112 protein-coding genes and 1 tRNA gene (1 of these 113 cut by a window edge) are annotated in these 113857 nt (G+C 68.1%); 43 read left to right on the top strand and 70 right to left on the bottom strand.

The window, feature by feature from the left end; genetic code table 11:
• Positions 1-186 precede the first annotated feature (186 nt).
• Genes AB0M65_RS00005 through AB0M65_RS00020 form a run of 4 tightly spaced genes read right to left on the bottom strand, consistent with a single transcriptional unit; the run spans position 187 to position 3436 of the window.
• Positions 187-1092 (bottom strand): haloalkane dehalogenase, encoded by a 906-nt coding sequence (locus tag AB0M65_RS00005; RefSeq protein ID WP_364018848.1) that lies wholly within the window; start codon positions 1090-1092, stop codon positions 187-189.
• A 56-nt stretch (positions 1093-1148) separates the two neighbouring features.
• Entirely contained in the window at positions 1149-1601 is a 453-nt protein-coding gene (locus AB0M65_RS00010; protein WP_061980368.1) for a DUF350 domain-containing protein, read from the bottom strand.
• A gap of 53 nt (positions 1602-1654) precedes the next feature.
• Positions 1655-2821, bottom strand: coding sequence for a glutathionylspermidine synthase family protein (locus AB0M65_RS00015; RefSeq protein WP_364018851.1), 1167 nt, complete (start codon positions 2819-2821; stop codon positions 1655-1657).
• A complete protein-coding gene (locus tag AB0M65_RS00020) occupies positions 2822-3436 on the bottom strand; it encodes a hypothetical protein (RefSeq protein ID WP_364018854.1) in 615 nt (204 codons plus the stop codon).
• A 94-nt stretch (positions 3437-3530) separates the two neighbouring features.
• Here AB0M65_RS00020 and AB0M65_RS00025 point away from each other — a divergent pair, with 94 nt between their 5' ends.
• The 4 genes from AB0M65_RS00025 to AB0M65_RS00040 all read left to right on the top strand — a co-directional run bounded on the left by AB0M65_RS00025 (position 3531) and on the right by AB0M65_RS00040 (position 6881).
• On the top strand, positions 3531-4535 hold the full coding sequence (locus AB0M65_RS00025; protein WP_364018857.1) for a septum formation family protein: 1005 nt from the start codon (positions 3531-3533) through the stop codon (positions 4533-4535).
• A gap of 4 nt (positions 4536-4539) precedes the next feature.
• Entirely contained in the window at positions 4540-4890 is a 351-nt protein-coding gene (locus tag AB0M65_RS00030) for a metallopeptidase family protein (RefSeq protein WP_364018860.1), read from the top strand.
• A gap of 213 nt (positions 4891-5103) precedes the next feature.
• Positions 5104-6366, top strand: a complete 1263-nt coding sequence (locus tag AB0M65_RS00035) for an MFS transporter (protein WP_364018862.1) — start codon at positions 5104-5106, stop codon at positions 6364-6366.
• A gap of 50 nt (positions 6367-6416) precedes the next feature.
• Positions 6417-6881, top strand: coding sequence for a hypothetical protein (locus tag AB0M65_RS00040; protein WP_364018865.1), 465 nt, complete (start codon positions 6417-6419; stop codon positions 6879-6881).
• Here AB0M65_RS00040 and AB0M65_RS00045 read toward each other — a convergent pair.
• The 3 genes from AB0M65_RS00045 to pheA form a co-directional block, all read right to left on the bottom strand.
• The gene (locus AB0M65_RS00045; RefSeq protein WP_364018868.1) at positions 6878-7528 is read right to left on the bottom strand and encodes a DUF4232 domain-containing protein; all 651 of its coding nucleotides are present in this window, start codon (positions 7526-7528) and stop codon (positions 6878-6880) included. The two genes, AB0M65_RS00040 and AB0M65_RS00045, sit on opposite strands and share 4 nt — an antisense overlap.
• A gap of 143 nt (positions 7529-7671) precedes the next feature.
• The gene (locus AB0M65_RS00050) at positions 7672-8292 is read right to left on the bottom strand and encodes a histidine phosphatase family protein (protein WP_364018871.1); all 621 of its coding nucleotides are present in this window, start codon (positions 8290-8292) and stop codon (positions 7672-7674) included.
• Complete coding sequence (pheA, locus tag AB0M65_RS00055; protein ID WP_364018874.1) at positions 8289-9197, bottom strand: prephenate dehydratase; 909 nt, start codon at positions 9195-9197, stop codon at positions 8289-8291. The genes AB0M65_RS00050 and pheA overlap by 4 nt, the downstream gene beginning before the upstream one ends.
• Before the next feature lie 98 nt (positions 9198-9295).
• Here pheA and AB0M65_RS00060 point away from each other — a divergent pair, with 98 nt between their 5' ends.
• From AB0M65_RS00060 to AB0M65_RS00070, 3 genes are all read left to right on the top strand, one after another.
• Positions 9296-9937, top strand: a complete 642-nt coding sequence (locus AB0M65_RS00060; protein WP_364018877.1) for a macro domain-containing protein — start codon at positions 9296-9298, stop codon at positions 9935-9937.
• A gap of 159 nt (positions 9938-10096) precedes the next feature.
• The gene (gene coaA, locus AB0M65_RS00065) at positions 10097-11029 is read left to right on the top strand and encodes a type I pantothenate kinase (protein ID WP_364018880.1); all 933 of its coding nucleotides are present in this window, start codon (positions 10097-10099) and stop codon (positions 11027-11029) included.
• A gap of 329 nt (positions 11030-11358) precedes the next feature.
• Entirely contained in the window at positions 11359-11529 is a 171-nt protein-coding gene (locus AB0M65_RS00070; protein WP_364018883.1) for a hypothetical protein, read from the top strand.
• Positions 11530-11618: 89 nt separating this feature from the next.
• Here AB0M65_RS00070 and AB0M65_RS00075 read toward each other — a convergent pair whose 3' ends face one another.
• From AB0M65_RS00075 to AB0M65_RS00095, 5 genes are all read right to left on the bottom strand, one after another.
• Positions 11619-12035 (bottom strand): type II toxin-antitoxin system VapC family toxin, encoded by a 417-nt coding sequence (locus AB0M65_RS00075; protein WP_364018886.1) that lies wholly within the window; start codon positions 12033-12035, stop codon positions 11619-11621.
• Complete coding sequence (locus tag AB0M65_RS00080) at positions 12032-12331, bottom strand: type II toxin-antitoxin system Phd/YefM family antitoxin (protein ID WP_364018889.1); 300 nt, start codon at positions 12329-12331, stop codon at positions 12032-12034. The genes AB0M65_RS00075 and AB0M65_RS00080 overlap by 4 nt, the downstream gene beginning before the upstream one ends.
• 71 nt (positions 12332-12402) lie before the next feature.
• Positions 12403-13959 (bottom strand): DUF1841 family protein, encoded by a 1557-nt coding sequence (locus tag AB0M65_RS00085; protein WP_364018892.1) that lies wholly within the window; start codon positions 13957-13959, stop codon positions 12403-12405.
• Between the two features lie 174 nt (positions 13960-14133).
• Positions 14134-15447 carry a DUF6880 family protein gene (locus AB0M65_RS00090; RefSeq protein ID WP_364018895.1) on the bottom strand — a complete coding sequence of 438 codons (1314 nt, stop codon included), beginning with the start codon at positions 15445-15447 and terminating at the stop codon, positions 14134-14136.
• On the bottom strand, positions 15444-16388 hold the full coding sequence (locus tag AB0M65_RS00095) for a nitrate- and nitrite sensing domain-containing protein (protein ID WP_364018898.1): 945 nt from the start codon (positions 16386-16388) through the stop codon (positions 15444-15446). Before AB0M65_RS00095 ends, AB0M65_RS00090 begins: the two co-directional genes overlap by 4 nt.
• 121 nt (positions 16389-16509) lie before the next feature.
• Between AB0M65_RS00095 and AB0M65_RS00100 the strand changes: the two genes are divergently transcribed.
• The 5 genes from AB0M65_RS00100 to AB0M65_RS00120 all read left to right on the top strand — a co-directional run bounded on the left by AB0M65_RS00100 (position 16510) and on the right by AB0M65_RS00120 (position 20804).
• Positions 16510-16827, top strand: a complete 318-nt coding sequence (locus AB0M65_RS00100) for a nucleotide pyrophosphohydrolase (protein ID WP_364018901.1) — start codon at positions 16510-16512, stop codon at positions 16825-16827.
• 369 nt (positions 16828-17196) lie between these two features.
• Positions 17197-17355 carry a hypothetical protein gene (locus AB0M65_RS00105; RefSeq protein WP_364018904.1) on the top strand — a complete coding sequence of 53 codons (159 nt, stop codon included), beginning with the start codon at positions 17197-17199 and terminating at the stop codon, positions 17353-17355.
• A gap of 24 nt (positions 17356-17379) precedes the next feature.
• Positions 17380-18516, top strand: coding sequence for a hypothetical protein (locus AB0M65_RS00110; protein ID WP_364018907.1), 1137 nt, complete (start codon positions 17380-17382; stop codon positions 18514-18516).
• Positions 18517-18525: 9 nt separating this feature from the next.
• A complete protein-coding gene (locus tag AB0M65_RS00115; RefSeq protein ID WP_016330621.1) occupies positions 18526-19152 on the top strand; it encodes a response regulator transcription factor in 627 nt (208 codons plus the stop codon).
• 116 nt (positions 19153-19268) lie between these two features.
• Positions 19269-20804, top strand: coding sequence for a hypothetical protein (locus tag AB0M65_RS00120; RefSeq protein ID WP_364018910.1), 1536 nt, complete (start codon positions 19269-19271; stop codon positions 20802-20804).
• Here the strand turns inward: AB0M65_RS00120 and AB0M65_RS00125 are convergent.
• The 8 genes from AB0M65_RS00125 to AB0M65_RS00160 form a co-directional block, all read right to left on the bottom strand.
• A complete protein-coding gene (locus AB0M65_RS00125) occupies positions 20794-23007 on the bottom strand; it encodes a hypothetical protein (RefSeq protein WP_364018913.1) in 2214 nt (737 codons plus the stop codon). The genes AB0M65_RS00120 and AB0M65_RS00125 overlap by 11 nt on opposite strands.
• A gap of 308 nt (positions 23008-23315) precedes the next feature.
• Entirely contained in the window at positions 23316-23954 is a 639-nt protein-coding gene (locus AB0M65_RS00130; protein ID WP_364018916.1) for a class F sortase, read from the bottom strand.
• Positions 23951-24571 (bottom strand): excalibur calcium-binding domain-containing protein, encoded by a 621-nt coding sequence (locus AB0M65_RS00135; RefSeq protein WP_364018919.1) that lies wholly within the window; start codon positions 24569-24571, stop codon positions 23951-23953. The genes AB0M65_RS00130 and AB0M65_RS00135 overlap by 4 nt, the downstream gene beginning before the upstream one ends.
• 133 nt (positions 24572-24704) lie before the next feature.
• On the bottom strand, positions 24705-25850 hold the full coding sequence (locus AB0M65_RS00140; RefSeq protein ID WP_364018922.1) for a GAF domain-containing protein: 1146 nt from the start codon (positions 25848-25850) through the stop codon (positions 24705-24707).
• Positions 25851-25864: 14 nt separating this feature from the next.
• Positions 25865-29116: a thiol reductant ABC exporter subunit CydC gene (gene cydC / locus AB0M65_RS00145; RefSeq protein ID WP_364018925.1), complete on the bottom strand. Its 3252-nt coding sequence runs from the start codon at positions 29114-29116 to the stop codon at positions 25865-25867.
• Positions 29113-30120 carry a cytochrome d ubiquinol oxidase subunit II gene (gene cydB / locus AB0M65_RS00150; protein ID WP_364018928.1) on the bottom strand — a complete coding sequence of 336 codons (1008 nt, stop codon included), beginning with the start codon at positions 30118-30120 and terminating at the stop codon, positions 29113-29115. The genes cydC and cydB overlap by 4 nt, the downstream gene beginning before the upstream one ends.
• 393 nt (positions 30121-30513) lie before the next feature.
• The gene (locus AB0M65_RS00155; protein WP_364018931.1) at positions 30514-32025 is read right to left on the bottom strand and encodes a cytochrome ubiquinol oxidase subunit I; all 1512 of its coding nucleotides are present in this window, start codon (positions 32023-32025) and stop codon (positions 30514-30516) included.
• An 84-nt stretch (positions 32026-32109) separates the two neighbouring features.
• Positions 32110-33063, bottom strand: a complete 954-nt coding sequence (locus AB0M65_RS00160; RefSeq protein ID WP_364018934.1) for a S41 family peptidase — start codon at positions 33061-33063, stop codon at positions 32110-32112.
• 186 nt (positions 33064-33249) lie between these two features.
• Between AB0M65_RS00160 and AB0M65_RS00165 the strand changes: the two genes are divergently transcribed.
• Positions 33250-33837, top strand: a complete 588-nt coding sequence (locus tag AB0M65_RS00165; RefSeq protein ID WP_364019252.1) for a TMEM165/GDT1 family protein — start codon at positions 33250-33252, stop codon at positions 33835-33837.
• A gap of 121 nt (positions 33838-33958) precedes the next feature.
• Positions 33959-34630 (top strand): DUF998 domain-containing protein, encoded by a 672-nt coding sequence (locus tag AB0M65_RS00170; protein WP_364018937.1) that lies wholly within the window; start codon positions 33959-33961, stop codon positions 34628-34630.
• Between the two features lie 4 nt (positions 34631-34634).
• Here the strand turns inward: AB0M65_RS00170 and AB0M65_RS00175 are convergent, their stop codons facing one another.
• On the bottom strand, positions 34635-35273 hold the full coding sequence (locus AB0M65_RS00175) for a helix-turn-helix domain-containing protein (protein ID WP_364018940.1): 639 nt from the start codon (positions 35271-35273) through the stop codon (positions 34635-34637).
• Positions 35270-36124, bottom strand: coding sequence for a hypothetical protein (locus tag AB0M65_RS00180; protein ID WP_364019255.1), 855 nt, complete (start codon positions 36122-36124; stop codon positions 35270-35272). The genes AB0M65_RS00175 and AB0M65_RS00180 overlap by 4 nt, the downstream gene beginning before the upstream one ends.
• A gap of 85 nt (positions 36125-36209) precedes the next feature.
• On the opposite strand from AB0M65_RS00180, the gene AB0M65_RS00185 reads away from it, so the two are divergent.
• The 3 genes from AB0M65_RS00185 (at position 36210) to AB0M65_RS00195 (ending at position 40075) form a co-directional block, all read left to right on the top strand.
• Positions 36210-37385: a homogentisate 1,2-dioxygenase domain-containing protein gene (locus tag AB0M65_RS00185; protein WP_364018942.1), complete on the top strand. Its 1176-nt coding sequence runs from the start codon at positions 36210-36212 to the stop codon at positions 37383-37385.
• 120 nt (positions 37386-37505) lie between these two features.
• Entirely contained in the window at positions 37506-39323 is a 1818-nt protein-coding gene (locus AB0M65_RS00190; RefSeq protein WP_364018945.1) for a substrate-binding and VWA domain-containing protein, read from the top strand.
• A gap of 11 nt (positions 39324-39334) precedes the next feature.
• Positions 39335-40075 carry a hypothetical protein gene (locus AB0M65_RS00195; RefSeq protein WP_364018947.1) on the top strand — a complete coding sequence of 247 codons (741 nt, stop codon included), beginning with the start codon at positions 39335-39337 and terminating at the stop codon, positions 40073-40075.
• Between the two features lie 349 nt (positions 40076-40424).
• Here AB0M65_RS00195 and AB0M65_RS00200 read toward each other — a convergent pair whose 3' ends face one another.
• Complete coding sequence (locus tag AB0M65_RS00200; RefSeq protein ID WP_364018949.1) at positions 40425-41432, bottom strand: hypothetical protein; 1008 nt, start codon at positions 41430-41432, stop codon at positions 40425-40427.
• Positions 41433-41527: 95 nt separating this feature from the next.
• Between AB0M65_RS00200 and AB0M65_RS00205 the strand changes: the two genes are divergently transcribed.
• Positions 41528-42316, top strand: coding sequence for a DUF2470 domain-containing protein (locus AB0M65_RS00205; RefSeq protein ID WP_364018952.1), 789 nt, complete (start codon positions 41528-41530; stop codon positions 42314-42316).
• 33 nt (positions 42317-42349) lie between these two features.
• Here AB0M65_RS00205 and AB0M65_RS00210 read toward each other — a convergent pair whose 3' ends face one another.
• Positions 42350-42811: a PPOX class F420-dependent oxidoreductase gene (locus AB0M65_RS00210; RefSeq protein ID WP_364018955.1), complete on the bottom strand. Its 462-nt coding sequence runs from the start codon at positions 42809-42811 to the stop codon at positions 42350-42352.
• Positions 42812-42835: 24 nt separating this feature from the next.
• Between AB0M65_RS00210 and AB0M65_RS00215 the strand changes: the two genes are divergently transcribed.
• From AB0M65_RS00215 to AB0M65_RS00225, 3 genes are all read left to right on the top strand, one after another.
• A complete protein-coding gene (locus AB0M65_RS00215; protein ID WP_364018958.1) occupies positions 42836-43633 on the top strand; it encodes a CPBP family intramembrane glutamic endopeptidase in 798 nt (265 codons plus the stop codon).
• A gap of 65 nt (positions 43634-43698) precedes the next feature.
• A complete protein-coding gene (locus AB0M65_RS00220) occupies positions 43699-44910 on the top strand; it encodes an arginine deiminase (protein WP_364018961.1) in 1212 nt (403 codons plus the stop codon).
• Between the two features lie 124 nt (positions 44911-45034).
• Positions 45035-45586, top strand: coding sequence for a ferritin (locus AB0M65_RS00225; RefSeq protein ID WP_364018964.1), 552 nt, complete (start codon positions 45035-45037; stop codon positions 45584-45586).
• Positions 45587-45670: 84 nt separating this feature from the next.
• Here the strand turns inward: AB0M65_RS00225 and AB0M65_RS00230 are convergent, their stop codons facing one another.
• The 4 genes from AB0M65_RS00230 to AB0M65_RS00245 form a co-directional block, all read right to left on the bottom strand.
• Positions 45671-46513, bottom strand: coding sequence for a hypothetical protein (locus AB0M65_RS00230; protein ID WP_364018967.1), 843 nt, complete (start codon positions 46511-46513; stop codon positions 45671-45673).
• Entirely contained in the window at positions 46510-47022 is a 513-nt protein-coding gene (locus AB0M65_RS00235) for a SigE family RNA polymerase sigma factor (protein WP_364019258.1), read from the bottom strand. The genes AB0M65_RS00230 and AB0M65_RS00235 overlap by 4 nt, the downstream gene beginning before the upstream one ends.
• A 205-nt stretch (positions 47023-47227) precedes the next feature.
• Positions 47228-47581: a DUF952 domain-containing protein gene (locus AB0M65_RS00240; RefSeq protein ID WP_364018970.1), complete on the bottom strand. Its 354-nt coding sequence runs from the start codon at positions 47579-47581 to the stop codon at positions 47228-47230.
• Positions 47582-47669: 88 nt separating this feature from the next.
• Positions 47670-48554, bottom strand: a complete 885-nt coding sequence (locus tag AB0M65_RS00245; RefSeq protein WP_364018973.1) for a DUF5926 family protein — start codon at positions 48552-48554, stop codon at positions 47670-47672.
• A 159-nt stretch (positions 48555-48713) separates the two neighbouring features.
• Between AB0M65_RS00245 and AB0M65_RS00250 the strand changes: the two genes are divergently transcribed.
• Positions 48714-49883: a cytochrome P450 gene (locus tag AB0M65_RS00250; RefSeq protein ID WP_364018976.1), complete on the top strand. Its 1170-nt coding sequence runs from the start codon at positions 48714-48716 to the stop codon at positions 49881-49883.
• A gap of 445 nt (positions 49884-50328) precedes the next feature.
• Here the strand turns inward: AB0M65_RS00250 and AB0M65_RS00255 are convergent, their stop codons facing one another.
• From AB0M65_RS00255 to AB0M65_RS00295, 9 genes are all read right to left on the bottom strand, one after another.
• Positions 50329-51264, bottom strand: coding sequence for a DUF4328 domain-containing protein (locus tag AB0M65_RS00255; RefSeq protein WP_364018979.1), 936 nt, complete (start codon positions 51262-51264; stop codon positions 50329-50331).
• A 35-nt stretch (positions 51265-51299) separates the two neighbouring features.
• A complete protein-coding gene (locus AB0M65_RS00260) occupies positions 51300-51650 on the bottom strand; it encodes a rhodanese-like domain-containing protein (RefSeq protein WP_364018982.1) in 351 nt (116 codons plus the stop codon).
• 64 nt (positions 51651-51714) lie between these two features.
• Complete coding sequence (locus AB0M65_RS00265; RefSeq protein WP_364018985.1) at positions 51715-53346, bottom strand: cation acetate symporter; 1632 nt, start codon at positions 53344-53346, stop codon at positions 51715-51717.
• Positions 53343-53687 (bottom strand): DUF485 domain-containing protein, encoded by a 345-nt coding sequence (locus AB0M65_RS00270; RefSeq protein WP_364018988.1) that lies wholly within the window; start codon positions 53685-53687, stop codon positions 53343-53345. The genes AB0M65_RS00265 and AB0M65_RS00270 overlap by 4 nt, the downstream gene beginning before the upstream one ends.
• 139 nt (positions 53688-53826) lie before the next feature.
• On the bottom strand, positions 53827-55617 hold the full coding sequence (locus AB0M65_RS00275) for a cation acetate symporter (RefSeq protein ID WP_364018991.1): 1791 nt from the start codon (positions 55615-55617) through the stop codon (positions 53827-53829).
• Positions 55618-55648: 31 nt separating this feature from the next.
• Positions 55649-56173 (bottom strand): hypothetical protein, encoded by a 525-nt coding sequence (locus AB0M65_RS00280; protein WP_364018993.1) that lies wholly within the window; start codon positions 56171-56173, stop codon positions 55649-55651.
• Positions 56174-56179: 6 nt separating this feature from the next.
• Complete coding sequence (locus AB0M65_RS00285; RefSeq protein WP_364018996.1) at positions 56180-57016, bottom strand: LytTR family DNA-binding domain-containing protein; 837 nt, start codon at positions 57014-57016, stop codon at positions 56180-56182.
• A 188-nt stretch (positions 57017-57204) separates the two neighbouring features.
• Positions 57205-58050 (bottom strand): S49 family peptidase, encoded by an 846-nt coding sequence (locus AB0M65_RS00290; protein WP_364018999.1) that lies wholly within the window; start codon positions 58048-58050, stop codon positions 57205-57207.
• Between the two features lie 19 nt (positions 58051-58069).
• The gene (locus AB0M65_RS00295) at positions 58070-59377 is read right to left on the bottom strand and encodes a histidine kinase (protein ID WP_364019002.1); all 1308 of its coding nucleotides are present in this window, start codon (positions 59375-59377) and stop codon (positions 58070-58072) included.
• A gap of 177 nt (positions 59378-59554) precedes the next feature.
• On the opposite strand from AB0M65_RS00295, the gene AB0M65_RS00300 reads away from it, so the two are divergent.
• A complete protein-coding gene (locus AB0M65_RS00300; protein ID WP_364019005.1) occupies positions 59555-60670 on the top strand; it encodes a serine hydrolase domain-containing protein in 1116 nt (371 codons plus the stop codon).
• Here AB0M65_RS00300 and AB0M65_RS00305 read toward each other — a convergent pair whose 3' ends face one another.
• From AB0M65_RS00305 to AB0M65_RS00315, 3 genes are all read right to left on the bottom strand, one after another.
• Positions 60671-61534: a DNA-formamidopyrimidine glycosylase family protein gene (locus AB0M65_RS00305; protein ID WP_364019008.1), complete on the bottom strand. Its 864-nt coding sequence runs from the start codon at positions 61532-61534 to the stop codon at positions 60671-60673.
• Positions 61535-61566: 32 nt separating this feature from the next.
• On the bottom strand, positions 61567-62007 hold the full coding sequence (locus tag AB0M65_RS00310) for a DUF983 domain-containing protein (RefSeq protein WP_364019011.1): 441 nt from the start codon (positions 62005-62007) through the stop codon (positions 61567-61569).
• A 106-nt stretch (positions 62008-62113) separates the two neighbouring features.
• On the bottom strand, positions 62114-63676 hold the full coding sequence (locus AB0M65_RS00315; RefSeq protein ID WP_364019014.1) for a sigma-70 family RNA polymerase sigma factor: 1563 nt from the start codon (positions 63674-63676) through the stop codon (positions 62114-62116).
• 197 nt (positions 63677-63873) lie between these two features.
• Here AB0M65_RS00315 and AB0M65_RS00320 point away from each other — a divergent pair.
• Positions 63874-63946: transfer RNA gene (locus tag AB0M65_RS00320), tRNA-Gly, on the top strand.
• Between the two features lie 245 nt (positions 63947-64191).
• On the opposite strand, the gene AB0M65_RS00325 is transcribed toward AB0M65_RS00320, so the two are convergent.
• From AB0M65_RS00325 to AB0M65_RS00360, 8 genes are all read right to left on the bottom strand, one after another.
• Positions 64192-65937 carry a glycosyltransferase family 39 protein gene (locus AB0M65_RS00325; RefSeq protein WP_364019016.1) on the bottom strand — a complete coding sequence of 582 codons (1746 nt, stop codon included), beginning with the start codon at positions 65935-65937 and terminating at the stop codon, positions 64192-64194.
• Between the two features lie 32 nt (positions 65938-65969).
• On the bottom strand, positions 65970-66263 hold the full coding sequence (locus tag AB0M65_RS00330; RefSeq protein WP_364019019.1) for a YiaA/YiaB family inner membrane protein: 294 nt from the start codon (positions 66261-66263) through the stop codon (positions 65970-65972).
• Positions 66264-66340: 77 nt separating this feature from the next.
• Positions 66341-66742 (bottom strand): immunity 7 family protein, encoded by a 402-nt coding sequence (locus AB0M65_RS00335; protein WP_364019022.1) that lies wholly within the window; start codon positions 66740-66742, stop codon positions 66341-66343.
• Positions 66743-66780: 38 nt separating this feature from the next.
• Complete coding sequence (locus AB0M65_RS00340) at positions 66781-67320, bottom strand: DUF2716 domain-containing protein (protein ID WP_364019025.1); 540 nt, start codon at positions 67318-67320, stop codon at positions 66781-66783.
• A 186-nt stretch (positions 67321-67506) separates the two neighbouring features.
• On the bottom strand, positions 67507-68115 hold the full coding sequence (locus AB0M65_RS00345) for a hypothetical protein (protein ID WP_364019028.1): 609 nt from the start codon (positions 68113-68115) through the stop codon (positions 67507-67509).
• A gap of 75 nt (positions 68116-68190) precedes the next feature.
• Positions 68191-68697 (bottom strand): hypothetical protein, encoded by a 507-nt coding sequence (locus tag AB0M65_RS00350; RefSeq protein WP_364019030.1) that lies wholly within the window; start codon positions 68695-68697, stop codon positions 68191-68193.
• Positions 68698-68765: 68 nt separating this feature from the next.
• A complete protein-coding gene (locus tag AB0M65_RS00355; RefSeq protein ID WP_364019033.1) occupies positions 68766-69065 on the bottom strand; it encodes a helix-turn-helix transcriptional regulator in 300 nt (99 codons plus the stop codon).
• Positions 69066-69070: 5 nt separating this feature from the next.
• Positions 69071-69337 (bottom strand): type II toxin-antitoxin system RelE/ParE family toxin, encoded by a 267-nt coding sequence (locus AB0M65_RS00360; protein ID WP_364019036.1) that lies wholly within the window; start codon positions 69335-69337, stop codon positions 69071-69073.
• A 327-nt stretch (positions 69338-69664) separates the two neighbouring features.
• On the opposite strand from AB0M65_RS00360, the gene AB0M65_RS00365 reads away from it, so the two are divergent.
• From AB0M65_RS00365 to AB0M65_RS00390, 6 genes are all read left to right on the top strand, one after another.
• Positions 69665-70882 (top strand): hypothetical protein, encoded by a 1218-nt coding sequence (locus AB0M65_RS00365; protein WP_364019039.1) that lies wholly within the window; start codon positions 69665-69667, stop codon positions 70880-70882.
• 143 nt (positions 70883-71025) lie between these two features.
• Positions 71026-72381 (top strand): flagellar basal body-associated protein FliL, encoded by a 1356-nt coding sequence (locus AB0M65_RS00370; RefSeq protein ID WP_364019042.1) that lies wholly within the window; start codon positions 71026-71028, stop codon positions 72379-72381.
• Positions 72382-72387: 6 nt separating this feature from the next.
• The gene (locus AB0M65_RS00375; RefSeq protein WP_364019044.1) at positions 72388-73731 is read left to right on the top strand and encodes a methyltransferase; all 1344 of its coding nucleotides are present in this window, start codon (positions 72388-72390) and stop codon (positions 73729-73731) included.
• Positions 73728-75647 carry a glycosyltransferase family 4 protein gene (locus tag AB0M65_RS00380; protein ID WP_364019047.1) on the top strand — a complete coding sequence of 640 codons (1920 nt, stop codon included), beginning with the start codon at positions 73728-73730 and terminating at the stop codon, positions 75645-75647. Before AB0M65_RS00375 ends, AB0M65_RS00380 begins: the two co-directional genes overlap by 4 nt.
• Positions 75640-76194: a hypothetical protein gene (locus tag AB0M65_RS00385; protein WP_364019050.1), complete on the top strand. Its 555-nt coding sequence runs from the start codon at positions 75640-75642 to the stop codon at positions 76192-76194. Before AB0M65_RS00380 ends, AB0M65_RS00385 begins: the two co-directional genes overlap by 8 nt.
• Complete coding sequence (locus AB0M65_RS00390; protein WP_364019053.1) at positions 76191-77960, top strand: glycosyltransferase family A protein; 1770 nt, start codon at positions 76191-76193, stop codon at positions 77958-77960. Before AB0M65_RS00385 ends, AB0M65_RS00390 begins: the two co-directional genes overlap by 4 nt.
• Before the next feature lie 192 nt (positions 77961-78152).
• Here AB0M65_RS00390 and AB0M65_RS00395 read toward each other — a convergent pair whose 3' ends face one another.
• From AB0M65_RS00395 to AB0M65_RS00420, 6 genes are all read right to left on the bottom strand, one after another.
• Positions 78153-78911: a Crp/Fnr family transcriptional regulator gene (locus AB0M65_RS00395; RefSeq protein WP_364019056.1), complete on the bottom strand. Its 759-nt coding sequence runs from the start codon at positions 78909-78911 to the stop codon at positions 78153-78155.
• Positions 78911-79111: a hypothetical protein gene (locus tag AB0M65_RS00400; protein ID WP_364019059.1), complete on the bottom strand. Its 201-nt coding sequence runs from the start codon at positions 79109-79111 to the stop codon at positions 78911-78913. Before AB0M65_RS00400 ends, AB0M65_RS00395 begins: the two co-directional genes overlap by 1 nt.
• Before the next feature lie 559 nt (positions 79112-79670).
• Positions 79671-80339, bottom strand: coding sequence for a response regulator transcription factor (locus AB0M65_RS00405; protein WP_364019062.1), 669 nt, complete (start codon positions 80337-80339; stop codon positions 79671-79673).
• Positions 80336-81460 carry a sensor histidine kinase gene (locus tag AB0M65_RS00410; protein WP_364019065.1) on the bottom strand — a complete coding sequence of 375 codons (1125 nt, stop codon included), beginning with the start codon at positions 81458-81460 and terminating at the stop codon, positions 80336-80338. The genes AB0M65_RS00405 and AB0M65_RS00410 overlap by 4 nt, the downstream gene beginning before the upstream one ends.
• Positions 81461-81518: 58 nt before the next feature.
• Positions 81519-82373 carry a hypothetical protein gene (locus AB0M65_RS00415; RefSeq protein ID WP_364019068.1) on the bottom strand — a complete coding sequence of 285 codons (855 nt, stop codon included), beginning with the start codon at positions 82371-82373 and terminating at the stop codon, positions 81519-81521.
• A 63-nt stretch (positions 82374-82436) separates the two neighbouring features.
• Positions 82437-83270, bottom strand: coding sequence for a helix-turn-helix transcriptional regulator (locus tag AB0M65_RS00420; RefSeq protein WP_364019071.1), 834 nt, complete (start codon positions 83268-83270; stop codon positions 82437-82439).
• Positions 83271-83378: 108 nt separating this feature from the next.
• On the opposite strand from AB0M65_RS00420, the gene AB0M65_RS00425 reads away from it, so the two are divergent.
• Positions 83379-84809, top strand: a complete 1431-nt coding sequence (locus tag AB0M65_RS00425; RefSeq protein WP_364019074.1) for an MFS transporter — start codon at positions 83379-83381, stop codon at positions 84807-84809.
• Between the two features lie 50 nt (positions 84810-84859).
• On the opposite strand, the gene AB0M65_RS00430 is transcribed toward AB0M65_RS00425, so the two are convergent.
• Genes AB0M65_RS00430 through AB0M65_RS00440 form a run of 3 tightly spaced genes read right to left on the bottom strand, consistent with a single transcriptional unit; the run spans position 84860 to position 88266 of the window.
• Positions 84860-86623 (bottom strand): gamma-glutamyltransferase, encoded by a 1764-nt coding sequence (locus AB0M65_RS00430; protein ID WP_364019076.1) that lies wholly within the window; start codon positions 86621-86623, stop codon positions 84860-84862.
• A gap of 32 nt (positions 86624-86655) precedes the next feature.
• Entirely contained in the window at positions 86656-87063 is a 408-nt protein-coding gene (locus AB0M65_RS00435; RefSeq protein ID WP_364019079.1) for a hypothetical protein, read from the bottom strand.
• Between the two features lie 9 nt (positions 87064-87072).
• On the bottom strand, positions 87073-88266 hold the full coding sequence (locus AB0M65_RS00440) for an FAD-dependent monooxygenase (protein ID WP_364019082.1): 1194 nt from the start codon (positions 88264-88266) through the stop codon (positions 87073-87075).
• A 113-nt stretch (positions 88267-88379) separates the two neighbouring features.
• Here AB0M65_RS00440 and AB0M65_RS00445 point away from each other — a divergent pair, with 113 nt between their 5' ends.
• On the top strand, positions 88380-88958 hold the full coding sequence (locus tag AB0M65_RS00445) for a TetR/AcrR family transcriptional regulator (protein ID WP_364019085.1): 579 nt from the start codon (positions 88380-88382) through the stop codon (positions 88956-88958).
• A gap of 67 nt (positions 88959-89025) precedes the next feature.
• On the opposite strand, the gene AB0M65_RS00450 is transcribed toward AB0M65_RS00445, so the two are convergent.
• On the bottom strand, positions 89026-90336 hold the full coding sequence (locus tag AB0M65_RS00450; protein ID WP_364019088.1) for a UDP-glucose/GDP-mannose dehydrogenase family protein: 1311 nt from the start codon (positions 90334-90336) through the stop codon (positions 89026-89028).
• Between the two features lie 225 nt (positions 90337-90561).
• Between AB0M65_RS00450 and AB0M65_RS00455 the strand changes: the two genes are divergently transcribed.
• Positions 90562-91320, top strand: coding sequence for an SDR family NAD(P)-dependent oxidoreductase (locus tag AB0M65_RS00455; protein WP_364019091.1), 759 nt, complete (start codon positions 90562-90564; stop codon positions 91318-91320).
• Positions 91321-91390: 70 nt separating this feature from the next.
• Here AB0M65_RS00455 and AB0M65_RS00460 read toward each other — a convergent pair whose 3' ends face one another.
• The 3 genes from AB0M65_RS00460 to AB0M65_RS00470 form a co-directional block, all read right to left on the bottom strand.
• Positions 91391-92065: a class I SAM-dependent methyltransferase gene (locus AB0M65_RS00460; protein WP_364019094.1), complete on the bottom strand. Its 675-nt coding sequence runs from the start codon at positions 92063-92065 to the stop codon at positions 91391-91393.
• A 119-nt stretch (positions 92066-92184) separates the two neighbouring features.
• Positions 92185-92829 carry a PadR family transcriptional regulator gene (locus AB0M65_RS00465; protein ID WP_364019097.1) on the bottom strand — a complete coding sequence of 215 codons (645 nt, stop codon included), beginning with the start codon at positions 92827-92829 and terminating at the stop codon, positions 92185-92187.
• Positions 92830-92911: 82 nt separating this feature from the next.
• A complete protein-coding gene (locus tag AB0M65_RS00470) occupies positions 92912-94567 on the bottom strand; it encodes a TM0106 family RecB-like putative nuclease (RefSeq protein WP_364019100.1) in 1656 nt (551 codons plus the stop codon).
• 81 nt (positions 94568-94648) lie between these two features.
• On the opposite strand from AB0M65_RS00470, the gene AB0M65_RS00475 reads away from it, so the two are divergent.
• Positions 94649-95113, top strand: a complete 465-nt coding sequence (locus tag AB0M65_RS00475) for a DUF6474 family protein (RefSeq protein WP_364019103.1) — start codon at positions 94649-94651, stop codon at positions 95111-95113.
• Positions 95114-95220: 107 nt separating this feature from the next.
• On the opposite strand, the gene AB0M65_RS00480 is transcribed toward AB0M65_RS00475, so the two are convergent.
• The 4 genes from AB0M65_RS00480 to AB0M65_RS00495 are packed head-to-tail and all read right to left on the bottom strand — an operon-like array spanning position 95221 to position 98773.
• Positions 95221-96180, bottom strand: a complete 960-nt coding sequence (locus tag AB0M65_RS00480; RefSeq protein ID WP_364019106.1) for a glycine betaine ABC transporter substrate-binding protein — start codon at positions 96178-96180, stop codon at positions 95221-95223.
• Between the two features lies 1 nt (position 96181).
• Positions 96182-96958 carry an ABC transporter permease gene (locus AB0M65_RS00485; protein ID WP_364019109.1) on the bottom strand — a complete coding sequence of 259 codons (777 nt, stop codon included), beginning with the start codon at positions 96956-96958 and terminating at the stop codon, positions 96182-96184.
• Positions 96955-98133, bottom strand: a complete 1179-nt coding sequence (locus AB0M65_RS00490; protein WP_364019112.1) for an ABC transporter ATP-binding protein — start codon at positions 98131-98133, stop codon at positions 96955-96957. Before AB0M65_RS00490 ends, AB0M65_RS00485 begins: the two co-directional genes overlap by 4 nt.
• The gene (locus AB0M65_RS00495; RefSeq protein WP_364019261.1) at positions 98126-98773 is read right to left on the bottom strand and encodes an ABC transporter permease; all 648 of its coding nucleotides are present in this window, start codon (positions 98771-98773) and stop codon (positions 98126-98128) included. The genes AB0M65_RS00490 and AB0M65_RS00495 overlap by 8 nt, the downstream gene beginning before the upstream one ends.
• A 302-nt stretch (positions 98774-99075) precedes the next feature.
• Here AB0M65_RS00495 and AB0M65_RS00500 point away from each other — a divergent pair, with 302 nt between their 5' ends.
• From AB0M65_RS00500 to AB0M65_RS00520, 5 genes are all read left to right on the top strand, one after another.
• Entirely contained in the window at positions 99076-99561 is a 486-nt protein-coding gene (locus AB0M65_RS00500; protein ID WP_364019264.1) for a hypothetical protein, read from the top strand.
• A 69-nt stretch (positions 99562-99630) separates the two neighbouring features.
• A complete protein-coding gene (locus tag AB0M65_RS00505; RefSeq protein ID WP_364019115.1) occupies positions 99631-100398 on the top strand; it encodes a YcnI family protein in 768 nt (255 codons plus the stop codon).
• On the top strand, positions 100399-100962 hold the full coding sequence (locus AB0M65_RS00510) for a copper resistance CopC family protein (protein ID WP_364019118.1): 564 nt from the start codon (positions 100399-100401) through the stop codon (positions 100960-100962). It begins immediately after the preceding gene.
• Entirely contained in the window at positions 100959-101990 is a 1032-nt protein-coding gene (locus tag AB0M65_RS00515; protein ID WP_364019121.1) for a CopD family protein, read from the top strand. The genes AB0M65_RS00510 and AB0M65_RS00515 overlap by 4 nt, the downstream gene beginning before the upstream one ends.
• A 112-nt stretch (positions 101991-102102) precedes the next feature.
• Positions 102103-104184: a tetratricopeptide repeat protein gene (locus AB0M65_RS00520; RefSeq protein ID WP_364019124.1), complete on the top strand. Its 2082-nt coding sequence runs from the start codon at positions 102103-102105 to the stop codon at positions 104182-104184.
• A 215-nt stretch (positions 104185-104399) separates the two neighbouring features.
• On the opposite strand, the gene AB0M65_RS00525 is transcribed toward AB0M65_RS00520, so the two are convergent.
• Positions 104400-105296, bottom strand: coding sequence for an aminoglycoside phosphotransferase family protein (locus AB0M65_RS00525; protein WP_364019127.1), 897 nt, complete (start codon positions 105294-105296; stop codon positions 104400-104402).
• 25 nt (positions 105297-105321) lie between these two features.
• The gene (locus AB0M65_RS00530) at positions 105322-106719 is read right to left on the bottom strand and encodes a helix-turn-helix transcriptional regulator (protein WP_364019129.1); all 1398 of its coding nucleotides are present in this window, start codon (positions 106717-106719) and stop codon (positions 105322-105324) included.
• 317 nt (positions 106720-107036) lie between these two features.
• On the opposite strand from AB0M65_RS00530, the gene AB0M65_RS00535 reads away from it, so the two are divergent.
• Positions 107037-107411: a hypothetical protein gene (locus AB0M65_RS00535; protein WP_364019267.1), complete on the top strand. Its 375-nt coding sequence runs from the start codon at positions 107037-107039 to the stop codon at positions 107409-107411.
• Positions 107412-107424: 13 nt separating this feature from the next.
• Complete coding sequence (locus tag AB0M65_RS00540; RefSeq protein ID WP_364019132.1) at positions 107425-107850, top strand: hypothetical protein; 426 nt, start codon at positions 107425-107427, stop codon at positions 107848-107850.
• A gap of 315 nt (positions 107851-108165) precedes the next feature.
• Here the strand turns inward: AB0M65_RS00540 and AB0M65_RS00545 are convergent, their stop codons facing one another.
• Both AB0M65_RS00545 and AB0M65_RS00550 read right to left on the bottom strand, forming a co-directional pair.
• Positions 108166-109422 (bottom strand): MFS transporter, encoded by a 1257-nt coding sequence (locus AB0M65_RS00545; protein ID WP_364019135.1) that lies wholly within the window; start codon positions 109420-109422, stop codon positions 108166-108168.
• Positions 109415-110737, bottom strand: coding sequence for a GH1 family beta-glucosidase (locus AB0M65_RS00550; RefSeq protein WP_364019137.1), 1323 nt, complete (start codon positions 110735-110737; stop codon positions 109415-109417). Before AB0M65_RS00550 ends, AB0M65_RS00545 begins: the two co-directional genes overlap by 8 nt.
• Before the next feature lie 140 nt (positions 110738-110877).
• On the opposite strand from AB0M65_RS00550, the gene AB0M65_RS00555 reads away from it, so the two are divergent.
• Positions 110878-111522 carry a TetR family transcriptional regulator gene (locus AB0M65_RS00555; protein WP_364019140.1) on the top strand — a complete coding sequence of 215 codons (645 nt, stop codon included), beginning with the start codon at positions 110878-110880 and terminating at the stop codon, positions 111520-111522.
• Between the two features lie 641 nt (positions 111523-112163).
• On the opposite strand, the gene AB0M65_RS00560 is transcribed toward AB0M65_RS00555, so the two are convergent.
• A complete protein-coding gene (locus AB0M65_RS00560) occupies positions 112164-113348 on the bottom strand; it encodes an amino acid deaminase/aldolase (RefSeq protein ID WP_364019143.1) in 1185 nt (394 codons plus the stop codon).
• Positions 113349-113452: 104 nt separating this feature from the next.
• Here AB0M65_RS00560 and AB0M65_RS00565 point away from each other — a divergent pair, with 104 nt between their 5' ends.
• Positions 113453-113857, top strand: partial view of a D-arabinono-1,4-lactone oxidase gene (locus AB0M65_RS00565; RefSeq protein ID WP_364019146.1) — the start only. 900 nt of this gene lie beyond the right edge of the window; only the first 405 of its 1305 coding nucleotides appear in the window; its start codon is at positions 113453-113455; its stop codon lies off the right edge, out of view.

A 113857-nucleotide genomic window follows, 5' to 3' on the forward strand; every position in this document is an offset into this window, starting at 1 on the left:
TTACCGGGGGACCCTCCCTGGCCACTGTTTGGTCGTGTGGCTTTTTCTTGTCTTTTGTGAGGTGGGCCCCACTCATCATTAATTTCGTCCGGCCGCCACCCCTCATGACGTTCTCCCGGCGTGTCATGAAAGACCCTTTCCTGACGAAAAACGTCAGGAAAGGGTCTTTCATGACACCTACGGGACTCAGGAGTTCACGAAGCGCGCGATGACGTCGCCGAGGCGGGTGCCGGCGTCCTCCTGGAGGAAGTGCCCGGCGCCGGTGATCGTCGGATGCTCGAGTTCACGGGCGCCACGCATCGAGCCCCGCAGTTCGAGGCCCCACGGCGCGGTGATCGGGTCGCCGTCGGAGAACGAGACCAGGAACGGCTTGTTCAGTTCCGCCAGCACCTTCAGTGCCGCCCGGTTGGCCGCCGAGGCCGGGTCTTCCGGCGTGATCGGCACGAGTGACGGCATCGCACGCGGCGCGGCCTTGTACATCTCGTTCGGGAAGGGCGCGTCGTAGGCGGCGCGGACCGCTGCCGGAAGCTTGGTCTGGCAACCCGACTGGACGAACCGGCCGACGTCGAGGACCTGGGCGCCCTCGACGGTCTCGCGGAACTTGTGCCAGATTTCGGGCATGTCGGTGTCGCCGCTGGGGAGGCCGGTGTTGGCCGCGACGATCCGGGAGAAACGGTCGGGGTTCTCGGCGACCAGCCGGAGGCCGATCAGGCCACCCCAGTCCTGGCCGACCAGGGTGACGTCGGTCAGGTCGAGGACGTCGAAGGCGAACGCCCGCATCCACTCGACGTGCCGCTGGTAGGTGTGGTCGACCATGTCGCCGGGTTTGTCGGAGCGGCCGAAGCCGACCAGGTCGGGTGCGATCGCGCGCAGTCCGGCGCCGGCGAGCACCGGGATGACCTTGCGGTAGAGATACGACCAGGTCGGCTCGCCGTGCAGCAGGAGCACGGGCGGCCCATCGGCCGGTCCGGCCTCGACGTAACCCACTCTGATCACGCCGCCGTGAAGGTCGACGAGTTCCGCGTAGCGCGGTTCGAAGTCGAAATCGGGCAGGTCCGAGAACCGGTTGTCCGGTGTCCTTAAAAGGCGCACGACTCCCACGTTAGTGGGGTTCGTGCGCCTTTGCCGTTTTCAGAAGGTCGGGAAAGTCACGAAATGCCGACGGCCACGACCAGGCCGAGTGCGAGGTGCGCGGCCGCGACGACGACGCTGACCGGGGCGAACTTCTCGCTCTCGATGGTCGAACGGACGTCGATGCGGGTCGCCCACTCCAGCAGCCGGACCGCCAGCACCTGCACGACGATACCCAGCAGGCCATAGACCAGCGAGGTGATCAGGCCCTCGGTCAGGTCGCTGGCGGAGTTCGCGATCGCCACGACGACGATGAACGCCATCGACAGCAGCCCCGACGCGGTCACGATCACCGCGTTCGGCAGGCCGCGGCTGACCAGCTGGGACAGCTTGCCGGGCGTGGTCCAGTCGATGGCCCAGAACCCGGCGAACATCAGCAGCAGGCCGACGACGCCGTACAGGAGGATCGCGCCGATCCCTCGCACGAGGTCGGAGCCGAACGTGTCGGACAGCGCAAGGGTGGTGGTCACAGAACTCTCCAGAGGTACCGGTCGAAAATGTCAGGATTTGTGCGGTTCTTCTATCACGACTCGACGATGCGATGCGGGACGAACGCCGCACCGTCGTCCGTAACGAGACCCGCGGTCTCGCGGATCCCGAGGCCGGCGGCGTGGTCTCCGACGATCCACGCACCCAGCGCGGGCCGGTAACCCTGGAACTCCGGCAGCGGGTCGAACGCCTGGTAGACGTAGCCTTCGGCGCCGTAGACACCGTCGGTCTGCGTCTCGTACCCGGTGGCGACGATCTGCACGTTCGCGCCCTCGCGCCCGAGCTTCGGCTTGCGGACGTACTCGGTCAGCAGACCGGGGTCGTCGGCGAAGGCGGGCAGCAGGTTCGGGTGTCCCGGGTAGTTCTCCCACAGCACCGCGAGCAGCGTCTTGTTGGAAAGGATCATCTTCCACAGCGGCTCGACCCACAGCGTGCGTGGCATGGTCTCGACGGCGAACCGGCCGAACTCCTCGTCGACCACCCATTCCCACGGGTAGAGCTTCACCACGGTCGCCATCTGCTGCTCTTCGAGGTCGACGAACCGCTTGAGCAGCGGGTCCCAGCCGATTTCCTCGATCGACAGCCCGACGGTGTCGAGCCCGGCCTCAGCCGCGGTCTCCTGCAGGTACGCCGTCGTCACGTGGTCCTCACCGGACGGATCGGCGGACGACCAGGTGAAGTGCAGTTCGTTCGAGGGCAGCTTCTCGGCGAGTTCGCCCCAGCGCTCGACCAGCTTCTCGTGGATCGAATTCCACTGGTCGTCCTCCGGGAAGACCGCCGTCTTCCAGTGCCACTGCAGCACCGCTGCCTCGAGCAGCGAGGTCGGCGTGTCGGCGTTGTACTCGAGCAGCTTCGCCGGGCTCTTGCCGTCGTAGCGCAGGTCGAACCGGCCGTAGACGTGCGGATCCTGCCGCTTCCACGACTCGGCGATATGCGGCCACACCCACTCGGGGATGCCGAACCGGTGGTACTGCTCGGTGGTCACCACGTTGTCGACGGCTTCGAGGCACATCGAGTGCAGTAGTTCCACGTCCGCCTCGACGGACAGGATCTCGTCCATGTCGAAGACATAGTGAACCGACTCGTCCCAGTACGGCCGGGACTTGCCGGCACCGTCACGGGCGGGGGTGCCGAAGACCAGGCCCTGCTCTTCGACGATGTTCTGCCAGTCCCGCCGGGGCGGCTTGGAATCCCGATACAACTACGAGCCCCCGCTCTTGCCGGTACCGCCGGAGGTACCGCTCTTGCCGCTGATGCCGAACCCGCCGCGCTGGACGGACTTGCCCGATTTGGTGCTGACGTTCGCTCCCGACGGCGCGGTGTACGAACCGCCGGACACCCGCTGCCCGATCGCGCCTGAGCCGCCGTAGTTGTAGCGGTAGCTGTTGTAGCCACCGCCAACCCCGATCGGCATGAAGAAGAACCCGCCCGACGAGTACCCGCCGTGCGAACGGACGTAGTTCTCGTCGCAGTTCTGGTCGTCCTGGACGATCTCCGTGTCCTTGGTGGCGCAGACCGCCGTGACCTCTTCCGGCTTCGCGACGGTGTAGAACGTCGCGACCAAACCGACCAGGCCGACGGTCACCCCGGTGCCGATCAGGATTTTCCTCTTGGTCGACGACTTCTTGTCGGCGGCGCGGGTGGCTTCGGCGTCGAGCACCTCTTGGCGCTCCTGCTCCGCCAAGGCCTGCTGCCTTGCCCGCTGCTCGGCCAACGACGGCTGCCGCGCCTGCGTGCTGCCGTCCTGAAAGCGCATGGAACCGCGCTTGGGCGGCTCCTGGGGCGGCTGTGCCCCCTGATTGTCATCCTGCGTCATCGAAGCTCCGTAATCGCCCGCCGGCCCGAACCCGTGTCCAACACTAACCACCCGGTACGCGCACCTTACGTGCGGCGCGGGCATCATGGAGTGGATGTCTCAACAGGCCGAGCGGTTCCGTGATCCGCGAAACGCGCTGAGCACCCTGCGCACCCGGCTCGTCATGGCCGGTGTGTTCGTGGGGGCGATCCTCGCGCTTTCGCTGAGTGTCGCGTTCTCCTGGAACGTGGGCCCGGAGGGCGGCGCGGGCGGCGGCGCCCCCAAGCTGTCGGCCGCCGCGGCCGAAGCGTTCCAGTCTCCCCCGGGCACCTGCCTGGCCTGGAGCAACCCGGACGCCACCGACGCGCGGCGGGTCGCGTGCGCGGAGTCCCATCTGTTCGAGGTCACCAGCATCGTCGACATCGGCGCGCAGTACCCGCCACGCGTGCCGAGCCCGAACCTCGACCAGTGGCAGGAGATCTCCCGGTCGCGCTGCACCGTGGACGTCAAGCCGTACCTCGGCCACGCGCTGGACCCCTACGGCAAGCTGAGCATGAACCTGCTCCGGCCGACTCCCGCGCAGTGGGAGGACGGCGACCGGCAGCTGCGGTGCGGCCTGCAGTGGGCGGGCCCCGGCGGCAAACTGCAGCCGACCACCGGCCCGGCGAAGGACCAGAACCAGTCGGCGGTGTGGGAGCCGGGCACCTGCCTCGCGCTGCTCAAGGCCAGCTACGGCGACCCGCTCGACTGCGCCCAGCCGCATTCGTACGAGATCATCGCGACCCTGGACCTCAAGACGAAGTTCAAGGACGCCTACCCGTCGCAGGAACAGCAGAACACCTGGCTGGACACCGCGTGTTCGACGGCGGCGCAGGACTACACCGGCAACGCGGACCTGGCGGCGAAGAAGATCATCCTCGGCTGGGACGTCCGCGAGCAGGAAAGCTGGGACGCCGGGTCGACGCTGGTGAACTGCAAGGTCGCGGCGACCCTGCCGGACGGCAAGGGGCTCGCGCCGGTCACCGGGAGCATCAAGGTCGGCAACGGCGAGGCCCAGCCGGACGGCGGCCCGGCGAACCCGCCGCCGTCTTCTTCGTCCGCTCCGAAGACGGGCGGCTGAGCCCGTGCCCGTCGAGATGACCCGGCAGCGCTTCGAAGAACTGGTGTCGGAAGCCCTGGACGAGCTGCCCGGCGAATTCGCGACCGCCATGGACAACGTCGTGGTACTCGTAGAGGAGTTCAACGAGGAGTCACCCACGATCCTCGGGCTCTATCACGGCGTCGCGCTGACCGAACGGACCCACGAATACGGCGGGGTGCTGCCGGACCGGATCTCGATCTACCGGCAGCCGTTGCTGCGGATGTGCGACACCGAGGAAGACGTCGTCGAGGAGGTGCTGATCACGGTGGTCCACGAGATCGGCCACCACTTCGGCATCGACGACGCGCGCCTGCACGAGCTCGGCTGGGGCTGAGCCGCCGCACAAAGTGATAGCACAGGTCCCTTGCTCCCTTCCGGCGGATTCCGTGCCACCGGCGGTATGGTCGGTGATTTTTGTGCGTCGGGCACCAAGGGTTTTCCGGATTCTTAACCGGGTGTAACAACCCCGCCACTTTGGGCGACAGCCCCGCTAAACTTTTCGACACGCTGTCGTCGGCTGTCGCCGGCGAATGCCTGGGGAGGCGTTATGGCCGGAGCCACGATGCGGGGGACAGGTAACCGGCGGCTGCGCTGGCTGCTCACCTCCAGTGCGGCGTCGAATCTCGGCGACGGGATCGGCAAGGTCGCGTTCCCCCTGCTCGCGGTGACCCTGACCCGCGATCCGCTGCTCATCGCCGGGCTGTCGGCGACCCAGTTCCTGCCGTGGCTGCTGTTCGCGCTCCCGGCGGGCGCGCTGCTGGACCGGATCGACCGGCGCCGCGCGATGATTGTCGCGAACGCCGCCCGCGCGGTGGTCGTCGGCGCGATGGCCGTCCTGGTCGCGGCCGACGGGGTGACGATCTGGGTGGTCTACGTCGCCGCCCTGCTCATCGGCACCGCGGAGACGGTCGCCGACAGCGCCGCCAACGTGCTCATCCCGGCGGTCGTCGGCAAGGGTTCGCTCGACAGCGCGAACAGCAAGCTCCAGGCCTGCGAGATCGTCGGGCAGACCTTCCTCGGCGGACCGATCGGCAGCGCCACCTTCGCCCTCTTCGCTACGTTCCCGTTCCTGCTCAACTCCGTGGGCTTCGCGATCGCGGCGGTCGTGCTGATCGGGCTCGCGGGCAGCTATCGGCCGCGCTCCACAGAGCAGGGCGCGCCCGCCGACCTTCGCGCGGAACTGGCGGAGGGCCTCCGCTGGCTGAAGCACCACAGGCTGATGCTGCGCCTTGTCGTCGTCGCAGGGTTGATCAGCCTGGTCAGCGAGCTCGCGCAGGCGCAGTTGGTGCTGTACGCGATCGAGTACCTGAAACTGTCCGAGGCGACCTTCGGGCTCTTCGCGCTGGTCGGCGGTGTTGGCGGTCTGCTGGGTGCGGCCGTCGCCCCGCGTCTGGTGAAGGCGTCCAGTCGCCGCGCGGTGCTCATCACCGGAACCGGCTGCTGCGGTGCCGCGTTCGCCGGTATGGGCCTGACGAGTTCGCCGGTGGCTGGCGCGGGCCTGTTCGGTTTGTTCGCGGCGGCCGTCGTCGCGGTGAACATCGTCCTGGGGACGGCGCGGCACACCCTCGTGCCGGGTGAGCTGCTCGGCAGGGTGCTCGGTGTCTGGCGCACCGTCGTCTGGGGCGCGATCCCGGTCGGGGCCCTGCTCGGCGGGGTCCTCACCCACGCGCTCGGCTCCCCCGCCCGGACGTTCCTGGCGTCCGGGCTCCTGCTGTTCGGTGTAGCCGCTTTCGCGTTCGTCTCGTTACGGCCAGGCGCGCTCGATGACGAATCGGCCACGGCGTCGCGGGTACTGCACCAAGACCAGTGAAAACCGGGGTCTTTGGTGCTGAAATAGCACATCACCCTGGGAGGTCCGCGATGCAGACAGCGCAGTCGGAATCGCAGTCGGGGTCGAAGTCCGAACCGGACTCCGACAGACAACCGGCCCTGCCGTCACGACGTCCGCAAGTGGTCACCGCCCTCGCCGGGTTCGTGATCGGCGCCGGTGTCATCGGCATGCTGTGGGCGCTCTCGGGGGTCAACGCGGGTGCGCTCGAAGACGCGCAGGACGCCTGTCACGCACTCGCCAGGGTCGGCACGATCCCGGACACCACCGACTCGGCTCCCGGCGAACAGACCGTGCCGCTGCTGGCACCCGAGGTCCTGCACCGGATGACGGCCGCACGCGAACTCTCCGCCGCGGCGGCCGCCGCCAACGACACCTACAAGCCACTCGCCGAGCACATCGACGGCGTGAGCCGGATGGTGTTCAGCCTGCATTTCAACGAGATCGCCGGTCAGCGGCATCTGGCGCGGGCCGAACAGCTCTGCACCCAGCTCTAGCCCTTGTGGACCGTCTTGACGGTCAGCTGGTTGCCGGGGATCTTCCCCGCGCAGCCGAGCCCCTGCAGTGCGACGTAGTTCGACGCCGTCTCCTGCGGCAGGTACACCCGCAGCCCTCGGGTTTCGGTGGGCTTGCAGGCCGCCTCGTCGTAGTTGCGGACGTTCACGAAGCCGACATCGGTGGACGCGCTCTCGCCGTTGCCCAGCTGGATCGGGCCACCCTTGGCGCCGTCGCGGAACGCGGCCTCACCGACCTGATGGCCGTCCGCGCCGGTCACGTAGGACACCCCGGGGAAACCCTGGATGGTGCAGGCGTGCCCGCTGGAGTTGGTGATGACGAGCTTCCGGTACACCGTCCCGGCGGCCGCGTCACCGTTGGCGACGGAGATTTTCACGTCGCCCGCCTTGCAGAGCCCGTCGGCCTTCGGTGGCGGGGCGGGGACCTGCGCGGGCTGCGACACCGGTGCCGGGCTCGACGGACTCGCACTGGGCGCGGGCGAGGTCTCCGGCGCCGAACTGGGCGGCGACGCGGACGAACTCTGCGCGACCGGCGTGCTTTCCGAACCGCACGCGCTGAGCAGCAGGAGCCCGGCGGTCCCCGCGATGAGACCGCCGATGGAGATCATCTTCGAACGAACCATGGCCATTCGCCTCCTGTAGCCGGGTGACCCACCGATCAGTAGACGTGCTGTCCGCCGTCGGGGTTGCGCTTCCCCGGTGAATTCCCCACAAGGTGTTAATTGATCTCGTGGGGAGCATTCCCCGGAGGGCGCGGAGGCAAACGTGCGGCTCAGGAGGTTACGGGGGCTCCTGCCCAGGTGAGGCAGGTCCAGCCGTCGTCGGTCGCGGTTAGTTCGACGATGCCGGTATTCGGGATGAGGCCCTGATTGGCTACTTCAGCGTCGACGTTCCCGGCGAGCCATTCGCCGCCGAGCCGGATCGCACCGCCATGGCTGACGAGGACGATTGTGGCGTCCGGGTCGGCCTGCTCGTGCTTGGCACGCAGGCGGGCGACGGCGTCCAGCATCCGGCCGCGGACCTGTTCGCCGGTCTCGCCACCGGGGATCGGCGGGTCGAGTTCGCCGAGTGTCCACCGGCCCACGACGCTCATGTAGGTGGTGATCGAGTCCTTGTCGGTCTTGCCTTCGAGCTCGCCGGCGGCGACCTCGTGCACCCCGTCGACGATCTGGACGTCGAGGCCGAGCTTGGCGGCGAGCGGCGCGGCGGTCTGCTGGGCACGGATGGCCTGTGAGGCGTAGACCGCGACGATCGGCTCGCCGTCGAGCCGCGTCGCGAGGTCCTGTGCTTGTTCGCGGCCCAGTTCGGTGAGCGGCGGGCCGGGCAGCGCGGTGTCGAGCGCGCCCCGCACGTTGCCCTCGGTCTGGCCGTGGCGGACAAGGAGGAGTTTCACGCCTGTGCTCCCTTCCGGACCGACTCGACCCAGGCGATCGCGTCGGTGAAGTCCTCGTTGGCGGCACCCGGTTCGAGCACGGTCGTGCCACCGTCCGCACGCGGATGCGAACCGAGAAACCGCACGTTGCGGCAGCGGCGGCGCAACGCGGCCAGCACGTCGCCGATCCTTGGCTCGGTCACATGCCCCTCGAAGTCGATGAAGAACCGGTACTCGCCGAAGTTGTTCCTGGTCGGCCGGGCGTCCAGCTTGGTCAGGTTGATCCCGCGGACGGCCAGTTCGGTGAGCAGTTCGGCCAGTGCGCCGGTGCGGTTCTTGGCGGCCGCGACGATCGACGTGCGGTCGGAGCCGGTCGGTTCCGGCAGCTCGCCGGGGGCACGGACCAGCAAGAACCGGGTTTTGGCGTCGCGGACGTCGGCGACCTCGGTGGCCAGCACCTCCAGCGGATAGTGCTCGACGGCGACCGGGGCGGTGACGGCGGCGTCGAACTCGCCGGCGTCGACGGCGACCGCGGCGGCGGCGGTGGACGACGTCGCGACCGGACGGGCGCCGGGCAGATTCGCCTCCACCCAGTGGCGGACCTGCGCCAGTGCGTGCGGATGGCTCGCCACCGTGTGGATCTTGGTCGTACCCGGCCGGGTCAGCACGCTGAAGTGGACCGGCAGCAGCACCTCCGCCACCGCGACGAGCGGCTCGGCGTCGCTCAGGCTGTCGAGGGTGGCGGTGACCGCGCCCTCCACGGAGTTCTCGATCGGGACGCAGGCCGCGTCGGCCGCACCCGAGCGGACCGCTGCCAAGGCGGCCGGGATGGTCTCCGCGGGGATCAGCTCCTCACCGGGGGCGAGCCGGCGCGCGGCCTGTTCGGTGAAGGTTCCCTGTGGGCCGAAGTACGCGATCCTTGACACCCCGCCAGATTACGCACGCCGGGGGTGGCGACTTTCACTCGGACAGCCGGTACGCAAACCGGTTACGCCAGGTGGCTTTTTTTGTCATGCTTAAGGGCGTGACCGCCGAACCGGGCACGCACACCGGCCACGAGGATGTCGGCTCCTCTTCCGTTCCCTTGCCGGACCATCCCACTCCGGAGCTGGTGCTGTGCGCCGTCGATGACCTGCTCGCCGAAGCCTGGACCGCCGTCGCGGACACTGTGGACGGACGGATCTTCGTGCACCGCGGGTCGGTGCTCGACATCGTCGCCCAGGCCGTCGTCAGCCCGGCCAACTCCTACGGCTGGATGCGCGGCGGTATCGACGCGGTCTACGCCCGCGCCTATCCCGACGTCGAGCAGAACGTGCGCAGCGCCGTGCTCGCCTATCACGGCGGGGAACTCCCGATCGGTGAATCGGTGATCGTGCCGACCGGCGAGGCCGAACCCGCCTGGCTGATCAGCGCCCCGACGATGCGGGAGCCCGGCGAACGTCTCCCCCGCGACACCGTGCATCCGTACCTGGCCGCCCGCGCCGTGTTCCGGCAGTGGCGCGACGGCAGGCTCGACCAGGGCCGGGTCCGCGACCTGGTGCAGACGATCGCGATGCCGGGACTCGGCACCGGCGTCGGCGGGGTCGCCCCCGCCACCTGCGCACGACAGGTCGCCGCGGCCTGGGACGAGGTCTTCCCCTCCCACCGCACCCGTCACGGACGGTAACGCCCCGAAGCGGGGTACATCACATCGCAGCGCACTCTCGAGCGCTAAGCCCTACCGTTGAAGCGAGCTTCACCTGGTTCGAGGCACGCTTCCGCGCCGAGAACTCGTCAACACGGTTTTTGTACGGCGCCAGCGCAGGCGACGGGCGAGGAGTGTGCGATGCCGCGGGTCCGTGAGCTCAGCCCTTACGTGGAGCTTCACCGCGACCAATGGCGTGAGCTGCGCAGGTCGACCCCCCTGCCGCTGACGGCCGCGGAACTGCTGCGGCTGCGCGGTCTCGGTGAGCAGGTCGATCTCGCCGAGGTCGCCGAGGTCTACCTTCCGCTTTCCCGGTTGATCAATCTCCAGGTCGCCGCCAGGCAACGGTTGTACGAAGCCACCACCACCTTCCTCGGCGAGGACAGCCGGGGCACCAAGGTGCCGTACGTCATCGGGATCGCCGGAAGCGTCGCCGTCGGCAAGTCGACCACCGCACGCATCCTGCGCACCCTGCTCGCCCGCTGGCCGGATCACCCCAGGGTCGACCTGGTGACCACCGACGGTTTCCTCCACCCGCGGGCGGAACTGGTCCGGCGCGGGATCATGCACCGCAAGGGCTTCCCGGAGAGTTACGACCGGCGTGCCCTGCTGCGGTTCGTCACGGACGTGAAATCCGGGGCAGAGCGGGTCAGCGCGCCGGTGTACTCGCACCTCGCCTACGACATCCTTCCCGGTGAGGAACAGGTCGTTCAGCAACCCGACATCCTGATCCTCGAAGGGCTGAACGTCCTTCAGCCCGGCCCTCGGCTCACCGTCTCCGACCTCTTCGACTTCTCGATCTACGTGGACGCGCCGACGACCGACATCGAGCGCTGGTACGTCGAGCGCTTCCTCAAACTGCGGCACACCGCCTTCGCGGACCCTGCGTCACACTTCCACCACTTCGCCGGCCTCCCGGACGACGAGGCTCGGGCCGAGGCACGCCATCTGTGGCGCACGATCAACGAGCCGAACCTGATGGAGAACATCAAGCCGACACGGCCGCGGGCGACCCTCGTCCTCCGCAAGGACGCCGACCACACCATCAACCGGGTCCGGCTGCGCAAACTCTGAACTCGCACGCTGCGTGATCGGACCGGCACGGAATTCCTACTCACGGCGAGCGTTCACGGTGACTTCCAAGATCACTTCGCCGGAAGCCGATCACCCGGGCGAATTCCGGCCGTTCCCTCACAAGCACCAGCCTTCGCACCACCGGCGAGGCGTTCGTGCCTGCCGGTCGCGGTACGCGACCGGCGACCGGGTTCCCTCGGCCGATCGGCCGATCGACGCTCAGTACGTGTAACCGGTTGGCCGATACCGGCTACAGCCCCCCGAGGCGACCCTTGTGTCAGAGGCCCAAGCGGTTTCGAATGGGACCTTGAGCAGGGAGGAGGCTCACGATGTTCTCGATCATCCTGACCTGGGTCGGCTCGATTCTCGGACTCGCGCTCCTGGTGGCCATGGCCGTGGGAACCTTCTTCGTCGACTTCGACGACGCCCGTGGCGACCGTCGCCGGAAGAAGCCGGAAATCACGGAGAGCAAGGGCACCTCCGCGGCACCGCTGGGCTGAGCGGCCCGCCGCGATCCACCCTTCACCGTCTTGATCACTCGTTTAGTGGTTGGTTTCGGAAGACCTTCGTGGGTTTTGAAACCGACCACTTAGTCGAACGGGTTGTGCACCTGCGCGCCCAGCCCGGCCATGTCGGCGAGGTTCCGGGTGACCAGGGTCAGATCGTGGATCCGGGCGGTCGCGGCGATCAAGCCGTCGATGGACGGCACCTTCCGCGGCGCCTCCTGCCTGCCCCATTCGGCCGCGATGGCGGCGGTCACCGGAAGGATCCGATCCGAGAACTGCGCGGTCAGCCCGGCCAGCCAGTCGGCGAGGACGTCCGCCCGATCGCGATCACGCTCTCCCCGCTGCCTGAGCTTGTGTATCCCTCGCTCGATCTCCCCAACGGTCAGCACGCTCAAATAGAGCCTGCTCGACGACACTCCGCTCCACCACCTGGCGAAACCCGGGTTCTGCGTGCGGCGCCGGGCCTCGGACACGATGTTCGTGTCCAGCAGAAAACTCACCCGGTCACCTCCGAGACCTCTCTCGGCAGGTCGTCCGCGCGTTCGGCGGCGATCTCCTCCAGGACGTCGGCCAGCGCCTCACCCTGCTCGGCGTGGTGATGCTCGCCGGAGAGCAAGATCTTGAAGTCGACGGCTTCACCGCTTCCGGTCAGCCTGCGGTAGTCCACGATGTCGAGCACCACGGCCACCTCCTCCCCATGTTTGGTGACGAACTGCGGCCCCTCGGCCGCGGCCCGGCGCAACAGCTCACTCAGCCGCTGCTTGGCATCCTGCACTTGCCAGGTTGCTGCTTCCATCTAGACAGACTAGATGGAAGCTTGGGGGATGGCAAGGGGTGGGCAGGGGTGGATCGGTGGAAAAGTGCTGATCAGGCCAGTTCGCCGAGGGCCTTCCGGTAGTCGTCGATGTCGTAGTCCATCTCGTGCTCGCCTGCTTCACTCAGCTGTCCGGACAGCGAGTCGATGAGCCGGTCGAAGATCTCGTCGCGGTCCTGCCCGGCGTCACTCAGCCGCCGCACGGCCTGCCAGACCTCGGCTGGCTCGTCGAGCCAGAGCTGGTCGACGATCGTCGTCTTGAGCGCGAGCCGCATCCTCGGCTCACCGTCGAAGGTGTCCTCGGCCAGCGCCTCGTGGTACTCGGGGTGCTCGCCGATCACCAGCAGGCGGCGCTGCTCGGGGTCGGCGGGTTCGAGTTCCAGCTCCTCGTCGCCGATCTCCGTATAGACGGTGGGCACGGCGAACATCCGGCGTTCGAGGGCCTCCGCGAGTTCGGCCGGGTCCTCGATGCCTTCCGAGCCGTCGAAGTAGACGTCGAGCGTGGAGTCCTCTTCCTGCGCGAACTCCTCCAGGAACTCCGTCGCGCTCTCCAGCAGCGCCACGCGGGCGGCTTCCGGCAGCCCGGCACGGTCGGCGGCCCAGGTGACCCAGCCGAGCAGCGCGGGCTCCAAGGCGCCTTCGTACGCCTCCTCAATCTCGAATTCGCCGTCGAGCAGGGACTCGAGGAACCTGGCGAGCTTCTCGGGGCCGACCCGCAGCGGGCTGCCCGGCTCGGTCTCGCAGCCGTAGTCGACGAGAAGGCGCGCGTAGAACCGCGTCGCTTCGGTGTCCTCCACGAGCCCGGACCCGACGAAGTCGGCGACGACCTCTTCGCGGACCTGCTCGGGCCATTCGGTGACCTCGGGCGAAGGCTCGGCGGCCGGCAGTGCCCGGATCCACGCGATCGCGAGCGCGTGGAACCTCGCGTAGTCCTCGCTGACGTCGGGCTCTTCGACCTCGTCCGTCGCGGCCAGCCCGTCCGCGAGCAGCTGGTGCGCACGTTCGGGCAGCACCCGCTCCAGCGTGACCAGCTCTGGGTCGTCGGCGGCCTGCTGCCGCATCTCGGCCAGCACGTCGTGCGGCTTGTCCACCACGACGACGTCGCGGATCCGGCCGCCTTCGGTGAAGTCGACCAGCGCGAGCAGGCCGTGCTCGGCCTCGCCGCGGGAGAAGACACAGAGCAGGGAGGACTCGTCGCCGAAGACGTCACCGGTCCGCCAGCAGTCCCCGACGGTCACCTCGGCCAGCTCCGCCACCCAGTCCGGCTCCGGGATGCCCCGGCCCAGCACGGTGTTCAGCGCCGCGGCGGCCGCTTCGCGCTCTTCGTCGGTCTCGGCGAACACTCGCAACCCGGCGAGCAACGCGGCCGCGGCAGGCGTGATCTTCCGCTCGGCGAACGCGATGAGCTCCAGGCCCAGCGGCGTTTCGTCCGCTTCGACCTCGATCTCCCACCACTGGCCGAGCACCTCGGAGGTCAGCAGTTCGACGTCGAGCACCTCGGGTTCGGCACCAAGGGTCGAGAAGTCCCGGAGGACGTCCTTGAAGAGGCCCGTCACACTCGGGGTGGAGGGCTGGGCTGTCTTCTTGCGGGCACGGCTCACCGGACTCATGGCGACATGTTTTCACGCGATCCGGAACCGGCTCGTCGCGGTGGTCCTGGGCGCGCAACACGGGGTCCCGATCGCGGGGAGGACGCGGCGGACACCGGTTCAGGACCACCGCGACCAGATCGCGTCGCCGGGTTTCCTCGGTTCACTTCCCTTAACGACCGGCGACGGCCGCGGTTACGCCTTCACCGGTTTCGGAATCGCGATTCTCGCGGCCTTGACCTCGGCGATCAGCCGCGTCTTCCGTTTGTGTATTTCCACCACCGTGCCGAGGTATGCGCTGAATTCTTCAGTCGTACCGGCCTTTTTGTGCACCGCGCGCAGTTTGCGCAGCTGACGGGCCGCCTCGCGATAGGAGTTCGGATCTTTCCGCGTGATCAATTCTTCGACATGCTCCCGATAGATGGGAATTGTCTCGGCCGGATGGGCTATGGAACGCGACTCGGCGAGTTCGACACGCGTCGCCAAAGAGGCCTCGAAACGGACGGCCGCCCGCCATGCCTCGTCGGCGCGATCCTCACCGAGCAGCGCGCGGACGAGTTCGTCGGCGGCGTCCGTGCTCCCGGCGGCGAGTTCACGCAGGCGGGCCAGCGCGGTCTTGCGCTGGGCGACCCAGCGGCCGGTGTCCAGCGACTCCTCACGCAGCGCGAGGTAGGTCACGCAACCGGGGTTCTCGTCGAATTCCTTGCGCGACAAGGGAATCGGCTCCTCCACGACGGGAGGCGCCTCCTCCTTCTTGTCATGCGTGAGTGCCCGCGCCGCATGCGCGATGGCCTCGCTGTGCCGTCCCGCCGCACGCAGCACACGCACGATCTTGAGGCTGACGTCGACCCGCGGCGGCTTGGCGGCGAGGATCGCGACGAGCGCGTCGACATCGCCGGACACCTCCGCCAGCTCCTCGCGCAAGCGCTCGGCGGTCTCGCGCTTCGACCCGGCGGGCTGCCGCGCCAGCACTTCGTCCACAGTGGACTTGATCCGCGCGATTCCCTTCTCCCCCAAGGCGGAGGCGAAGTCGGCGAGGTCGATGACCGGCCGGCCCGGCCCGTCGAACTCGACTTCGAGGATCCAGTCGGCGAGGCTTTCCGGATCCGGCGGGCGCGCGACGCAGGCACGCGCGTACAGCTCGGCGGCTCGATCCAGCCTGTCCGCGATCTCACCCGAAGCGTCGTCGAGCTGCTCCAGCATCTCGCTGATGTCGTCCACCGTCCGGCGGGCGAGCGGGGCCAGATCGGCCCGGCTGCCGGCGTCGAGAAGCCGCTGAAGCGTGTCGAGGACGGAACCGACCTTCGCGGCGTATTCGACGTTGCCCGCCATGACGGCGGTGTCGAGCAGACGATGCGCCTCGGCGAGGTCACTCCCCTGGGTGACGAAGCGGCTCTCCAGGATTTGTCGTAACACAGGGTCACGCTCGGCGTGGGCGTGCAGCAGGTCCGCCAGCGTCTCCGCGTCCAAGGTGCGCAGGTAGGGGCGCAGATCCGTCGTGGAACTCACCCGGACAAGTCTGCCCGACCGGTTCGGTGACGCGTGTGGGCCAACAGCGTGCTCTTTCCGGCGTAGTCGTTCACCAGGTGTGACCAGCTCGAAGGCACCCGGCGGATCGGTCGCGGCAAGGTTTCGAGGCGCACCGGGCGGCGGATGACCGGGATCGGGAGACGCCGCGCGAGCAGCATGGCGACCGCCATCACCACCAGTGCGAGCAGGGAGATCGCCGTCGCGGCCGCCAGAGCGCCACTCAGCACGCGGCGGCCGCCGTCGATCGCGAGCTGGGCCGAGTACGAGATCTGCCGGGTGGCGAGGTCGCCGAGGGATCGGCTGACGACGCCGGCCGCGACGCGCCACGCGTCCTGGGTGACCGGGGGCGGGTTGGCCGCGCTCAACGCGGTTTCGACCGCGCCGAACCGGCCCCAGTCCGCACTTCCGACGAGGTCGCGGTAGAGCTGGCGACTACTTTCCGTCAGTTTTCCGGCGACGGCGTCGAGCCTGGAGTGGTAAGCGCCGACGGCCGCCGCGTAGTCGCGCCGCCCTTCGTCGTCGATCCCGGCGACCGCGAGGGCATCACTGCGGTCCATCCCTTCGACAACGGTGAGCAGTTCGACCGCGATCGTCTGCTGGTAGCCGACCTCGGCGTCGGGTGCGGCACGCGCGATCTCACGCAAGGCGGAAAGCGAGGTGTCGATGCGGTCGGCGTACGCGGTGTAGGTGGCGGAACGGCTGCCCGGCGCCTTCAACGCGGCAGCCCGGTCTCGCCGCAGCACCGCCATGCCCCGGCTCGCCTCGGCCATGGTGACCGCGCCGGCCTCGGCGTCGTCGCGGAGCTGGATGGCCTGGTGGACGAGGAACCCGCCGATGAACAACGCGACGAGCACCAGTGCCGCGCTCGGCACGAACGCGATGGAGAGCATGCGAGCGCGAAGGCTTCGCTGGTACGTCAAGGCTTTCCTTCCGGATCGGTCTCCCGACGTCCAGCGACGCTAGGCACTTCGCAAATTGCACGTCAACGCTCGTCCGCCATACGGCCGTTAGCGCACCGTGACGATCTGGTAGGCACGGCACGTGACACTCGACGATCTCAACCAGCGCCTCCGCGACTTCGCCGCGGCACAGGCCTGGGAACCGTTCCACACCCCGAAGAATCTGGTCATGGCGCTGTCCGGCGAGGTCGGTGAGCTGACCTCGCTGTTCCAATGGCTCACCCCGGAGGAGTCGGAGAAGTGGCGATCCGACCCCGAGCTGGCACACAACGTCGTCGACGAGATCGCCGACGTCACGCTGTATCTCCTTCAGCTGGCGAACAGTCTCGGCGTCGACCTCATCGAAGCCGCCAACGCCAAGATCGACCGGAACGAGCACCGCTTCCCGGCGCCCGATTAGCCACCTTTTGGGTCGTTCAGCTCGCACCGTGGTACTGGCACTGATGCTTTCACTGAGCGCGGTCGCCGCGCCGTCGTACGCGGTGCCACCGCCGATGACGCCGCGCGGGCCGCGGTGCCACAGGCGCGCGTTTTAACACTGACGTGGGACTTCTCCAGGCGCGTCCGATAGCGGGCTGGGAGGACGGGAACGGCGTCGTCTCAGTCGTCAACGGGACCGGTCCGGCCGGGATCGGGGCGCTCCCGGACTTGTTCGTCCACGGGCCGTCCTGGTTCACCGATCTCGGCTTTTCGGTCAGTGTCGAACAACGCTACGCAAGCGGGAATCCGCTGGTCGCGGGGCATTGGCGGACACGGGACGACGGGTCGGGTGGGCCACTTCAGGCGGCGGCTTCAGGCGGCCGTCGTCTCCGGTACTTCCGCGCTCGGCGGACGGGTCGTGCTGTTCGGCACCGAGCCACTGTTCCGTGATCACCCGAAGGGCTTGTACTCGCAGGTCGCCAAGGCGGTTTCCTGGGCGGCCGCCTGATCGAGACGTCTACGCTTTGTGGTCATGTCCCCCGTTTCCCGTGGCCGGAAGCCGAAGAAGGCCAAGAAGAACAAGAAGCAAACGACGAAGCCGAAGTCTCCGCTCGCCGCCGAGCCGGTGACCTTTCCGGACTGGTTCGAGGAGGGAGTCGAGAACGTCCTGAGCGGTGTCGGCGGGCTCATGGCCTGCGAGACGGCTCGGGGCCTCGAACAGGCCACGGCCGAGCTGCTCGGAGGCGAGCTGAAGCGCGCCATCGACGAGGAGCGGTACGGCCTCGACTTCGACCTGTTCTTCACCGCGGTCGTCGCCGAGATGTCCTTCCGGGCGAAGGCCGAGCCGACGGAGGCACTGTGGCGACTGCTGCACGGGCTGCTCGCGATCGCGGCTCCCGGCGTGGTGCCGTACCTGCGATCCTCGATCGCCCGCGTCGACGACGCGAGCCGGTCGGAATGGCCGCGGTCCCTCGCGGAGATCGAGGCGACCGGTGAAGTCTGGGAAATGCGCGACGTCTACGGCACCCGCCTCGCGGTGATCGCGGCGTACACCTACCCCGGCGTGTACCTCTTCGACGTCGACATGTCCGGAATCCCGGTCCTGGACGGCGGCGATGTCCACGACGACGTCGAGCAAGCCGTCGAAGCGTGGCGGAAGAAGCTCGGTGACGAAGCAGGCGACGCCGAACCGCGGGCGGTGACCGACACCGACCGACTGGGCGGCCTGCTCAGCTGCGACTTCGACGTCATCGGCTTCGAGTCACGCAACGCGCTGGACAACTGGTATCGAGCGCAGCGTCGCCTCGAGGATCTCGCGGCAGCGCTGAATAAGCGGAATCTACCGCTCCCGCCGTACCGAGTGTTCTTCGATGACGCCGACCCGGCCGAGATGACCACCCCGTTCGCCGCGTGGCATATCGAGCACTTCGGCAACGAGCCGGAGCCCGGGCTCGTGGAAGATCTCGCCCGCGAATGGATGGGTGGCCTGGTGCCGGACACCCGGTTCAGCGTCTCCCCCGGCCGGATCGGCTACTACCTGGAAGTGATCGGCGACTGGCGGGATCCCGCGGCGATGGCCCTGCTGCCGAAGTGGGCCCGCTGGCTGGGTGAGCGGGCGGGCCTGCCGTCCCCGCTGGTGGAAAGGGTGGTCGCCAAGGCGACGAAGTAACGTGGGGGTATGCCGATCCAGGTGCTGCTCATCGACGACCACGAGGTGGTGAGGCGCGGGCTGCGCGACCTCCTCACCGACGAGCCCGACATCGAGGTCGTCGCCGAGGCGAGCGGGGTCGACGAGGCCCTTGCCGTGGCGATGCACGTCGAGCCGGACGTCGCGGTGGTCGACGTGCGGCTCGGTGACGGCGACGGCATCGCGCTCTGCCGCGAGCTGCGTTCGAAGCCGAACCCGCCGCAATGCCTGATGCTGACCGCGTTCGACGACGAGGAGGCCATGGTCGGCGCGATCATGGCAGGCGCCGCCGGCTACCTGCTGAAACAGGTCCGCGGGCAGGACGTCGTCAACGCGGTCCGCGAGGTCGCCGCCGGCCGGTCGCTGCTCGACCCGCTGTCGACGGCGCGGGTGCTGGACAAGCTGCGGCATCCGCCAGAGGACGAACTCGGTTCCCTCACCGAACGCGAGCGCGAGGTGCTGGACCTGATCGGACAGGGCATGTCGAACCGCGAGATCGCGGAACGCCTGTTCCTCGCCGAGAAGACGGTGAAGAACTACGTGACGTCGGTCCTCGCGAAGCTGGGCATGCAGCGCCGTACGCAGGCCGCGGCATGGATCGCGCGCCGGGACAGGTAGTGCGCGAAATAAGCACCCCCCCCCCGTCATTTTGGGCGAAGGTCCCGGTTGATCCCGAGTTCGATCAGTGGCTCACCGTCCGGTTCTCTCATCGCGTTCTGGTCGTCGTCCGCACCGTGACCACCTTGACCCGGCTGCTCGACGTCGTGTCGCTGCTGAAGGATGACCCCCGGGTCCAGGTCGTGTTCACCCACAACGAGCGAGAACCGGCGATTCTGTCCTCCGGGGTCAGTGAGTTCCTCGCCTCGCTGGACGCGAAGGTCATCTCCTGGGACCAGGCGGTCAAAACCTCGTTCGACCTCGCGATAGCCGCCAGCGAGAACGACGAACTCCACCGGCTGAAAGCACCTGTTCTGCTTCTACCGCACGGCATCGGACACCAGAAGCGCTATCCGCACCAGATCGTCATTTCGGGGCTGAACCCGGCACGGCTGGTCCGCGACGGTCACGTCGTACCCAGCCGGATAGGTCTTTCGCACAGCAACCAGCTGCATTACCTCCAGCAGAACTGCCCACAAGCCGAGCCGCATGCCGTCGTCGTCGGCGACCCCTGCCACGATCGGATGCTCGCGAGCCTTCATCGCACGGCCCGCTACCGAAGGCTGCTCGACGTACGCGGGCGCAAGCATGTGGTGCTGGCATCGACTTGGGGGCCCGACTCCCTGCTCGGTTCCGATCCGGGTCTGCCGGCGCGTCTGCTCACCCAGCTTCCCGTCGACGAGTACAAGCTCAGCCTCATCGTCCATCCAGGTGTGTGGGCCGCACACAGCCCTTGGCAGATTCGAGCGTGGCTCTCCCGGGCCCGCCGTGCGGGACTCGCCGTGATCCCGCCCCAACGTGGCTGGCAGGCGACCATCGTCTCCGCCGATTGCCTGATCTCGGACGGCGGCTCCATCCCGCTGTACGCCGCGGCCGCGAAGATCCCCGTCGTGATCGGCAGCCGTGAACCCGCGACCGTGGTACCAGGCTCACCGCTGGCCGAACTACTCGTGAAGGCAGCACGACTCGACCCGGAACGAGACCTGTCCGAACAGCTCGACCAAGTCATCGCGAGCGAATCGCTCACCGATGTCACGGAGCAGGCGGTCGAGTTCCCCGGGAAGTGCGCGGAGCTTCTGCGACCACTTCTCTACGAGCTGATGGGCCTGGCCGAACCGGCTGCCCGCGCGGCGTTCCGCCCCACTCCCGACCCTGTCCCCGAGGTCATGGAACCTACGACGTTCTCGGTCGAGGTCCGGCAGCACGGCGACTGCTTGACGGTCCGCAGATTCCCCGGTGAGCGGGCAGGCCAGGTCGCGCCCCCGGATCGCCATCTCGTCGCACACGAAGAACTGTCCACACTGGACGAACTCGAAGGTGCTGCCGTGGTCTATTGCGAGTTCACCGGCGAGAACAGCGACTTCGCCGCCTGGGCACGGGAAATCGCTCGCCGTCGTCCCGATGCCGGGCTCATCGCGGGAGTCGGTGTGGACCGGTGCCTGCTCTGGAACACCGAAGGGCAGATCATCGAACTCACCACACAAGGTGAACCCCTGCCCGCGATTTCAGCCTGCTACTGGCGCGGGAAGCACGGCTTTCCGATGACGGGGTCGTTCCGCGTGCGCTGCGGCCCCGGCACGCGAACCGTGGTCGCCTCTGCCTTCACCGGGTGACCAGTGGCGGCAAGCCGTTGATGATCTTGGCGTGCACTCCGCCGGCACGCGGATGCCTGACCGCTTGCAACCGCTGCCAGACGCCGGACCAGTGGTGCCGAGCCAGCTCGAAATTCCCGCAATACCAGGCGGCGTCCCCGAGTGCCTCGGCGATCTCCAGGTCGTATTGATCACTTCCGGTGGGAGCCACCAGCCGCCAGACCTCCGGCAGCAGGTCGAGCGCCTGCCGCGCGGAAGCCGTGCTCCCACGGCTCAGCACCTTCGCCCGGACCAGCCAAACCTGGGCGAGATCACGGTTGTTCCCGGTATCCGTCTTCGACTCGGCCTCTTCGAGCAACTGAAGCGCGCCGGCGAGGTCGCCGAGTGGCACCAGGACGTTGGCGAGCATCCTCGCGTGCAACCCTTGCCCGCGAAACGGAAGGCCACCCAGCGTCCGGCTGATCGTCAACGCTTCGAAGAAGCAGGTGGCCGCCTCGGTGTACTGGCCGCGTTCTCGATGGTAAAGCCCGCGAAACTCCCAAAGTGACGCGCGGAGTTGACGATTCGTTTCGGTTTCGGGTGACTCCAACCGGTGAAGAAGCTCCCTCACCCGGCCGAACTCCACCTCCGCCCGCGAAAACTCCTGCAGCAGCGAATACAGGCGCGCCTGCTGCCCGATGGTCCTGAGTTGGAGTGCGACGTCTCCCAGCGCCTCCGCGCTGGCTATCCCCCATTTGTTGATCTCCACGAGCTCACGCGGATGTCCCCGGTGCAACCCGACAATTTCCAGTGCGCCACAGATCTGTGTCAGCTCACGATGGAGTCCGGCGTAATGGGCCGGTTCCGCCAGTGCACGGTAAACCGGGATTTCGGCGACCAGCAGATCGACCGGGTCCTGCCCGCGGGCGAGGTCCAAGGGGCGGGTGTCCTTCGGCAACGTCTGGTCGTACAGCCTCAGCCGTCCGCCGGGCATTTTCCAGTGATCCGCCTGTACCGCCCGGGTGCGGTGGAATCCCACGAGCCGCGGGAGTCCTTCGCCCTTCGGCAGATGACCTGCGCGGGTGAGCGCCTGCCTCGCTTGTTTGGTCAGCCGAAGCCGCTTGCCTGGCTCCTCGGTCACGAAGAAAACGGATTGGAGATGTACCAGCTCGGCAAGGACCTCGAACGGTTCACAACCGGCGACGGCCGCGGCCGCGTCGTGGGTGAAGCTCGGTCCCGGAATCTCACTCAGCAACCGGCAAACGTCCAGTTCACGTTGAGGAAGTCCGGCGAGAACCCGGTCGAAGGCGGCACTCACGGGGCCGAGGGCCCGCCCGCCGCGTAGTTCCTCCGCGAGGAGTTTGAGCGGCCGGGTGGCCAATGCCGCTCGCTGCCTTGCCGCTATCGCCGCGGCGACCACCGTGGCCGGAAACCGATCACATTCGACGAGGACTTCGTGGGTGCCGTCGGGATCGGCTGTGAGCAAGCCGGTTCCCGCGATCGCTTCGAGGAGCATCCGGTCCGCTCCCTCTTCGAGTCTGCTGAGGGGGACGTGCCGGGGATACTGCGTCACGAGCTCGTCAGGTGCGCCCTCGGTCAAGACCAGCACAAGACTCATCGGCGCCGGAGGCACCAAGGCCTGAAGATCGCGGACGTTTTCGACCGAGTCGAAGACCAGGAGCAGCCGCAGTGGCGTGAGAAAGGCGTTGTACTGGGCCTTCAGCTCACCGGCACCCGACGTGACGAGTTTCGGCTCCACTCCCAGTGCTTGGAGTACCGCCTCCCTGACCTGGCTGATCCTCAGCGGCGCTCCCGGGCCATCGCGATGATCTCCGAGGTCGATCAGCAGCGCGCCATCGGGATACGCACTGTCCGAGCGCATCCCGAAATGCTCGGCGAGCGCCGTTTTGCCGACGCCGGAAGGACCGGAAAGCACCACCACGCCGGTACCGGTCAGCTGGGCCTGAGCGCCGACGCGGTCGTACAGATTCGGCGAACGGGGAACGATCCGGGGTCGGGTATGGCTCATCTCGAGCATGCTTCCGACCAGTTCCCGCAGTTCCCTCGCCACAGCGGGGTCTTCGGCGGCCAGACGACGCACAGCGGCTTCCAGCGCGACCGGATCCGAACGCAGCCGTCGCTCGTCGCGTCGTCCCGACAGTTTCTTCCAGAGATACTCGGCCACCTTGCCGCCACTGGTGAAGCACAAGGCGATGGCCTGTTTGACGATCTCCGTCTGAATCATCGGATCGGTCACCTGTAACCCCCTCACAGCCGTACCGGACACGCTAGCAGCGCGGATCATCCGCGTCACTTAACGTGACTTCAGCCTGACCTGCGGCGAGTTCGTGCGTCACCGAGGCGTGCCGAGACCCCGCACTCGCGTGCTTGAAGGCGGAACTCGCGTGCTTCAAGGCGGAACTCGCGTGCTTGAAGGCGGATCTCGCGTGCTTGGAGGCGGATCTTTAAGCCTCAGGGGTGCACGGTGTCGCGCTGGTCCGGGAACACCGTTCCGAGGAGTACAGCTCGACGTCCTCCGGCACCTTCCCCGGATCAAACGCGGGTCAGTTTGGCGTAGGCGACGACGTTGTCGAGGTAATTGCCGGTCGAGGAGTCGAAGTCCCCGCCGCAGGTGATCAGGCGCAGTTCCGGCGTGGTCGTGTCGCCGTAGACCTTCTCCGTGGGGAAGGACCTCTTCGGGTGCCGCTCGACGGCGTACACGGTGAACACCGCTGTCCTGCCGTCCTCACGGTGGACGATGGCCTCGTCACCGGTCTTGAGTTCCTTGAGCCGGACGAAGATCCCCGGCACCTTCTTGTAGTCGACGTGTCCCGCGAGCACGGCGGGCCCGATCTCACCGGGAGCCGGGCCGCCGGTGAACCAGCCGGTGGTGATCGCGTCACGCGGCACCTGCAGGCTGCCGTCACCCGTCAGGCCGAGGTCCACGATCTCGCCGGTGCGGACCCCGATCGCCGGGATTTCGAGCGTCGCCGGTTTCGAGGGTCCGAGTGGAGCGGCCGCGGCGGTCGAGGGGACCACCGCGACCGAAGCAACCGTGGTGGGCTGGGCAGGCGACGCGACCTTGCCTGCCGACGGGCCGGCGCACGCGGTCAGCGCGAACGCGAGCACCACCCCGATGAGGGTGCCGGCGACCAGCGGGAACGGCCACCGGCGCCAGGAAGCCGGTGTCATCGCTCGGCACGCCGCCGGAGGACGAGGCTCAAGCCCGCGGCCGCCGCGGTCAGCAACGCCGCGCCGGTCAGCGCGACCGCACCGATCTCCAGGAGACCACCGTTGTCTTCGGTCGTCTCGCCTCCACCGGTCGCGACACCGCCGACGGGCTTGACCTTCACCTGGCCGGATCGCGCGGGCTCGCCGAACCGGGACTCGCAGGCGTACCCGTCGTGGTCACCGTCGAGCTTGTACGGGTCACGCGGGTTCTTCTTGAGTTCGGCCTGCGCCGCGGCCTGCGACGGGAAATCGGCGCAGTCCTTGTCGGCGGATCGCGTACTGCCCGGCGCCGGTTTCGTTTCCGTGGTGACGGGCGGCGTGATCGTTTTCGTCGGCGCCGTTCCCCGCTTCGGCAACGTTTCGCAGGCGATTCCATCCTTGTCACGATCGAGACCATGCGGATCGGATCGATCTTTGTCGAGCACAGCCTGCGCGTCTTCCTGGAACTGGAAGTCACCGCAGTCCAGATCCGCGGCCGCGGGCGCCTCCGCCAGCGCGAACGCGACGGAAGCGGGGCCGAACAAGGAGAATCCGGCGAGGATCACGGCCGTGCCGATGGCGCGACGAACCGAGGACATGTGGAGTCCTTTCAAGGGGAATTCGCGCTCCGAGCGCGTTCGATACCTTTACAGTCGCGCACCGGCGCCAGTCGTTACGGATTAATCGTAAAATGCGAATCGCCACACTGACGAGTGATAAAGTCCGTTAATTTCACACGGTTTGATCGAGTGGGACGTCGAAAGCGACCAAAGTGCCGAGACTTGGCGACGAATTGATCGAAAACCGGCCGCCGGACGTCGTCGCTCGTTCGTCGAGATGGCGGAGGCCGCGTTTGGCGACCCCTTGCGGAACACCGGATCCGTTGTCACGCACGCGAAGTTTGACACCCTCGGCGTCGCGGCTGAGGGTCACGCGGGTCTCGCTCGCGCCCGAGTGTCTGACCACATTGGACAGTGCTTCGCGCAGGGCGGCGCGGATGTGGTCGGCCTGTTCGGCGGGGATGTCGGCCAGCTCCCCCGAAAGTTCGAGGGTCGGCGGGTAGCCGAGCAGTTCGCCCGCGATGCGCACCTCGCCACGCGCGGACTCGGCGAGGTCGGTGGCGGTGACCGTCTCGTTGGCGGGCTCCGGGCTGCGCAACGCGCGCACGGTGCCGCGAATCTCTTCGATGGTCTGGTCGAGCTGGTCGATCGCCTCGGACAAGCGCACCCCGTCGGCCTGCGCGAACCGCTTCCGCATGTTCTTGCGGACGCGGTCGAGCTGCATTCCGGCGCCGTAGAGCCGTTGCACGATGACGTCGTGCAGTTCGCGTGCGATGCGTTCGCGCTCCTGGTAGAGGGTCACCCGGTGCCGGGCGTTGGCGCCTTCGGCCAAGGCGAGCACGACACCGGCCTGCGCGGCGAAGGCGGTGAGCACCTCGACGGTGCTGGCGGAGAACGGCTTCCCGCCATGACGGCGATACACGGTCAACGCGCCGAGAACACGCCCGCCCGCCCCGAACGCCGAAGCCGCGAAGGGGCCGAAGCCCTGCAGTTCCGCCGGCACGAAGCGTGCCGTCCGGGGATCGACGGTGAAGTCCTCGCTGACCACCGGTTTTCCGCCGCGGGCGACCTGACCGGCGGCGGAATCAGCGGGAAAGGCCAGCCCGCGAAGGCCTTGGGTGGTGACCCCGTGCGCGGCTTCGACGACCACCGGGCCGTCGTCGGAACGCACCATGAGGAGACCGAGGTCGGCCTCCGCCAGTTCGACGGCGCGGGCGACGACGGTCTCCAGCACGTCACCCGGATCGTCGCCGGACAGGGCGGTGCCGGTGATCTCGGTGGCGGCGGACAAGGCGCGCGCGGCAAGCGTGGGATCCATGAGCGCTATCGACATTAGCGGGCTCCGGCCGGTGCGCGCGCTGTGACGCGACCCTCTCGCACCTCCAGCACGACGTCGGCGTCGGCTGCTTCGGCGGCGTTGTGCGTGACGTGCACGATTGTCTTCCCCGCCAGGGCCTCGCCGAGACGTTCGCGGACGGTGCGCGCGCAGGCCTCGTCGAGATGGGCGGTCGGTTCGTCGAGCAGGACCAGATCGGCCTGAGTGGCGCCGAGCAGGGCACGCGCGAGCGCGAGCCGCTGCGCCTGGCCACCCGACAGTCCGGCGCCTGCGCTGTCGAGCATCGTCGAGATCTCGACGTCTTCGAGAACGGCCTGGTACAGGGCTTTTCGGAGGTCGGCCTCGGACGCCGCCGGGTTGGCGAGGCGCAGGTTCTCGGCGACCGTGGTGGAGACGAGCATCGGCTCCTGCGGTGCCCAAGCGACCTTCTGCGGAGTGGCGACCTCGCCTTTGCCGGGCTTCAGGAAACCGAGCAGTGCCGCGACGAGCGTCGACTTCCCGGCGCCGCTCGGTCCGACGACGGCGACGTGTGTGCCGGGCGCGATGTCGAGGTCGACGCCGGTGAGGACCGGGCGCTCCGTGCCGGGCCAGCCGAGGTCGGCGTTCCGGATCCGCACCCCACCGATGTCATGAAAGGGTCTTTCAGGACGTTTTTCGTCCTGAAAGACCCTTTCATGACACTCGGCGAGGCGCAGACGGGCCTGACGCAGGGTGTCCCAGTGCTGCGCGGCAGGCGGAAGAAGGGAGAGGACCTCCGCCAGCGCGAGCGGGACCAAGGCGACCACGGGCGCGAGGACCGGGTTCAGCGCACCGGCGGCGACGGCGCTCACCGCGAACCCGGTGCTCACGACGGTGGCGGCACCCGTCGCCAGGATGATCAGGGCATCGGCCGCACCGGCACCGAACGCCTGCCGCCGCGCTTCGGCGGTCAAGGCGGTGTCGGTCGTGGCGATTCGGCGACGTCGTTCTTTGTCGACGCCGTACGCGATCAGCTCGGCGGCGGCCTCGAACAGGCTCAGCACCTGCGCCGACACCGAACGCCGTCCGGCGGCCAGCGCACTCGTCGCGCGGCGTTCGGCCCGCAGCGCGAGCAACGGCGCGAACGCGCTCACCACGACGGCCGCGGCCAGCGCGAGCCCGGCTTCGGGCAGTACGGACGCCTGCACGGTGACGGCGCCCGCGGCCACCAGCGCGACCACGACCAGGGGTGTGATCACCCGGGGCAGCAGATCACGCACAGTATCGGTGTCCCCGACCAGCCGCCGCTGCTCTTCACCCGCCCGAAGTGCCCGCGCCGGTCCGAGCCGCACCAGCGACTCCCACAGCCGCACCCGCAGGCTTCCGGCGATCCGGACCGCGGCGTCGTGCGTGACCAGGCGTTCGAGGTAACGCAGACCCGCGCGGCCGAGGCCGAAGGTCCGCACGCCGACGATCATCACCGTCAGGGTCAGGATCGGCGGCTGCTGCGACGCCTTCGCGATCAGCCAGCCCGAAAGCGCGGTCAGCGCGACCCCGGCGAGCAACGCGGCGGCCCCGAGCAGCGCGCCGCCGAAGAACCGGCGGTGCAGCAGGCCGCGCCACGGCAACGGCCTGGTCGCCGGCCGCTCATCCGTCGTGACGGATTCCGGCACCGGACCGGTCGACATGTCGATACCGGGCGAGCGCTCATGCGCGGCGATGATCGCGGCGGCACCGTCGTCGACGGCGTTGCGGACCGCGTTCATGACGAGTCCGGCGTTGACCTCGTCGAGGTGAGCCGTTGGCTCGTCGAGCAGGAACAGCCACGCCCCCGACCGGATCCGCACCAGCGCCCTCGCCACCGCGACCCGCTGCCGTTGTCCTTGTGAGAGCTTCGAAACCGGACGCCCGGCCAGGCCGGTGAGGCCGAGTTCGCCGAGGACGTCTTCGGCGCCGACCTCCTCGCGGACCGTTCCCCCGCCGAATACGGGCGACTGCGGCACCCAAGCGACGTTCTCGCGCCAGCGTTCGAGATCCGCGTCGGCGAGGCTGGTGCCGCCGACGGTGATCGTCCCGTCCTGCGCTTGCACGAAGCCGAGCAGCGCGGCGAGCGTTGTCGATTTGCCGCCGCCGCTGGGTGCGCGCAGCCAGATCAGTTCACCAGGGCGGACGCTGAACGTCTCGCCGTCGGGCGCGAAACCGCCACGCCTCGCGACGCGGAGTCCGGCGACGCGGACCTCGCCCTTGGCCATCGTCTCAGAACCGTTAGGCGGCAAGGGTTCCGCGAGCACGTCCGCGACCCGGCGCACGGCCTCGACGCCGTCCTCGCTGGCGTGGAACGCGGCACCGACAGCGCGCAGCGGCTGGTAGCACTCCGGCACGAGGATCAGCACGCCGAGCCCGATGGCCAGCGGCAGGTCGCCGGACACCAGCCGGACACCGATGACGACCGCGACCAGCGCGACCGAAAGCGTCGCGATCAGTTCCAGCGCGAACGCCGACGCGAAGGCGACTTTCAGGGTCTTCAGTGTCGTGCGGCGATGGCGCTCGGAGATCTTCCGGACCGTCTCGGCCTGCGCCTCGGCACGCCGGAACGCGCTGAGCACCGGCAACGCGCGGACCAGTTCCAGCAGGTGACCCGAAAGCCGGTGCTCGGCGTCGGCGGACTCCGCGACCCGTTCAGCGGTGTGCTTGCCGATCAGGATGGCGAACATCGGCAGCAACGGCACGGTGATCACGACGAGCACGGCCGATGGCCAGTCCGCGAACAGGATCGCGGCACCGGCGGCGAGCGGGGCGATCGCGGCGGTGACCAGCGCCGGGAGGTACTGGGTGAAATAGGCGTCGAGCGCGTCGAGTCCCTTGGTGGTCAACGACGTCAGCTCGCCGTGGCCGCGGCGGGCGATCCATTCCGGGCCGAGTTTCAAGGCGTGGTCGATGGCTTTGGCGCGCAACTCCTCCTTCGCGCGGGCGGCCGCGCGAGCGGAGACCACTCGCACCGCCCAGCCGGTCAACGCGCGCCCAGCGACGAGCGCGAGCAGCACGGCCAACCCGGCGGTGCGGTCCCCGTGCGCTCCGCGGACGACCGCGGACAGGATGTCTGCCAGTAGGAAAGCCTGTCCCACCAGCAAAATCGCGTTGACGAAAGACAGGATTCCGCTGAGGATCAACGCCCGGCGCGCCGCCGCCGAAAGCGGGGCGAGCGCGCCGAGCGGACCCTTTCCCGGTCGCGCTGGGTCCATTGTGGACTCCTTGGCGGAAAGGGTTTCGCGGCCGGGAAGTTCGGTCATGGTGCGTGCACCGGTGGGATGTGCCGGGTGCCGATGCGTTTGCGGAACACCCAGTACGTCCAGCCCTGGTAGATCAGCACCGCGGGTGCGCCGAACAGCGCGACCCAGGTCATCACGGTCAGCGTGTACGGGCTCGACGCCGTGCCCGCGATGGTCAGCGTGTTCGCCGGGTCCAAAGTGGACGGCAGGACGTCCGGGTACAGCGCGACGAAGATCGCGACGGCGGAAGCCGCGATGACCCCGCCAAGCGCGGCGAACGCCTGCCCTTCCCGGCCCGCGTGGATCCGGAACCACGCGACGACCGCCGCGACGACGGCGACGCCGATCAGGAACAGTGTCCACAGGTCACCCGAGCGCAGTTGCACGACGATGAGGAACGCGAGCAACGGCAAAAGGGCGAACGGGAGCAGGCACGTGGCCAGTTTCCGGGCGCGATGGCGGAGGCCGCCTTCGGTTTTGAGGGCGAGGAACGTGGCGCCGTGTACCAGCGAGAACCCGACCACGGCGATCGCGCCGAGCACCGTGTCGACGCTGAGGGCTGCGAAGGGGCCGCCGACACGGTCGCCCTTGGCGTCCAGAGGGAGGCCGAGGACCGTGGTCGCGAGGAGCAGGCCGACACCGAACGGCGGGATCCACGAGCCAATGCCGATGACGCGATCCCAGTTGCGGCGCCAGCGATCGGAGTCGACCTTGCCGCGGTATTCGAACGCGACGCCGCGACCGATGAGGGCGAGCAGGACGACCAGGAGCGGCAGGTACGCGGCCGAGAACAGCGACGCGTACCAGCCGGGGAACGCGGCGAACATCGCGCCGCCCGCGACGATCAGCCAGACCTCGTTGCCGTCCCAGACCGGGCCGATCGTGTTGACCATGACGCGGCGCTCGGTGTTGTCCCTCGCGAGGACCGGCATGAGCATGCCGACGCCGAAGTCGAAGCCTTCGAGGAAGAGGTAGCCGAGCCAGAAAAGGGCGATGGCGCAAAACCAGATCGTTTCGAGGGTCATCGGGGGCTCTTTTCGGCTGGAGACTGAAGGGGACTTTCGCCGGGTGCGATGCGGTGAAGGGAGCCTTCGCTGCGCCGCTTCGCTGTTTGGTGCCCGGCCGCGGCCCGCCCTACGTCGGGACGCCTCCACTCCGCGTGCGATCCTGCGCCGGGCCGCCTCCCCGCCACGCGCCCACCCCGGACGTCGCGAACGTGGCTTTCGCAACCCGCCCCTACCACGCGCACCCGCCCGAACCGACCCCTCAGGCCTTCGTCGCCCTGAGTTATCCACAACCGCTCAAGTTGTCCACAGATTGGCTGTGGGTAACCCGCCCGAGCGATACTCCCGATACGCTGGGTGCGGGGCCGTCCCCCGGGAAGGGCGGGGGGCTGGGTACGTGACGTCAAGAGGCGATCAGTAGGCGAAAGCCAGCGCGTCATCATCGCTGTCACCGCCTTCGGGGTCGCCATTCTTGCTGGTAGAGACAGGTTTCTTGGGTGGCATGACGGCGTCGACACCGCCGCGCACGTACTTGCGCATCAGGTAGACCTCGACGACGCCGAGAGCCGCGTAGACGGTCGTCAAAGCAATCAGCGAGGTCCACACTTCGCCTGTGGACAACTTCGAGACGGCTTGCGCGGTGAACATCCACACTCCGTCAACACCGGTCGGATTCGGCACCACCACGAACGGCTGACGCCCCATCTCCGTGAAGATCCAGCCGGCGCTGTTGGCGATGAACGGGGTCGCGATCCCGCCGAGCATGATCCACGGGAACCACCGCTGCCCGGGGATCCGTCCGCGCCGCGTCAGCCACAGCGCGAGCAGCCCGATCCCGGCCGAAATGGCACCGAAGCCGATCATGAAGCGGAAACCCCAGTAGGTCACCGGGAGATTGGGCACGTAGTCGATCGGTTTGCCGGCGAGCGAGCCGAGCTGCGGATCGTCGGGGTAGTTCGTCCCGTACTTCGCCTGGTACTCGGTCACCAGGTTCTCGACGCCCTTGACCTCGGTCGAGAAGTCGTTGTGCGCCAGGAACGAGAGCAACGCGGGCACGGTGAACGTCTTGACGTCCTCGCAGTTGGAGCCACTGACGTCCCCGATCGCGATGATCGAGAAGCTCGCCGGTTCTTCCGTATGGCACAACGCTTCCGCCGACGCCATCTTCATCGGCTGCTGCTCGAACATCAGCTTGCCCTGCACGTCACCGGTGATCGCCAGCACCGCGAACGCCACCACACCGGTCCAGCCGCCGAGGCGCAACGACGAACGCCATACGGCACGGTGCTCGTCGTCCTCCGAACGCTTGCGCCACAACTGCCAGCCGGCCACCCCGACCAGGAACGCCGCCGCCACCGAGAAGGCACCCGCGACCGTATGCGGGATCGCGGCGAGCGCGGTGTTGTTCGTCAGCACCGCCCAGATCGAGTTCATCGTCGGCTTCCCGTCGACGAACTCGACCCCGACCGGATGCTGCATCCACGAGTTCGCGGCGAGGATGAAGTACGCGGACGCCACGGTCGCCAGGGAATACGCCCAGGCACACGCCAGGTGCACCTTCTTCGGCAGCTTGTCCCAGCCGAAGATCCACAGCCCCAGGAAGGTGGACTCGACGAAGAACGCGACGAGCCCCTCCATCGCCAGCGGCGCGCCGAACACGTCCCCGACGAACCGCGAGTACGCGCTCCAGTTCATCCCGAACTGGAACTCCTGCACGATCCCGGTGACCACGCCCATCGCGAAGTTGACCAGCAGGAGTTTCCCCCAGAACTTGGTCATCTTCAGATACCGCTGTTCACCTGTCCGGACCCACGCCGTCTGCATCCCGGCGACCAGGACGGAAAGCCCGATGGTCAGCGGGACCATCAGGAAGTGATAGACGGTGGTTATGCCGAACTGCCACCGCGCGAGATCGAGAACCTCCACGCCTCAAGCCTGCTCATCCCGAGGTCGGCCCACCAGTTCAAGTGGTCCCGTTCTCGCCGGGACGTAGGTCCCGCGCGCCCAGGCTCAGCCGAGGTCGGCGATGGCGAGCCGCGCCTCGTCGGCGACCTGCCGCCGCGGGCCCGAATCCCCCAGTGTCAGCACGTGTTCCAGCGCCAACGCGTACGCGGTTCCGAACGCGTCCTCGACGGCGACAGGGATATCCGGCCGCACACCGACGCCTTCCCAGTTGGTTCCCGTGACCGGGTTCACGGCCCGTCCGCCTGGGACGGTGACATCCAGATGAGTGTCCACTTTGTACTGCTGACGTGGATTCGCGCCGCCGCCGGTCACCGCGCCGACCGTTTTCGCCCGCCCCAGCTGCTGAAGCGAGTAGCTCAGGTCCTCCGCGCCGGAGAACGTCGTCGGGCCGGTCAGTACCCACACCGGCTTGTCCGCGCCGAACTTGCGTCCCGGCACGTACGGCAGCGTCCAGAACTGGTTGGTCACATCGCCGTCGCGCAGATAAATGCTGTTGAAGTGCACGGGCTCGTCGACCAGATACGAGATCAGCAGCGCGACCGCCGCCGGGCTGCCGCCCCGGTTCTCCCGGACGTCGATCAGCAACGCGTCCGCGGTCGCGAGCAGCGTCATCGCCGCCGCCAAGGCCTCGCCGGAGATGTCCGGCCCGTAGAGCAGCTTCGTCTCCAGGTAGCCGACATTCCCGGGCAGCCGTCGCGCCGACGCGATGCCGTAGCCGTTCAGTTCGGCCTCGTGCCGGTACACCTCGGGATCGAAGGACTGGCCGTCCACCTCGGGCAGCGGGTCGACGTGGTAGCGCAGCCGCAGATGTTTGTCCCCGTTGACCGATTGCAGGTCCTGGGTGACCGCGACGGCGAACGCCTGATCATCGAGCCCCGCGTAGGCGCCTTCGCCCAGCCTCGCCTGTAGGAACACCGCCAGCTTCTCGGCGACGTCGGGGAACACGTAGTGACTCCGCAACCGTCCGCACACGTCATCGATCCGCGTTCGCTCAGCCATGGCCGAGACGTTACCAGCGAGCCGGAAAAAAGAATTCGGTTTGCCGAAAACTCATTTCCGCCCGGCCACGAAACGCAATTCGCTCACACATGCCGTCCGATTCGGAAAAGCCATCAGCTTGCCCTTTTCCGAATTGGCCCTTTATCGTTGCAGTGAAAGGGGTGAAGAACCATCATGTCTAGCTCGATGCTGGCTCTGATCAGTGCGTTCGGCCTGGTACTCGCCGTGGAACTGCCGGACAAGACACTGGTCGCCACACTGGTTCTCACCACCCGTTTCCGCGCGTGGCCGGTATTCGTCGGGGTCACCGCCGCGTTCGCCGTGCAATGTGCGATCGCCGCCATCTTCGGCAGTGTGCTCACTTTGCTGCCGGAGACACTGGTGACCGCGATCGTCGCCACGCTGTTCGGTATCGGCGCGTACATGCTCCTTCGCGAAGGGTTCACTCCCGGTAAGGACGGCGACGAAGACGCGTCGCGTTCCGGACCCGGCCCCGCGACGTTCTTCCGTTCGGCGCTGACGTCGTTCGGCGTGCTGTTCGCCGCCGAGTGGGGCGACGCCTCCCAGCTCGCGACGGCCAGCCTCGCCGCCCGCTTCGGCAACCCGTTCGCGGTCGCGGTCGGCGCCTTCGTCGCGCTGGTCGCCGTCGCCGGGCTCGCCGTCTTCATCGGCGCGAAGGTCCGGAGCCGCATCCGCCCCAAGCTCATCCAGCGCGTGGCCGGGTTCGTCTTCGCCGGGTTCTCCGTGTTCGCGTTGGCCCAGCTCGCCTTCTGAGGCATACAGGGTCCTCACAGGTTCGCCAGGTAACCTTTCGGGAACGAAACAGTGTGGGCAAGGTGAACACTCACCTTGCCCATTCCTTTGACTCGCCCCGACGAGCCTGGAGCAGCCGGTCGTGACCTCCCCGAAGCCCTTCGCGGCCCGTGCCGTCTCTCCGATGCACGGCAGGCTCGCGATCTTCGGTATGGCTGTGGCCGTCGCGATCTCGATCGACCTGCACCTGCGGCTGTCCAGCCAGGTCAGCCCGATCTGGCAGACGTTGTCCGAATACGTCTACGGCTACCTCTCACCCGGCTCGACGGCGGCCCCGCTGTTCGGCGCGATGTGCCTGGCGCTGGGGCTCGGTTCACTCGCCCTGCTCGGCGGGATCGCGAAGGCACATCGCAGTGGTTACGGGTCCGTCCTCGCGCTGCTCGGCGTGTGGTGTGCCGGACTGTTCGTCCTCGCGCTCGTCCCCGTCGATCCCGAAGGCCAGGCTCGTTCACTGGCCGGGCAGCTCCACAACTACGCCGCGCTGACCGCGTTCTTGGCCCTGCCCGCCGCCGCCTGGCTGCTGACCCGCCCCGGCCGGGCGCGCTGCCCGTGGGAGCCGCGCCGCACGACGATCCGGCGGCTTTCGGTGGCCAGCTTCGCCGCCGTGGTGATCGTGCTCGGCGGGTTCGTCTGGACAATGCTCACCGGCCCCTCGCACCAGGAAGTCACGCTCGGCCTGTTCGAGCGGCTTCTCTTCGCGGTCGACCTCACCCTGCTGGCGACCATGGTGCGCCCACTGCTCAGCAACCGCTGACGGGCTACTCCGGCTGCTTCAGCACCTCGGCGAGGCGTTGCGCGGCGCCGACGACCGCGGGGCCCACCACGGAGGCGTCCAGCGGCTCCAGTGACACGACGCCGAGGCTGGCACGCAGTCCCGGCACCCCGCGCACCGGCGCGGCGACGCCGGACGCGCCGGCCTCCAGTTCGCCGCTGGAGGTCACCCAGCCGTCGCCGCCAGGGCGCAGTGTCATCGCCTTGCCCGCCGCACCCGCGGACAGCGGATGGCGTGTGCCGACACGGTAGGCGACGTGGAAACTCGTCCACGACGGTTCGACGACCGCGACGGCCTGCGCCTGATCGCCCTGGACGACCGACAGATGCGCCGTCGCGCCGACCTTTTCCGCCAGTTCACGCAGGACCGGCCTCGCCGCCTCCCGCAGCTGCGGGAGGACCTGCCCCGCCAGCCGGAGCAGGCCGACGCCGAGCCGCACCTTGTTGCCGTCGCGCCAGACGAGCCCGCGTTCGGACAACGGGACGAGCAGCCGGTAGACGGCGGCCCGGCTCGCGCCGATGGCGACGGCGAGTTCGGAGATCGTCGCCGCCTCGCCACCGGCGTCCGCCACGGCCTGCAGTAAGGCGAGGCCCCGGTCGAGGGTGAGTGACCCTTCGCGGGTCACAGCAACCCGAGTTCCCCGAGGTCGGCGACGGGCTCGTCGAACGAAGCCGCCGCGTAGGAGGCGAAGAGCTCGCGAACGGCCTTCGCGGCCGGCTCCGGCATCTCCTTGGCTTCGGCGGCCAAGGCGGCGCCGTCGGTCGACTCGAGCGCGGCACGCACGTCACCGCCCGAAAGAGACCGCGCGGACGCGACGATGAGGTTCAGGAACCCGTGATGGGTGAAGCCGCTCTTCTCCTCGGTGTGCCGGACGGCCCGGTGGAGGCTGTTCGTCGCCTTGAACGAAGCCCCGGTCGAGCCGCTGACCACCGCGAGGAAGTCGGCGACCTCGTCGACGCTGGGGAAGTTCTCGCCCGCCTTGCCACCGCAGCGGATCTTCGGCCAGCTGCCGTGCTCGATCACCTTCCGCACGCCGTCCAGCCAGCCGACACCGCGCCGCGGCTCGACCACCCGGATGACGTCTTCCGGCACGAATTCGGAGACCCGCTCCAGCCAGACCTCGTCCACGTCCGACGGCGCCGGCATCTCCACCATGCGCAACGCGAGGATCTCGCTGCGCGACTCGACGATCGAGATCGCCTTCGGGACCCCGCCGAGGCCGGTGTCGATGATCAGCGACAGCGGCAGCGGCTCCTTCGGTTTGATCTTGATGAGTTCGGTGATGAGTTCGGGCAGCCTCGACGCCTGGCACAGGAACACACCGAGGACTCCGGAGTGTTCACCCGCCCTCGACGCGAAGTGCGCACGCAGCGCCTCGGGCATGGACGCCTCACCGGGCGGGAACAACGCCGAGTCGTCGACGAGCCGCGCGAACAGGGGAGGGGTTCCTCGGGGGCCGGGTGGCGTGAGTTCCACAGCGCTTGACACGACTGACACGCTAGTAGCGTACGACATCAGGACAAAATCGTTCGCACAACGGACACGTTCCGGGGAGATTCCGATGCCTTACTACCGGCAGGTAGGCGAGATCCCGCACAAGCGTCACACGGCGTTCCGCAAACCCGACGGGGGCCTGTACGCCGAGGAACTGATGGGGGTCGAGGGCTTCTCGGCGGACTCCGCGCTGCTGTATCACCGCGGGCTGCCCACCGCGATCGTCGACGCCGTCGCGATCGAGGACGAACGCGGGCCGATCACCCCGAACCACCCGCTCAAACCGCGTGCCTTCAAAACCCACGACCTCAAGTTCGGCGACGCCGACGCGGTCTCCGACCGGCGACGGCTGTTCGGCAACGCCGACGTCACCATCGGCTTCGTCCACGCGACGCGTCCTTCGCCGCTGTACCGCAACGCGGCAGGCGACGAGCTCTTCTACGTCCAGGGCGGCAGTGCGACCGTCGAGACGATCTACGGCTCCCTGGAGATCGGTGACGGCGACTACCTCGTCATCCCGACGTCGTGCACCTATCGCGTGCTTCCGCACGACGACGGCGGAGTCAAGCTGCTGACCATCGAGGCACGCGGCCACATCGGCCCGCCGAAGCGGTATCTGTCGGCGAAGGGCCAGTTCCTGGAGCACTCGCCGTACTGCGAACGCGACATCCGCGGCCCGTCCGAGCCGCTGGTCGTCGACGGCACCGACGTCGAGGTCCTCGTACGGCACCGCGCGGGCCTGACGCGCTTCACCTACGCGACTCACCCGTTCGACGTCGTCGGCTGGGACGGCTGCCTGTACCCGTGGGTGTTCAACATCGACGACTTCGAACCGATCACCGGCCGCGTGCATCAGCCGCCACCCGTGCACCAGACCTTCGAAGGCCCGAACTTCGTGGTCTGCTCGTTCTGCCCACGCAAGGTCGACTACCACCCCGAGTCGATCCCGGTGCCGTACAACCACGCGAACGTCGATTCCGACGAGCTGATGTTCTACGTCCGCGGGAACTACGAGGCACGCAAGGGTTCCGGCATCGAGATCGGCTCGCTCTCACTGCACCCGTCCGGCTTCACCCACGGGCCGCAGCCCGGCGCGGCGGAGGCATCGATCGGGGCGCAGTTCTTCGACGAGACCGCGGTCATGGTGGACACCTTCGCGCCGCTGGACCTCGGCGAAGGGGCCGACGCGTCGGAAGACCACGGGTACGCGTGGACCTGGTCCGGGCGGGGCCCCGGCGCCTGAGCCGTCCGTGGCGGGATAAGTACCGACGTGGGCGCAACGGTTCGGCAACGCGACCCCGAAGCGAACCCGTAGTGGGTCAAACCTCCGGATAATCGATGTTCCCATCGCTGGAGGTTCTCCATGGTCGTGAAGCCCGGTCAGCCCCGACGGGGCCGCAAGGTCCTGGCGTTCGTGGCGGCGGCGGTGGTCGCCATCGGGCTGATCATCGGCCTGCGCGCGATCACCAGCGACTCGGGCGAGGACCCCGCCGCGGCGAAATGCACCACCGGTGACGCGGTCAAACTGCAGATCTCGTCGTCACCGGAGAAGGCGGGAGTGGTCACCGAGATCGCCAAGGGCTACAGCGGCCGGACGGTCGCCGGACGCTGCGTCGACGTGATGGTGCAGTCGAAGTCTTCCGGTACCGCGATGCAGGCACTGTCCCGTGGCTGGAACGAGGCGGTGGACGGGCCGCGACCGGACGTCTGGACGCCCGCCGCGTCCGGCTGGGTGAACCTGCTGCGCCAGAACCTCACCGGCACCGATCACCCCGCGCTGGTGCCCGAGGGCGATTCGGAATCGGTCGCGAACGCGCCGCTGGTCGTCGCCATGCCGAAACCGATGGCCGAGGCGCTCGGCTGGCCCGGCAAGGGCATCGGCTGGAAGGATCTCGCGGCGCTCGCCACGGATCCGCAGGGCTGGGCGAAGTACGGGCATCCGGAGTGGGGGAAGTTCCGGCTCGGCAAGACGAACCCGAACATCTCGACGTCCGGCCTCAACGCCACCATCGGCGCCTACTACGCGGCGACAGGGACTTCGTCGGACCTCACCGCGGCCGCGCTCGCGAAGCCGGAGGCGCGGACGTTCGTGCAGAACGTCGAGCAGGCCATCGTCCACTACGGCGACAACACGCTGACGTTCCTGACGAATCTGCAGAAGGCCGACGACCGCGGCGCGGCGCTGTCCTACATCTCCGCGGTGACGGTCGAGGAGAACTCCCTCGTCGGCTACAACCAGGGCAATCCCACGAACGATCCGGAGAAGCGGGGGCAGCACGCGCCGCCGAAGGTGCCGCTCGTCGGGATCTACCCCAGCGACGGCACGCTCAACTCCGATCACCCGTTCAGCGTGCTGAACTGGGCCGACGACATCCACAAACAGGTCGCGGCGGACTTCCTCACGCACCTTCGCGGCGCCGAAGCGCAGCAGAAGTTCTCCGACATCGGCTTCCGCACATTCGACGGGAAGCCCGGTTCGCAGACCACTTCGGCGAACGGCGCCCAGCCCGACGCGAAGCTCAACCTGATCCGACCGCCGAGTCCGCCGGTGCTGACCGAGGTCCTGAAGTCGTGGAAGGACCTGCGGAAGAAGGCGAATGTGCTCCTGGTCGTCGACGTCTCCGGCTCGATGGGTGACGGCGTCAGCGGGACCGGCAAGAACAAGATGGATCTCGCGAAACAGGCGGCCGTGGCGTCGTTGCCGCAGTTCAGCGACGCGGACAAGGTCGGCCTGTGGATGTTCTCGACGAAACTCAACGGCGACAAGGACTACTTCGAACTCCGGCCGGTGACCCCGATCGGCGGTGAACCCGGCAGGCAGGAACTGGCGGCGCGGCTGAACGGGCTGACCCCGCAGAACGGGACCGGGCTCTACGACTCCTCGCTCGCGGCCTACGAGTTCATGAAGCAGCGGCTGGACCCGAACGCGATCAACGCCGTCGTCGTACTCACCGACGGCCGGAACGAGGATCCCGGCGGCATCGATCTCCCCAACCTCGTCGGGCAGTTGAAGAGCGAGGGCGGCGGCGAGGCGGTGCGGATGTTCACCATCGCCTACGGCTCCGACGCCGACTTCGGCATCCTCAAGGAGATCGCCGAGACAACACAGGGCGTGGGGTACGACTCGTCCAAACCGGACTCGATCGACCAGGTATTCACCGCCGTGATCTCGAACTTCTGAGATCCTCGGATATGCGCTTCGTACGTGAGCTGGCCGAACCGTGGGGGTTGCTGCTCGCCGCGACGTCGGCGGGTGCGGCCTGGGCGGTGCAACTGCCGGTGGTCGCCGCGCTCGGTGTCGGTGTAACCGTGCTCGCCGCCCGCGCCGGGATCGCCGTCGCGTCCCGGGTGAAACCCGCGCCCGAACCTGAGGAGCGGGCCCTCCCCGACGTCGAACCGAGTTCACCCGAGGCGGACTGGCTGCGGCGAGCGGAGGCCGCGGCAGACGGCTTCCGGTCGATCTCCGCTTCACTCACCGCCGGCCCGCTCGCCGACCGGGTGACCGATATGGAACCGGTGGTGCGGGAAACCGTCGACACCCTCCGTCGGCTGGCCGGACGCACCTCGGCCACCGGGAAAGCCCTAGAACGAGTGGACAAGGGCGCGGTTGCCGCCGAGAAGGCCCGGCTGCGAAAGGAACTGAAGACCGCCGACGACGACATTCGCGGCGACCTCCAGCAGTCCATGGAAGCCGTTCAGGCACAGGAAGACGTGCACACGCGGCTTTCGAGCGCACAGCGGAAACTGCTGGCACAGCTGCGATCCGGCGCACTCGGCCTCGACGGCCTTGTCGCCAGGGCTGCCGAACTTTCGGCCGCCACCGGCGATTCCCTGCTCGACACGCACACAATCGGCGAACTGAGCGAACAGCTGGAAGGGATCCGGCGGGGCGTCGTCGAAACCGAAGAGGCGACGCGGCGCTCGCTCAGTTGAACCGGACCTCGGCTCGTGAGCGGCAAAAGGGTTCTCTTGAGGGGTAAGGCAAACGTGGCGTGGGGCCTGGGCTCGCTGTGACCGGCTTGTTCGCGGGGTTGGCGGCCAGGGCGAAGGCGTGACTCGCGTGCTTGAGCACGTAACTCGCGTGCTTGAAGGCGTAACTTGCGTGCTTGAAGGCGTAACTCGCGTGCTTGAAGACGGATCTCACGTGCTGGACGCCGAACTCACGTGTGCGGAGTCTGAGCACGCGAGCGGTGTCGGGCCCCCTGAAGAGTCCGCTCCCGCCGACGAACCCGTCACGCCACGTTTGCCTTACCCCTCAAGAGAACCGCCTTCGCCGCTTGGCTCACGAGCCGAATTTGACCGGCCCGAAGACCGCGTGACCGGGCACTCCGGCCTTCGCGGCCTTCCCCCCGACAGGCACACCGAGCACCCACAACCGCCCGGTCGCGGCGATGTTCGCGGCCAGCGACGGATCCGAGCCACCGGCACGGACGGTGACCTGACGGCCGTCGGGCAGGACCGTCTGGCCTTCCAGCGTGACCATGCCGAAGAGGTTGACCGACGCCGGCCCGGACACGACGGCCAGCTCGGTCCACTGAGGTTCGGGCACCGGCCGGGTCATCACGAGCGCCGTGATGACCAGCCCGATCGTGCCCAGCACGCAGAGGACCGCCAAGACGTTCGCGTACGGCACGAGGATGCTGCCACGATCCGGGAGATCGAGGGCGATCCAGACCGAGAAGGCGGCCACCACCAGCGTGAGCCCGGCACTCAGTGAGTAGTACGACGCCAGCAGCCGTCGTTGCAGTGAAAGCAGCCGCCCTGGCGAGACCGGCTCGACCGCGAACGGCGCCGAACCCTTCTTGGGGGCGTCCCGGAACGCACCACGCCGCGGGCTGAGGACACCTGGCAGCAGGACGAACCGGCCCAGTACCCACAACCGTCGCTGGGCCGCGAGTTGCGCGCGAAACGGGGCGGGCAGCCGCACGACCAGCCAGCGTCCGTCGAGCGGCACGCTCACCCGTGAACCGGCGACGACGGCGCCGTCCAGCCCGTTCACCAGGCGGAACGGCTTGTCCACCAGTTTCCGCATCGGCAAGGATCCAGCGACCGTGAGGAAGCCGTAGTAGAGCGAAATCGGTGTCGTGAAGACGAGGAGGAAGACCGGCACCGCGATTCCGTACCACCGGTTGACCAGCAGGACCAGACCCAGCACGGCGAGCAGCGCGGTGGTGAAGGCCAGTGTGCCGGCGGTCGTGGCCGAACGGTCGAGCGCGCCCACCAGGACCGGCATGTTCCTGGCCGGAATCCCTTCGGGTGGTTCGAGCACCCGGATTCTGCTGTGATCCACCTGGTCAACCTATAGGCGTCAGATGAGACGTGAGCCAGGCTACTTCCACTGGATGCGTAGATCAGGTTAGGCTCACCTAACTCAGGAGGTGAGCCGTGACCACACCGACGTCCATTCGCCGCCCGCCGGCGCCGAACCCCGCGGAACGCGCCAAGACGATCGCCACGCGCAACGGGCCTGCGACGCTGATGCCGACCGCGGAGCAGCGTGACCAGCCAGGACAGTGCGGCCGCATCGTCCCGGTGCTGCACCACGTGCACACCAGTGGCAGCGTCAGCGTCCTGCTGCCGGACGAGCATCACCTGGTCAAACGCTCGCACGAGGCGCAGCGCGGCGAACTCGCGGTGATGGTCGAGCTGACCGATCAGGCGCCGGTCGCCCTGCGCGAGCCCATCCGCGGGCTGCTGTGGATCACCGGCTGGCTCCGCCCGCTCTCCGACGTCTCCGCCCGCGCCCGCGCGGTCTCCATCGCCGAAACCCGGCCGGACGAGCGGCTGCTCGACGTCGGGCACGGCCTGACCCTGCTGCGGCTCACCCCGGCGTCACTGGTGCTCGCGGACGCCGAGGGCACGCACTCGCTCCGGCCGCATATGTTCAGCGCCGCGCCACCGGACCCCTTCCACGACTACGAAGCCCAGTGGCTGCGACACCTGGAGTCCGACCACGCGGACGTCGTCGGGCAACTCGCCAAACACGTGCCGGGCGAGCTGCGAGGTGGGCGAATCCGGCCGCTGGGACTGGACCGCTACGGCCTGCGGCTGCGGGTCGAGGCCGACTCCGGCGACCACGACATCCGGCTCGCGTTCTCACGTCCGGTCGAAGGACCGCAGCAGCTGGCAGGCGAGATCCGCAGGCTGATCGGCTGCCCGTTCTCCTACGAATGACGCGCGCTGACGCAAATATTTCGCAGGGCCTCGCTAAGCCAGCTCGGCCGGGAAGCCGCCCTTCGCGATCGGGCCCCACGATTCGATGGAGACGCGGATGACGCTCTTGCCCTGCTTCACCATCGCTTCGCGGTATTCGTCCCAGTCGGGGTGCTCACCCGAGATCGCCCGGAAGTAGTCGACCAGCGGCTCGACGGAGTCGGGGAGGTCGAGTACCTCGGCGGTGCCGTTCAGCTGCACCCACTGGCCGTTCCACTCGTCGGAAAGGACGCAGGCGGACACCTTCGGCTCGCGTCGCACGTTGACGACCTTCGCGCGCTTCGGGTACGTGGAGATGACCAGGCGGCCTTCGCCGTCGACCCCGCAGGTCACCGGGGAGAGCTGCGGGCCGCCGTCGGCCTTGGTGGTCATCAGGATGGCGCGGTGGCGGGTGGACAGGAACTCGACGAGCGCGGCGCGGTCGACGGTTTCGTTGGTCGCGATGCTCCTTGGCATGCCCCTGACGGTAGCGTGCGGCTGATGAGCTGGCTGCGTCCCGAACGCCCGGCGCTGCCGGAATTCGTGGAAGACCCGGGGCGCCGGCGCGCGATCGTCATCGAACTGGTCGTCGTCTTCGGAATCACCCTCGGCCTGTCCGGGCTGTCCAGTCTGCTGTCCCTTGTGGACTCGCTGCTGCAACCGGTTCCGCTGGCACAGCAACAGGCTCAGCTGAACGTTCCCCAGGCGACGCTGAGCCTCGTCGACCTGCTCAAGCAGGTCCTGAGCGCGGGCAAACTGGTCGGCTGGGGCGCGCTCGGGCTGTACCTGTTGTGGCGCGGCGGCATGAAACTCGCGCAGATCGGGCTCGACCGGCAGCGGCTCGGCCGCGACCTCGCGCACGGCCTCCTGCTCGCCGCCGCGATCGGGATTCCGGGACTGGGGCTGTACTTCCTCTCCTACAGCCTCGGTTTCAGCCTGTCGGTGCAACCGTCCACTTTGGGCGCGACCTGGTGGCGGCCGATCACGCTGACGTTGTCGGCGTTCGGCAACGCTTTCGCCGAAGAGGTGCTCGTCGTCGCCTATCTGCTGACCCGGCTGCGGCAGCTGGGGCTCAAGGAGAACACCTCACTCGTCGCCTCATCGGTGCTGCGCGGGTCATATCACCTGTATCAGGGTTTCGGTGGTTTCGTCGGCAACGTCGTGATGGGCCTGGTGTTCGGCAGGCTGTGGCAGAAGACGAACCGGCTGTGGCCGCTGATCGCCGCGCATACCGCGCTCGACTTCGTTTCTTTCGTCGGATACGCCCTGCTCAAGGGGCGAGTTTCCGGGCTTCCCTAGCTATCCATCCATGCCCCCGCCGCCACCCTCAACGGAGGAGCTCCGCTCCGCATACTCTATTCAAGGTGATTGACGAGACGACTCCACCCCGAGTTGACAGCGAAGTCGGCCCCCTGCGTGCGGTGCTCCTGCACAGGCCCGGCAACGAGCTCAAAAGGCTCACGCCTCGCAACAACGACCAGCTCCTGTTCGACTCCATCCCCTGGGTGGACCGCGCGCAGGACGAGCACGACGCGTTCGCCGAGGTGCTGCGCGGCCGCGGTGTCGAGGTGCTGCTGCTGGCCGACGCGCTGCGCACGGCGCTCACCGACGCCCGCGCCCACGCCGCCGGCGTGCACGCCGCGGTGGACGAGCGACGGCTCGGGATCGACCTGGCCGATTCGCTGCGTTCGCACCTGTCGAGCGTCTCCCCCGAAGTGCTGGCCGAGGCACTGATGGCCGGGATGACCTTCGAGGAACTGCCCGCCGCCGAGGGCGTCTCACTGGTGCGGCTGATGAACCACCCGAACGACTTCGCCGTCGACCCGCTGCCGAACCTGCTGTTCACCCGCGACTCGTCGGCGTGGATCGGCAACCGCGTCGCGGTCTCGTCGCTCACCATGCCCGCGCGTGTCCGCGAGACCGCGGTGCTGGACCTGATCTACGCCTACCACCCGTGGTTCCGCCACGCGTCCCGCGCGTACGGCGCGCACTCGGCGCCGATCGAGGGTGGCGACGTCATGCTGCTCTCGCCGGGTGTCCTTGCCATCGGCGTCGGCGAGCGGACCACCGCGGCCGGCGCGGAATCGCTGGCGCGGTCGGTGTTCGCCGACGGGATCGCGCACACCGTGCTCGCCGTCCCGATCGAGCAGACCCGCGCGACCATGCATCTGGACACCGTCTGCACGATGGTCGCGGCCGACGCCGTCGTCATGTATCCGCTTTCCCGCGATTCGCTGACCGCGTTCACCATGCGGCCGACCGACGACGGTTCCATGAAGGTGGAAGGCCCGGCACCATTCCTCACCGCGGCCGCCGAAGCAATGGGAATCGACCGGCTCCGCGTCATCGACACCGGACTCGACCCGGTCACCGCGGAACGCGAGCAATGGGACGACGGGAACAACACCCTCGCCCTCGCTCCCGGCGTCGTCGTCGGCTATGAACGGAATGTGGAGACCAACGCACGACTGGAGGAAGCCGGTATCGAGGTACTGGCCATCACCGGCTCCGAGCTGGGCTCCGGCCGCGGCGGGCCGCGCTGCATGTCGTGCCCGATCCGGCGCGAAAGCATCTGAAACAGCAATTAAGGGAAGGCTTACTTAATTGAGGTGAACCTAGTATCGGTAATGGTAACCTAATAGGAGGCAGATCACCAGATAAAAGTGGAAATCGAATAGGCCATGACGTATCTTTGCATACATGGTCCTCTCCAAGAAGCAACCGCGCTCGAAGTTCTACGAACTGCTGCAGGCGCAGATCCACAACGAGTTCAACGCCTCCCAGCAGTACATCGCGCTGGCGGTCTGGTTCGACGCCGAGGACCTGCCGCAGCTCGCGAAGCACTTCTACAAGCAGTCCGTCGAGGAACGCAACCACGCGATGGCGCTCATCCAGTACATGCTGGACACCGACCACCACGTGGAGATCCCCGGTACCGGCGACGTGCGCAACACCTTCTCCGACGTCACCGAGCTCATCGAGCTCGCGCTGCAGCAGGAGAAGGAGGTCGCGAGCGACATCCAGCAGCTGGCCAAGGCCGCCCGCGCCGAAGAGGACTACATCGGCGAGCAGTTCACGCAGTGGTTCCTCAAGGAGCAGGTCGAAGAGATCTCCCAGATGTCCACACTGCTCAACATCGTCAAACGCGCGAACGGCAACCTGTTCGAGGTCGAGAACCACCTGCACCGCGAGTCCATCGGTGACGGCGGCGCCGACTCGGGGATGCCCCCGGTCGCGGGTGGCGCGCTCTGACGCACTGACCGCTCTCCCACCACAGAGAAAACCCGGGCTCTCCCCCTTGGAGCAGCCCGGGTTTTCCGTCTGCGCGGACGCCCGTCAGCTGAACTGGCAATCCTGGTTGAGGCTGGTCAGCAGGATGCTGACGGCCGACCCGTCGTGGGACACGAAGATCCGGTACGCGCTCACCGCGCCGGCGGGCGCGACGTAGGCGCCGCCGTCCTTGGTGCTGCCAGGGTAGGCCGCGAGGATGTCCGCCTCGGTCGAGCCGACCCCGATCCCTTCCGGGGTGTGCACCGTTCCCGCCGGGTTGATGACGGTGATCCCGTCGCCCTCGGTCAGCGACACCGACGTCGGCCCCGGAACGGCGGAGCCCTCCGCGTAGCCGTACGTACAGCCGCCTCGGACCTCTTTCGCCCGAAGCTGACCGGCGGTGGCCTCCGCCTCGGACTCGCTCATCCCGAGCCGGAGCTTGCCGAAGCCGCTCGCGGTCAGCAGGGCCCCCGTGGTCACCTTGCGCTGCGAAGGCGGTTTCGTGGCCGCAGTAGTCTTCGGCGGCTTGACCGGTCCATCGGAGATCGTCGACGGCGGTGGCTCAGGCAGATGCGTCGACTGCGGCGGCGGCGGGGGGACGGCGGAGCCCTCCTGGCTCCCCGGCCCGGGTCGCACCTGGCTGGTCGCGGACGCCCCCATGCTCAGCTGGTCGGCGGAGATGACCGCGCCGTTGTCCTTGTCGTGGATCGAGAAGACCGCGAGCCCACCACCCACCATGACCACCGCGGCGGCCATCCCGGTCGTCGTCTGCATCATCTGGCGGCGACGGCGGCGGCGCTTCGCACCCGCCACGATCGTCTCGGGATTCAGCGTGGACGGCACGCCGATCCGTTCGTCGGAGAACAGGTCGCGCAGCTGTTGCTGCACGTCTTCTTCGGACATGTTCATCCCGCTTCCCTCCCTTCACCCTTGGACTCGATCAACGCGAGCTTCGTGCGCAACGACGAGATCGCCTTGCTCGCCTGGCTTTTCACGGTGCCCTGGCTGATGCCGAGGGAGTCCGCGATCTCCGCTTCCGACAGCCCCTCGTAGTAACGCAGGACCATCACCGCACGTTGCCTCGGCGGCAGCGCGCGTAACGCCTGCCACAACGGCTCGTGCTCGAACGGGTCCGCGGGGCTGTACGGCCGGCTGTCGGGAAGGTCGGCGACCAGGCTCTCGCGTTTGGTCCGGCGCCAGCGGCTGACATGCGCGTTGGCCATCGAACGGCGGATGTAGGCCATCGGGTCGCCGGTCTTGTGCTGGACGTACGACCAGCGGGCGCCGATCTTCTCCAGCACGGTCTGGACCAGGTCGGCGGCGTCGTGCGGGTTCCCGGTGAGGGCGTGGCCGTACCTCAGCAGACCCGGCAGGCTGGCCCGCACGAAGTCGCCGAAGTCGGTGAGTTCGCCCGGCACGTCCCTCCCTCGGGTCTCGCCGGACACCCAGACATCCGTCCCCGAGATGACCGTCGCGGCAGCGGTCACCGTATCGCCTCCTCCCGGGGTCACTCGGCCAGGCATGTCTGGCTCGCCTCTCCCGAAACGCATGGCCGCCCCCGCAGGTTGTCTCTTGCCGCGAACTAGTTCGAGAGACGCCCATAAGGGTGAGGAGTTGCCTGCCTCAACGTCTCGACAAGGAGTCGGGAATCCTGAACGAACCGTCCCCCCGAACAGGGAATTCGTGAACGGCCACCACGGCGTTACGCGGTATCGGTCCGTACACGTGGGGGAACTGGATACCGGCCGGATGCGGTGGGTCGCCGTCCTCCCAGACGACGGGCGCGCCGACGAGTGCCGGGTCGATCTCCAGCAGCACCAGATCGGTGCGGCCGGGGAAGACGGCGTTGGCCGGGATATGCGCGGTGCCCGGGTCGGAGCAGTGGATGAAGCCGTCGGAGGCGAGTGACGCGGCCGTGTAGACGCCGCCTTCGGGCACTTCGGCCCACTCGTCCTGCCCGCAGATATGAAGGATCACGCGCCCATCCTCGCGCAATTAGTCCTCTGGTTGCGGTAGTTGCCCGTGCAACTACCGCAACCAGAGGACGAAACGCGAGGGGGGTGGATCAGCGGATGGTGAGCTGACGGCCGATCAGGCCGTCGCGCGACCGGCGCTCGGCGGCGTTGAGCGGCTCGGCGTCGAGAGACTTCAGCGCGGCGTCGAGCCGGACGCCGAGCTGGTCCTTCGCGTCGGCCCACTCGCGCGCGTGTGCCTCGGTGTCGAGATCCCACACCGGCACGAGCAGCCCGTGCGCGCGGAACGAACCGGCGTAACGGGAGCCCTCGCCGAGGCCGAGTTCACCGGCCGCGGACAGCCGCGCAAGCGCTTGCAGCAGCAGGTTCTCCGGCTCGGGACGGACCCAGCGCAGATGCGCCTTCTCACCGGCGAGCACCCAGTACGCGCCGGCGCCGAGGCGCTCGGTCGGCATGATCGCCGCGTTCGCGCGCTCGAGGGACAACGCGACGTCGCCACTCGCGTCGGCGTCCTCGGGCAGCCACCAGGCGAAGTCGTTGTAGAGCGTGACGTCGAGCTCGACGCTCGTTTCGAGCAGGTCCTGCAGGCGGGCCTTCTCGTCGGCGGTGGGCGGCGTCGTGGTGTCCGGCACGGACAGGACGTCACCCTCCTTGGCCTCCAGCACCCACTGGAGCGACCGGCCGAGGTCGCGGCTGATATCCGAGGACCGCGTCTGCACCTGCATCCCGACGTAGCGCTCGCCGTCGGACCGGACGAACGCGGCGGCCGCCATCGGCAGCACCGTGCCGAGAGTGACCTTCTCGCCGGAGCCCGCCAGCGTGAGCGATGCCGTCGCCGAAGGGACGAACTCGCGCAGCGCGATCAGCTCGGTCTCCGCCGCGAGGCCTTCGAAGGGCTGGCCGACGAAGACGTCGCGCACCTTCGGCTTGCGATCCGAGGTCGTCTTAGGACCCTTTTTGCGCGAACCCTTGCCCACGTCAGCCTCCTCAAGCTCGGTTCGGAACGCTATCGCGAGATGGGCACGCCGCTCGTAAGCCCCCCGGACTTCGCACGCGAAGGCGGGCAGGACCACTCGGCGGCCCCGAAGTCGCGCGCGGCCCCGTAACCACCCGGACGGCCGGGTTACAGTCGGCGAGTGTTCGACCTCTCGGATCCCGCCTTTCTCGCCGACCCGTATCCCGCCTTCGCGGCCCTTCGCGAAACCGGCGAAGTGCACCGTCACGAAGGGCTCGGCATCGCCGTCACGGTGTCGCACGCCGCGTCGGCCGCCGTCCTGCGGCACCGCGGGTTCGGCCGGATCTGGCAGGACGCGCTGCCGGTGGAGCGGTTCGCGTCGTTCAACCTGCTGCACCGCAACTCACTGCTGGAGAACGAGCCGCCCGCCCACACCCGGCTGCGACGCGTGATCGCGGGCGTGTTCGGACGCGGGCACGTCCAGCGGCTGCGGCCGATGGTCGCCGAACTCGCGGACGGCATGGTCGGCGAACTCGCCGCCGAAATCGCCGAGACCGGGTCGGCCGACCTGCTGGAACACCTCGCGCAGCCGCTGCCGGTCGCGGTCATCGCGGAGTTGCTCGGCGTCCCGATCGAAGACGGGCCGCGGATGGTGGTCCTGTCGAACCACATTGTGAAGATGTACGAGTACGGGCTCGCCGAGGACAAGCGTGACGCCGCCGAAGCGGCCGCGGCGGAGTTCGTCGATTACCTGCGCGACGTGGCGAAGCAGCGCGCGAGTGCTCCAGGCGACGACATCATCAGCGACCTCCTTCGCAGCGAACTCACCGAAGACGAACTGGTCGCGACGGCGGTCCTGCTGCTGATGGCCGGGCACGAGGCGACGGTGAACGTCATCGGGAACGGGGTCAACGCCCTGCTGACCCACCGCGACCAGTGGGAACGGCTGCGGACGTCCCCGGAACTGCTGGACCCGTGCGTCGAAGAGCTGATCCGCTACGACTCGCCGCTCCAGTTGTTCGAGCGGACGGCGACCGCCGACGTCGAGATCGCCGGATTCCGGGTGGCCGATGGCGAGAAGATCGGCGCGCTGCTCGGCGCCGCCGCCAGGGACCCGAAGGTCTTCGACCGGCCCGACACCCTCGACATCGGCCGCACGCCGAACGCGCACCTCGGCTTCGGGATGGGCATCCACTATTGCGTCGGCGCCCCGCTCGCGCGGGTAGAGATCGCGGCGGCACTGAACGCGCTGACCACGAGGCTGCCGGGGTTGCGGCTCGCCGAAGAGCCCGAACGACGGCCGGAGTTCGTGATCCGCGGCCTGCGCTCGCTCCGCGTCACCACGAGCTAAGGGTACCGGTGATAGCAAAGGTCCCTTGCTCTCTTTCCGCAGGTCAGCGAGGGTCGCGAGGGGCACTTCGGGTTATCGACGGGCACGACAAAGCCGAGGGGGTCGTGAGTGATTTGGGTCGTTAGGGCCGAGAGTGTCTTGGGTATCTACTGGATTTGGTTGCGGGGCTGATCGTGGGTCAGGTCCGTGAAGGTTTCCTTGCCTAGGTACGTGAAGGCCCCCTTCCTTGCGCCTAGCGCAAGGAAGGGGGCCTTCCTGTACTGGGGAAAGGTGTGAAGGTCGAGTTTCCTCGGCTGAGCCGAGGGAAGGGGTCCTTCACGCGCCGCCGTGGTGACTGGTGGTGCTGCGGGGGCCCTTCAAGGACCGGCCGCTACCCCGCTCACCCGCCGTAGGTACCTGAAACACCCTTCGTTAGAACGACCCAAATCACTCACGAGATCGCAGGTCAGCGCACTGAAGTAGCGGGACGTTCGCGACGGTCCGGATCCGGGGCCCCATCCACCTTCAGCACGCGGAGGAGGCGAAGCCGCTTCTCGGCGACAGGCGACAGAAGGCCGGACATGCGCTTCACGAGCAGGGCCGTCACCACCGCGAGCCCGGCGGCGGCCAGGTCGGTCAGCGCGACCAGCAGGACGCCGTCGGCCAATGCCTGGACGCCGTCGCGGAACCGCCAGACGATGACGAGGACGAGCAGCAGCCAGTTCAGCACCCAGACACCCCACCAGGCCAGCACGAGCCGCGACGGCTTCGGCCGGGTTTCCCGCGAGCGGCGCAGGACGGCGTGTTCGAGTTCGGCGACGATCGGCAGCACCAGGATCAGGTTCACCACCGGCACCAGCACGAACAGCAGTACCTGCCATTGCCGCCTCGGCGGCGTCTCGCCGGAGGCCTCCGCGGCGGCGTGCCGGGCCACGAGCAGCCACCAGACGGTGAGTCCCGACGGCAGCAGCGAAAGGATCGTCGTGAGCAGGCCGGCGGTGATCACGAAACTGTCGGACACCGTGACGACGGAGGTCGACAGCGCGGAGTCCCGGCTCTGCACGAGCAGGACGTAGCGCCAGATCTCGGCGGCCGACGCGACGAGCGCGAGGGCGGCGAAGGTCCACAGCACCGGCAGGACACTGCGTGTGATCACCCGCAGCCGCTCTCCCGGCGTGACCTCGCCGGACGCCGTGCCGGGGACCGCGGTCGGGCGGCGCCAGACCAGGTTCGGGAAGCCCCACCTCGGCGGGACGGGGTAGGACGGCGGCCCGTGGTAGCGCTCGGCCACCGGTTCGCGCCGCTGCGGCCAGGCGCCAGGGGGCGGCGAAGCAACCCAGCGGACGCGGTGACGCACCGGCTGGGGCGGCTGCCGCATCGGCGCGGGACGAACGGGCGGCACCGCTGTCCTCGGCGGGTAGTGGCCTGGCTGCACGGTTACAGGACTTCGGGTTCGGCGCCGGGATGGTCGCCGACCATCGGGCGTCCCTCCTGCTTCCATGACCCCATGCCACCGGCGACGTTCACCGCGTCCCAGCCGCTCGCGTTGAGCCAAGCGGCGGCGCGGGCGGACCGGCCGCCGCTGCGGCAGATCACGTAGACCGGCTGGTCGTCGGGCAGTTCGGCGAGTTCGCCGACGCGTGCGGGCAGTTCACCCATCGGGATGTGCTTGGCGCCAGGGGCGTGCCCGGCGGCCCACTCGTCGTCCTCGCGGACGTCGAGCAGCGCGACGCCGTCTTTGGGCAGGTCACGGACGGCAACGGTCGGGATGTCAGCAGGGCTCACCACCCTGCCATCCTCGCATCCCGTCCCGTTGCGCGCGCGTGAAGAACGACCGCCCGTGAAGAACGACTCAGTGCCGCGTCGCCTTTTCCGCACCGGCACCGGTGAGCGACCGGACCTCCATCTCGGCGTACTTCTTCTGGTTGTGTTCCTTCGAGAGCACGGTGCCGAGCCAGCCGAGGAAGAACGCGACCGGGATCGAGACGATGCCGGGGTTGTCGAGCGGGAACCAGTGGAAGTCGACGCCCTGGATCATCGAGGCGCTTTTCCCCGTCTTCGCGTCGACGGGCTTACCCGAGACCGCCGGTGAGAACACGATCAAGAGGACGCACACGATCAGCCCGCCGTAGATGCTCCACAGCGCGCCCTGGGTGTTGAATCGCTTCCAGAACAGCGAGTACAGGATCGTCGGCAGATTCGCCGACGCCGCCACCGCGAACGCGAGCGCCACCAGGAAGGCCACGTTCTGGTTCTTCGCGAGGATCCCGCCGACGATCGCGACCGCCCCGATCACCAGCGCGGTGATCCGCGCGACGCGGACCTCGCTGTCGGGGTCGGTCTTTCCCTTCTTGATCACGTTGGCGTAGACGTCGTGCGCGAATGACGCCGACGCCGTGATCGTCAGTCCCGCGACCACCGCGAGGATCGTCGCGAACGCCACCGCCGCGATGAACCCGAGCAGCACCGGGCCGCCGAGTTCCAGCGCCAGCAACGGCGCCGCCGAGTTGGTCGTCCCTGGTGCCTTCGCGATCACCTCCGGCCCGACGAGCGCGCCGGCGCCGTAGCCGAGTACGAGTGTGAACAGGTAGAAAATGCCGATCAGCGCGATCGCCCACACCACCGACCGGCGGGCGTCCTTCGCGGTCGGCACGGTGTAAAAGCGCATCAGGACGTGCGGCAGGCCCGCGGTACCCAGCACCAGCGCGATACCCAGCGACAGGAAGTCGAGTTTGGTCGTGCCGGTCTTCCCGTACTGCTTACCCGGCCCGAGCAACGCCTCACCGGTCGCGCCGCCCTTGTCGACGGCGGCCTGGAACAGGTTCGAGAGGTTGAAACCGTACTTCCCGAGCACCCACAGCGTCATCGCGAACGCGCCGGCGATCAGCAGGACGGCCTTGATGATCTGGACCCAGGTGGTGCCCTTCATCCCGCCGATCAGCACGTACAGGATCATGATCACGCCGACCACGGCGATCACCAGGTCCTGGCCGAGGTTGCCCTCGATGCCGAGCAGCAGGTTCACCAGCCCGCCCGCCCCCGCCATCTGCGCCAGCAGGTAGAAGAACGAGACGGCGAGGGTGGAGATCGCGGCCGCCGCGCGGACCGGCCGCTGCCGCATCCGGAAGGCGAGGACGTCACCCATGGTGAACTTGCCGGTGTTCCGCAGCAGTTCCGCGACCAGCAGCAACGCCACCAGCCACGCGACGAGGAATCCGATCGAATAGAGGAAACCGTCGTAGCCGTTGATCGCGATCGCACCGGCGATACCCAGGAACGACGCGGCGGAAAGGTAATCGCCCGAGATCGCGATCCCGTTCTGCGGGCCGGTGAACGCGCGTCCGGCGGCGTAGTAGTCGGAGGCGGTCTTCGTATTCCGGCTGGCCCGGAAAACGATCACGAGGGTGATCGCCACGAACACCGCGAAAATGGTGATGTTGAGTGCCGGATTACTGCCCTGTACGCCCGCGGCCAGTGTGCTCACCGTCCGGTCCCTTCGACCTCGTGCCGGATCTTGTCGGCGAGCGGATCGAGTTTACGGTTCGCATAACGGACATAAAGGCCGGTGATCACGAAGGTCGACACGAACTGCAGGAGACCGAAGACCAGACCGACGGTGATGTTGCCGAAGAGCTTGGTGCCCATGAACCCGGTCGCGTAGTCGGCGAGGAGCACATAGAGCAGATACCAGAGGAGGAACAACGCCGAGACCGGGAAAACGAATACCCGGAGACGGCGTCGCAGTTCGGTGAATTCCGGACTGCCCTGCACCTTTTCCCAGTCGGATTCCGGGTCTGACCCGAGGTCTTGATCAGTGTCACCCACAACGGACCTCCCACCTGCCGCAACCGTTCGGTGATTTCGTTGTCACGGAAGATCATGCCCCTTATGGGGCGCGGAAGGAGCAATCCATTTGAGTGAACGGCGCGACGCTGAGTAGACGAACGTGACTCGACCGGGTGAACTACTTCCGGTGGCGACCCTTTCCGGTCGTCCGCGTCTTCTCCTCGGCCTGCCCGAACCGGGCGACCGCACGATCCCGCATGAACCCGAGCGGATCGGGCGCGTGCAGCCGCAGCATCACGCCGTGGACGTCGTCCGGCCGCCCGTAGCCGGTCGCCCTGCTCACCACGTAGGTGGTCAGGAACGCCGCCGGCACGGTGAGCAGCGCGGGCTGGGCCGAGAACCACGGCGCCCACCCGCCGGTGTACCTGCTGACGATGTTGACCACCAGCGCGGTCAGCACCAGTCCGCCGCCGACGACCATCCCGGCCAGCGCGCCGGGCCAGCTGAGTTTCCGCCACCAGACCCCGAGCAGCAGCAAGGGACTGAACGTGGACGCGGCCAGCGCGAACGACATGCCGACCGAGAGCGAAAGGTCCTCCGAGGGCAGCAGGACGGCGAGCCCGAGCGGGATCAGCGCCACGATCGCCGTCGCCACCCGGAAATCGCGGACGCGGCCGGGCAGCACGTCGGTCGACACCACCCCCGCGACGCTCACCAGCAGCCCGGACGAACTCGACAGGAACGCGGCGAACGAACCCGCCGCGGTCACCGCGCCCAGGATCTGCCCCCAGAGCCCGGGAAGGACCGCGGACGGCAGCAACAGGACGGCGGCGTCGGTCTTCCCGGTCACCAGCAGTTCCGGGACGTACATCCGCGAGAGCGCACCCAGCAGCGTCGGGAACAAGTAGAACAGCCCGAGCAGCAGCAGGACGTGGACCGTCGTGCGGCGCGCGGCCTTGCCGTCGGGGTTGGTGTAGAAGCGAACCAGGACATGCGGCAGGCCCATGGTCCCGAGGAACGTCGCGAGGATCAGCGAATAGACCTGCAGCAGATCGGTGAGACCACCCGAACCCGGCCGGAGCCAGTCGCCGTTGGACGCGGGTGCTTCGCTGACCACCGGAACCGGGGTGCCCGCGGCGAACTTCAACGTCGTGCCCTTGGCGACCTTGTGCCCGGCTTCCGGGCTCCACACCGCGAAACCGTTGGCGCGCGCGCCTTCCACCTGGCCGTAAGCCTCGAGCACGGTCACCGAGGTGACCTTCAGGGTGACGTCGGTCTGCACCGAAACCGTGGTGTTATGGGTGAACGTCGGCGGCGCGGCCTGTCCCAGCGGACGCGCGCTGCCCGGACCGCCGGTGCCGAGGAACACCAGGCACAGGACGAACGCCGGCACCGCGATGGCGAACAGCTTCAGCCAGTACTGGAAGGCCTGGACGACGGTGATGGCACGCATGCCGCCCGCGATCACGTTGAACCCGACCACGAGGGTCACCAGGATCGCACCCGCCCAGGCGGGCACGGGCAGGATCGTCGCCAGGGTCAGCCCGGCACCCTGCAGCTGCGGGACCATGTAGAGGATCCCGATGAACACCACGAACGTCGTCGAAACCCGGCGCAGCACCGTCGAGCCGAGCCGCATCTCGACGAAGTCCGGAAGCGTGTACGCGCCGGATCGCCGCAGTGGCGCGGCGACGAACAGCATCAGCGCGAGATAGCCGGCGGTGAACCCGATCGGGAACCACAGCGCGTCGGCGCCGTCCTTGAGGACGATGCCCGCGACCCCCATGAACGACGCGGCGGAAAGGTACTCACCGGAGATGGCGGCGGCGTTGCGCCGGGAGCGCACGGTGCGGCGGGCGACGAGGAAGTCGTGGGTGCTGACGGCCGACCGCGAGGAGCGGTGCCCCAAGTAGAAGGTCAGCACGGCGACCAGCACGATGCCGGCCACAGCCCACGGATTCAGCGCCACGGCACGAATCCTCGCATGTGCCGCTCCGCAATCAGTTCTCGATCATGTCAACGAAGTCGCGTTCATGTCGTTCAGCGAGCCGGTTGTACCAGAGCCCGATGCCGAACAGGAACGGAAAAGGCGCCACACCGAGGATCAGCCAGGGCAACGGAATGCCGACGACGATCACTCGTCCGAATGACGGGACCAGGTAGAAGAGCACTGGCAGCGAACAGAGCGTCACCATCACCAGCAACGCCAGCAGGGAGGCCGTCCGCAGCTGGATCTTCACCAGATCCTTGACCAGCAGCTTTCCCCAGCTGGTCTGTTCTTCGAGTTCGACCCTGGCCCGCAGGGTGCTCGTGGCCTGCCGCGGATCGGCGAGGATCACCCGCTGTCGCTTGGGTTTCGCGTAGTGTTCGGGCTTCGCCTGCTCCTGCTTCGTCCCGATCGGCGCGCCAGGAACCGGCTCGACGGCGGCTCCTTCGGGCAGTGCGGGCTTCTTGTGCCTGCCCTTGCCGAGGGTCGGGTCCGGTTCGCGGACCCCGTTGACCCGGCGGTGATAGTCGTCGGTCATGTCCCGCTACTGCGTTGCCCGGCCGGAGCCGACCAGGCGGTCCTTGAGCGCACGCGTGTGGCGACGGCTCACCGGCAGCACCTTCTCCTCGTTGCCGATGACGACCTGGTATCCACCCTGGCCCATCCGCAACTCGGTGATGAGCGGCAGCGCGACCAGGAACGACCGGTGGATGCGGACGAAACCCGCCTTCTCCCAGCGTTCTTCGAGTTGTGCGAGCGGAATGCGGACCAGATGGCTGCCGTCGGTGGTGAAAAGCCGGGCGTAGTCACCCTGCGCCTCCACCCAGCGGACCGAAGACCTCGGGATCAGCTTCGTCGTGCCCGCGAGTTCGACGGGGATGACCTCGTCGTCGTTCTTCACCTGCCCGAGCAGGCTGGCTCCGGCCGCCGGTGCGGCGTTGGTGTTGAGTTTGTCGATCACGCGGTTGATCGCGCGGTCGAGCCTGTCCTGCTGGTACGGCTTCAGCACGTAGTCGAGCGCGCCGAGGTCGAAGGCGTTGACGGCCTCCTCGGAGTGCCCTGTCACGAACACCAGCGCGGGCGACGGACGCAGTGCGGCGAACACGCGCGACATCTCCATCCCGGACAGCCCGGGCATGTCGATGTCGGCGAACACCGCGTCCACGATCGGCAGGCCGCGGGCCTTGCGGTCGCCGAGCCTCGGGTCGTCGGTGGACAGCAGGCGCAGCGCCTCCGAAGCGTCGATAGCCGGGAAGACCAGTGCGACGTGCGGGCTGTTCCGGAGACAGTGGACCAGTTCGTCTAGCCCTTTGGGCTCATCGTCCACTGCCAGGACAATGAGCTTCCGGGTGTCATCGTGAGCACTCACAGTGAGTCGCATAATGCCCATTGCCGGGTTCTGTGTCCAGCCCGCTTCACGAAAGTCGAACGAAAAGGACGGCACCGGCACCCGCGCGCCCGGGGTGGCCGGTGCCGTCATCTTTTCCGGTGACACGAACCGCCTCGCCGTGTCACCTCTCTTCCGCCCCCACTCCCGCACGCAATGAAGGGGACTCTCATTGCACGGGGTCAGAGACCGAAGCGGCTCCAGGCGGCCTTCTGCTGCACCGCGTCCAGCAACGCGCTCGCGGCGGCGGGAGCGCCGATGCCGAGCCGCGCCAGCAGCGCCTTCTTCGGTTCGGCGACCGAGATCTCGGCGTCCGGGTACCGCTCGGTGATCACCTGGCGGAGGCTGCCCACGCCGTCGATGAGACCGAGTTCGAGCGCGCGGGCGCCGAGCCAGACGTCCCCGGTGAACAGGTCCTCGGTGTCGGCGAGCTTGTCACCGCGGCGCTCGGTGACCCATTCGACGAACAGGTCGTGGAGCTGGCTGTGCATCTTCTTCAGCCACTCGACGTCTTCCGGCTTCTCCGGGCTGAACGGGTCGAGCCGGGACTTGTTCGCCCCCGCGGTGTGCAGCCGCCGCTCGATGCCGAACCGCTCCAGCAGACCGGTGAACCCGAACCCGCCGCTGATCACGCCGATGGAGCCGACCATCGACGTCCGGTGTGCGTAGATCTCGTCGGCCGCGCAGGCCAGCCAATACCCGCCGGACGCGGCGACGTCCTCGGCGAAGGCCAGCACGGGCACGTTCTTCTCGTCGGCGAGCTGGCGGATCCGCTCCGCGACCAGGCCCGACTGCGTCGGCGCGCCACCCGGCGAGTTGATCTGCAGTGCGACCGCCTTCAGCCGCTCGTGCGCGAACGCGCGGGTCAGCGCCGATTCGACGGCGGCGAGGTTGATCGATCCCCTTGCCAGGGGCGACGGGGTCGGCGTGATCACTCCCTGCAGCTTGACCACGGCGACGACGTCCTTGCGCTCACCCCGGTCGCCGATCATCGGGAGACGGGAGGTCAACTTGTCCGCAACGCTCATACGCCCAGGTTACCGAGGTTCAGGACGGCAGCACGCCACTGCGCGAACCGCTCACCCCGCTGGCCTCGTTCGGGCCGCCCTGCGGCGGGACCTCGGCGCGGTCGGCGGTGGCGTCGACGGAGAAGTCGGGAAGGTTCGGCCGCACGCCGGGCATGAACTTCGGCACCCGCAAGGTCACCTTCATCCCCGCGCCGGGCGCCGTCTCGACCATGAGCGCGTAGTCGCGGCCGAACACCTGCTGCATCCGCTGGTTGATGTTGCCGAGTCCGACATGCGCACCCGTGCGGTGCTGACTGCGGAGGTCGGCGAGTTTGGCGGGCTCCATGCCGATGCCGTCGTCCTCGACACTGATCAACGCCTCGGCGCCGTAGTCCTCGGCGATCACGGTGACGCAGCCCCCCGATGGTTTCGACGCGAGGCCGTGTTTGACCGCGTTCTCCACCAGCGGCTGGATGATCAGGAACGGGACGACCACCGAGAGCACCTCGGGTGCGATCTTCATCCGCACTTCGAGCCGTCCGCCGAAACGGGCGTTCTCGATGGTCAGGTATCGGTCGATGTTCCGGAGTTCTTCGGCGAGCGACGTGAACATGCCCGACGTACGGAACGAGTAGCGCGTGAAGTCCGCGAAGTCCTGAAGCAGCTCTCGCGCTTCCTCCGGGTCGGTCCGGATCAGCGACGAGATGGTGTTGAGCGCGTTGTAGACGAAGTGCGGCGAAATCTGCGCACGCAGTGCCTTGATCTCGGCCTGCTGGAGCTGGTTCTTCGATTCGTCGAGGCGCGCCAGCTCGAACTGCGTGCAGACGAACTGCGCGACCGCGTCCGCCATCTGCACCAGCCGTCCGCGGGTGCGCCCGACCACCAGCAGCGCCGCCTCGGTCTCGCCCTCGACGATCAGCGGCACGATCACCGCGGTCCGCATCCGGCAGGTGCCGCGGTGGTTGCACGGCATCTTGTCGTGTGCGACGACCTCGCGGCGATGCTTGCGGATCGCGTTGCCGATGGCGTCGACGAGGTCGACGTAGTGGTCGTTGGCCTCGCCGTCCCACGACAGCAGGGTGCCCTCGCTGTCGGTGATGCCGACGGCCACACAGTCGAGCATCTCCAGCAGCTGGCTGGTGATCTTGTCGGCGACCTGTTCGTCAAGACCTTCGCGCAGGTCCGGCGTCGCCTTCGACATCCGATGGACGGCCTGCAGCACCGCGTTCTCCACGATGCTCGCCGGACGCCGCAGCTTGATCAGCAGGACGACCACGAGGATCGCGAGCAGAACCGCGACACCCCAAGGAATGATCTGCGCGATATCGAGCCCGGACACGGCGTCCATGCTCTGCGCTCGACCAACCGGGTGCAAGGTCTGCTCCCCACTTTCCGTTGAGTTGTGACAACTGAGGGTGGGGTCGACCCTACCCAAGACCGGGGGTTCTCCCCATGGTCACTCCCCGTGGCACCGAGAAGACTGTCCGCAGGCAATCGCTTCCGGGGGAGGAACACAATGCGCGGAATGGGGAAACTCGCGGCGGGTGCGCTGGCGGGAGTCCTGCTGGCGAGCGCGGCGGCGGGGACGGCGGCCGCGGCGGGCGATCCGGTCCGCGCGGCGGTCGGGGACCTGGTCGCGGAAGGGGGATTCCCGGGCGCGGTTGTCGAGGTTCGGAACGGTGAGGCGGTCTCGCGGTTCGGCGCCGGGCACGCGAACCCGGGCACACGCGAACTCGCGGGACCGCACCACCGGTTCCGGATCGCCAGCAACACCAAGGCGTTCGTCGCCGCGGTGGTCCTGCAACTGGCTGGTGAAGGCGCGCTTTCGCTCGACGACACCATCGAGCGGCGACTCCCCGGCGTGGTCCGAGTACCGGACTACCAGCCGGAAAAGATCACGCTGCGCATGCTGCTGAACCACACCAGCGGGGTGCACGATCCGCTGGATCCGCACTTCTTCGACCCGTACCTCGTGCGGGGAGACCGGGCGCACATCATCACACCGGCCGAGGTGATCCGGCGCTCGATCGCCGACCGGCCCTCGTTCGCGCCGGGCACGGGCGTGCAGTACTCGAACACCGGATATCTGTTGCTGGGCAAGGTGATCGAGAAGGTCACCCGCAACGACGTCCGCGCGGAGATCCAGCGGCGGATCCTCGGCCCGCTCGGCATCGGCCACACGTCCTTCCCGCTGTGGTCACCGTTCCTGCGCGGTCCGCATCTGCACGGGTACGACATGAGCGGTAAGGACATGACCGTCTTCAGCCCTTCGTACGACTGGACCGCGGGCGCGATGGTCTCGACCGTCGACGACCTCGCGACGTTCCACCGCGCGTTGCTGGCAGGCCGGTTGCTGGAACCCGCGCAACAGGCCGAACTCAAGCGGCTCGTGCCGTACAGCAAGTTCGGCTCGTACGGGGCCGGTGTCGAGACGCTCAACCTGCCGTGTGACGGGGGCACGAAGACGGTCTGGGGCAACACCGGTGCCGGCCCGGGGTTCTCCAGCGTCTCGATGAGCACCGCGGACGGCGCGAAGCAGATCGTGCTGGCACTGAACGTGTACGACTTGGCGAACGAGTTGGCGCACAAGGACGCGCTGCCGAGCAGTCCGCTTCTCGCGGTCAAGGCCGCCCTCTGCTGACTACTTGAGCAGACGCGACATCCGCCGGTCGGCCAGGGGCTTCCCGCCGGTCTGGCAGGTCGGGCAGTACTGGAAGGACTTGTCCGCGAACGAGATCTCGCGGATCGTGTCGCCGCAGACCGGGCACGGCAGCCCGGTCCGCGCGTGCACCCGCAACCCGGAACGCTTCTCGCCTTTGAGCCGCGCCGCGGACTGGCCGACCGAGCGCGTCACGGCGCTGGTCAGCACCTCGCGGATCGCCTCGGAAATCCCGTCCAGCGCCCCTTCGGACAGTTTTCCCGTTGTGGCGTAAGGGGAAAGCTTCGCCATATGCATGATCTCGTCGGAGTAGGCGTTGCCGATCCCGGCCATCAGCGTCTGATCGGTCAACGCCGTCTTCAGCCGTTCGGTGCGTCCGGCGAACAGCTTCTCGAGCCCCGTGCGGTCCAGCGACAACGCGTCCGGCCCGAGGCGCGCGATGCTGGCGACCTCCTTTTCGGGGTCGCGCACGATCCAGACGGCCAGGCCCTTCTTCGTGCCGGCCTCGGTGAGGTCGAAACCCGGACCGGCGGCCGCGTCGAGGTGGACGCGCAGTGAGATCGGCCCCTTGCCGGGTTTGAGCGGGGCCGGCGACAGCGCGTCGGACCAGCGCAGCCAGCCCGCCCTCGCCAGATGCACGACCAGGTGGAGATCGCCGACGACGAGGTCGAGATGTTTGCCGAACCGGCCGGCCCCGGTGACCTCGCGGCCGTGCAGGTCCGTCCACGGCGGTGTCGCCGTCTTCAGCACACTGAGCGACGACACGTCGACACGGAAAACCGTCTTGCCGACCGCGTGTTCACGCAGGTGGTGGGCGAGCGCTTCGACCTCGGGTAACTCGGGCATGGCCCCAGTCTCGCTTGTTCAGGCCGCCGCGACTACTCCACCGGATGCAGCGGACCGTCGAAATCCGGGAGCGAATGTCTCTGGATGGTCTTGGTGATCTTCGAAACCTCGCCGCGCACGGTGAACATGCCGCGGATGGTGCCCACCCAGCGCTCGGACGGCCGGTCGCCTGCCAGGTCACCCTCGGTCTCGGCGACCACGGTCCACGGACGGCGCAATATCCACCGCAGCGGGAAGAACAACGCGATCAGCAGCAACGCCAGCGGCACCCAGGACGGGATCATCACATCCGCCGGGGTCCACGCGATGAGCACGATCGCGAGCAACGCCGTCACGACGATCATCGCGATACCCGGGCCGTAGCTGCCGGCCACATCGTGCTCGAAGTCGTCCGCGGTCGCGGGAGCCCGCCATTCCATCTGGGCTCGGACCACCCAGTCACGGCCGTCCTCGCCGTGCACCAGCCGGTTCATTCAGTCGCCTCCCGCGCGGCCGCTCGCTCGTCGTGAGCGAGCTCAACCGTACCGTGATGGCGGCAAGGTTCGCGAGAGTTCGAGGGCGGGATGTCCCTCGCGAGCGTTAGGGGCAGGTCGGGTAGCCGATACCCGGTTCCGGGTAGTGGGATGTCGGCCTGACCGGGCTCGGCTCCTCGTACGACGGCTCGCCGGACGGCGTTCCGGTCGTCGAACCGCCGGGGCCCGACGTCGGCGAAGTAGACCCTTCCGGGTCAGTCGTCGACTGCGGTGTATTCGGCTCCGAAGGCTCTATCGGCTCCTTCGGAGTGGTTGTCGGGCTGAGCGACCCGGACGGCGGGATGTCGTCCCGCTTCGACGTGGTCTGGTTCGTGCCGGTTTCCGTTCCCGGGACCTCGTTGCGCGGCGAGGTCGGCTCCTGCGACGGCGGAACCAGCCCCGGCGGCTTTTGCGGCGGCTGCACGATGTCGCCTCCGCCGAGTTCCTTCCGGGAAGAAGAGACCTCATCGGGCAGGTTCGGCACGTCGGCCGCACCGAGTTGTTCCGCAGCCGGTCCCAGCCCGGTCTTCACCGGCACGGCTGCTCCCTTGCCGTGGAGCTGGTCCTCGGCGATCCGCGGCGGCGGAAGCTCCACCGGCTGACCGGGGACGGGCGGGGCGACCTGCGCCGGCAGCAACGACAGCTCCGGCAGCCCACCGCCGGACAACCCGATGGTGTGCGTGACATCGGTACCGAATACGGCCGGACCGGCGACGATCCCGACCGCGCCCGCGGCCGCCGTCGACGCCACCGCCATGGTGACCTTCACCTTCGAGCCGAGCAGAAGGCCCTTGAGCGAGGCGGCGAACCCGGACAACGCCCCGGACGACCCGCTCGCGTAGAGACCGGCGGCCCCCGGCACCAGCAGGGCCACCACACCGGCGTGCGCCCGCAGCGAGGAACACACGTCGCGAAGTTCGTCGTGCGTCGCGCGGCAGGACTGGCAAGCGATCAAATGTGTCTTGATCCGCGTTGCCTCGGCGCCGGTGACACTGCCCGCGGTGAACCCGCCGAGCTTCTCCACCACCGCCCGGCACGAATCCGGCCCGCGGTTCACCGACAAATGCGCCTGCAGATACGCCGCCCGCAGCCCTTGACGCGCCCGGCGCGCCAAGGCCGCCGTCGCGTTCGCGCTCAACCCGAAATGCGGCGCGACCATCGCGGGCTGCTCGCCCTCGACCTCGGTCTGCCACAGCACCGAACGCCAGCGCTCCGGCAGACTCGTGAAAGCGGTGGTGATCAGCGAATGCTCTGCCGTGCGAGCGTTCGTATCCGCCCCGGCCCCGGCACGAAAGGTCAGCTCGTCGTCGCTCACCGGCACGTCACGGCGCGCGCCATGCCACTCCCACGAGACCCGGCGGGCCACCGTCAGCAAATACGCCCGGACGTAGTCCCGCGGCCCGGCACCCCGGCGCAACGCCTGAAGCACCCGGAAGAAGGTTTCGGCTGTGATGTCCTCCGCCTCCGACCGATCGGAGGCCAGGCTGCGAGCCAGTCTCCGCACAGCGGCGGCGTGAAGTTCGAAAAGCTCCCCGAAAGCGGCGTCCTCTCCTTCGCGGAGCCGGTGGAGCAATGCCTGCTCGTCGGATTCCGAGACCGCCTGAAGCGGCACCGTGCCCTGCTCGGTCATCCGGCCAGGCACCTCCTCCCCGAAGGACTCACCATTCGGTCGAATGGGGACACCATACGGAGGTATGCAGCCGTCGTCACCCCTTGTACGCCAGGCGTGACACCGGAGCACCGGTCGGGGTGGGTCAAAACGGCTACAGACGGTCGGTGTATGGTTGTCCCACTGCTTCAAACGAGTGTTGAAGCGGTGAGAAACATGCGGATGTAGCGCAGCTGGTAGCGCATCACCTTGCCAAGGTGAGGGTCGCGGGTTCGAATCCCGTCATCCGCTCGCACGTGGGCGTGTCATGTCCAGGGAAAGCCTGGACCTTGGCGTGCTCACCATAATTCCCGGGGGGCCGAGCCCCCCGGACCCCCGCGTTACTGGTCACTCGCGTTGACGAGTGGGTATCGGGCGGCCGGATCTTTTTAGTTGTTTAGCCTTTCTTAGTAATATCTTGTGGTTACTAAGTGCTACAGGTCTGGTGAGCGGAGTCACACGACCGTAGTAATTCAAATCTGCGCATATGTTTCGGCTCAGGACGGGACACAGGTCGGCTGCGGACGCCGCCACAGCGTGACCGACCGGCCGTTCGGCAGGGGACGCGTGGCGATCGGAGTGAATCCCGAGGCCGCCGCGGCCGAGGCCATCGACGGCGGATCCACCTTCGGCTCGTACTCGTTGATCGTCCCGGACGCGGTGAACAACAGACACGTCTTGCTCGCGTCCCCGCTGTTGCTGCCGTGGAACTCGGTCAGCCAGATCCGGTAGTCCGGCTCGGTGTTCCCGTCCTCCGTCGGACTGATCTGCGGCAACGCCACCCCGTAGCCGAACCTCCGCAGCATCTCCAGCTGCAGGCTGTTGGTGTTGAAAAGCCGGTCGCGGAACCCGAACCCCGACGCCCCGCCGACGGCGTGGTTGTCCACCACCTGCTGGGCGGCCCACTCCGCCACGGAATGCCATTCCCGCGCGGTTTCCACACTCAACTGTTCGGTCGCCTTCGAGCCGGGGTCCGGATAGATCTGCGGCACACCGCGCCCGTCGGTGATCTTGGCCGAGCCCAGCACCGGCAACTGAGCCTCCCAGTGCCGGGCGGTCGGCAGCCGCAGATCCACGAACGGCACCAGTGCCACCACGCCGACCACCGCGACCACGAACGGCAGGGCCTTCCGAAGCGAGCGATGCGCCCGGAAGAAACCCCACAGCGCCAGTACCGTCATCGACGGGATCAGGGGCAGGAAGAAGGCGGTGCCCATGTTCTTCGACGTCAAAACGGCCACCCCGCCCTCCGCCACGAGCAGCGCCGAAGGGAACAGCGGCGACGCCACCATCGACCGGAGGGTCTCCTTCACCGGGCCGCCGGTGCGGAGCTTCGAGATCGCCACGACGATCGCGGCGATCAGCCCGGCGCACAGCAGCACGGCGTGCGGCAGACCGTGATCGGAGATCAGCAGCCGGAGCCGTTCGGCCCAGGCCGCGGGGTTGAAGACACCCGCTTCCGAGCCGAATTCGACGGACTGCTTGCCGTAGCCGAAACCGGTCAGGTACCGGTAGACACGGACGCCGTTGGGCGCCAGCCAGAGCGCCGCGACACCCGCGCCGACGACAGCCGCGAGAGCAAACCACTTCAGCCGTTTACGCCGGTCCGGCGGCCAGACGGCCTGGATCAGCGCCGCCAGCACGAGCGCGGGAACGAACGCGATGGCCATCGTCCTCGCCAGCGGCATCAGCCCGGCGAAAACACCGAAGAGCACGACGAACTTCGGCTTGGACAACCCTTCGGACCGGATCAGGAAGTAAATGGCCGCCGTCGTCATGACCGCGGCGGGAAGCGCGAAGTGATAGGCGCGGGCCTCGTAAATCACCCCGGGTGCGGTCGCGATCACGACCGTGGCGATCCACGCGAACGGGCGACCCGCGATCCGGTTCGCCACCGCGTGCGTCAGCAGGATGAGCGCCACCCCGGCCAGCAACGGGACGACGAACGCGGCGACCGTGCCCGTCCCGGTGAGGAAGAAGTGCAGCGAAGTCAGCGCCGGCAGCAGGGGCGCCTGGATCCCCGGGGCCTCGACGGCCTCGAACCAGCCGGAAATCCCGTCACGGAGTGCGGCGCCGTGGTTGTTCAAGGCCATCCCGAAGTAACCGGCCTCGTCGATGTCGAACACCTGGCCGTCGCGGTAGAGCACGATCCACCGGAGATTGACGGCAAGCCAGACCACGGCCACGCCGAGCAAGGCCCACGTGTTCACCTGGACGCGGCGAATCCCCCTGGTCGAGACCATGGTCAGAGAATCTAGCCGCGGGACGGAACGGATCAGAGCGCGGGCGCTTTGAACGGATCGTGCTCGGCCAGGAGCTTGTCCACCCGGGCCTGGTCGACTCGGTTGACGACGGAGTTCTCGTCCTGCCGGTCACGGACGCACTTCGCGAGGGTGAACGCCGACGTCGTCAGGAACAGCATGCCGACGGCGAGGAAACCGCGGACCCAGCCATCGACCGGCAAGTACCAGATGCCGACGACGACAGCGAGCAGTGCCAGGCCGAACGAGAGGGCCGCCTGGATGAAGAACGCGGCGGTGGTGGGCGGCGCCGAGGAGGTTTTCGTCATACGTCCCAAGGTCCGCCGACGGCCGTCCGCTGTCTTGAGTACGGCTACTCAAGAAGGTGTTGCGATGCGGAAACGGCTCAGATCTCGTAGCCGTCCATCACGGTCGGGGCGACCGGGGACAGGTGGTCGTCGCCGCGTTCGGTGACCAGGCCGCGTGCCATCCGGTACACCTTGAACTCGTTGTCGTGCGTGGGATCCTGGTCGTCCCAGACGTGCAGGAGGCCGTACGAACCCGGCGCGACGTCGCCGACGCGGGTGAACAGGTCCACCAGCTCCTGGCCGATGGCCGTGCCGTGTTTGTCCATGCCGCCCAGGTGCAGCACCGGCACCCCGGCGGCCCAGCGCAGATCCACCAGGTCGCCGTCGTCGAAATCGCGGACGGCGCGGTGCACCCGCTCGACGATGCGGTCGAGCACCGCCGCGTCATCGTCACCGGAAGGGCCCGCTTGGATGGTCACCCACCCGTGGTATTCGAACACCCGGCTGAGTTTAGGCAGGTCCGCCCGCCGGACGGCGGTCAGCCCGCCATCGCGGCCGGTACCCCGTTCCGCCGCAGCGCGTTTTTGAAAACCCGTTCGCCGTGCTGTTCGAAGGCGGGCACGAACTTCTCGCCGTAGACGCACAGGGTCCGTTCCCACGGATGCCCGAGCGTGCCGAAGCGGAAGTCGTTCGCCAGGAACATGTGGTAGTCCGTGCGTGGGAACACCGGGACCGGCCACGGGTCGAGCGCGGCGTGGCGATGCGGGTAGAAGCGGTACGACTGATGCTGCCAGTGCAGCACCCAGACCCACTCGTCCTCCGCGACGCAGTCCTTCAGCGCCGAGAGCGCGACGCGGGCGACGTCGTTCTGCTCGACCGCGTACGGGCCCAGGCGGAACTCGGCCGACGACCGGTCGAGCCCCCTGGGCGCGAGATCCCACGCGACGGACGGTGCGGGTTCACGGAAACCCGGCCAGGCGTGCGAGTACGTACTCGGCCAGAACGCGAGCTTGTCGTAGACCCAGTACCAAGCAGGCTCATCTACGACCCTGGAGATGGCTTCCCAAGCGTTGTTCACGAGCGACCCTCGGTGTTCGGCCGATTAAGACTGGGAAAGCTTCGTGTTCAGGGCCCAAGTTGTCCAGCGCGCGGCCATATACCGTGAAACTGTCACCTGATCAGGTGTCTTGCGCCGCCGGGGGAACCGTGAGAATGACGGTGCGTGAACGGCGAGCCCACTGAACGCGGGCTCGCCGTCGTGCGATCATGCGGCCGCCTCCCAAAGGCTCATGAAGGCCGAGGCCTCGCTCTTCACCCACGGCCGGACCTTGTCGCGATCGCGTGCGGACAACGAGAACTCCTTCGCGCGCCGGACGTCGATCACCAGCGGGTGGCCTCCGGGCCGGAGCTCGTCCATGGTCTGTTCGAGCAGCCACAGCACCAGCTGCGCCGCGTCCCGGCTCAACGGCTCCTCCCGGAAATAAAGCCAGGTCACCTGGACCGGTCCGTCACCCTTGCGCAGCCCGAGGTGCGGATTGACACCGACTTCGAGCGCGCCGAGCCGCCAGCGGGCCCGGCCGACCTCGGCCAGCCGCAGGTCACGCCGCCCCAGGTAACGCAGCCAGCCGTTGGCGATTTCGGTGTAGTGCGACCGCGTGCGCTCGTCCGCGTTCTCGACGAGGGCACGCAGCACCTCGCGATCCCGGCCGGAGATCCGCCCGGCGCGGATCGCGTTCGCGGCGCGAAGGTAGAAGTTGAACCCGCCCCGCGCCGGGTCCTCGTACTGACGGCGCCAACGCCGGACGAAAGAGGAACGCGAGGGACCCGAGCTCGTGCTGTATCCCACGAACGTGGGCAGGGTGATGTAGGCCATCCGTGTCTGCCTTTCGCCGCTGTTCCTGCTGTACAACGTCCATTTTAGAACACATGTACGACAGAAACCGGCGCCTTACGGGTGACACCCGCGAGGAGGCCAAGGACCTTCGAGCAACTCCGCCGATTCCTCGAGGATCGGCACCTCGCAGACGTCACGCGGGGTGAGGTCGGTCGGGATCCAGCTGTCGAGCATCGCCGACCACCGCGTGATCCCCCGCAACGCCGCCGGTGACCCGAGCAGCTCGCCGACCTCGCTGACCAGCGCGCCACCTGCCGCGGGCGAGAGGTCGCCCTTGACCATCGCGGTGAGCCAGCCGTGGATCAGCAGCCAGCGGGCGGCCGTCGCGTCGGCGGGCAGTTCGAGGCCGAGTTCGTCGATCACCTGGCAGAACGCCTTGTCGACGGCGTCCCCGGCGGAGCATCCGAGGCCGGCGAGGAGGGCGAGCGACGGCGCGTCGAGCCCGGCGACGATCGCGTCCAAACCGGCTTCGACCAGATGCGACGTGCGGACGTCACGTCCGGCGAGCCGGCCGATGGCCAGCTCGCGCAGCGTGCTGCGACACCCGTCGATTTCCGTCATCCGGCACGTCCCACGTCAGCCACCGTACCGGCGGGACCGGCGGATCGCGCTGACCAGCCGAAAGAGCATCACACCGTGGAGAGTCGCGGCGTGATGCGGACATGCAGCTCTGCTTCGAGGGCGTGAGCCAGCCTTTCCAGCACCGGAATGGTCGGGACGGTGCCCCCTGCTTCGAAGCGCGCGACAGCGGACTGCGTCATCCCCGCCTCGGCGGCGAGCCGCGCCTGGGTCCAGTCACGCGCTTCGCGCAGTTCACGCACCGTCTTGCCAAGGTCGTGGGCCAGCCGCGTGGCTTCGTACGCGTCAGCGGCACCAGGCTCGGCCATCCGTCGCTCGCGAAGCCGCTGCCAATCGGTCCGCTCGGCCATCGTCCTCACTCCCCGCCTTGCTCGTCGATCGTGTGCCTTTGAGCGATGCATCGCCACATCGCCTTCCGCGCCCGCAGCACCTCGCGCTCTTCACGCATGCGGGTCTTCCGGAATTCGGTCAGCAACACGATTCGCCTGCCTGACGCGATCCAGTAGGTGATCCGCACAGCTTCCCCGTCCAGATGGAACCGCAACTCCCGCAGCTTGCCGTCGAGTTGTCTCGTGTACGGCTCCGCCCAGCAATGGCCCCTGCTTCGCGAGCAGGTCCACATAGAAGGCGACTGTCGCGAAGTGCGCCGTGGACAAACTCTCCAGCCAGTCACGAACCTCCGGCTCCAGTTCCACCGTACCCCATGTCATAGCTTCGATGCTATATATACAGGTCACGACACTTTCAGGTAATCCGATTGCCGGTCCGCAAAGCGGTACGGGAAGGCCCCCTTCCTTGCGTCAGGCGCAAGGAAGGGGGCCTTCCCGTACTGAGCCGAATCCGTGCTGGACCGGGTCGCGAGTGGACGCAAGAATGTGGAAAGACCACATCAACCACCCATAAGGGTGCATGCAACACTGGCTGCTCACACCCGGCGGCAGGGGGCTACATGAGCTGGCAGGACGAGCTTCGGCAGCTGGACGTCGAGCTGGCCGCGGGTCGCATCGGGCATGCCGAACACCGCCGGAAACGCGACGAACTCCTGGCGGAGGCCTCCGGCGGGACGATGCCGTCACCGGTCCCCTCACCGCTGCGGCGCCCCGGTGGGGAGTGGCACAGCACGAATCCCGCCGCACAGCCGATCGAATTGCCGACGGCCACGGTCTCGCGGCCGCAGCAATACCGGCAGCCGCAGCAATACCGGCAGCCGCCGCCTGCCTACTCGCCACCGCCTGCCTACTCGCCGCCTCCCCCGCCGGAACAACGCACTCAGCCGCTGAACACCGAGCATCCCCGGCCGCGCGAAAAGAAGAGCTCGGTCCCGCATATCGCGGACCACAAGACCACCGCGCCCTCACCCGCGGACATCAACCCGACGGTCTACCTGCGCGCCGAGCCGCCGGTCAAGAACAAGCCGTCGACACGTCAGCTGAACCGGCCACTCCCGCCGCTGACCCCCGAGCCCGGTCCGCGCCACACCGCGCCCCCCGAGGATTACGCGGACTACGCGGTGGTCGGCAAGCGCAAGCCGACCGGGTTGTTCATCGGCGCCGGGGTGCTGGTCGTGCTGGCGCTGATCATCGGCGGGACGCTGTGGCTCGGCTCGTCGTCTTCCTCGAACGTCGCCGAGCAGCCGAGTGTGGCCCAGCCGCCGGACGGCCTTTCCGGGCTCGCTCCGTCAGGCCTGCCCGACAGTGCCCAGACGCCGTTGGAAGACCGCCTGCCCGCGTTGCCGGGAACACCGTCGAAGGACAACTCGACGATGTCGGTCGCGAAGGGTGTCGAGCTCAACCTTTTCTCGAAGGCGGCGGGTGACTACCTCACTTCGAAGAACGTCGCCTCGATCACCTACAAGGGTTCGAACGAAGGTACGAACGGTTACCTCGTCCTGGTGATCCCGGCGAACGACGTCAAGGACGCCGCCGCCATCGCCAAGTACTTCCGCGAGAACTCGATCAACGCCGGACTGCGCGAGCAGCGCATCGGCAACCGGCTCGCCCTCGTCGGCGCGAACAGGAACGGCCAGCTCAGCGGGTTCGGTTACGTGTCAGGGACGATGGCCGTCACGACCTGGGTCTCGCAGCCGCTCGGCGGCGACGCGCAGGCACTCGACACCCGTCTGGAGCAGACGCTGACCTCGTTGGACACCGTTCTGCCGCCGGGCTGAGAAGCGCGGGTCGCGAGGAGATCACGATTCGACCCGCGAGGGCGAGCCGTGGCCGGGCAGTGCAGAATGTGCGAGGTCACCGCAGTGGTGGTATCGCGACGGCGGGGAGCGTGCCTCCCGCCTGAAATCGGATAAGGGGGCCGGTGGTGTCCTGGCAGGAAGAGCTGCGCAATCTGGACGAGGAGCTCGCATCGGGACGCCTCTCCGCGGACGATTACCGGCTCCGGCGTGACCAGGTGCTGTCGTCAGCGGTCGCGTACGGCGACCCCTCCCAGCAGCCGGTCCAGCAGCCCGGCCACCAGCCGCAGCCGCCTTTCCAGCAGCCGCCTTTCCAGCAGCAGCCCGCGCCGCCTCAGCAGCCGCAGGCCCCGCAGCAGCCCCAGCAGGGCGGCAACAGCGCCGACTCGACGCAGATCATCGCGCCGGTGAACCAGCCGCAGGCCCAGGGCGGCGAGGGTGAACGCACCCAGGTCGTGCCGAACTGGCAGCAGCAGCAAGCCGACCCGAACCGCACCCAGGTCGTGCAGCCGCTGGCGTCGCCGCCGGGTGGTTTCCAGCAGCAGGGCCACGCGTCCCCGGCAGGCGGTTTCCCCCAGCAGGGCCAGGCCTCGCCCGCGGGTGGCTTCCCGCAGCAGCCCCAGCAACAGCAGGGCTACCAGCAGCCGCCCCAGCAGCAGGGCTGGACCGACACCGACGCCAGCCCGCCTTGGGGTGGTTCGGACTTCCCGCCGATCTCGCCGGTCGGCAGCACGGAATGGGTCAAGCAGGGCCCGGAGCTGTTCGAGGACAAGCCCAAGGGCAAGGGCGGCAAGATCGCGATCATCGCGATCGTCGCCGTGCTGGTGCTCGCCGGTCTCGGCGTCGGCGGCTACTTCGCCTTCAAGGGCGACGGTGGCGAACCGTCGGATCCGACGGCCGCGCCCCAGCCGACCCAGTCCCAGAACGTGCCCCCGACGTCGTCGGCCAAGCCGAAGACGCCCGAAGAGCTGCTGTTCGAGAAGATCCCGGAGCAGTCCGGCGACGAAGAAGCGAAGAGCGGCGTGGTCCCCGCGGCCGAACTCGCCTCGATCACCGGGATGGACAAGGGCGAGGCCGACCTGGTCATCGCCGCCGGCGTGAAGCAGGTCGCGTACCGCGGCTCACGGAAGCAGCCGGACGAGACCGGCCCGCAGCCGGCGAAGATCTCGGTCACGGTCATCCCGCTGACCAGCCCCGGTGCCGCCGGTGACCTGGTCAAGCAGCTTCGCCAGTACCAGACGACCAACAAGTTCGTGCAGATCACCGAGCCGCTGCCGGGTATGCCGCCGAAGCTGAACTTCCAGAAGAAGATCGACGGCGACAAGGGCAGCTACCGCGGCACCTGGATCAGCGGCAACAACATCATCCGGGTGGACATCCTGCAGAACCCGCTCGGTGGGGAAGAGGGCGAGAAGGCGTTGAGCGGCACGTACCAGCGTGCGGTGAAGAAGACGCTGGAAAACTACGCCGTCACCAGCTGAGTCTCGATGACCGCCGAGAAGGCACGGCTCCTCACGACACTGCTCTCCCTTGCCGAGGACACCGATTCGCTGTCCGACGAGCTGCATTTCGCCGGCTGGGACGCGACCGAGCGCACCCCGCTCGACCACGGCGCCGCGAACGTCCTGCGGGCGCTCGCGCTGCCGAAGGCGGCGCGAGTACTGGAGATCGGCGCCGGGTTCGGCGGGCTGACGCGGTACTTGGGTGAGGTCGCGGAGACGGTGCACGCCATCGAGGCCGATCCGGTGCGGGCCGCCGCGGTCCGGTTCCGGACTCGTGACCTCGGCACCGTCTCGGTCCACGACCGGTTGCCCGCCGAGGGTTACGACCTCGTCGTCGTCCAGCAGCCCTACGCCACGCGAAACGTCCTGGAGTCGGTTCGCGAACGGCTCTCGCCGACAGGGGCCGTCGTACTGCTGACGGCGTCGCGAGGTGTGGTCAGGACGCTCACGGCGGCGGGTCTCGAAGTCCAGCGCGAACTACGCTGCGCACCCGGCCATGAGGTCGCCCGTGCGGTGCTCAGTACGCAGATCGACGTCGAGCTCCCCCGGCTGTCCGCCGCGATCTCCGGTGGCCCCGCGAACGGTCTCGCCCTGCTGTGCGGACCGGGTGCCGCCGCCCTCTGGCCCGCGTACCGGCTCGCGACTTATTTCAACACCGCCGAGCGCGCCACGTTCGCCTGCACGCGTGCGGACGTCGTGCGCACCGGGGAGGGCGCCGAGGTCCGCCGGACGCCGCTTCGCTCTTCGCCGCCGATCGCCGGGATCTCGGTCGGGCCGTGCACGGACAAGGTTTACGACGCGCCGACGATGGTCGAAGTCCTGCTCGACGAGCCGGAGCGGGTGGCGGAACTGCTCACCGGCTGGCGGGATCTCCTTCGCGCGGAGGCCGCGCGCGGGGTCGAGGCGCTGTGGGATCTGGTGCCGCACAACGTGCTCGTCGACGGCGCGACGCTGCGGCCGATCGATCTCGAGTGGCGGAACGCGAACGCGGATGTCGACGCCGTTCTCGAACGCGGAATCCTTGTGCTGGCGGACAAACTCGCCGACGCGGACTGGTCCGCGGCGGCCGAGGGCGGCTCGATGCGTGATCTGGCGGGCTGGCTCGGCGTACTGGCAGGCCTTCATCCCTCCTTTGTGGACAGTGCGGTGGCACGCGAGGTCGCCTTCTCGACGATCGGCTCGTGCGGCACCGCGCACGGCACGGACGAGGTCCTCGCGTCCATTGCCGAAATCTGGCGAACGCGCCTGGCACGGACAGTCCACGGGTACCGTTCACCCAAGGCCGGCGCCGGTGTGGCGGCGAACGAAGACGAGGTAGCGAAGCGATGACGAGCCTGCATACCGCCGGCATCCTGACCCCAAGCCGGCCGGTCGGGCACCTGTTCGAGCTCCGGGGCTGGACGACCGGGATCAGCCGGAGCGACGAGATGTCCGTGACGATCGCGGACGTCGAGGCGAACCTGTTCCCCGAGCCGTGCCCGGGCGCTCCCGAAGGCACCTTCGGCTGGCGTGCCGTCCCCGCCACCTGGGTTCCCGCGGGCACGCAGGACGTCGTCGTCGCCGGACCGGACGAACGGGTCCTGAACCAGGCGACCGTCCACGTCGGCACGCTCCCTGGCGAAGAACCGCTTTGGCTTGGCGAGCTCGAAGCACCGAAGCAGGGCAAGGTCACCGAAGGGCACGTCGTCTACGTAACGGGTTGGGCGATGCTTCAGGGCCGCGCCCCCAGCCTGATCGAGGTCATGGTCGAGGGCGGCGGCACGGTCAGCGCACGCACCCGCCTGCCGCGCAAGGACGTGCCGAAGGAGTTCCCCGGTTTCGACGACGCCGCTGTCAGCGGTTTCGAGGCGTGGGTGCCTGTCGACCTGCCCTACGGCGAAGAGCGGACGTTGTCGCTTCGCGTCCGGTACCGCACTGAAGGCGTCGGCGAGGTCGTGTCGCCGAAGCGCACCTTCACCCTTCGCAACCCCGTCGCGGACCCGGACGACGCCGAACTCTCCGCCGAACTGGCAGGCGACACCGCCCGCGCGATGGCGCGCGTGAACATTCCGACCGATCCGAAGCATCTGCTGGTGTTCACGCACAGCCTCGGCGTCGGCGGCGGGCAGCTGTGGCTGCAGGAACTGCTGAGCCGGCTGGTCACCGACCACGGCTGGCAGGTCAGCCTGGTCAGCGAGACCGACGGCCCGCTGCGCGCGGACTGCCACGAACTCGGCATCCCCGTGCACGTCACGACGCACTACCGGAACCAGACGGTCCCGGCTTACGAAGGGCACGTCGCCGAGCTGGCACGCTTCGCGAAGTGCTCCGGAGCGGGCGTCGCGCTCGTCAACACACTCGGCGGTTTCGTCGGCGCGGACGCGGCGAAGCGAGCCGGGATGCCGACGGCGTGGGTGATCCACGAGAGCTTCTCGCTGCCCGCGTTCGCCTACCAGAACTGGGGCCCGGTGAAGCCGCCGGCCGCGGTCTGGAAAAGCTGGGAAAGCGCGCTCGCCGAGACCGACAGGCTGCTGTTCGTCGCGGACGCGACGCGCGAGATGTTCCTGCCGTACAGCAAGCCGGAGCGCTGCCGGACCGTCCGCTACGGCACGCCGATGCACAAATTCGGCGGCCGCACGCGATCGGAGACCCGGCGGCAGGCGCGGAACATGCTCGGCTACTCGCCGGACGACGTCGTGCTGGTCAACATCGGGATCGCGGAATCCCGCAAGGGGCAGGCGCCGCTGATCTCGGCGATGGAGCGGATCCACCAGGTCCATCCCGAGGCGAAGCTGTCCGTCGTCGGGCTGCACCCGTCGCCGTACGGGCTGGCGATGGAGGAATCGGTCGAGCGTGCCGGGCTGGAGGAGTCGGTCAGCCTGGTGCCGATCCAGCCGGATCCGCTGCGCTGGCTGCAGGCCGCGGACATCTTCGTGAACAGTTCCGACATCGAATCGCTGCCGCGTTCGATCCTCGAAGCCGTGTGCTGCGGCGTCCCCGTCGCGGCGACCGACGTGTTCGGCGCGCGGGAGATGATCGTCGACGGCGAGACGGGCTGGCTGTTCGAGACCAACGACGTCGACGCGCTGACGGCGACGTTGCTGCGGGCGATCGGCACGCCTGCCACGCGTCGCCGCGAAATGGCGAAGGCCGCGCACGAAAAGCTGCTGCCGTGGCTCGACCCGGCCGGGTACGCACGCGAATACTCCGAAATCCTGACCGAACTGGCCCTGCACGGGCACCAGAGTGGGGACGTTCATGGCTGACGACAACGACGACAACGCTGTGCTTCCCGGCCGTGTCCAGGCCGAACTGACCCGGCTGCGGGCCGAGCGACAGGTGTTCACCGCCGAACAGGACCGGCTCAAGGCCAAGCTCGCCGACACCGAGCACGAACTGCGTGAGGCCACCGCCGTCGCGCCGGACGAAGGCGAGTCGGCCGCAGTGAATCAGCAGCTCGCTTCGCAGCAGGAAGAGCTGGATGTCGCGAAGGCGCGTCTGCGGGCCCTGGAGGCCGAAGTCCTCCTCGCCCACCAGCAGCGGGACTCGCTGCGCGCCGAGCTGAAGACCTGCCGCGAGGAGCGGGACAAGCTGCGGCTCGCGCTGCTCGACGCCGAACTCGTCGTCTCGGCAGGCGTCGTCGACGCGGATATCCTGCCCGGTGGCGAGCCGTCGGCGGACCGTCAGCGGCTGCTCAACGCCGAACGCCTCGCCGCCGAGATGGCCCGCGAACTCGACGCCACCCGCCGCACCGTCAGCTGGCGGGTCACCGCGCCGCTACGGGTCGTGCGCAAGAAGATGGACCGGCCGTGACCGAACTCTGCTTCGTCTCCGCCGACGGTGGTTCCGCCTTCATGGAGGAACTCCTGGAGGTGGTCGCCGACGCCGTGCGCACGGCGGGCGGCAAGGCGAGGACCGCGACCGGCAAGTATCCCGAGGCCGGTTCGGACACGGTGTTCGTCGTCGTCCCCCACGAGTATTTCGTGACCGCGCCGGACGCCGACTTCCCGACCCCCGAGCAGTGCCGCCGGACCATCGGGTTCTGCGTGGAGCATCCAGGGACGTCGACCTTCGAACGCAACGCCGAACTGCTCTCCATCCTGGGCGGCGCCGTCGACATCAACACCGATTCGACCGCCGAACTGCGGCGGCGCGGGATCGCCGTCGAGCATTTCCAGCTCGGCTACAGCCCGCTGTGGGACCTGTGGGGCGGCGACCTCGACAGCCCGCGCGACCTCGATGTCACCTACCTCGGCACCGCCGAGCGGCGGCGTTCGGTGCTGCTCGGTTCGTACGCGCGGGATCTCGCCGGGCTGCGGACGCGGCTGCTGACCCCGCCGCACGAACCGATGACCACCGCACGGGTCGATTTCCTGCCGGGCAAGGCGAAATTCGAGCACCTCGCGCGGTCGCGATTCCTGCTGAACCTGCACCGCGAACAGAAGCAGACCCTGGAATGGGTCCGCACGCTGGAAGCGATGACCAACGGCTGTGTGGTGATCAGCGAGACCTCGGCCGACGTCGACCCGCTGGTCCCCGGCGAGCATCTGGTGCTGGCGCGGCCGGAGGCGCTGGGTGCCGTCGCGGCCGCGCTGGCCGACGAGCCCGAACGCGAGCGGCACCTGCGTTCGGCCGCCTACGGTTTCGTGAAGTCGCTGGACATGACGGCGTCCGCGCGTCGGCTGATCGACCTGGCCGCGTCGCTGGGTTCCGCGCCCGCCGCGGATATCGCCCCCGCGCGGGCACTCGCGACCAGCCTGCGGAACCCGGACGACGCGCTGGCCGTCGACACCCCGTCGTTCGACGCGCGGTTCGCGGGTGACCGATCCGCCGGTGGACCTGCTTCGGCACGCGGGACGGCGTTGTCGGCGCGGATCGCGCAGCGCGCGGCCGGTGCCCGACGGGTGGCTTCGCGGCGCTGGGAACCCGCGGCCGCTTCGCCTGCCGGATCGGCCGATGTCGACGTGCTGATCGTGCGGCGGACCGGCGAGGTCGACCCGGACGATCTGGCGAACGACCTGCTCACCGGCACCGTGCTGCCGCGGCGGGTGCTCGTCGGCGAGGATGGCGTGCATCCGTGGCCGCGTCCGCGTGCGTACGACGTCCTGCTGCACGACACCCCGCTCGGCCGCGGGCTCACCCGGAACGCGCTGCTGGAACGCTCGACGGCGTCCTGGCTGCTGGTGCTCGACGGCGGGATGCGCGCGTCGGAGTTCCTGCTGGAGCGGCTGCTCGCTTCCTCGGAAGGTGCCGACGTCGTGCACTGCCCGGTCGCGGATCCGGTGGACGGCCTGGTCGGCGCGTTGCCGCCGGAGGAACGGCGGCTGCGGAAGCTGCCGTACCTCGGCAGCGGCTATCTGGTGCGGCGGTCACTGGTCGACGAATTCGGCGGGTGGAACTCCGAGGTGCTGTTCGAGGGCCTGGAAGACCACCTGTTCTGGCGGCGGGTGGCTTCGGCCGGGCGGCCGACGGCGCTGGTGCAGCAGGTGCTGCTGCGGCGGCTGCGGCCGGATCCCGACTCGCGGCCGATGGACCTCGATCCGCATCGGGTGTGGGCGGCGGTCGGCAGCGCCCTGTAGCTCCCTCAGCTCGCTAAGAACTGGGGGTAGGCGCGAGCTTCGTCCGTTCGAGTGAGTTAGGCCGTGTCGGTGAACGTCCTCCCCCAGTGATGCGCCCTATAAGCAGAGCATCGGAGTCTTCGGATGCCGGATGAGGAGGAGCCACCATGGCCTGGGAAATCGCCCTGGTCGCCGCGCTGGCCGTCGTATTCGTCATACGGCTCGCGGTTGCGCTGAAGCGCGGCTGAGCATTTTCGGCCTGACCGGCTCGGCCCGCCGCGATCGGGCCCCGCGAGCCGCGGGAACCTCGGGGAAAAGCGGAGGGCCGTCTTCCCTCAGCTGTTTCTTGAGGTGAATCGTCTTGTATCCCGTCGTCAGATAGCCCTCGTTCTTCAGTTTCACCATCTCGGAATGCACTGACGCGGGTGACGCCCCGATCGCGGACGCGATATCCGCGTGGTTCAGGCCGACGTCGATGACGACGCGGTCCTCTACTGGCACTCCGTAGACCACCTGCAACCGGGTCAGGAACGCGGTCAACCTGCTCCGGATTTTGGCCGGGGCGAAGCCCAGCGCGACGTCCCGGAGCCGCAGCCGGAAGGCCAGTGCTTCGGCGGCGACGCCCATCACCTGTTTGTTGTCGTGGAGAAAGGCGCGAAAGGCCTTCTGCGGGATTTCGAGGACCCGGACCGGTTTCGTGGCGACATACGCGAGGTGGCTCGTCCATCCGATCAGGCAGTCCTCCAGTCCGAGGACGTCACCGGCGCCGAGCAGGTCGACGATCATGGGCGGAGTGTCACCCTGCGCCGTACGCAGTGCTTTCACGAAGCCCGACTGCACGATGAGCACCGGCGGAGCCGGATCCGCCTGGTTCGCCAGGTTCGCGCCTGCCGTGTGGTCGACATGTTTGCCGAGTTCGGTCAGCCGCCGCCGCTGCCGCTCGGTGAGTGTCTCCAGGAAGGTCCGGGCCATCAGCTCACCACCGCCGCGAACGCGTAGAGGATGGCGGGAAGGCCTGCCACCAAGGCCGCCACCGAGCCGATGATCCTGGCGGGCTGGGCGACCTTCCCGTCGAGCAGGAGCCGGGTCAGGATCGCGGCGAAGACGATGTAGGCGAGAACGACGACGCCCGCGGTGATCACCAGCAGGGGATCAGGTGTATTCGACGCCAATAGTGACTCCCAGTGAGAAGAAAAGCGATCTTGAAGTTTTTCAAGTCCTTGCCCGGCCGGGTGAGAATCACGTCCAGTAGGTGACGTCACCGCACGGCCTTACTGGCGAAGACTAGTGCTCAGCGGCATTGCAAGAAAGCAACGCAAGGGCGAACGCACCCGTACAGGGAGCCCTCGATCGACCACTTCACAACGGAAAGTGACAGTACTTTCGGGCAACCCGGCAGAGGAATGTCACGGATCGTGCACGAAGACGCCGCCAGTTTCCGCGAATCACGGCTGAAACCACCGGGAAATCAGGATTAGCAGTACGTACATATGGTTTGTCTTTGTCCAACGGAAATCATCGGCCGTTTTGCCGGGCCCAAAGTTTCCCCTGGTCGAAGTGAACGCAAGCCGGACGTGACGCTGCACGTGCAAATGCACAGCCTTCCGGAGGCTGATCGGATCAGTGTCTGACTGTCGGCACTTCAACGGAGGGTCAACGATTCGCCACCCTCGATCACGCCCCGTGATTCACGACAAACTTTGGCAATCTCAGCTTTTTGGGGGAATCCGCTCAGCCCCGCCGGGGGCTGACCAGGCCTGACTCGTAAGCCAGCACCACCAGCTGCGCGCGGTCCCGCGCCCCGATCTTCGTCATGATGCGGCTGACGTGGGTGCGCGCGGTGGCCGTGGAGATCACCAGATGCGCGGCGATCTCGTCGTTCGACATGCCGCCGGCGACCAGGCCGAGTACCTCGCGTTCGCGGTCGGTGATCTGGCGGACGGCGCTCACGTCGATGCGGCGATTCTCCGGCCTTTCGACGAACTCCGCGATCAGCCGCCTGGTCACCGTCGGCGCCAGCAGCGCCTCGCCCGCGGCGACCACCTTCAACGCCCGCAGCAGTTCCACGGGTTCGGTGTCCTTCAGCAGAAACCCACTCGCGCCCGCGCGCAAAGCCTCGTAAACGTACTCGTCGACGTCGAAAGTGGTCAGGACCAGGACCTTTACCCCGGCCAGCTCGGGGTTCGCGGTGATCCGGCGGGTCGCTTCGAGCCCGTCGACGCCGGGCATGCGGATGTCCATCACCACGATGTCCGGTTTGTGCTCGGCGGCGGCCGCGACGGCTTGCTCGCCGTCACCGGCCTCGCCGCAGACTTCGAAACCGTCCTCGGTCTCCAACAGCACCCGGAAACCCGCGCGCACCAGCGCCTGGTCGTCGGCGAGGACCACCCGGATCGTCATAGCTCCCCCTCGATCGGCAACTCCACGCGCACCTGGAAACCGCCGTCCACCACGGCCGTGCCGAACGTGCCACCCAGTACGGCCGCCCGTTCGGACATCCCACGCAAGCCGTGCCCTGGCGCGGTTTCGACGGCACCACGGCCATCGTCGCGGACGAGCAGGATCAGCGCACCGGTTTTGCGCTCGAACCGCACGTCGACGCCGCGTGCCTGGTTCGCGTGGCGGACCACGTTCGTCAGCGATTCCTGCAGGATCCGGTACGCGGCGCCGTCGACGGGCGCGGGCAACTCGCCCGGTTCACCGTCCACGCGGACCTCCAGTCCGGCGGCACGTGCGTGCTCGAACAGCTCACCTGCCTGGGCGAGGCTCGGCGCGGGAGCCTTGTCCTCACCGGACCGCAGCACGGCGAGTGTCGCGCGAAGGTCCTTCAGCGCCGAAGCGCTCGCTTCCTTGATATTGAGCAACGCCTCTTTCGCCTGCTCCGGCCGCCGGTCGGCGACATGCGCGGCAACCCCGGCCTGGACGTTGATCATCGCGAGGCTGTGCGCGACGACGTCGTGCACCTCGCGGGCGATGGTGAGCCGCTCCTGCTCGGCCAGCCGATGCCGGTGCTCGTCGGCCTGCTCGCGCCGGGCCCGCGCGGCGGCGAGCCCGTTGCGCACCGCCGTCCCGATCCCGACGACCGCGATCACCCAGACGACACCGAGCCCGGCCCGGAGATCGAAGGTGCCGAATCCGTGCCGGACGAACAACGCGACGCCGGCGGCCGCGAGAAGCGATCCGCCGGTGATCCCGGCGGCCAGCGGCCCGCGGCTCTTCGTGAGCACGAACAACGCGATCGTCGGCAGCACGATCGCCGGGCCACCGGGGTTCCCCGACGCGTAGTAGCCCAGCGTCAGCGCGGAAGTGAGCAGGAAGATCGGCATCGGGAACCGGTGAACCACCAGCAACGGCAGCGCGATGGCGATCAGCCACAACGCACCGAACGTGGTCAGCGCCTGCGCACCCGGCTGCCATCGGGCCGCGCTGCTCGTGGCACCGAGGACGAAACCCAGCGGCAGCACCACCCGCAGTACGCGACCTGCCCAGTGGCTCCACGGAGACCTGTCTTTCAGCGACACACGACGAAAGCTACCCGGAGTGCAGGCGTACTGCGTCCGTTGAAAAGCGGCTTCCCGGCTACGCCGCGTGCGGTAGCCGGCGCAGCACCGACGTCATCATCAGCACCCCGCCGACCACCTGCACGGCCAGCATCGGCACGTGCCCCAGTCCGGACGCGCTCATGCCGAACGCGCTGAACAGGGCCCACGCCCCGGAGCCCGCCATCGCCCCGGCGCCGGTCCACACCAGCACCAACCGCGGCCAGAACCGGCCCCGTGACACGGTCGCCAGCGCGATCGCGGCCAGCACGGCGAGTACCGCGACGACGACGTCCTGACCGCGGGCCGACATCCCGCCGGTGCTGAACGACCAGAACACGTGGGCGGTCGCGGCGCCGAGAGCGGCGGCGATACCGAGCCCGCCCGTCACGCCGATCGAGCCGGGGCGGACGGTGCCGGTGACGACGAACCACCAGCGGTCGCGGGCGTAGAGCACGAACGCGGTCAGCAGCAGGACGCCTTGCCAGGCGAAACCGCCGTAGACGACGGCCCAGACCCAGTTCTCCAGCGGCATTTCGTCCAGTTCCGGCTTCGTCAGGTCGGCGACGATCACCGGGAGGTTCAGCACGATCGGCGCGAGCAGCCCGGTGCCGATCCAGATCGGGAACAGCACGAGCGGCGCGGGGATCCGGCGGCCCCAGGAGTAGGTGAACGCCAGCGCGAGCACCACCGCGACGACGTCCATCCCGCCGGTGAGCAGGTTCGCGAAACGCATCAGGCCCGAATCCACGAAAGAGGGATCTCGGAGGCCGAGATCACCACCGGTGACCCACGATGCTTTGAGCGTCAGATACGGGAGGGTGCCGAGGATCGCCGCGTAACAGACGATCAGGCGGGCACTGGAGATCTTGGGGGCGGCGACTGCTGCGGTCATGCTCTCAGCGTCGGCGTTCGCGCCGGGGAAAGACTCCCTCGCGAGCCTGGTCCGGCTCCCTCTTCAGAAGGAGCCGGGTAGTTTCGCCGCGGTCTCCTCGTCGGCCGGGGTGAGCGTCGCGAGCGAGATCTCGGAGCGCCGCCCGAGATACAGGTAGGAGAACTCGAAGCGCAGCAGGCCGACGTCCGGGTGCAGGTACCGCTTGAGCACGATGCGTTCGCCGGAGACGTCGTGCTCCTTCCACATCCGCTCGAAGACGTCGGACTCCTGCCGCAGCCGCTTGACCAGGTTCTTCCACGCCGGTTCGGCGAGGTGTTCGGCCATCGCCGCGCGGAAGCCGGCGACCACCCGGGGCAGATTGGTCTCCCAGTCCGGGAGCCTCCGCCGCCATTCGGGGTTGGTCAGGCACTGGACCAGGGTGTTGCGGTCCTCGAACGGGATCGCGTCGAGGTCACCCATCAGCCAGCTGTAGGCCCGGTTGTAGGCGAGGATGTCGCACCGCGCGTTGCGCACACAGACGGGGAACGGCTCCAGCTTGTCCATCATCCGATAGACGTTCTGGCTGAGGAGCTTGCAGTCCGTCTCCAGCGGCGGCTCGGGCGCACCGGCGAGGGTGAACAAATGCGTGTGCTCGTGCGGGTCGAGCCGCAGTGTGCGGGAGATCGCGTCGAGCACCTGCTCGGACGCGTTGATGTCGCGGCCCTGTTCGAGCCAGGTGTACCAAGTGACCCCGACCCCGGCCAGCTGCGCGACCTCTTCACGGCGCAGTCCCGGCGTCCGGCGCCTGCCGCTGATCGGCAGGCCGACCTGGTCCGGGGTGATGCGCTCGCGACGGCTGCGCAGGAAGGCGGCCAATTCGTGCCGTCGCACCTTGGCCGTTCGCGCATCGACGGTCATGGTCACCTCATCAGGTTCGCAAAGCTTCGATCGGGTTACCAGGTAGTGGTAGTACCAGGATAAACACACTCCTGGTACCAGGGTGGGAATCGGCCGATCGTAGTATCCATGACTTCGACGCAAGTTCCGGCGACGCCTGCCCGCGTCGCCGCCGGACCGGCCCTGACCTCGGCCGGCCTGGTCACCGTGCTGCTGGGGGCGGCACTTCCCCTCATCGATTTCTTCATCGTCAACATCGCCCTGCCCGCGATCGGCACCGATCTCCGCGCGTCGTCGGCCACCCTGGAACTGGTGGTCGCGGCCTACGGGATCGCCTACGCGGTGCTGCTGGTGGTCGGCGGCCGTCTCGGCGACGCCTTCGGCCGTCGCAAACTGTTCCTGATCGGCCTGGCCTCGTTCACCGTGACGTCCCTGCTCTGCGGAATCGCGCCGACGGCTTTGACGCTGGTGCTGGCGCGGGCCGCGCAGGGGGCGGCCGCCGCGTTGATGCTGCCGCAGGTGCTTTCGATCATCCAGGCGACGACGACGGGTGAGCGCCGGTCGAAGGCGCTGGGGCTCTACGGCGCGACCGCGGGGCTTTCGATGGTGCTCGGCCAGTTCCTCGGCGGGGCGCTGGTCGCCGCCGATCTCTTGGGCACGGGCTGGAGGCCGATCTTCCTGGTCAACGTGCCGGTCGGGATCGTCGGACTGGTGATCGCGCGGCGGCTGATCCCGGAGAGCCGCTCGGCCAACCCGATCGGCATCGACCGCTGGGGCACGGTTTTCCTGGCGATCGCGCTGGTTTCGCTGCTGCTCCCGCTGGCCGAAGGCCCCGTGCTGGACTGGCCACTGTGGACGATCGCACTGCTCGTGGTGTTCCCGTTCGCCGCGGCCGGGTTCGTCCGCGTCGAACGCCGGATGGAACGGCGCGGTGAGATTCCGCTCCTGCCGCCGTCGGTGATGCGGATGCCGAGTGTGCGGCAGGGACTGTTCGTCGGGGTGCCGTTCTTCGTCGGTTTCAGCGCGTTCATGTTCGTGTTCGCGGTGACCCTGCAGGACGGCCTGCACCTCGGCCCGTTCGGTTCCGGGCTGGTGACGGCGCCGCTTTCACTGGCGTTCTTCGCGATGTGCCTGATCAGCAGCCGTCTGGTGGCGCGGTTCGGGCAGCGGGTGGTGGCCGTCGGTCTTTCGGTACAACTGCTCGGACTGCTGGTGCTGATCGGCACCGTGTTGCTGGAGTGGCCGGATCTGGGTGTCCTGGATTTCGCGCCGGGGATGCTGCTGTGCGGGCTCGGCCAGGGACTCGCGATGACGACGGTGTTCCGGATCGTGCTGTCCAAGGTGCCGCCGGAGATCGCCGGGGTCGGCAGCGGAATGCTGACGACGTCGCAGCAGGCGGCGATGGCGCTGGGTGTCGCGACTTTGGGAACGCTGTTCGCCTCCGTCGGTGCTGGGTCGCTGGGTATGAAGGGTGCGTTCGCCCTGGTCATCGGGATCCAGGCGGTGCTGACGATCGGGGTGATCACGGTGGCGAGGCGGCTTCCCGACCCACGGGTCTGAGGAGGCCTTCACGGCAGGTCAGCGGCAGTGGCAGCGGGGCAGGCAGAGGGTCAGCGACCGGCGGCGTAGCCCTGCATTCCCCGCGCGTTCGCGGCGGCACGCAGGACGCCACCGGAGCGCGAGACGGCGGAAAGCCGCCCCAGTGACCAAGGTCCGGCGTCGACGACCGCGTGCCCGCGTGCGGCCAGAGCATCCATTGTGGACTGACCGAGTCGTGACTCGACCACGAGTTCCCGCGGCGTCCAGGAGCGCGGGTAGAACGAACTCGGGAACGCTGTCGTATGCCACGCGGGGGAATCGATCGACTCCTGCAGGTTCAGCCCGCCGAGCGTATGCGCCAGCCAGAAACACAGCTGCCACTGATCCTGCTGATCTCCGCCCGGCGTCCCGAACGCCAGCACCGGCTCGCCGTCGCGCAGGCCCATCGACGGCGAAAGCGTGATCCGCGGCCGCTTTCGCGGCGCCAGCGAGTTCGGCAGACCCTGTTCGAGCCAGAACATCTGACCGCGCGAGTCGAGGCAGAACCCGAGTTCCGGAATCGTCGGACTCGACTGCAGCCAGCCACCCGACGGCGTCACGGAGATCATGTTCCCGGCCGCGTCGACGACGTCGATGTGCACGGTGTCGCCGCGCGTCTCGCCCAGCGGCCCGACCGTCGGCTCCCCCGTGGCGCCGGAACCGCCTTCGAGACCGCGCAGCTTTTCGAGAATCGCGGGCAGCCGCGGCGAAGGACCACCCGGCCGAAGTTCGGCGGACGCTTCCTCGGTGATCAAGGCCCGGCGCGCGTCCGCGTACTCGCGAGAGATCAGCAACTCGATCGGCACGTCGGGAGAATCCCCGTACCAGGCCTCACGATCGGCGAACGCGAGTTTCGCCGCCTCGACGGCAAGGTGCACCGTGCGTTCCGTCGGAATACCGTCCACATAGGACAATTCGTCACGGAGGCCGTCCAGCAATCGCGCTTGCTGCAGGAGTGCGGGCCCCTGGGTCCAGGCACCCATTTTCACCAGGCCCCAGTCGCCGAAGTCGACTCGCAGCGCGTCTTCGTACGTCGCTTCCCAGCCCGCGATGTCCTCGCCGGTGAGAAGACCGGCGTGGTCGCGGCCGGAGTCGTCGCGGAAGGCCTTGCGGCTGAACACCTCGATCGCTTCGGCGACGAAGCCTTGTGACCACGCGCGGCGTCCCGCGTCGATCTGCGCCTCGCGGCCACTGACCGACTCGGCCTCGGCGAGCAGCAGCTCCCAGGTATCCGCCAACGCCGGGTTGCGATGCAGCCCCTCGGCGGGTTTGCCGCCGGGGAGCCACAGCGCCGCCGACGTCGGCCAGTGCCCGGTGAACAGGTCCTGCACCGCGCGAATCGTGTCACCGACCCGGCTGACCAGCGGAATCCCGTCGCGCGCATAGGAAATCGCGTAGCCGAGCACGGCACGCAACGACTTCGTGCCGTGATCCCGCAGGAGCAGCAGCCAGCCGTCCCACGCTCCCGGGACGGTCGCGGGGAGCAGTCCGCTGCCGGGGATCAGGTCGAGCCCGAGGTCCGCGAAGTACTCCGACGTCGCGGCCGCGGGCGAAACCCCTTGGCCCGCGAGCACTCGGGGCGTCCGGTCCTTCGCGGTGACGAAGATGCCGGGGACCTGCCCCGCCGGGCCGCAGAGATGCGGCTCGGCGATCTGCAGGACGAACCCGGCCGCTACCGCCGCGTCGAAGGCGTTGCCGCCGTCTTCCAGCACCGCCATCCCGGTGGCCGAAGCCAGCCAGTGCGTCGATGCCACCATGCCGTGGGTGCCGGCCAGTTCCGGCCTGGTCGTGAACACCCGGTTGATACTACGCTTTGCTAACTACTTTTTCAGTCCCAGAAGTTGAAGAGGGCTTCACCAAGAGTGTCGGGCCGCCAGTGCTTGGCGTGATAGTTACTCACCCAGGGCGGCGTCGAGAGGTCGATCGGCTGCTCGAGTTCGGCTCGGGCGTACAGCCGATACCCAGGAAGAAGTTCCCCCAGAACGGCCAGCAATCCTGGCTCGTCGACGAAGGTCGTCGATCCCCAACTGACGGGTGCCTCAGCGATGCCGAGGCCGTTCCGCACTTCTCCGTCCAGTTCCCAGGTCCACAGCACCGCGGCGGTTCGGTGGCGATAGGCGATCTCGCCCTGGTCGAAGTTCGGCCCCGTCTGGTAGGACACGAACCCGGTGACCCGGCCACGCGTTCGCCGGGCCGCCTCGTAGCAGGCCTTCCGGAACTCCTTCTCATCCCTCACCCACCGAAGCTATCCCTGCGCGGCGATGGGAGCGTCATAGTTTTCGAGCGTCGCCGCGTTGGCAGCACGCGAAGTCACCCAGGTGAACACCTTCGTCATGGGCCGCGAACCCAGCACCCGGTACAGGAAGTTCCGGTAGCCGATCATGAACCGCGACTTCGGCACGAGGAAAGTGCCGATCCCGGCTGCCTGCTTCTGCGAAACCTTGACCGGGCCGCGCAGTTTCTCCTCGTAGCGCGCGAAGGCGACTTCGTGATCACCGTGTGCGGCAGCGAGTTCACCCGCGAGGACGTACGCGCCCATCATCGCGAGCCCGGTCCCGGAACCACCCGGCCCCGCGCACCAAGCAGCGTCGCCGAGCAGCACGACCCGGCCTTGTGACCACTTGTCCAGGTGGATCTGGCTGAGCGAATCGAAGTACAGATCGTCGGCGCCCTTGAGTCCTTCGAGCAACTTCGGGATTTCCCAGCCGAAGTCGGCGAAGCGTTCTACGACGACCTTCTTTTGCGCCTCGACGTCGCGCCGAGGCACGTCCAGCGATTCCGACGCGAAGAGAAGACCGACGTTGACGACCGAACCATCGCGACCGCTGGCGGCCATCACCGTCCGGCCGGGGACACTGCGGATCAGGCCAAGGTGGTCGAGGCCAAGGTGGTTGGGCACGGTGAAGCCCGCGGTGTGGAAACCGAGATCCGTGCGGAACCGCTCTTCGTCGCCGAAGGCCAGCCGCCGCACGCCCGAGTGGAGGCCGTCCGCGCCGACGACGAGGTCGAATCTCCGCGACACCCCCTTGGCGAAAGTGACGGTGACGCCGTCCGGATTCTCGTCCAGCCCGGTGATCCAGTCGCCGAAGACGTACTCGGTGTCGTCTTTCGTGTGGTCGTAGAGGATGCGCGTCAGGTCTCCTCGCTCGATCTCGACTTCGCCGCTGAAGAAGACCGACGGCAACGAGGCGACCTTCTTGCCTCGCGCGTCGACGACGATCTGCTCGCCCATCGCGGTCTCCTTCGCGCGGATGTCCTCCAGGATTCCCATGCGTTTCAGCAGGGTCATCTGCTCGCCGCGGAAGTCGACGGCGCTGCCGCCTTCGCGCAGAGCCGGGGCGCGCTCGACGACGGTCGGCGCGAAACCGCGCTCCCGCAGCCAGAAGGCGAGGGCCGGACCCGCGATGCCGGCGCCGGAGATCAAAACGGTGGTCGTCATGGCTGCTCCCAGTGGGTTCGTGGTGTTGGGATGACCGTACGGCAGATTTGCACGCTTGGTCAATCCATTTGGTCAAACCAAGCGGATAAACCAGATGGTCTAAGATCTCGGGCATGGGAAATCGCGAGGACCTGATGAGCGGGGCCATCCAGTGCCTCAAGGAAAAGGGCTGGTCACGGACGACGGTGCGGGACATCGCGGCGGCGGCCGGGGTCAGTCACGCGGCGATCGGCTACCACTTCGGGTCGCGAGAAGCCCTGCTGCTGACGGCGTTCTCCCAGGCGATGGACGACTGGGGCAACGAGATCCAACGGGAGACGATGAGCACTGTCGACCCCGACGCCCCGGTGAACGAGCAGTACCGGGCGTCCTGGCGGGCGATGATCGACTCTTACGGGCGCAACCGGCAGCTGTGGATGGCCTCGATCGAGGCGTTCGTGCAGTCCGAGCACCACCCTGAGCTGCGGAAACAGCTCGCCGCGGCGCAGCGTGAAGGACGTCGCGGAATGGCGGCCGGCATGCTGGGGATCGACGAGGACACGCTCACCGAGGCCGACGAGCGCCGCATCGGCGCGGTGGCCGTGGCGCTGAACTCGGGCGTGATGCTGCAGCACATGCTCGACCCGGAGAACGCTCCGACGGCCGAGGAGATCGTGGACGGGCTGATGACGCTCGTCTCCCTGGTGTCATGAAAGGGTCTTTCAGGACATTTTTTGTCCTGAAAGACCCTTTCATGACACCCGAGGGAGGCAGGTTGGGTCAGGAGACGGCGACCTTCCACCGCAGCGCCGCCCGCGGCCGCCCGACGCCCTGCCACGACAGGCCGGCGTCCAGGATCCGTTGCGGCTCCAGAAGATTGCGGGTGTCTACGATCGAGTCGCCGTCCATCTGCTCGGCCAGGTAATGCCAGTCGAGCCGGGTGAACTCGTCCCATTCCGTCAACACGACGACGGCGTCGGCGCCCTTCGCGACCTGGTACGGGTCGTCGACCACGGTCATCCCGGCGATCTCGCCGCCGACGGCCGGGTCGTAGGCGGTCAGTTCCGCGCCGAGCGCACCCAGCACCGAGGCGACCGCGAGGGCGGGCGAGTCACGCAGGTCGTTCGTCCCGGCCTTGAACGCCAGCCCGAGGACGCCGATCCGCGAACCGGCCAGTGTGCCGCCGACGGCGCCGGCGATCTTCGCGACGATCCGGTCCCGCTGCGCGATGTTCTCTTCGATCGCCGAGGTCAGCAGGGTGAAGTCGTACTGCACGGACTCGGCGACCTTGACCAGGGCGCTGGTGTCCTTCGGCAGGCACGAGCCGCCCCAGCCGGGGCCGGGCTTGAGGAACGAGCGGCCGATGCGCCGGTCGTAGCCCATGCCCTCGGTGACGAGGTCGATGTCCGCGCCGAGGCGTTCGCACAGTTCGGCGATCGAGTTCACATAGGACAGTTTCATCGCGAGGAAGCAGTTCGCCGCGTACTTCACCAGTTCCGCGCTGGCCGCGTCGGCGACGACGACCGGGGCGGCGAGATCGGCGTAGAGGTCGCCGACCCAGCGGGCGGCCGCGACGTCATCGGAGCCGACGACGATCCGGTCCGGGCCGAGGAAGTCCTCGACCGCGGTGCCCTCGCGCAGGAACTCCGGATTCGACACCACCGGCACGTCCGTACGACCGAGCATCGCCTGGATGCGCTTCGACGTCCCCACCGGAACGGTCGATTTGGTGACCAGCGCACAACCCGAAGGAATGACGTCGCCGATCTCGGTGGTCACGGCTTCGACGGCCCGCAGATCCGCCGAACCACCCGCACCCATCGGCGTTGGCACACAAAGGAAAACGGCCTCCGCGTCGCGAACGGCCTCGCGTGCGCCGACCACGAATTCGAGTCTCCCGCTGGTCAGCCCCCTCGACACCAGCTCGGACAATCCCGGCTCCAGGATGTCCACTCGTCCGGCGGAGAGCCTTGCGACCTTCGCCTGGTCGACATCGACGCAAGTGACTCGATGCCCCAGGCCGGCCAAGCAGGCCCCCGTGGTCAATCCGACGTAACCGGTCCCCACCACCACGATCCGAGCAGCGCTCATGCTGCTGAAGGTGACAGCCGGAGTTGACCTCCGAGCGAACGGAATGCTTCAGGCCCGAATACTCCTCACGACATGCTGCGCACCGACGTGAGCCAACACACCCGCCCCGCCGATGCGAACGAGCGTTAACCTAGGAGCCGGTTACCGGAGGAGATACGACCAGCGGAAATCAGCCGACCACGGGTTCACCGACAGGTGGAGGCGGTTTCCGGTGAAAGGGAGAACATGCAGATCACCGATACCGCGGCGCTCGTCACGGGTGGCGCGTCCGGGCTCGGCGGTGCGACCGCGAAGGCGCTCGCGGCGAAGGGCGCACGGGTCTTCGCGCTGGACCTCGCCGGTGCCATCGCCAACGCCGAACAGGTCGAGGGCATCACCTACGTCGAGGCCGACGTGACCGATCCGGAGCAGGTCCGGACCGCCGTCGCGACCGCCGCCGAATCCGGGGTGCCGCTGCGGACCGTGGTGAACTGCGCCGGGATCGGCCCGTCCGCCCGGATCCTTTCGAAGAAGGGCCCGCACGACCTCGCGCTGTACGCGAAGGTCGTCCAGATCAACCTGATCGGCTCGTTCACCGTGCTGACGCTGGCCTCCGAGGCCATCGCCAAGACCGAACCGCTGGCCGACAACGCACGCGGCGTCATCATCAACACCGCGTCGATCGCGGCCTACGACGGCCAGATCGGGCAGGTGGCGTACGCGTCGTCCAAGGGCGGCATCGTCGGGATGACGCTGCCCGCCGCGCGCGACCTCGCGTCGCACGGAATCCGGGTGCTGACCATCGCGCCGGGCATCGTCGACACCCCGATGCTGGCGACGGTGAGCGAGGAGTTCCGCGCTTCGCTGGCCGAAGGCGTCCCGTTCCCGAAGCGGCTCGCGCGGCCGGACGAGTACGCGCAGCTCGCGTTGTCGCTGATCGACCACGACTACCTGAACGGCGAGGTCGTCCGGATGGACGGTTCGCTGCGGATGGCTCCTCGCTGAGCCTGCTCCCGCGTGTCAGGAAAGGGTCTTTCCTGACGAATTTCGTCAGGAAAGACCCTTTCATGACATCTCAGGAGCGGGTGAGGCGCACGTCCAGGCCGATGCCCTCGGTGGTGACCTCACAGGTCCGGAACGCGGTTTCGGCGACCAGGCCGCCGAACTGCACCGGCGTGTAGGCGCGCCGCCGGAGGTGGCCGAGCGTCTGACGGACGCCGAGCGCGGCCACCTTGCCGAGCTTCATGCCCTCGACCTCACGCACGATGTCGCCGTCGGTCGCGTCCCGGTTCATGTCCTGCACCGCGGCCGTGCCACCCGGACGCAGCACGCGGTACATCTCGTCGAGTGCCTTCACCGGCCACACGAAGTTCTTGAACGCGGCCTGGCAGATGACGAAGTCGAACGACTCGTCGTCGAACGGCATCCCCGCGACGTCCCCTTCGCGGAACTCGACGTCAACGCCTTGGGCTCGTGCGTACTCGCTCGCGATCTCGACGAACGTCGCCGCGACGTCGAGTCCGGTGACGGCGAACCCGAGCCGCGCCAGTTCGACGGCGAAGTAGCCGGGGCCGAAGGCGACTTCGAGGATCTTCGCGCCTTCCGGCAGGTCCGCGGCGAGTTCGCGGGCCTGCTTCCGCCAGAGTTCGATCTGCGGCTCGGTGCCACGCTGCCGCGCGTAGTTCCGCGCCAGCGCACCACTCATCTCCGGAAGGAGCTTGAACCGTTTCCTGTCCTTGATGTTCGACATGGTCTCTCCAGGTTGATTGCCCGGAGCCCGGCTATTCTCAAGATGCCTTCTCGTGGCCGGGTTCCGGTTGCGGGATCGTTCGCCCCGGCGGGGTGCTGCAACACCTCGCCGGGGTTCTTTCAGCTGGTCGTGCTCCCCCTTTCGGCAAGCTCGGCCACGTCGGCCGGGAGTACTCCGGTCTCGTGGAAGGTCCGCCAGTCGGTGAGACCGGGCATCGAGCCGGAAGTCAGTTCCCCGAGGATCGAGCGGACCCACTCCGCTTCCGCCATCCGCATGGCCAGCTGATACTCGGCTTCGAGCAGCACCAGCCGTGGTATCTCCTCAAGCAACCGAGCGAGTCCGACGCGGAAACGCTCGATCTCCTCGTCCAGCGCCATCAGGCGGGCGCGGAACAGGGTGATCACCTCGTCCGGTCCGAGCCACGCCATCACCGAAAGCCCGGCGACGAACTTGGTCTCCTCCGGTGCGAGTTCGGCGAGGAGCTCGCGAAGCCAGTCGAGCAATTCGTCACGGCCGACGTCGGTGATCCGGTACACCGTCCGCTCGGGGCGGGCACCGTCGCGACTGCTCTCGACGGCTTCGATGAAACCGTGTTTCCCCAGGTTGCGGACCACCGTGTAGAACGAGCCCCATTTGATCCCCATGTCGCGATCCTTGCCACGCGCCTTGAGGACCGAGGCCATTTCATACGGATGCATCGGACGCTCGACGAGCGTGGACAGGATGGCCAACGCCAGCAGGTTGCCGACCTTCCGTCGTTTCACCCGGCCCTCCTCGCTTACGAGTACTCGTCTACGAGTATGCGCATAAACGCGAGTGATCGCAAGTGTCTTAGTTCGTAAGAGATCAGAGGTCGTGCATATACGGCACCGACGTCTGCGCGTGGTCCGTCATCCAGGTCCGCAGCGCGTGCGTGGCCAGGACGTCGTCCTCGTTGTACCGCAGCAGCCGTTCGCGCTGGGCGTCGTCGGGGACGTCGCCGTCCATGCCGACGGCGTCGCGATACCAGCTCATCGACGCCTCGCCGCTCGCCTCGGGATCCCGCCAGGCGAAGCCGGCGACCGGCGCGATCACCTTGAGCCCCTTGCCCTGCGAGCACAGGAACTGGTCGGTGACACTGCGGAAGAGGTCGATCCATTCTTCGGAGTCCACAAAGGACGCGATCTCCGCTTTGGCCGGAACACCCGGATACTCGCCGAACCGGTCGGCGGACCCGAAGAGCCAGCGGTTCTCGGCGAGCGCGTTGTAGCAGTAGGCGCGGAAAGTCAGCCCGGCCGCCAGGGTGCGTTCGCGGACGTCGGTGAACCACGCCCAGAACTCCGCGAACGACCGCGCCTCGTCCGCCGTCGGCAATGGCTCCCAGGTCGCGAAGGCCCGATAGCCCTGCTCCACGCCGATGTCGGCGCCGGTCAGCAGCGAACCCCACAGGTACGCGCCGGAATCGCCGAAGCTCTCCATGTCGACGTCGACCTCGACGTCGCCGCGCGGGACCTCGACGTGATCGACCTTGCGCACCATCGTGAGATCGGCGAGCCAGGCGCGCGCGAGGATGATCGCGTCGGCGAAGGTGCCGCCGGTCCAGTTCATCGGCGGCGGCTCGTCGGCCGGATCGAGCGCGGCCAGCTTGTCCACAGTGGACACCCCGGCGCGGCGGAGTTCCATCGCGTCCTCGCCGCGGACGACGAGGCTGACGTCACGGGTCTCGGTGAGCACGACCTCGCACGTCGGCCACCAAGGGCAGCGACGGCATTCGAGGACGCGCGAAGGCTCGGCCAGCGGCTCTTCACCTTCGGCCGCCGCGCTCGCGATGGCGAGCCTGTCGGCGAAGCGGCTCTGGTACTCCGTCAGCGCGCTACGGCCGCCCGGCCAGGTACCCGCGGACAGGTCGTGCCAGACGACGACGTCCGCGTCAAGTCCGATGACGCCGCCGATGGCGCGGTGCCCTTCGTGCCGCCCGAGCGTTTCGAGCATCCGGTAGAGGTGGGCGAGCCGCATCTGGTCCCGCGGCTGCGAACGGATCTTCCGCGCCGGATCCGGCAACCGGTTGGCCGGATCGAGGTCGGTCATCACCGTGGTCGGCGCACCCGCGCCGCGATCGGTGATGCGATGCCGCACCACCAGCACGGGCACGTAACCGGCGCCGGTGCGGACGAGCAGTTCCGAGCCGCCGCGCCGGTGACCCGCGCGATCCACCGGAAGCAGCGCGCCCCAGATGTAGTGCGCTTCGGCGGCGAAGGCCTCTTCGGTGAGCTGCACGCGCTCGGCGGCGGAGAGGTCGCGAGGGATCTTGACCCAGCTCGCGTCCGGCCCTGTCGCTTCCATCAGCCGCCGCACGATGGCCTCGCGATGTGCTGACGCGTCGGCGATCCGCTGCTGCGCGGCGGGGTCGGGCGGGGCGAGCGGGACCTCGCGCATCGCCGGATCGTGTTCGAGGTGCACGCGACGCCGGCAACGGCTCACCGCTCCCGCATCAAGTAGCACCTCGTTACTCACGGACACCACTCTAGAAGGCGACCGGCAAGCCGACATGCCCGCCACTTCGGGGACCAGTAAGTTCGACTGTGACACAGCGTGGGAGGTGCCATGGCGCGCAAGGCCAAAGCCGTCGAGGCCGAAGGCAGGATCACCCCGAAGAAGGCGAAAAACGTCGTCGCGGTGGCCAAAGTGCTCGGTCCGGCCGTACTGCCGGTGATCGCGCCGTACGCCGTTCGAGCGGCGGGTGCCGCACGAGAGCTATACGACCGTTATCAGGCGAAGAAGCTCGGCGTCGCCGTCGACCAGCTCGGCGAGTTCAGCGGGCGCGGTGCCGCACTGCACGCGCGGATCGCCGGGCTGACGCAGGGACTCGCGGAGCTGAAGAAGTCCGCGAAGGCGACTGATGCCGACGTGGCCTTCGCGAAGGACACGCAGGGGACGCTGGAGCAGCTTTCGGCGACCGTTCGCGCTTCGGAGCGGATGCCTGCCGCGCGGCGGAAGGCGGCGCACCGGGCCGTGGCCGGGGAGCTGGACCAGCTGGAGGGGAAGCTGCTGCACCGGTTGGGGATCTGAGCGGTCACTGCGGTCACTTCGGGCCTCACGGATGTCATAAGGGGTCCCCATGGGACGAAATTCGTCTCATGGGGACCCCTTATGACACGCCGGGGAGCGGAGGCGGGCTAGGAGATGAAGCCCTTTTTCTTCATCCACTCGTAGGCGACTTCGCCTTGGTCACGGCCGTCGACGTCGACCTGTTTGCACAGTTCGATCATCTGCTCGTTGTCGATCGCCGCGGCGACGGCTTCGAGCGGGCCGCGTAGTTCCGGGTGCTGCTTCAGGAAGTCCGAGCGCAGCGTCGGCACGGCGTTGTACTGCGGGAACGCCTTCTTGTCGTCTTCGAGGACACGCAGGTTGAGCCCGGCGATCCGGCCGTCGGTGGTGAAGATCTCACCGATCGGGCAGGTCCCGCTCGCCACGGCCGAGTAGATCGTGCCGATGCCGAAGTTCTTGATCACCGGGTTTTGGAACCCGTACGCCCGGACGGCGGCGGGGAAGCCGTCCTGACGGCTGGTGAACTCGGTCTCCAGGCAGAACACGTTCTGGTCGGGCTTCTGCTTGAGGAACGCCGCCAGGTCCGTCGTCGTCTTCAGGTTGTTCGCCGCTCCGTAGGCCTCGGTGACCGCGAAGCCGTATTGGTCGTTCAGTGGCGAGTAGTTCAGCCAGGTGACGCCGTACTTCGCCTCGTCGGCCACCTTCGTGGCCTCGTATTGGGCTTGTTCCCCGCCGGTGACGGGGAGTTCGTTGCCCTGGTAGTTGATCCAGCCGGTGCCGGTGTATTCCCAGGTGACGTCGGTCTGGCCGGCGAGCAGTGCCTGCCTCGACGAGTTCGAGCCCTTGATGTCGGTCAGGTCGATGACGTCCGCGCCCGCCGCGGAAAGCGCCATCTCGGCCATGTAGCCCAGGATGATGTTCTCGGTGAAGTCCTTGGACCCCACCGTCACCTCGACGCCTTTGAGCCCTTCGATGGGCTGGATCGAACCGGGTTCGATTTTGTACGGCAGCGCGGTGTTGACCTCGAGTCCGCACGCGGAAAGCGTGCCGCACAACAGGACAGCGCCGAAGATCGCCTTCAATCGCATGTCAGCGCAATCCCTTCGGTCCGAAGAACTGTTCCGCCACCGCGCCGAGCCAGTCCACCAGCAGTGCCAGTGCGACGGCGAGCACCGAGCCGGTGATCAGCACCTTCGTCAGGTTGAGCTTGTAGCCGGTGTCGATGAGCAGGCCGAAACCACCGGCGTTGACGAACATGCCGAACGTCGCCGTGCCGACCGCCAGCACCAGCGAGGTACGCAGACCGGCCAGGATCAGCGGGATGGCCAGCGGGAACTCGACCCGCCACAGCACGCCGGAGGCCGACATGCCGATGCCGCGGCCGGCGTCGATGAACGCCGGGTCGATCTGCTGCAGGCCGACCATCGTGTTCCGCAGCACCGGAAGCAGCGAGTAGAACGCCAGCGGCAGCGCCGCGACCCACAGCCCGCCGGTCGCGCCGGTGACGATGAACCACAGCACCAGCACACCGAGCGCGGGTGCGGCCTGGCCGATGTTCGCGACCGCCAGGAACACCGGCGCCGCCCACTTCGCGTACGGCCGGGTCACGAGCACGCCGAGCGGAACCGCCACGGCGACCACGATCGCGGTGACCACGATGGTCATCGCCAGATGGTCGCGCAACGCCGCGAGCAGCCCGGCGGCGTTGAGCGTCTCCTTCTCCGTCGCGGTCAGGTCGCTGGTGAACACCCAGATCAGCACGCCGACGACGATCAGCAGCACCACCGCGGGCTGGGCGAACAGCCGGACCCGTTCGGCACTTCTCGACGAGGACTCGGTGGAAAACCCGGTATCGACGGCCGTCATGCGGTCACCCCTTCCGCCGGGTTGTCGTCCGCGTGCTCCTCGCGCAGCTGCTGGATCGTCGCGATGACGGTGTCGAGCTCGATCGTCCCGGCGTACTCACCACGCGCGCCGGTCACCGGGACACTGCCGCCCTCGGCGAGCATGGCTTCGAGCGCGTCCTGCAGCGTCGACTGGAGGCTGACCGAGTCACGCAGTGGCTTGCCGGCGGTGGCCAGCGACGTCGCCGCGGTCAGCTCGCGGACATGCACCCACCGCATCGGACGGCGCCGCTGGTCGAGCACCAGCACGAAATGCTTGCGCTGCTGAGTCAGCTTCTCGCGGACGTCCGACGGCGATTCGCTCACCGCCGCCGTCAGCGCGTCCTGCTTCAGCTCGACGTCGCGGACCCGCAGCAGGGTCAGCTGCTTCAGCGAGGCGCCGGCACCGACGAAACCGGCGACCGTGTCGTCGGCCGGGTTCGCGAGGATCGCGTCCGGGGTGTCGTACTGGAGGATCTTCGACTGGTTGCCGAGCACCGCGATCTTGTCGCCGAGCTTCACGGCCTCGTCGAAATCGTGCGTGACGAAGACGATCGTCTTCTTCAGCTCGGTCTGCAGCCGCAGCAGTTCGTCCTGCAGGTTGCCGCGGGTGATCGGGTCGACCGCGCCGAACGGTTCGTCCATCAGCAGTACCGGCGGGTCCGCGGCGAGTGCCCGCGCGACGCCGACGCGCTGCTGCTGTCCACCGGAGAGCTGACGCGGGAAACGGTCGCGGAAGTCGATCGGGTCCAGCCCGACCAGGTCCATCATCTCCTCGACCCGGTCGTTGACCTTCTTCTTGTCCCAGCCGAGCAGCCCCGGCACCACCGCGATGTTCTGCGCGACGGTGAAATGCGGGAACAGCCCAGCCTGCTGGATCGCGTAGCCGATACGACGGCGCAGGGTGTCGACGTCGAGCTTCAGCGCGTCGTCACCGCCGATGGTGATCCGGCCGGACGTCGGCTCGATCAGCCGGTTGATCATCCGCATGGTGGTGGTCTTGCCGCAGCCGGACGGGCCGACGAACACCACGATCTTGCCCGCGGGCACCACCATCGAGAACTCGTCGACGGCGGGTTCGCGGGTGCCGGGGTAGCGCTTGGAGACGTTCTCCAGCTCGATTTCGACGCCGGATACGGTTTCAGGCTGCTCAGCCACGGACACCCCTCGAGACGGTCAAACGATTGATCAGGACGTAAACGGCGTCGAGGACCAGCGCGAGGACGACCACCCCGAGCGTCCCGGTGAGTGCCTGGTTGAGGGAGTTCGTGCTCCCCGCGTTGGTGAGGCCGGAGAAGACCTCCGAGCCGAGGCCCGGGCCCTTCGCGTAGGCCGCGATGACCGCGATACCCATGAGCATCTGCGTCGCGACCCGCATCCCGGCGAGGACCGCGGGCCAGGCGAGCCGCAGCTCGACCCTGGTCAGCACGCCGAACCGGCTCATGCCGATCCCGCGTGCCGCGTCGCTGACCGCCGGATCGACGCCGCTCAGCCCGACGATCGTGTTCCGCACGATCGGCAGCAGCGCGTAGAGCACCAGTGCGATGACGGTGGTGTTGGCGCCGAGGCCGAACACCGGGATGAGAAGGCCCAAGAGTGCGAAGGAGGGGACGGTGAGGATCGTGCTCGCGAGTGCCGTGGCCACCGCCGACCCGATCGGGCTGCGGTAGACCGCGACGCCGATCAGTACGCCGAGCACGGCGGCGAGGATGGTGCACTGCACGACCGCGCTGACGTGGAGAAGCCCTTGGAGGGCGAGTTTGTCCCACCGATCCGAGATGTACTCGAAGAGGTTCATCGCGTGCTGGTTCTCCCGCCGCCTCTGAGTGAGAGTCCTCACCCATTCGGAGTAGCTGTATCGGGAGCGTGACTACCCAGAACGCACGCGGTCAAACCCCGGTTTACCGCTTCTTTCCCGCAAACCTTCCCCATTCGGCCTAAATGGGCAAACGCACGCGCCGCCTGGGCAGCGTCTTTCTCACCGCTCAACCGCCGGGAGGAGATCGACCATCCGGCCGGACGTCGCATACCCTTTACCCCGTGAGCAAGGGCAGCCGGCACCGAAGCGCGTTACGCGTAGTGCGTGGTGGCTTGCTCGGCGTGAGTTCGGCGGCGCTGGCCGTGACCGCTCACGTGCTCGGGGACGGCGAAGTACCCGATACGGCGATGACGTTGTTGCTCACCGTCCTGATCGGCTGGAACACCGCCGCACTCGCCGCCAAGGCACGCGGCCCCCTCGCCACGATCGTCGACCTCGGCGCCGGTCAGATCGTGATGCACCTCGTGCTCAGCTCCCTGAGCAGCCACGAACTGACGCACGACGCACCCGTCTCGGGCGGGCTCGCGATGACGGTGGCGCACGTCGTCGCGACGCTGGTCACCGCGCTGCTGCTGGCCAAGGCCGACGGACTGCTGCTCGGCGTCCTCGCCTGCCTGCGCACGCTGGTCCCGTTCATCCTCAACGCGCTCCCGGTACCCGCCGCGACCCCGTCGCCGGTACTCGCCCGGCCGTCGGGCCCCGGCCACCTCGTCCGGGTCGACCTGCGCCGCGTCCACGGCAGGCGCGGCCCTCCGCTGTTCTCCTGAACCCAGCTCACCCCCATCGGTCCGGCGAGGTCCCCGCACCCGCCGTTTCACCCATGTTCAGGAGTATTCGTGTCCAAGCACGTCTTCAAGCGCGCCGGTTTCCTGGCCGCCGCCGTCGGTGTCACCGGCCTGCTGTCGGCCGGGATCGCCTCGGCCCACGTCACCGCCAACGTCTACGGCCCCCAGGTGTCGAAGGGCGGTTACGGCTCGATCTTCTTCCGCGTCCCCAACGAGGAGAAGGACGCCGGCACGGTCAAGGTCGAGGTCACCATCAAGCCCGAGTACGCCTTCGGGACCGTTCGCACCAAGCCGATCCCCGGCTGGACCGCCGAAGTGGTCAAATCCAAGCTGCCGAGCCCGGTGACCACCGCGTCCGGCACGCAGATCACCGAAGCCGTCACCAAGGTCTCCTGGACCGCGCAGCCCGGCACCAAAATCGCCGCCGGCTCGACCGAGTTCCAGGAGTTCCAGATCAGCGCGGGTGCCTTCCCTGCCACACTCGACACGGTGGAGTTCCCGGCCACCCAGACGTATGAGAACGGCAAGGTCGTCGAGTGGAACCAGCCGACCCCGGCCACCGGTGAAGAGCCGGAGCACCCCGCGCCGAGCGTGAAGCTTGCCGAGAAGAGCGAAGACGGCCACGGCGGCACCGACGCGAAGGCCGAAGAGTCGCACGCGGCGGCTTCGTCGTCCGACAACACCGCCCGCTGGCTCGGCGGCGCCGGCCTGGTCGTCGGCGCGCTCGGCCTCGGCGTCGGCGCCGGTGCCACCCTTCGCGCCCGCCGCGCCACGGCGGCGGCGTCCGCCAAGAACGGCAACACCGAGGGAACCGAATAGATGCGGAAAGCGCTTATCGCGCTGGCGATCACCGGGGTGGCGTGGCTCGCCACCGCCACCCCGGCGCTGGCGCACAACGTGCTGATCTCGTCCGACCCGGCCAAGGGGGCTTCGGTCGCCGCCGGTCCCGCGAAGATCACGCTCACGTTCGACCAGTACGTCGAGGCCGCGAACGTCAACCAGATCGCGGTCATCGGACCGGGCGGCGGACAGTGGGCCGAAGGCCAGGTCCAGGTCCGCGACAGCGTCGTCACCGTGCCGCTGCGGCCACTCGGCCCGGCGGGTGAGTACAAGATCGGCTACCGGATCCTGTCCGCCGACGGGCACTCCGTGACCGGCGAAGTCCCGTTCACGCTCACCGCCGCGGGCACCGGGACACCGGCGTCCGTCGACGCGGCCAAGAGTGGTGACGGCCAGCCGGCGACCACCCCGGCGACCGGCGGCGAACGTTCGTCCGGCGTGCCGATCTGGGTATGGATCGCCGGTGCCGTCGTCCTGCTCGCCGTCGGACTGACCGTCGCACTGCGCACCGGCGCGGGTGGCAAGGAGAAGAACGGGTCATGACACAGACCGAGACCACCTCGCGCGCCCGCGTCGCCGTCCTGTTCTGTGTGGTGACGGCGGGACTCGTCGGCGCACTGATCGGTATCGCACTGACGGCCACCGCCCCGGTGCCCGGGGTCGCGCAGGTCAGCGAGGCGGTCTCGGTCTCCATCCCGATCGTGCGGGTGCTGCTGGACATCTCGGCGGTCGCCACGATCGGGCTCGCGCTGCTTTCGGTGCTGGTCGGCTACGACCGGCCGAAACTTTCCGAGCCGATCATGCGTATCGCGCGGCCCGCGAACGTCGCGGCCGCACTGGTCTGGGCGACGACCGCCGTCGTCGCGCTGATCCTGCAGACCGCCGAGTACCGGCCCGGCTCCAGCACGCTGTCGATCTCCGACGTCGGCAGCTACATCGCCGACGTCGGCGCCGGGAAGGCACTGCTGATCGTCGCCGTACTGGCGTTGCTGCACGCGGGACTCGGCATCCTGGCGCTGAAGCACGGTGAAAAGGTGCCTGCCGAGGTCCGCGTCGGGCTCGGGTTGTTCGCGTTGCTGCCGCTGCCGGTCACCGGGCACGCGTCGAACTGGAACTACCACGACTACACGATGATCTCGATGGAACTGCACGTGATGAGCGCCGTCGCCTGGACCGGTGGGCTCGGCGCGATGACGGTGCTGCTCATCGGGAACCGGACACTGCTGGCGCACGCGCTGCCGCGATTCTCCAAACTGGCGACGCTGTGCCTGATCCTCGGCGCGGCGACCGGGCTGTTCAACGGGCTGATCGAGATCTCGCTCAACCCGTCGCTCGGGTTCTGGGAAGGCGTGTTCACCACACCGTACGGGCAACTGGTGCTGCTGAAACTGTTGTGTACCAGCGTGATCGCGGGACTCGGCGCGTACACGCGCTGGAAACTGATGCCGCGGATCATCCGGCACAACCGCACGGCGCTGGCCGCATGGGCGACGCTGGAACTGACCGTGATGGGGCTGGCGTTCGGATTCGCCGTCGTCCTCACGCGCGCCCCGGTCGTGCCGACGACCTAGCTGTTACGGGCTTTACTCCATCCGGCCGCATTCGGCCGGTTTCACTGTCCTCTCCGGACCTTGCCCGCGATGCTCTACGCGTCGCTGGGGTAACCCACAGAGGGGATGATCGATGGGCAGCCCGATGCCGGGTGAAAGTGAAGCCGCCACGCCGCGGTTACCGCGTCAGCGCTCCGCGGTCCGGCTTACCCGGCAGGTGAGTTCGGGTCCGCGTCAGCTGCCGCACACACCGGCGCACTTCACCAACCGCACCGCCGAACTCGGTCTGCTCGAAAACCTGCTGTCCGGGGAAACCGGCACGGGCGAGCATCCGGCGGTGCACCTGATCAGCGGACAGGGCGGGATCGGGAAGACGGCGCTGGCCACCGCTTGGGGACATCGCCTCGGCGACCGGTTCCCCGACGGACAGCTCTGGGCGGACCTCGGCGGGTTCAGCACCAACGGCCCGCTCACCGCGAGCGAGGCGCTCGGCCGGTTCCTCCGGGCGCTGGGTGTCCCGCCGGCGGGGCTGCCCGCGGACGTCGAGGAACTCGCCGCCCTCTACCGCACGACGACCGCCGACCGGCCACTGCTCGTACTGCTCGACAACGCGGGATCGACCGAACAGGTGCAGCCGCTGCTGCCCGCCAACGCGGAAAGCCTCGTGATCGTGACTTCGCGAAGACGTCTCGGCAGGCTCCAGACGGAGCATCGCGCGAAGCTGATCGAGCTGTCCCCCTTCGGTTCCGCGCACAGCGCCGAGCTGCTGCGACGTGCTGTCGGCACCGACCGGGTCGGCGCCGAAACCGACCACGCGCGGTCCATCGCCGAACTGTGCGGCGGCCTGCCGATCGCGCTCACCACGATCAGCTCCAAACTGGCCGCGCGGCCGAAAATGTCGCTGGAGAAGATCGCCAAGGAGCTGGGGAAGGAATATCGTCGACTGGCCACGCTCTCGACGAAAGAGGCGCAATCGGTGGAAGCCAGCTTCAACCTTTCCTATGACGAGCTCCCGTCGGACGCCGCTGCCTTGTACGCGGCGCTCGGCCTGCACCCCGGCCCCGACTTCGGCGTCGGCGTCGCGGCCGCGTCGATCGGCGTCCGCGAAGAGGTCGCCGACGACCTCCTCGACCAGCTCGTCGACGTCGGGCTGCTGATCGATCGCGGTGACGACCGGTACACGTTCCACGACCTCGCTCGCTTGCACGCCAAGGAAAAGACGGCGGGCAACGAGTACGACCGCGACATCGCCGTGCGCCGCATGCTCGAGTGGTACCTGACCGCGGCGTCCGCGACGGCCGGCCTGACCACACCCGACCAGGACGTGATCCCGTACCGCTACGAGTACCGGCCGTCGACCCCGGTCACGTTCGATTCCTCCGAAGAGGCGCTCGAATGGCTGGAGCTGGAACGCGAGAACCTCATCGCCGCGGTCGAAACGGCGCACGCGTGGCAGCTGCCGGAGCTCGGCTGGCAGCTCGCCGCCGCGATGTGGCCGCTTTTCCTGCTGCGCAAACACTATCCGGACTTTCTGCGGGTGAGCGAGATCGGCGTGCGCTGTGCGCGGGAGTGGGGCAACTCCTCCGCGCTGGCGCTGATGCACAACCGCAGCGGCGCCGCGAGCCGCGGCACCGGCCGTTACGACGAAGCCGTCGGACACTACGAGGCCGGTCGCGCCGCCGCGCGGGAGAGCGAAGACCACGTCGTCGAGATCCGCTCGGTGGAGGGTCTCGGGCTGGTCGCACTGCAACAGGGCAGGCTCGACGACGCGGTGAAGTGGTTCATCGAAGATCACGCGCTCAGTGAGCGCCAACAGCGCCCGCACGACGTCGGGCTGGCACTGATCAACCTCGGCGCGACGCGGGTCCGAACCGGGCAGCCCGAAACCGCGATCCAGGACCTCACCGGCGCTCGCGACGCTCTCGTTGGCGATGACTACAACGTGGCCCGCGCCCGGATCGAACTCGCGCGTGCCCTGACGGTCACCGGTGACCTCGCGGCCGCGCGCGCCGAACTCGGACCGGCCCGCGACACCATGGAAGCCGCCGGATCGCGGTTCGAGGTCGCGCGGACGCTGTACGCCTTCGGCGAGATCGCCGAAGCGGAGGGCGAATCCGAGGAAGCCCGGCGGTACTACGACCAGGCGCTGCCGATTTTCGTCGGCCTCGGCCGGCCCGAGGCCGACGCTCTGCGTGCTCGTCTGGCCGGACTCTGATCGCCGAAGGCACCGATCGGTGAACAACGGCCGGATGAACCGGCCAAGTCGAATAACAGAGCGTAGCTGCAACTTGCACATTTGGGGGAGCATTGCGCCAAGAGAAGTGATTAGCCGGGCCGAACTAGTCGCGGTTTGAGCGATGATTTCGGGCAAGCGACGAACGGTCATTCGCCGTCGGCGAATGCACGTGCAGGATTGCTTTTCCGAGTGACTCAGCGATACCGGTTCCACCGTGCGCCGGTGTGCCCGCTCCGAAGATCGTCCAACCGTTTTCGCAGCTCATCACGTACACCGGGGTGACTGCGGAGAATCGGGAGAACACTCGTGGTGAGCTTTAGTTCACGGATAGCGCGCAGTACCGAGAACCCGGACCACGTGGTCACGTCGAATCCATACCGCTCGGCGAACACGCGATAGCGGGCGGGTGGATCACCGAACCGTTCCCTGCCGACGGCGAGCGGTGTCAGATCCCATTCCGGCGGCCCGACGCAGGACGAATCGAAATCGCACAGCACCGGCCCGTCCGGCCCGGGGATCACATTCCCGCTGTGCGCGTCGCCGTGGACCAGACCACGAGGGAGCGGGAAGTCGAGCGCCGCAAGGGCCTCCTCGACCTCGGCGCAGCGCTCCAGCAGGAACCGCCGGTCGCCGGGGGACAGCTCCTCCGCGTCGGAAACCCTGGCACGCACCGCGGCGAACGGCGCCCATTCGGCGAGCCCGTCGGGCGGCTGGAGCGAGTGGACCCGGCGCAGGAGTACGGCGAGATCCGCGGACTTCGCCTTCCGGCCGGTCGACGGCACCTTCCACCACACCGTGACGAGATGCTCGCCGATCGCCAGGGGCTGGTCGAAGCCGGGAAGCAGCCGGATCGCCGGGACGTCGTGCCGTTCGAAGTGCCGGGCCACCCGCACGACCGTGCCGACGCGATGCCGCAGCAGCGTCGACCCGACGATCCGCACGACGAACGGCGCACTCGCCAGCTCGTAGACGGCGTTGTTGGTGAACCTCAGCAGCCGGGCGCCGTCGGGATCCACGCCGAGCAGCGCGCACGTCCGCCCGAGGGCGTCGTGTAGTTTGCCGGGCGTGAACCGGCCGTCCGGCCCTGGCAACCCGGAACCGGTCGGCTCAGGCGGCTCAGGCGGCGTAGAAGGCGTTGAGGCGGTCGGCGAGGTCACGGGCGTCGGCGTTGTTCCGGCGGCGGTCCGCCTCGACCTGCAACGGTCGCATCCGGTCCTTCACCCGCTCCGACTTGATGCCCTCGGCGCAGTCGACGGCCTTGGCCCCGACCTTGGCGCCATGATCGAGATCGCCTTCGAGCAGGTGATTCGTGGCCAATGCGCTGAGCATGAACGTCTTGCTGCGGGCCATGTCGTCGGTGTAGGACTCGACGGCCTTGGACAGCGCCGGGATCGCGTACTTCGTATGCTCGGTGTTCTTCGCCGCGAGCACGGTGTGGACGGTGCCGATCATGGCGTAGACGTCGGTCTCGGTGAAGAACTTGACCCAGGATTCGGCTTCGGCCAGGTTCGCGCGGGCGAACTCGTCCTTGCTCCGGCCCAGCAGTTTCGCGGCCTGATCCTCGTTACCCATCATCGCGTAAGCCCACGCTTCGTTGGCGCAGAGCACCGCGACCGCCAGTTCGGAGCCCGATTCCTGGGCGGCGATCTGACCGAGCTGGAACAGTTTCAGCGCGTCGTTCGGGGCGTCCTGATGCAGGTAGACACGGCCCATCCGGTACAGCACGTTGGCCACCAGCGGATGGCTGTCGCCTTGTTTCGCCAGGTCGAGCGCGTTCGCGAAATGACCGCGGGCGGAGTCCATGAGCCCGGTGTCGAAGGAGGTCCAGCCTGCCAGACTGTGCAGGTCGGCCAGTGCGACGTACAGCCGGTTCTTGACCGGTTCGGTGCCGTTGGACTCGAGCATCTGCTGTCCCCATGACAGCTGCGCGACCACGGCGTCGCGGCAGAAACCGCCGCCGTACTGGTAATCGAGGGACCGGAGCGCTCTGGTCGCGGCTTCCACCTGGCGGACGTCGGTCATGCCGATCCGGCCGGGGGCCGGCGTCTTCGCCGGTCCCGCCGACCACGTGCCCGATTCCGGACCGAATACCGCCGCGCCCATCGTGACCTGGGCGGCATGCGCGAGGAACCTCCGTCGTTTCACGGACTCGTCCTCCTCCGCCTGTCCGTCGGCAGCGCCGACGACCTTGATCGCTGTCGCCTCGTCGTAGGCGAGACCCATGTATCCCCGTGGGACACCAAGGCCGTCAGCGATGCGGGTGAGCACGTCGTACGCCATCACCTGGCGACCTTTGAGGATCTCGGACACCTCGGACTGCGACTGGCCGGTCATCGCGGCGATCTGGCGCTGCGAAATACCGTGCTTGCGCAACAGGCGATACACGGAAGAGATCTCCCGGGTGGCCAGTGCGGCTCGCATCTCCGGCTGCTCCCAGGCATCCGGCGGCACGGGGTGGCTCTGGCGGCTCGAGTCCGAGCCGGCGACAGCGCCGCCACCGATACTGGCGTCCATTGCGCCCCCTCACAGTTCCGTTGGGGTCTAGAAACAGCGTAGGCACACCTATTCAACCGTGTGAAACAGCGGAATGCCCGTCGTGATCGGCCCGGCAGAAGTCGTTTGACCGCTTACCGTGAAACCGTGCCCGGTCACCGCTGTGACGGCGGTTCGACCTTCTATCGAACTCGGTTTCACATCACTGTAGTTGTCAGATCTCCGTGACCGACCAGCCACCGGCAGCGATCACAGAGAGCTACCGAATCTCCGGACCTTTACCGGTGCGGATACGCGGATACGAAGACGACGTGGAACGAGAGAGCGGAGAAGAGCCAGTGGAGTTCGTGGACTCGATCGCAACAGGCTCCATCACCGCGGGACGGGCCGGTATGGCCACGCGCCACCTGCGTCCGGCCGGCGCGGCCGGTCAGCAGGCGGTCGCCGTCGCCCCCGGTGCCAACCGTCCGGTCTCCCCTTCCGCCCCGGTCGACCCCCGTACCGCGAGCGTGCGCCGTTATGAAGGCGGACAGCTGGTCTGGCGGGTGCAATGCGGCGATCTCATCAGCCGCGAGCGCGCCGTCACCGTGTTCGTCGAGGACAACCAGGTGGTGGTCGTTTCGCCGCCAGGAGAGACAGCGCGTCTGACGTCCGGCCAGCTCGGACAGCTCAGGGCGGCGCTCAACGAAGCCGCCAAAATGGCGGAAAGGTAACGGTGAGTTCTCCGTGGATCAGGTCCTAGGGCAAGTTCTCCGCAACGCGGTTTGGGAACGCCTCGACATGCTCTCCGATCTCGCGACCAGGGCCGACGCGCAGTCGCTCGTGTCGGTCGCCCGCTCCGAGCTCCCCCGCCTCACCGAAGGGTGGCGCGCCATGCTCCTGGCGCATGAGCCCGACGAACGCGGGGACTGCCCCACCTGCTCGACCCGCTGGCACAAGTGCAAGGCCCCCTGTTCGGTATGGCAGGTGGCGCACGAGCATCTGGTCGCCGGTGGCCTCGCCCCGCAGCAGACCGCGGCCACCCAGGATCACCGGCGGGAGAACCGCCGCCGTCTCCCCGGGCAGACCCGCGGCGCGAGCCCCGCCGAAACCACCGGCAGGCACGCGCTGGTCAACCCCCGTCGTCCAGCCATCGGCGGCGTGCACGCTTGAGAAGCCGGCGAGTGAACGTCGTCGCACCGGGCGCCCCCTCGGCAGCGACGCCGGAACTCGCCTTTGCCGGGAGCGGTTCGCGCGTACCCCCGAACGTCACGAGCCGCTCTCGGTAAGCACTCCGGTCCCCACCGCGATTAATCGAAGATTCTCGGCAGAACACCTAGCGAAGGCAGTAATCGGTCGCTAGGTTGATGATCACAAACGCAGCGCGAGAGCTCCTCGGAGACAAGCTGCCATCCCCCGAACCCCGCGGGCCGGTGCCGTTGCACTCCCCTCCCCCGACCGGCACCGGTCCGCGGTCTCCACGTTTCTCTAGTTGACGCCCTTCACCCGCGTGACCAGCACCGCGGCGAGGACGGTGGACAGCGCCGAAGCCGCGAACAGGCTCGGATACCCGCCAAGGTAAGCGAGGATCGGCGCGGTCAGCATCGGCGCCACCACCTGCGGCAGCGAGTTCGCGATGTTGATGACTCCGAGATCCTTCGCCCGGTCCTGTGCGGTGGGCAGCACCTGCGTGAGCATCGCCAGCGCGACGGCCATGTAGGCGCCGAAACCGACACCCAGCAACGGTGACGCCGCGAGCGCGGTCGTCCAGTTCTGCCAGCCGGCCAGCAGCAGTGCGGCGACGGCCATCACCGCCGCGGCCCCGAGGACGTAAGGCTTACGCCGTCCGGACTTGTCGGAGAAGTGGCCGGCGACGAGCGCGCCGACGATGAGCGCGGCGCCGTAGAGCCCCATCATGATCAGCAACCCGGTGTCCGGATCCTCGTAGTGCACGGCGTCCTTGAGGAAGAACAGCAAGTACAGCGTTCCGAAGGCGTTGCCGAGGTTGATCATGAAGTGACAGCCCCACGCCCAGGCGAAGTCCGGATGCTCACGCGGGGAGATCCACAGGTTCGACCACACGTCGCGGGCCCGGACCGACGGCCGGTACTCGACCGGCAAGCGGGCGTCCGGCGTGCGCAGGATGAACGCCGCCGCACCCACCAGCACGATGACCGCGCAGACCGCGTAACCAAGGGGCAGTCCGGCGAGGTCGAGCATCACCACGACCACCACCGCGCCGAGTACGGTCCCGAGCATCTGGGCGATCCCGACCAGCCCGCCGACCTGCGCGCGCTGGGGCACGGGCACCCGGTCGGCGATCGCGGAGACCAGCATCGCGAGCATGCCGTTGAGCCCGGCCTGTACCAGGCACCAGCCGAGCACCATGACCGTGATGTTCGGCGCGAACGCCAGCACCAGCAGGCCTGCCGCGGCGACGACCGCGCCGGCCGCCGTCCACGGATGACGGCGTCCACGGGCGGAACAGGTCCGGTCCGAGAGCAGGCCGACGGCCGGGTTGGCGATCAACGCGACGACCGCGCCGATCCCGGTCACCAAGCTGAAAACCGCCTCTTTATTGGCCGCGTCCAGGATTTCGGCCTGCTTCGGCAGCAGTACTTGAATGGGCGCGTAGACGCCGAGCCACAGTGCGATGTTCGCGAAGAACAGCAGGCTCATCCAGCCCGCGCGCACCTTGGCGACCGGCTCGGCGAGTGCTTCGGGAAGCTGCCCGACCTCACTCATCGCGGATCAGTTTCCGGTACCAGCCGAAGGAATCCTTCGGTGTCCGCTTCTGCGTCTCGTAGTCGATGTGCACCAGGCCGAAGCGTGGCTGGTAGCCCTTCGACCATTCGAAGTTGTCCATCAAGGACCAGACGAAGTACCCGCGGACGTCGACACCGGCGTCCATCGCTTCGCGCACCGCGACGAGGTGGCTGTCGAGGAAGTCGACGCGCTCCTGGTCGTGGACATGCCCGTCTTCGGCGACGACGTCGTCGAAGCTGCAGCCGTTTTCGGTGATGTAGACGGGCGGAAGGTGCTCGCGGTAGTGATCATGGAAGCCGACGAGGAGATCACGCAGCCCGTGCGGGACGATCGGCGAATCGTTGGTGGTCATCGGATATCCCTCGATCGCGCGAAGCTCGAAGGGCAGCGGGTTACCCTCACCGGCCGCGGCGACGCCCTGCGGCTCGTAGTAGTTCACCCCATAGAAGTCGAGCGGCTGGGCGATGGTGGGCAGGTCGTCGGCGAATCCCGCCGGGAGATGATTGACTACTTGTTCGGGATAACGGCCCAACAGCACGGGATCGGCGTACGTCCGGTTGATGAGGGCGTCGATCCATTCGCCGGCGGCCTTGTCCTCCGGTGAATCGGAGGCAGGCCAGATCGGCGAATGATTGTTGGCGGTGCCGACACTGCGGGCGCCGTTCGCGCGGAGGGCCTGGACGGCGAGACCGTGGGCGAGATTCTGGTGGTGCGCGGTGGGAAGGGCGCCGAGCAGGAGCGTCTTGCCAGGGGCGTACTCGCCGATCGCGTACCCGAAGATCGACATGACCATGGGCTCGTTGAGCGGGATCCACATTTTCACCCGATCGGAGAACCGCTCGCCCATGATGGCGGCGTACTCGCCGAAGCGCTCCGCGGTATCACGGGAGAGCCAGCCGCCCTTGTCCTCGAGCGCCTGCGGGAGGTCCCAGTGGAAGAGCGTCCCGGCCGGGGCGATCCCGGCGGCGCAGACCTCGTCGATGAGCTTGTCGTAAAACGCGAGGCCTTCGGCGTTGGGTTTCCCGTCGCCGTCGGGCTGGATCCTTGGCCAGGCAAAGGACATCCGGTAGGCGCCGACGCCGAGTTCGGCCATCAACGCGATGTCGTCGGAGTAGCGGTGGAAGTGATCGGCGGCTACCTTGGCGTCCTCCGCCCGCGCGATCTTTCCCTCCGTTTCGGTGAATGTGTCCCAAATGGACTGTCCTCGGCCACCCTCACCGACCGCTCCCTCGATCTGGAAGGCAGAGGTCGATACACCCCAAAGGAATTCGGACGGGAATGTCGGATTCTCCACCGGCTACGCACCTTCCTCGGGAAAACACGGCCTCGGAAACCTGGCCGAACATGAAAAGTTCTCAGATACTATGCCTTCACTCGACCGGGGGGAACCCTGTCGGCACGATAAAGTCGCAGATCAGCGAAGGAGGAGCCCGAGTGTCCGACATCCAGGCCGCGAAACCGCAGACGGAGACGACTCCGCTCCGGCGGCAGCCCGTCCAGCAACGCAGCGCCAAGCGGGTGGAGCAGATGCTCGACGCCAGCGCGCAGCTGATCGACGAACTCGGTTACGACGCACTGACCACCACACTGATCGCGAAACGCGCCGGGGTGGCGGTCGGGTCGCTGTACCAGTTCTTCCCCGACAAGCGGGCCGTGGTGCAGGCGCTGACCCAGCGGAACCTCGAACGGTTCATCAGCTCGGTATCCCAGACCCTGAACGAGCTCGCGCCCGAGCACTGGTGGGACGTCGTGGACTCGATCCTCGACATTTACCTCGCCATGCACCGGGAGGTCCCCGGTTTCTCGAAGGTCCACTTCGGTGACGTCGTGGACCGGCAACTCCTCGACGAGACCCGCGACAACAACGCCGTCATCGTCGACGCGCTCACCGACATCCTTTCGGCGCGGATCTCGTCGCCGCTGGACGACATCCGGTTCGCGCTGACGATCGCGAACGAGACGGCCGACGCGTTGCTGAAGCTGGCTTTCCGGCGGGACCCGCGTGGGGACGAGCGGATCGTGGCGGAGGCGAAGTCCGTGGTGAAGGGGTACCTGGCGAGCAAGTTCGGCGAGGCCTGAGCTTTGGGGGCTTTTGGCTTCGGGGCGCGGGGGCTCGCGCACTCGCGGTTAAGTACATGAAGGCCCCCTTGCTTGCGCCTAGGTACAGGAAGGGGGCCTTCATGTACTCCGGGCCGCTTGCGGAGGGCGCTTCGGGGCGCTTCGCCCGCTCCGGTCCACTATGGACTCGCGTCCTCGCTGTCCGGGCCCGTCCATGGTGCGAAGGGCACTTTCGCAACGTGGCCCTTCGCAGCACCCCTTGCCCGGCCACGCCGCAGCACCGACGTCACCTGTCCTGAAGGCCACCTTTGAGACGCTCAACGTCCCAAACCCGGCACTGGCTCCAGCACATGCGAAGGCCGCCTTCAGGGCATTGATCGCCCCGAAGGCGGCTTCCCGTCACCGATGGATCCCCCTACTCCATTCGTGCCCACCGGCGACCGAACAGCACACCTCACCAGTCACACAGCCCCCACCAGCCACGCTTCGGCCCACTCTGACCTGGCCTTACCAAGTTATCCACATAAGTTGTCCACACCCACCCACAGTTGTGGACAACCTCGCCGCTCACCCCGCCGATACCCCGTTCCCGACACCCCCTCCCGATACGCTGGTGCAGGGCACGCCCCCCAGGGATTGGGTGGGGGGTGGGGTCGCGCGGGTCAGCCGAAGTTTTGGTGTTCGCCTCGGTAGGTGGGGACGGTCCGGTCGACGCGGTCGCCGATGACGACGTGGTAGTGCGTGAAGCGTTCGGCGAGTTCGCCGGCTTTCGCGTGGCGGAGCCAGACGCGGTCGCCGAGCCGCAGGTGACGGGCCGCGTCGCCGGAGACGGGGGTCTGCACTTCGCCGGCGCCTTCGAAGCCGAGTAGCGAAAGACCTTCGGGCAGGTAGGGCGTCGGGAGTCGGGAAGCCTCTGCGGGGCCCGAAGCGATGTAGCCGCCGGAGAAGAGCGTCGCGACCTTCGGCGCGGGGCGCCGGACGACGGGGAGCGCGAAAAACGCGGCCGGGCGGGGTGAGAAGTGTGCGTAGCCGTCGAAAAGGGTGGGGCCGATCAGGCCAGAGCCCGCGGCGATTTCGGTGACGGCCGCTTCGGCACCGGTCGATTCGACGCTGCCGCTGCCGCCGCCGTTGACGAATTCGAGGTCCGCCAGTTTCCGCACGGCCTTCACCGCGGAGGCGCGGCGCTTCGCGATTTCCACAATGGACTTCCGCTGCATCCAGCCGACGACGGCGTTCTTGACGCCACCACCCGCGGCGTCGCCGAGCCCGGCGACCTGGCCTTCGTACGCCATCATCCCGACAAGCCGGAAACCCTTGCGGGACAAGATGGTTCGCGCCAGATCGGTGGCCTGCCGGGGACTGAACACCGGCGAGCGCCGGGTGCCGATGTGGATACCGGGCAGCGGCCGCCACGAAGCGTCGAGTTCGAGGCAGACGCGGATCTCGGGATGGTCCTTGCCGAGCGCGGCGTCGACCAGATCGAGGTGTTCCGGCGAATCGACCATGATCGAAATCGCCGCTCGCGCCCGGTCGTTCGCCGCCAGCCTCCGCAACGCGCCATGGTCGGCGGTCGGATAGGCGACAACGATGTCCTCGGTCGTCCCCTGCTCGGCGTGCCAAACGGCTTCGGCGAGCGAGTAGCACATAAGACCTTCGAAGCCGGGCCGCGCCAGCACCCGCTCCAGCAGGTACCGGCAGCGAACGGACTTGCTGACCACGCGGATCGGCTTACCGGCGGCCCGCCGCAGCAGGTCGGCGCCGTTCGCGTCGAACGCATCCAAGTCGACAACCGCGAACGGAGGATCCAGGTCCTTCGTCGCCAAGTCGTACACCGTCGCACTGGTCACCCGAACTAAGGTACGACAGAAGGGCTTGAAACGCGAATACTATTCACTTACTGTTTCGGCACTCGAACATCTCAAGGGCAGCAGTCCTACGGAAACGGTGGCTCATGACACGGTGGAGCAACTGGGCAGGCACCGCGACGGCGTCGCCGCTTCGCGTACATCGGCCGCGTGACACGGCCGGGATCGCCGAGGCGATCGGCCGGTCCGCCGCGGAAGGTCGCCGCCTGCGCCCCTGGGGCAGCGGCCACTCGTTCACGGCCATCGCCGCCGCCGACTCCGACGCCATGGATTTGACCGGCTGGACCGGCATCGCGACGGCCGACGTCGCGAAGGGCCTGGTCACGGTCCGAGCGGGCACCACGCTCAAGCAGCTCAACGCCGAACTCGACGCGCTCGGGCTGGCGATGACCAACCTCGGCGACATCGACGCACAGACCGTCGCGGGCGCGATCTCCACCGGTACCCACGGCACCGGCGCCCGGCTCGGCGGCATCGCCACCCAGATCACC

The sequence above is a fragment of the Amycolatopsis sp. NPDC051071 genome, assembly GCF_040682875.1.
Classification (GTDB): Bacteria; Actinomycetota; Actinomycetes; order Mycobacteriales; family Pseudonocardiaceae; genus Amycolatopsis.

Bases quoted from the DNA above. Each gene is read 5' to 3' on its own strand.
- AB0M65_RS00020 (WP_364018854.1), bottom strand. From the start codon at position 3,436: ATGACGCAGGATGACAATCAGGGGGCACAGCCGCCCCAGGAGCCGCCC.
- AB0M65_RS00025 (WP_364018857.1), top strand. From the start codon at position 3,531: ATGTCTCAACAGGCCGAGCGGTTCCGTGATCCGCGAAACGCGCTGAGC.
- AB0M65_RS00035 (WP_364018862.1), top strand. From the start codon at position 5,104: ATGGCCGGAGCCACGATGCGGGGGACAGGTAACCGGCGGCTGCGCTGG.
- AB0M65_RS00040 (WP_364018865.1), top strand. From the start codon at position 6,417: ATGCAGACAGCGCAGTCGGAATCGCAGTCGGGGTCGAAGTCCGAACCG.
- AB0M65_RS00045 (WP_364018868.1), bottom strand. From the start codon at position 7,528: ATGGCCATGGTTCGTTCGAAGATGATCTCCATCGGCGGTCTCATCGCG.
- coaA (WP_364018880.1), top strand. From the start codon at position 10,097: ATGCCGCGGGTCCGTGAGCTCAGCCCTTACGTGGAGCTTCACCGCGAC.
- AB0M65_RS00070 (WP_364018883.1), top strand. From the start codon at position 11,359: ATGTTCTCGATCATCCTGACCTGGGTCGGCTCGATTCTCGGACTCGCG.
- AB0M65_RS00080 (WP_364018889.1), bottom strand. From the start codon at position 12,331: ATGGAAGCAGCAACCTGGCAAGTGCAGGATGCCAAGCAGCGGCTGAGT.
- AB0M65_RS00085 (WP_364018892.1), bottom strand. From the start codon at position 13,959: ATGAGTCCGGTGAGCCGTGCCCGCAAGAAGACAGCCCAGCCCTCCACC.
- AB0M65_RS00110 (WP_364018907.1), top strand. From the start codon at position 17,380: ATGTCCCCCGTTTCCCGTGGCCGGAAGCCGAAGAAGGCCAAGAAGAAC.
- AB0M65_RS00115 (WP_016330621.1), top strand. From the start codon at position 18,526: ATGCCGATCCAGGTGCTGCTCATCGACGACCACGAGGTGGTGAGGCGC.
- AB0M65_RS00125 (WP_364018913.1), bottom strand. From the start codon at position 23,007: ATGATTCAGACGGAGATCGTCAAACAGGCCATCGCCTTGTGCTTCACC.
- AB0M65_RS00130 (WP_364018916.1), bottom strand. From the start codon at position 23,954: ATGACACCGGCTTCCTGGCGCCGGTGGCCGTTCCCGCTGGTCGCCGGC.
- AB0M65_RS00135 (WP_364018919.1), bottom strand. From the start codon at position 24,571: ATGTCCTCGGTTCGTCGCGCCATCGGCACGGCCGTGATCCTCGCCGGA.
- AB0M65_RS00140 (WP_364018922.1), bottom strand. From the start codon at position 25,850: ATGGATCCCACGCTTGCCGCGCGCGCCTTGTCCGCCGCCACCGAGATC.
- cydC (WP_364018925.1), bottom strand. From the start codon at position 29,116: ATGACCGAACTTCCCGGCCGCGAAACCCTTTCCGCCAAGGAGTCCACA.
- cydB (WP_364018928.1), bottom strand. From the start codon at position 30,120: ATGACCCTCGAAACGATCTGGTTTTGCGCCATCGCCCTTTTCTGGCTC.
- AB0M65_RS00160 (WP_364018934.1), bottom strand. From the start codon at position 33,063: ATGGCTGAGCGAACGCGGATCGATGACGTGTGCGGACGGTTGCGGAGT.
- AB0M65_RS00165 (WP_364019252.1), top strand. From the start codon at position 33,250: ATGCTGGCTCTGATCAGTGCGTTCGGCCTGGTACTCGCCGTGGAACTG.
- AB0M65_RS00185 (WP_364018942.1), top strand. From the start codon at position 36,210: ATGCCTTACTACCGGCAGGTAGGCGAGATCCCGCACAAGCGTCACACG.
- AB0M65_RS00190 (WP_364018945.1), top strand. From the start codon at position 37,506: ATGGTCGTGAAGCCCGGTCAGCCCCGACGGGGCCGCAAGGTCCTGGCG.
- AB0M65_RS00195 (WP_364018947.1), top strand. From the start codon at position 39,335: ATGCGCTTCGTACGTGAGCTGGCCGAACCGTGGGGGTTGCTGCTCGCC.
- AB0M65_RS00210 (WP_364018955.1), bottom strand. From the start codon at position 42,811: ATGCCAAGGAGCATCGCGACCAACGAAACCGTCGACCGCGCCGCGCTC.
- AB0M65_RS00215 (WP_364018958.1), top strand. From the start codon at position 42,836: ATGAGCTGGCTGCGTCCCGAACGCCCGGCGCTGCCGGAATTCGTGGAA.
- AB0M65_RS00225 (WP_364018964.1), top strand. From the start codon at position 45,035: ATGGTCCTCTCCAAGAAGCAACCGCGCTCGAAGTTCTACGAACTGCTG.
- AB0M65_RS00230 (WP_364018967.1), bottom strand. From the start codon at position 46,513: ATGAACATGTCCGAAGAAGACGTGCAGCAACAGCTGCGCGACCTGTTC.
- AB0M65_RS00280 (WP_364018993.1), bottom strand. From the start codon at position 56,173: ATGACCGACGACTATCACCGCCGGGTCAACGGGGTCCGCGAACCGGAC.
- AB0M65_RS00285 (WP_364018996.1), bottom strand. From the start codon at position 57,016: ATGCGACTCACTGTGAGTGCTCACGATGACACCCGGAAGCTCATTGTC.
- AB0M65_RS00290 (WP_364018999.1), bottom strand. From the start codon at position 58,050: ATGAGCGTTGCGGACAAGTTGACCTCCCGTCTCCCGATGATCGGCGAC.
- AB0M65_RS00295 (WP_364019002.1), bottom strand. From the start codon at position 59,377: ATGGACGCCGTGTCCGGGCTCGATATCGCGCAGATCATTCCTTGGGGT.
- AB0M65_RS00300 (WP_364019005.1), top strand. From the start codon at position 59,555: ATGGGGAAACTCGCGGCGGGTGCGCTGGCGGGAGTCCTGCTGGCGAGC.
- AB0M65_RS00305 (WP_364019008.1), bottom strand. From the start codon at position 61,534: ATGCCCGAGTTACCCGAGGTCGAAGCGCTCGCCCACCACCTGCGTGAA.
- AB0M65_RS00310 (WP_364019011.1), bottom strand. From the start codon at position 62,007: ATGAACCGGCTGGTGCACGGCGAGGACGGCCGTGACTGGGTGGTCCGA.
- AB0M65_RS00315 (WP_364019014.1), bottom strand. From the start codon at position 63,676: ATGACCGAGCAGGGCACGGTGCCGCTTCAGGCGGTCTCGGAATCCGAC.
- AB0M65_RS00325 (WP_364019016.1), bottom strand. From the start codon at position 65,937: ATGGTCTCGACCAGGGGGATTCGCCGCGTCCAGGTGAACACGTGGGCC.
- AB0M65_RS00330 (WP_364019019.1), bottom strand. From the start codon at position 66,263: ATGACGAAAACCTCCTCGGCGCCGCCCACCACCGCCGCGTTCTTCATC.
- AB0M65_RS00345 (WP_364019028.1), bottom strand. From the start codon at position 68,115: ATGGCCTACATCACCCTGCCCACGTTCGTGGGATACAGCACGAGCTCG.
- AB0M65_RS00350 (WP_364019030.1), bottom strand. From the start codon at position 68,697: ATGACGGAAATCGACGGGTGTCGCAGCACGCTGCGCGAGCTGGCCATC.
- AB0M65_RS00355 (WP_364019033.1), bottom strand. From the start codon at position 69,065: ATGGCCGAGCGGACCGATTGGCAGCGGCTTCGCGAGCGACGGATGGCC.
- AB0M65_RS00360 (WP_364019036.1), bottom strand. From the start codon at position 69,337: ATGTGGACCTGCTCGCGAAGCAGGGGCCATTGCTGGGCGGAGCCGTAC.
- AB0M65_RS00365 (WP_364019039.1), top strand. From the start codon at position 69,665: ATGAGCTGGCAGGACGAGCTTCGGCAGCTGGACGTCGAGCTGGCCGCG.
- AB0M65_RS00375 (WP_364019044.1), top strand. From the start codon at position 72,388: ATGACCGCCGAGAAGGCACGGCTCCTCACGACACTGCTCTCCCTTGCC.
- AB0M65_RS00380 (WP_364019047.1), top strand. From the start codon at position 73,728: ATGACGAGCCTGCATACCGCCGGCATCCTGACCCCAAGCCGGCCGGTC.
- AB0M65_RS00385 (WP_364019050.1), top strand. From the start codon at position 75,640: ATGGCTGACGACAACGACGACAACGCTGTGCTTCCCGGCCGTGTCCAG.
- AB0M65_RS00395 (WP_364019056.1), bottom strand. From the start codon at position 78,911: ATGGCCCGGACCTTCCTGGAGACACTCACCGAGCGGCAGCGGCGGCGG.
- AB0M65_RS00405 (WP_364019062.1), bottom strand. From the start codon at position 80,339: ATGACGATCCGGGTGGTCCTCGCCGACGACCAGGCGCTGGTGCGCGCG.
- AB0M65_RS00415 (WP_364019068.1), bottom strand. From the start codon at position 82,373: ATGACCGCAGCAGTCGCCGCCCCCAAGATCTCCAGTGCCCGCCTGATC.
- AB0M65_RS00420 (WP_364019071.1), bottom strand. From the start codon at position 83,270: ATGACCGTCGATGCGCGAACGGCCAAGGTGCGACGGCACGAATTGGCC.
- AB0M65_RS00425 (WP_364019074.1), top strand. From the start codon at position 83,379: ATGACTTCGACGCAAGTTCCGGCGACGCCTGCCCGCGTCGCCGCCGGA.
- AB0M65_RS00440 (WP_364019082.1), bottom strand. From the start codon at position 88,266: ATGACGACCACCGTTTTGATCTCCGGCGCCGGCATCGCGGGTCCGGCC.
- AB0M65_RS00445 (WP_364019085.1), top strand. From the start codon at position 88,380: ATGGGAAATCGCGAGGACCTGATGAGCGGGGCCATCCAGTGCCTCAAG.
- AB0M65_RS00450 (WP_364019088.1), bottom strand. From the start codon at position 90,336: ATGAGCGCTGCTCGGATCGTGGTGGTGGGGACCGGTTACGTCGGATTG.
- AB0M65_RS00455 (WP_364019091.1), top strand. From the start codon at position 90,562: ATGCAGATCACCGATACCGCGGCGCTCGTCACGGGTGGCGCGTCCGGG.
- AB0M65_RS00460 (WP_364019094.1), bottom strand. From the start codon at position 92,065: ATGTCGAACATCAAGGACAGGAAACGGTTCAAGCTCCTTCCGGAGATG.
- AB0M65_RS00475 (WP_364019103.1), top strand. From the start codon at position 94,649: ATGGCGCGCAAGGCCAAAGCCGTCGAGGCCGAAGGCAGGATCACCCCG.
- AB0M65_RS00480 (WP_364019106.1), bottom strand. From the start codon at position 96,180: ATGCGATTGAAGGCGATCTTCGGCGCTGTCCTGTTGTGCGGCACGCTT.
- AB0M65_RS00485 (WP_364019109.1), bottom strand. From the start codon at position 96,958: ATGACGGCCGTCGATACCGGGTTTTCCACCGAGTCCTCGTCGAGAAGT.
- AB0M65_RS00495 (WP_364019261.1), bottom strand. From the start codon at position 98,773: ATGAACCTCTTCGAGTACATCTCGGATCGGTGGGACAAACTCGCCCTC.
- AB0M65_RS00510 (WP_364019118.1), top strand. From the start codon at position 100,399: ATGCGGAAAGCGCTTATCGCGCTGGCGATCACCGGGGTGGCGTGGCTC.
- AB0M65_RS00515 (WP_364019121.1), top strand. From the start codon at position 100,959: ATGACACAGACCGAGACCACCTCGCGCGCCCGCGTCGCCGTCCTGTTC.
- AB0M65_RS00520 (WP_364019124.1), top strand. From the start codon at position 102,103: ATGGGCAGCCCGATGCCGGGTGAAAGTGAAGCCGCCACGCCGCGGTTA.
- AB0M65_RS00530 (WP_364019129.1), bottom strand. From the start codon at position 106,719: ATGGACGCCAGTATCGGTGGCGGCGCTGTCGCCGGCTCGGACTCGAGC.
- AB0M65_RS00545 (WP_364019135.1), bottom strand. From the start codon at position 109,422: ATGAGTGAGGTCGGGCAGCTTCCCGAAGCACTCGCCGAGCCGGTCGCC.